This window comes from Aeoliella sp., from assembly GCF_965227375.1.
GTDB lineage: Bacteria > Planctomycetota > Planctomycetia > Pirellulales > Lacipirellulaceae > Aeoliella.
On the sequence record NZ_CBDDFX010000002.1, the window covers coordinates 2,648,302 to 2,763,644 of the forward strand.

74 protein-coding genes, 3 tRNA genes, 2 rRNA genes and 1 pseudogene (1 of these 80 running past the window's edge) are annotated in these 115,343 nt (G+C 58.4%); 22 read left to right on the forward strand and 58 right to left on the reverse strand.

Annotation, left to right across the window (positions count from 1 at the left end; genetic code table 11):
* The 6 genes from ACQK2L_RS23340 to ACQK2L_RS23365 all read right to left on the reverse strand — a co-directional run.
* On the reverse strand, positions 1 to 325 hold the 5' portion of the coding sequence (locus ACQK2L_RS23340; RefSeq protein WP_425399457.1) for a BNR-4 repeat-containing protein. It extends 2,906 nt beyond the left edge of the window; the window shows 325 of its 3,231 coding nt (coding positions 1-325); its start codon is at positions 323 to 325; its stop codon lies beyond the left edge, outside the window.
* A gap of 210 nt (positions 326 to 535) precedes the next feature.
* Positions 536 to 1,372, reverse strand: a complete 837-nt coding sequence (locus ACQK2L_RS23345; RefSeq protein ID WP_425399458.1) for a hypothetical protein — start codon at positions 1,370 to 1,372, stop codon at positions 536 to 538.
* A gap of 300 nt (positions 1,373 to 1,672) precedes the next feature.
* A complete protein-coding gene (locus ACQK2L_RS23350; protein WP_425399459.1) occupies positions 1,673 to 2,050 on the reverse strand; it encodes a hypothetical protein in 378 nt (125 codons plus the stop codon).
* 79 nt (positions 2,051 to 2,129) lie between these two features.
* Positions 2,130 to 3,158, reverse strand: a complete 1,029-nt coding sequence (locus ACQK2L_RS23355; RefSeq protein WP_425399460.1) for a DUF1559 domain-containing protein — start codon at positions 3,156 to 3,158, stop codon at positions 2,130 to 2,132.
* A gap of 139 nt (positions 3,159 to 3,297) precedes the next feature.
* Positions 3,298 to 7,368, reverse strand: a complete 4,071-nt coding sequence (locus tag ACQK2L_RS23360) for a beta strand repeat-containing protein (RefSeq protein WP_425399461.1) — start codon at positions 7,366 to 7,368, stop codon at positions 3,298 to 3,300.
* Between the two features lie 114 nt (positions 7,369 to 7,482).
* Positions 7,483 to 8,790 carry a hypothetical protein gene (locus ACQK2L_RS23365; protein ID WP_425399462.1) on the reverse strand — a complete coding sequence of 436 codons (1,308 nt, stop codon included), beginning with the start codon at positions 8,788 to 8,790 and terminating at the stop codon, positions 7,483 to 7,485.
* A gap of 438 nt (positions 8,791 to 9,228) precedes the next feature.
* Between ACQK2L_RS23365 and ACQK2L_RS23370 the strand changes: the two genes are divergently transcribed.
* The 4 genes from ACQK2L_RS23370 to ACQK2L_RS23385 all read left to right on the forward strand — a co-directional run bounded on the left by ACQK2L_RS23370 (position 9,229) and on the right by ACQK2L_RS23385 (position 17,698).
* Positions 9,229 to 9,777, forward strand: a complete 549-nt coding sequence (locus ACQK2L_RS23370) for a sigma-70 family RNA polymerase sigma factor (RefSeq protein ID WP_425399463.1) — start codon at positions 9,229 to 9,231, stop codon at positions 9,775 to 9,777.
* Entirely contained in the window at positions 9,777 to 11,540 is a 1,764-nt protein-coding gene (locus tag ACQK2L_RS23375; RefSeq protein ID WP_425399464.1) for a LamG domain-containing protein, read from the forward strand. The genes ACQK2L_RS23370 and ACQK2L_RS23375 overlap by 1 nt, the downstream gene beginning before the upstream one ends.
* Before the next feature lie 90 nt (positions 11,541 to 11,630).
* Complete coding sequence (locus tag ACQK2L_RS23380; protein ID WP_425399465.1) at positions 11,631 to 12,581, forward strand: family 16 glycoside hydrolase; 951 nt, start codon at positions 11,631 to 11,633, stop codon at positions 12,579 to 12,581.
* Positions 12,582 to 12,598: 17 nt separating this feature from the next.
* On the forward strand, positions 12,599 to 17,698 hold the full coding sequence (locus tag ACQK2L_RS23385) for a PQQ-dependent sugar dehydrogenase (RefSeq protein ID WP_425399466.1): 5,100 nt from the start codon (positions 12,599 to 12,601) through the stop codon (positions 17,696 to 17,698).
* Positions 17,699 to 18,105: 407 nt separating this feature from the next.
* On the opposite strand, the gene ACQK2L_RS23390 is transcribed toward ACQK2L_RS23385, so the two are convergent.
* Complete coding sequence (locus tag ACQK2L_RS23390; RefSeq protein ID WP_425399467.1) at positions 18,106 to 19,491, reverse strand: hypothetical protein; 1,386 nt, start codon at positions 19,489 to 19,491, stop codon at positions 18,106 to 18,108.
* Between the two features lie 402 nt (positions 19,492 to 19,893).
* Here ACQK2L_RS23390 and ACQK2L_RS23395 point away from each other — a divergent pair, with 402 nt between their 5' ends.
* A complete protein-coding gene (locus ACQK2L_RS23395; RefSeq protein ID WP_425399468.1) occupies positions 19,894 to 21,252 on the forward strand; it encodes a GntP family permease in 1,359 nt (452 codons plus the stop codon).
* A 33-nt stretch (positions 21,253 to 21,285) separates the two neighbouring features.
* Complete coding sequence (locus ACQK2L_RS23400) at positions 21,286 to 23,241, forward strand: YjhG/YagF family D-xylonate dehydratase (protein WP_425399469.1); 1,956 nt, start codon at positions 21,286 to 21,288, stop codon at positions 23,239 to 23,241.
* On the opposite strand, the gene ACQK2L_RS23405 is transcribed toward ACQK2L_RS23400, so the two are convergent.
* The 19 genes from ACQK2L_RS23405 to ACQK2L_RS23495 all read right to left on the reverse strand — a co-directional run bounded on the left by ACQK2L_RS23405 (position 23,238) and on the right by ACQK2L_RS23495 (position 50,192).
* Entirely contained in the window at positions 23,238 to 23,555 is a 318-nt protein-coding gene (locus tag ACQK2L_RS23405) for a hypothetical protein (protein ID WP_425399470.1), read from the reverse strand. The two genes, ACQK2L_RS23400 and ACQK2L_RS23405, sit on opposite strands and share 4 nt — an antisense overlap.
* 55 nt (positions 23,556 to 23,610) lie before the next feature.
* On the reverse strand, positions 23,611 to 24,213 hold the full coding sequence (locus ACQK2L_RS23410) for a hypothetical protein (protein ID WP_425399471.1): 603 nt from the start codon (positions 24,211 to 24,213) through the stop codon (positions 23,611 to 23,613).
* A 200-nt stretch (positions 24,214 to 24,413) separates the two neighbouring features.
* Positions 24,414 to 26,666 carry an alpha-L-rhamnosidase C-terminal domain-containing protein gene (locus ACQK2L_RS23415; protein ID WP_425399472.1) on the reverse strand — a complete coding sequence of 751 codons (2,253 nt, stop codon included), beginning with the start codon at positions 26,664 to 26,666 and terminating at the stop codon, positions 24,414 to 24,416.
* 41 nt (positions 26,667 to 26,707) lie between these two features.
* On the reverse strand, positions 26,708 to 30,586 hold the full coding sequence (locus ACQK2L_RS23420) for a BNR-4 repeat-containing protein (RefSeq protein WP_425399473.1): 3,879 nt from the start codon (positions 30,584 to 30,586) through the stop codon (positions 26,708 to 26,710).
* A gap of 56 nt (positions 30,587 to 30,642) precedes the next feature.
* A complete protein-coding gene (locus tag ACQK2L_RS23425; RefSeq protein ID WP_425399474.1) occupies positions 30,643 to 31,083 on the reverse strand; it encodes a hypothetical protein in 441 nt (146 codons plus the stop codon).
* A gap of 31 nt (positions 31,084 to 31,114) precedes the next feature.
* Positions 31,115 to 32,176: a DUF1559 domain-containing protein gene (locus ACQK2L_RS23430; protein ID WP_425401122.1), complete on the reverse strand. Its 1,062-nt coding sequence runs from the start codon at positions 32,174 to 32,176 to the stop codon at positions 31,115 to 31,117.
* Between the two features lie 180 nt (positions 32,177 to 32,356).
* On the reverse strand, positions 32,357 to 33,208 hold the full coding sequence (locus ACQK2L_RS23435; RefSeq protein ID WP_425399475.1) for a PEP-CTERM sorting domain-containing protein: 852 nt from the start codon (positions 33,206 to 33,208) through the stop codon (positions 32,357 to 32,359).
* 62 nt (positions 33,209 to 33,270) lie between these two features.
* Positions 33,271 to 37,434, reverse strand: a complete 4,164-nt coding sequence (locus ACQK2L_RS23440) for a beta strand repeat-containing protein (RefSeq protein WP_425399476.1) — start codon at positions 37,432 to 37,434, stop codon at positions 33,271 to 33,273.
* 151 nt (positions 37,435 to 37,585) lie between these two features.
* Positions 37,586 to 39,103 carry a hypothetical protein gene (locus ACQK2L_RS23445; RefSeq protein WP_425399477.1) on the reverse strand — a complete coding sequence of 506 codons (1,518 nt, stop codon included), beginning with the start codon at positions 39,101 to 39,103 and terminating at the stop codon, positions 37,586 to 37,588.
* On the reverse strand, positions 39,100 to 39,627 hold the full coding sequence (locus tag ACQK2L_RS23450) for a sigma-70 family RNA polymerase sigma factor (protein ID WP_425399478.1): 528 nt from the start codon (positions 39,625 to 39,627) through the stop codon (positions 39,100 to 39,102). Before ACQK2L_RS23450 ends, ACQK2L_RS23445 begins: the two co-directional genes overlap by 4 nt.
* A 627-nt stretch (positions 39,628 to 40,254) precedes the next feature.
* Positions 40,255 to 40,336, reverse strand: a tRNA-Ser gene (locus tag ACQK2L_RS23455).
* Between the two features lie 92 nt (positions 40,337 to 40,428).
* Positions 40,429 to 41,265 (reverse strand): alpha/beta hydrolase, encoded by an 837-nt coding sequence (locus ACQK2L_RS23460; RefSeq protein ID WP_425399479.1) that lies wholly within the window; start codon positions 41,263 to 41,265, stop codon positions 40,429 to 40,431.
* 98 nt (positions 41,266 to 41,363) lie between these two features.
* Positions 41,364 to 43,046, reverse strand: coding sequence for a ribulokinase (locus ACQK2L_RS23465; RefSeq protein ID WP_425399480.1), 1,683 nt, complete (start codon positions 43,044 to 43,046; stop codon positions 41,364 to 41,366).
* A 54-nt stretch (positions 43,047 to 43,100) separates the two neighbouring features.
* The gene (locus tag ACQK2L_RS23470) at positions 43,101 to 44,765 is read right to left on the reverse strand and encodes a fucose isomerase (RefSeq protein WP_425399481.1); all 1,665 of its coding nucleotides are present in this window, start codon (positions 44,763 to 44,765) and stop codon (positions 43,101 to 43,103) included.
* Between the two features lie 56 nt (positions 44,766 to 44,821).
* Positions 44,822 to 45,925: an aldose epimerase family protein gene (locus ACQK2L_RS23475; protein WP_425399482.1), complete on the reverse strand. Its 1,104-nt coding sequence runs from the start codon at positions 45,923 to 45,925 to the stop codon at positions 44,822 to 44,824.
* A gap of 236 nt (positions 45,926 to 46,161) precedes the next feature.
* The gene (locus ACQK2L_RS23480; RefSeq protein WP_425399483.1) at positions 46,162 to 47,103 is read right to left on the reverse strand and encodes a hypothetical protein; all 942 of its coding nucleotides are present in this window, start codon (positions 47,101 to 47,103) and stop codon (positions 46,162 to 46,164) included.
* A 137-nt stretch (positions 47,104 to 47,240) separates the two neighbouring features.
* Entirely contained in the window at positions 47,241 to 48,479 is a 1,239-nt protein-coding gene (locus tag ACQK2L_RS23485) for a PQQ-binding-like beta-propeller repeat protein (RefSeq protein ID WP_425399484.1), read from the reverse strand.
* Positions 48,480 to 48,627: 148 nt separating this feature from the next.
* A complete protein-coding gene (locus ACQK2L_RS23490; protein WP_425399485.1) occupies positions 48,628 to 49,338 on the reverse strand; it encodes a DUF4252 domain-containing protein in 711 nt (236 codons plus the stop codon).
* Between the two features lie 116 nt (positions 49,339 to 49,454).
* A complete protein-coding gene (locus tag ACQK2L_RS23495; RefSeq protein WP_425399486.1) occupies positions 49,455 to 50,192 on the reverse strand; it encodes a hypothetical protein in 738 nt (245 codons plus the stop codon).
* A gap of 362 nt (positions 50,193 to 50,554) precedes the next feature.
* Here ACQK2L_RS23495 and ACQK2L_RS23500 point away from each other — a divergent pair, with 362 nt between their 5' ends.
* The 3 genes from ACQK2L_RS23500 (at position 50,555) to ACQK2L_RS23510 (ending at position 55,411) form a co-directional block, all read left to right on the forward strand.
* Positions 50,555 to 51,154: a lysophospholipid acyltransferase family protein gene (locus ACQK2L_RS23500; protein ID WP_425399487.1), complete on the forward strand. Its 600-nt coding sequence runs from the start codon at positions 50,555 to 50,557 to the stop codon at positions 51,152 to 51,154.
* A 409-nt stretch (positions 51,155 to 51,563) separates the two neighbouring features.
* Positions 51,564 to 53,114: a DEAD/DEAH box helicase gene (locus tag ACQK2L_RS23505; protein WP_425399488.1), complete on the forward strand. Its 1,551-nt coding sequence runs from the start codon at positions 51,564 to 51,566 to the stop codon at positions 53,112 to 53,114.
* 746 nt (positions 53,115 to 53,860) lie between these two features.
* Positions 53,861 to 55,411, forward strand: coding sequence for a hypothetical protein (locus ACQK2L_RS23510; protein WP_425399489.1), 1,551 nt, complete (start codon positions 53,861 to 53,863; stop codon positions 55,409 to 55,411).
* Between the two features lie 10 nt (positions 55,412 to 55,421).
* Here ACQK2L_RS23510 and ACQK2L_RS23515 read toward each other — a convergent pair whose 3' ends face one another.
* The 3 genes from ACQK2L_RS23515 to ACQK2L_RS23525 form a co-directional block, all read right to left on the reverse strand.
* Positions 55,422 to 55,838, reverse strand: a complete 417-nt coding sequence (locus ACQK2L_RS23515; protein WP_425399490.1) for a hypothetical protein — start codon at positions 55,836 to 55,838, stop codon at positions 55,422 to 55,424.
* Between the two features lie 29 nt (positions 55,839 to 55,867).
* Entirely contained in the window at positions 55,868 to 56,257 is a 390-nt protein-coding gene (locus ACQK2L_RS23520; protein ID WP_425399491.1) for a hypothetical protein, read from the reverse strand.
* A gap of 115 nt (positions 56,258 to 56,372) precedes the next feature.
* Entirely contained in the window at positions 56,373 to 58,238 is a 1,866-nt protein-coding gene (locus tag ACQK2L_RS23525; protein ID WP_425399492.1) for a pentapeptide repeat-containing protein, read from the reverse strand.
* Positions 58,239 to 58,477: 239 nt separating this feature from the next.
* Here ACQK2L_RS23525 and ACQK2L_RS23530 point away from each other — a divergent pair, with 239 nt between their 5' ends.
* Both ACQK2L_RS23530 and ACQK2L_RS23535 read left to right on the forward strand, forming a co-directional pair.
* On the forward strand, positions 58,478 to 59,110 hold the full coding sequence (locus ACQK2L_RS23530; RefSeq protein WP_425399493.1) for a vWA domain-containing protein: 633 nt from the start codon (positions 58,478 to 58,480) through the stop codon (positions 59,108 to 59,110).
* Positions 59,111 to 59,231: 121 nt separating this feature from the next.
* Positions 59,232 to 60,827: a trypsin-like peptidase domain-containing protein gene (locus ACQK2L_RS23535; protein WP_425399494.1), complete on the forward strand. Its 1,596-nt coding sequence runs from the start codon at positions 59,232 to 59,234 to the stop codon at positions 60,825 to 60,827.
* Here the strand turns inward: ACQK2L_RS23535 and ACQK2L_RS23540 are convergent.
* Entirely contained in the window at positions 60,741 to 62,237 is a 1,497-nt protein-coding gene (locus ACQK2L_RS23540) for a M64 family metallopeptidase (RefSeq protein WP_425399495.1), read from the reverse strand. The genes ACQK2L_RS23535 and ACQK2L_RS23540 overlap by 87 nt on opposite strands.
* A gap of 162 nt (positions 62,238 to 62,399) precedes the next feature.
* Here ACQK2L_RS23540 and ACQK2L_RS23545 point away from each other — a divergent pair, with 162 nt between their 5' ends.
* Complete coding sequence (locus ACQK2L_RS23545) at positions 62,400 to 63,386, forward strand: D-cysteine desulfhydrase family protein (RefSeq protein WP_425399496.1); 987 nt, start codon at positions 62,400 to 62,402, stop codon at positions 63,384 to 63,386.
* A 12-nt stretch (positions 63,387 to 63,398) separates the two neighbouring features.
* Here the strand turns inward: ACQK2L_RS23545 and ACQK2L_RS23550 are convergent, their stop codons facing one another.
* The 9 genes from ACQK2L_RS23550 to ACQK2L_RS23590 all read right to left on the reverse strand — a co-directional run bounded on the left by ACQK2L_RS23550 (position 63,399) and on the right by ACQK2L_RS23590 (position 76,537).
* A complete protein-coding gene (locus ACQK2L_RS23550; RefSeq protein WP_425399497.1) occupies positions 63,399 to 64,385 on the reverse strand; it encodes a PEP-CTERM sorting domain-containing protein in 987 nt (328 codons plus the stop codon).
* A 175-nt stretch (positions 64,386 to 64,560) separates the two neighbouring features.
* Positions 64,561 to 65,823 (reverse strand): hypothetical protein, encoded by a 1,263-nt coding sequence (locus ACQK2L_RS23555; protein WP_425399498.1) that lies wholly within the window; start codon positions 65,821 to 65,823, stop codon positions 64,561 to 64,563.
* A gap of 604 nt (positions 65,824 to 66,427) precedes the next feature.
* Complete coding sequence (locus ACQK2L_RS23560; RefSeq protein ID WP_425399499.1) at positions 66,428 to 67,486, reverse strand: hypothetical protein; 1,059 nt, start codon at positions 67,484 to 67,486, stop codon at positions 66,428 to 66,430.
* Positions 67,401 to 68,456 (reverse strand): hypothetical protein, encoded by a 1,056-nt coding sequence (locus tag ACQK2L_RS23565; RefSeq protein ID WP_425399500.1) that lies wholly within the window; start codon positions 68,454 to 68,456, stop codon positions 67,401 to 67,403. Before ACQK2L_RS23565 ends, ACQK2L_RS23560 begins: the two co-directional genes overlap by 86 nt.
* Before the next feature lie 183 nt (positions 68,457 to 68,639).
* Positions 68,640 to 70,469, reverse strand: coding sequence for a DUF7453 family protein (locus tag ACQK2L_RS23570; RefSeq protein WP_425399501.1), 1,830 nt, complete (start codon positions 70,467 to 70,469; stop codon positions 68,640 to 68,642).
* Between the two features lie 202 nt (positions 70,470 to 70,671).
* Positions 70,672 to 70,780, reverse strand: a 5S ribosomal RNA gene (gene rrf / locus ACQK2L_RS23575).
* 143 nt (positions 70,781 to 70,923) lie between these two features.
* Positions 70,924 to 73,782 (reverse strand): 23S ribosomal RNA (locus tag ACQK2L_RS23580).
* A 709-nt stretch (positions 73,783 to 74,491) separates the two neighbouring features.
* Complete coding sequence (locus ACQK2L_RS23585) at positions 74,492 to 75,019, reverse strand: hypothetical protein (RefSeq protein WP_425399502.1); 528 nt, start codon at positions 75,017 to 75,019, stop codon at positions 74,492 to 74,494.
* A gap of 51 nt (positions 75,020 to 75,070) precedes the next feature.
* Complete coding sequence (locus ACQK2L_RS23590; RefSeq protein WP_425399503.1) at positions 75,071 to 76,537, reverse strand: GGDEF domain-containing protein; 1,467 nt, start codon at positions 76,535 to 76,537, stop codon at positions 75,071 to 75,073.
* Positions 76,538 to 76,831: 294 nt separating this feature from the next.
* Here ACQK2L_RS23590 and ACQK2L_RS23595 point away from each other — a divergent pair, with 294 nt between their 5' ends.
* Positions 76,832 to 77,749, forward strand: a complete 918-nt coding sequence (locus ACQK2L_RS23595; RefSeq protein ID WP_425399504.1) for a response regulator — start codon at positions 76,832 to 76,834, stop codon at positions 77,747 to 77,749.
* Between the two features lie 64 nt (positions 77,750 to 77,813).
* Here ACQK2L_RS23595 and ACQK2L_RS23600 read toward each other — a convergent pair whose 3' ends face one another.
* The 3 genes from ACQK2L_RS23600 to ACQK2L_RS23610 all read right to left on the reverse strand — a co-directional run bounded on the left by ACQK2L_RS23600 (position 77,814) and on the right by ACQK2L_RS23610 (position 85,467).
* Positions 77,814 to 78,857, reverse strand: coding sequence for an Lpg1974 family pore-forming outer membrane protein (locus ACQK2L_RS23600; protein WP_425399505.1), 1,044 nt, complete (start codon positions 78,855 to 78,857; stop codon positions 77,814 to 77,816).
* Positions 78,858 to 79,210: 353 nt separating this feature from the next.
* On the reverse strand, positions 79,211 to 81,886 hold the full coding sequence (locus ACQK2L_RS23605; protein WP_425399506.1) for a putative Ig domain-containing protein: 2,676 nt from the start codon (positions 81,884 to 81,886) through the stop codon (positions 79,211 to 79,213).
* Between the two features lie 185 nt (positions 81,887 to 82,071).
* A complete protein-coding gene (locus tag ACQK2L_RS23610; RefSeq protein ID WP_425399507.1) occupies positions 82,072 to 85,467 on the reverse strand; it encodes a peptidylprolyl isomerase in 3,396 nt (1,131 codons plus the stop codon).
* Between the two features lie 462 nt (positions 85,468 to 85,929).
* Here ACQK2L_RS23610 and ACQK2L_RS23615 point away from each other — a divergent pair.
* Positions 85,930 to 86,028, forward strand: a pseudogene (locus ACQK2L_RS23615) (YkvA family protein); the annotation flags it as partial.
* 102 nt (positions 86,029 to 86,130) lie between these two features.
* Here the strand turns inward: ACQK2L_RS23615 and ACQK2L_RS23620 are convergent.
* Entirely contained in the window at positions 86,131 to 86,613 is a 483-nt protein-coding gene (locus tag ACQK2L_RS23620; RefSeq protein WP_425399508.1) for an FKBP-type peptidyl-prolyl cis-trans isomerase, read from the reverse strand.
* A 189-nt stretch (positions 86,614 to 86,802) separates the two neighbouring features.
* On the opposite strand from ACQK2L_RS23620, the gene cls reads away from it, so the two are divergent.
* Complete coding sequence (gene cls / locus ACQK2L_RS23625; RefSeq protein WP_425399509.1) at positions 86,803 to 88,263, forward strand: cardiolipin synthase; 1,461 nt, start codon at positions 86,803 to 86,805, stop codon at positions 88,261 to 88,263.
* An 84-nt stretch (positions 88,264 to 88,347) separates the two neighbouring features.
* On the opposite strand, the gene ACQK2L_RS23630 is transcribed toward cls, so the two are convergent.
* From ACQK2L_RS23630 to ACQK2L_RS23655, 6 genes are all read right to left on the reverse strand, one after another.
* Complete coding sequence (locus ACQK2L_RS23630) at positions 88,348 to 88,989, reverse strand: HesA/MoeB/ThiF family protein (RefSeq protein ID WP_425399510.1); 642 nt, start codon at positions 88,987 to 88,989, stop codon at positions 88,348 to 88,350.
* Positions 88,938 to 89,411: a Mov34/MPN/PAD-1 family protein gene (locus ACQK2L_RS23635; RefSeq protein ID WP_425399511.1), complete on the reverse strand. Its 474-nt coding sequence runs from the start codon at positions 89,409 to 89,411 to the stop codon at positions 88,938 to 88,940. Before ACQK2L_RS23635 ends, ACQK2L_RS23630 begins: the two co-directional genes overlap by 52 nt.
* Positions 89,408 to 90,370 (reverse strand): hypothetical protein, encoded by a 963-nt coding sequence (locus tag ACQK2L_RS23640; protein WP_425399512.1) that lies wholly within the window; start codon positions 90,368 to 90,370, stop codon positions 89,408 to 89,410. The genes ACQK2L_RS23635 and ACQK2L_RS23640 overlap by 4 nt, the downstream gene beginning before the upstream one ends.
* 89 nt (positions 90,371 to 90,459) lie before the next feature.
* Positions 90,460 to 92,052, reverse strand: coding sequence for a hypothetical protein (locus ACQK2L_RS23645; RefSeq protein ID WP_425399513.1), 1,593 nt, complete (start codon positions 92,050 to 92,052; stop codon positions 90,460 to 90,462).
* A gap of 630 nt (positions 92,053 to 92,682) precedes the next feature.
* Positions 92,683 to 92,762 (reverse strand) — tRNA-OTHER (locus ACQK2L_RS23650).
* Positions 92,763 to 93,312: 550 nt separating this feature from the next.
* A complete protein-coding gene (locus ACQK2L_RS23655) occupies positions 93,313 to 93,540 on the reverse strand; it encodes a hypothetical protein (protein ID WP_425399514.1) in 228 nt (75 codons plus the stop codon).
* 266 nt (positions 93,541 to 93,806) lie between these two features.
* Between ACQK2L_RS23655 and ACQK2L_RS23660 the strand changes: the two genes are divergently transcribed.
* The 7 genes from ACQK2L_RS23660 (at position 93,807) to ACQK2L_RS23690 (ending at position 108,225) form a co-directional block, all read left to right on the forward strand.
* Positions 93,807 to 94,295 carry a GAF domain-containing protein gene (locus ACQK2L_RS23660; RefSeq protein WP_425399515.1) on the forward strand — a complete coding sequence of 163 codons (489 nt, stop codon included), beginning with the start codon at positions 93,807 to 93,809 and terminating at the stop codon, positions 94,293 to 94,295.
* 465 nt (positions 94,296 to 94,760) lie between these two features.
* A complete protein-coding gene (locus ACQK2L_RS23665) occupies positions 94,761 to 99,860 on the forward strand; it encodes a lamin tail domain-containing protein (RefSeq protein WP_425399516.1) in 5,100 nt (1,699 codons plus the stop codon).
* Positions 99,861 to 100,686: 826 nt separating this feature from the next.
* Positions 100,687 to 101,757 carry a PEP-CTERM sorting domain-containing protein gene (locus ACQK2L_RS23670; RefSeq protein ID WP_425399517.1) on the forward strand — a complete coding sequence of 357 codons (1,071 nt, stop codon included), beginning with the start codon at positions 100,687 to 100,689 and terminating at the stop codon, positions 101,755 to 101,757.
* A gap of 80 nt (positions 101,758 to 101,837) precedes the next feature.
* Positions 101,838 to 104,498: a PEP-CTERM sorting domain-containing protein gene (locus ACQK2L_RS23675; RefSeq protein WP_425399518.1), complete on the forward strand. Its 2,661-nt coding sequence runs from the start codon at positions 101,838 to 101,840 to the stop codon at positions 104,496 to 104,498.
* An 81-nt stretch (positions 104,499 to 104,579) separates the two neighbouring features.
* Complete coding sequence (locus ACQK2L_RS23680) at positions 104,580 to 105,707, forward strand: DUF1559 domain-containing protein (RefSeq protein WP_425399519.1); 1,128 nt, start codon at positions 104,580 to 104,582, stop codon at positions 105,705 to 105,707.
* 62 nt (positions 105,708 to 105,769) lie between these two features.
* Positions 105,770 to 107,071 (forward strand): hypothetical protein, encoded by a 1,302-nt coding sequence (locus tag ACQK2L_RS23685; RefSeq protein ID WP_425399520.1) that lies wholly within the window; start codon positions 105,770 to 105,772, stop codon positions 107,069 to 107,071.
* 65 nt (positions 107,072 to 107,136) lie between these two features.
* A complete protein-coding gene (locus tag ACQK2L_RS23690) occupies positions 107,137 to 108,225 on the forward strand; it encodes an N-formylglutamate amidohydrolase (protein WP_425399521.1) in 1,089 nt (362 codons plus the stop codon).
* A 314-nt stretch (positions 108,226 to 108,539) separates the two neighbouring features.
* Here the strand turns inward: ACQK2L_RS23690 and ACQK2L_RS23695 are convergent.
* The 9 genes from ACQK2L_RS23695 to ACQK2L_RS23735 all read right to left on the reverse strand — a co-directional run bounded on the left by ACQK2L_RS23695 (position 108,540) and on the right by ACQK2L_RS23735 (position 114,713).
* A tRNA-Val gene (locus ACQK2L_RS23695) sits at positions 108,540 to 108,613 on the reverse strand.
* Between the two features lie 100 nt (positions 108,614 to 108,713).
* On the reverse strand, positions 108,714 to 109,001 hold the full coding sequence (locus ACQK2L_RS23700; RefSeq protein WP_425399522.1) for a Sec-independent protein translocase subunit TatA/TatB: 288 nt from the start codon (positions 108,999 to 109,001) through the stop codon (positions 108,714 to 108,716).
* Positions 109,002 to 109,053: 52 nt separating this feature from the next.
* The gene (tatA, locus tag ACQK2L_RS23705; protein WP_425399523.1) at positions 109,054 to 109,227 is read right to left on the reverse strand and encodes a twin-arginine translocase TatA/TatE family subunit; all 174 of its coding nucleotides are present in this window, start codon (positions 109,225 to 109,227) and stop codon (positions 109,054 to 109,056) included.
* A gap of 208 nt (positions 109,228 to 109,435) precedes the next feature.
* The gene (locus ACQK2L_RS23710; protein WP_425399524.1) at positions 109,436 to 111,208 is read right to left on the reverse strand and encodes a hypothetical protein; all 1,773 of its coding nucleotides are present in this window, start codon (positions 111,206 to 111,208) and stop codon (positions 109,436 to 109,438) included.
* Between the two features lies 1 nt (position 111,209).
* Positions 111,210 to 111,653, reverse strand: a complete 444-nt coding sequence (locus tag ACQK2L_RS23715; RefSeq protein WP_425399525.1) for an ExbD/TolR family protein — start codon at positions 111,651 to 111,653, stop codon at positions 111,210 to 111,212.
* A gap of 9 nt (positions 111,654 to 111,662) precedes the next feature.
* Positions 111,663 to 112,349, reverse strand: a complete 687-nt coding sequence (locus ACQK2L_RS23720) for a MotA/TolQ/ExbB proton channel family protein (RefSeq protein ID WP_425399526.1) — start codon at positions 112,347 to 112,349, stop codon at positions 111,663 to 111,665.
* 91 nt (positions 112,350 to 112,440) lie between these two features.
* Positions 112,441 to 113,049 carry a hypothetical protein gene (locus tag ACQK2L_RS23725; protein ID WP_425399527.1) on the reverse strand — a complete coding sequence of 203 codons (609 nt, stop codon included), beginning with the start codon at positions 113,047 to 113,049 and terminating at the stop codon, positions 112,441 to 112,443.
* Positions 113,050 to 113,301: 252 nt separating this feature from the next.
* A complete protein-coding gene (locus ACQK2L_RS23730) occupies positions 113,302 to 114,168 on the reverse strand; it encodes a BON domain-containing protein (protein ID WP_425399528.1) in 867 nt (288 codons plus the stop codon).
* Between the two features lie 233 nt (positions 114,169 to 114,401).
* On the reverse strand, positions 114,402 to 114,713 hold the full coding sequence (locus ACQK2L_RS23735; RefSeq protein ID WP_425399529.1) for a hypothetical protein: 312 nt from the start codon (positions 114,711 to 114,713) through the stop codon (positions 114,402 to 114,404).
* Positions 114,714 to 115,343: the final 630 nt, after the last annotated feature.

Here is a 115,343-nt window from a genome sequence, read left to right on the forward strand (position 1 = left end):
CCAGATAGCGACCATCTGGCCGAATGTAGAGCGCAGCCGAATTGTGATCGTCCTGCTGAAGCTGGTTGTGCAACTCATACGAACCCTGCACGCCAGTGTTCAGGTCTCGCCACAACAGATCGATGTCGCCGTTCTCGGGGGCGGAGCCAGCGGAAACAGAGCTGACGAGCAATCGCGGGTTGCCCGGATCGCTGTTGTCGACAATAGCGCGCTCGTCCTCGAACCAACTCCATACGCCGTTCGGCGCGGTGGACGTGTTGGTGAGCGTGAATAGCGATCCCGCAACGTCATCCACCGCGCGGGCGGGGGAAACGCATAGCAGCACGGCCGCTGTCCAGCAGAACACTCTCTGTATGGTTGGAAAAGCCTTTTTGCAGTGGCGTTTGTCTCGTTGCAGCGTCTCTCTCATCGAATACTCGAGTGTTGTGAATCAGTTGCGTCTTGCTTGATCGACGAGCAACAAAAAACCCCGCCAGGTGCATGCCTTGCGGAATGCTGCTGGCGGGGTTGTGTTGTTGCTACAACTCCGACCGGCCTAGCGAACCCGGCGGTAGGCCAGCAAAGCCACCGCTCCCACTGCTAGAGCGATCGTCGAGGGCTCGGGCACGGTAGTTCGACTGTAGTAGATGTTGTCGAGGTGCGCGGTGGCGTCGGTCGGGTTGCCGTTTGGCTCCAAGACCATAAAAGTGACCAAGTCGTTGCTCGCTGGGCCGTTTCGGAAACCTAGACCCTGCCCCACCAGCGAACCCAACGCGTCCGGATCGCCGCCGTTGGCATCCATGTAGACCGTGTAAGTGTCGGTTGCATTGTTGACGACCAACCAGATGTCATACCAGGTATCCGCAACCAAGCCAGTGGCCAGATCGACAAAGCCATCGGCTCCGTCTCTTGCGATCAGTTTGAATTCGCCATTTCCATTGTCGCCATCGTCGACGAGAGCCACCTGTGCTTCGAAGTCGCCAAAGCCAGCGCCGGTAGCCGTTGGCTCGTCGGACAGTCCGTAGGACATGTCGGGGGTGTCGTCGGTGGTGCGAACCTGGAAGTAGTAAGTTGCACTGTCTCCATCGGCGATGGGAGTGGTGGATGGCAGGTAGGCCGAACGCGTTCCGGCGTTCCAACCAAAGGCGAGATGATTGGTGCTGCTGTCGTTCTCGACTCGAATGAGACCACTACCGCCAATATCACCTCCACTATCGCGTGGCTGCCAAGGGCCGCCGTTGCCCGTAAATGCAGTGCTGCCACCGCCATTGGCATTGCCAGTTGAATAGCTCTCGAAGTCGTCGACAAGCACAAATGCCGCCAACGATTGCCCAGCCGCCAACAAGGCGACTGCAAGCGCGGGGAAGAGAAATCTCAACGTACAAGTCTTCATTAGTTGCTACCTCCCGGTTTGTGGCCCCAGTGGCCAGTCGAGTTCTAGGAATCTGCTTGCCTACACGACCCGCAGAATCTCCCAAATTGATAAGTGTCCGCCATCGACTCAGCCAACCACCCGGCTCGCGCCGCTTGGCGTGTATTCCCAGTGCTAGGTGGCCGCATAGGTTGGCTATGGAGCATCGTTGGATGAATTGCCCTTCTTGCGAGGAATCTCAAATAATCGCGCATAAATGCCTGCGCCACCCCAATCGGGGGGGCGCGTTATCGCGTGACCTGTGCGGCTTACCTGGCGTCGCTAGGGACGGGACGAAAGCGGCAACGTCACATCGTTCGTCTCTCCGGCTTTGACATTGATCGTCAGGCCGGAGTTGAGTGGATTGTTGTACTTCTGCGGCACCAACGCCTTACTAGGGGATTCGGGGTTCTGGGGATCGCTCGATTCGAAAGCCACCACGCCAACACGATGCAAACCTGGTACCGCTCCATCGCCCGCATCACGCGTCACGAGCACGAAGCGTCCGTCGCTGCCAATCTCGCCACGAGCCGCCGGTCCTGTGGCAGGTTGGGTGACGACGGTGCCTGTTGTCAGTGGCTTGCCATCCAGAAGCACTTGCCCCTCGACGTTTGACAACGTCTCGGTGTCCGCACCGCAGCCAAGGAGTGGAAGGGCCATGAGCGCTACTGAGAGTTTCAGCAACCCACGCTGACACTTCAATGACATCTAACTTCTCCAATTCACGTGGATGAACGGGCTAACGAGGGTCGGTGCCGCCACCGCTCGGGGTGGCAGGTAGTGGATTCTGGGTATCGTCGTTTGCGCGAGTGGCGTAGGCCCGGATGACGTGCACTTCCATGTCGTCCGACTTAAAGTGCACCGAAGCATCTGCCAGCAACATGTGCGCTCCCGACGGGTGTTTGCTGCCGATGCTGCCATCGTTGTTGAAGTAACCGCTTGAGGCGTTTGGCTGGCCGAACGACTCACGAAATGCCACATGCATCGGCCACATGACGTTCTCAGCGTTGTAGGTAAATCCACCGGAACTTCCGACGATCCACGACCGCGTGGGGCCCACGTCCCACGATTGCTCGCCGACCATCATCGTGTTGGAAGTGCCATCGGTTATGCGTTTGACAGAGACGCCACGGCAGCGGGTTTTATTGCCACTCGCGTTGAGCACCATCACGATGGTGCCGTTGTCGGCCGTGCCACCGGCAGTGCAATCCGTATTCCCGTTGACAGTGCCCATCGTATAACCAGAATCCGGCCAACCAATGTTCTGGGGCATCCCTTTCGGCCAGGAATCCACGCAGCCGAACTTGGCACCCATAATCCCAACGTAATGAGCCCTTAGCGGCGACATATCCAGGCTGCTTGTAATGTCCCCAACACCGCCGATGTATGCGGGCAACTGGTTGCCGGTCGAGGGGCACTGGAATGCCGGAACGATAGTCGCCTCTGCTGCATCATTCGACACGTCCGACCAGTGCGCCTCCTCGTTGATGAGGTCACGCAACTGAACCTGCTCCATGAAGGGAAGAATCTGTGCCAGATAGCTCATGTCGGTTGCAGCGTGGCGGACCGTTGGGAACATGCCCATGGTGTCGTGGTAGTTGTGGCAGGCAATGCCGATTTGCCTCAACTGATTGCTGCATTGGAGACGGCGGGCTGCTTCGCGTGCGGCCTGCACTGCCGGAAGCAGCAGGGCCACTAAGATGCCGATGATCGCAATCACCACCAATAGCTCAACGAGAGTAAAGGCGAAACGTTTGGTTCTACACATTTCGTGTTCTTCCTTGTAGGAGTTCAACTGGATTGTCGAACCAGCAAAATCGCCGGCTCCTGACAGCGAAACCGTGTTTCGCCGCCAGGAACCGGGCTGCCCATAACTTCTGTTTCCAATGGATAGTCAATCCGGTTAGTTACTTTATTGGTCGCCGCAACTGGATCGCTCCCAGTCCCAGCAAGCCAACCAGAAGGCACGCAGCGCCCGGTTCGGGCACGGCTGCCTGGTTGCCTTGCAACGTGTTGAGAGCGCCCGCGGTGGCGCCGAAGTTGTTCTTCCACAGGTCGTAGTCGCCGGTGTCGACGCCGTTGAGGTCGTCGCCGTTGTTCGTTAGCACCGACTCGTCGGGGTTCCCCAGGTTGTTACGCCACACGGTGTAGTCCGCGAGGTTGACGATGCCGTCGCCGTTGAAGTCGCCGTCCAGTCCGGCACTGAAAGTCAAAATCAACTCGGTCAACGCTTCGTTGTACGAGGCGGAGAAGTTGTCGGGCAGGCCGCTGCCGAAGTCGAGGCTGCCCAGCGGAGTGCTGATGCCGCCGTCGGCGGTGAGCAGCGTGTACTGCATGCCATCTTCCGGTGCATCTCCAACAAGGTTGACGTTGATCGTGCCTTCCAACAGGGCCGTGCCGGTTACGGAGATGGAATCTAAGCCAACCGCACCAATGTCTAAATCCAAGCTACCGTCGGAGTTGAGACTCAAGTCGCCGTTCACGGAGAGCGTTTCGCCACCGCCGAACACATTGGTGACGCCACTGTTGTAGCTCAAGCCGTCGTAGAACGTACGGTTGTCACCTTCGTCAGTCCCTTTGTCATCGATGTAAACCACGAGGTTTCCGCTGCCATCGGTCATATATTCACCCAGTGGTGCACTATAGAGCGTACGATTGCCAGCAGCGGTGCTGAGTTCCGACGTGTGGATAAGGGTCGAGGTAAGTACACCAGCGGTTGCGTCGGCGACATTGTCGCCGGGATTCGCGTAAAGCGTAAGATTGCCAGGAGTGTCGCCCGCTTGAACTTGCCAGCTCGACCCAGTGGCGTCCCAGAAGTTGGCGTAGACGGTATAGGTCGTATTGGGCGACAGACCGGAGATGGTTGTTTGAATCTCCGGAGCAGTGGCTGGGTCGTTAGCGTCAGCCTCATATATCGAATCCGAATTGCCGCCGATACCGGTCCGAACTTCCCAAATGTCGGCGGCTGGCACCAGAGCTCCGCCACCAGACAACGCGGTGTTCGCGCCGTGAACCGCATCGATGTAAGTGAATTCCGGCAACGGCGAAAGTCCGGAGGATCCCACCACGAGGGAACCATTCACCACCATCGAGCCGGTGGAGGCAGTATCCGTTTCCAGCACTGCACCGCTGGCGATGGTTGTCTCGCCTGTGTAGTTGTTGCCGGAGTTCTGGAACTTCACGGTACCGGCGTTCACATTGACCGCTCCAGAACCTTCGATGCCACCTTCGCCGGTGAATGTGTAGGTGCTCGCCGAGTTGAAGGTGGTGCTGCTTGGAGTTACCGCGGCATTCACGACAACGTTTTTCTGGGTTCCACCACTACCAAACGTGACACTATCCAAGTCCCTGAATCGGTTGTCTCCACCGGTCCAGTTGGTCGACGTGCCCACATCCCAGGTGTTGTTGCCAGCAGAACCATTCCAAGTGCGTGCTTCAGCGGCGCCAAAGGTGAGGGTTACGTTGTCTCCGCTAAACGCAACCGTAGGGGATTGTCGCGTGTTGAGCACGGTGCCGTTGTTACTCACAACGTTCACGGCGAAATTGCCAATGGTCGAAGTACCTGCGCGGGTGTCCGCTGTGATAACCGTATAGGTCCCAGGTCCAAAGGCACCTTGGGTTGGAGTGACATTAATCGTGTGCTCACCGCCGCCGGAAGCACTGAGTGTCAAAGTTCCGTTGACGTCGAGCAAGTCATTGACGCCGCTGCCAGTGGTGCTGGACTGCGCCAACTCGAAGTGCAACCCGCCATTGGCGTTGGGGCCCGAGGGCGTAAGGCTCATGTTACCATCGATGGTAAGCGTTCCGACGCTATCGCCGGGTGCAATGACCGAATCCTCGAATGCGCGGATGGTACCCGTCCCTGTGGCGACAGTACCGGAGCCGCTCAGGCGTTGGCCAATCTCGTCGCCGTTGAAGGGCGTTCCGTCAGGATCTTCCACAATCTGCAAGCTGTAGGTATCGAATGCACTGGTGTCGAACGTGGCACCGCTGCGTACCTCAATAGTGGATGAGAGCAGCTCACCAGCATTCGCGGTCTGCGAATCGACCACTGCCAGCGTCCCTTCTTCGACAACCGTGGTAGCTCGGTGAAAGTGGACATTGTCCGCGGCTGTCCCCAACCCGCCGGTGCTGATGGTCATCGTGCCCGAGCCGCGTTTGATGACATGGACGTTGGCGCCTGCGTCGGTGCCATCGGGCACGTTGTTCATGTCTTCATCAATGAATTCACCATCCGCATCGGTAGCCAGGTCGGTGATGCTGCCCGACACGTTAATGGCACTCCCGCCTTGCGCGTCGAACACATAGTAGCGATCGTTCGGCGCTGCCTCGTCCCAAGCCGATATAATGCCGCTGAGTTCGAGCGTGCCCGACGTGGCTTCGATCTTGTAACGACTTCCTTCGCCTGGTATGTCGGCTTTGACATTGCCGGCCCACGAACTCGATCCAGAACTCGAGAGGTGAGCTGGTGTTCCCTCGTCGGCACGCTCGTCCAGGTACAGCACCTCGCTGCCAACGGCCATACCGTCCAGCACCACCTGGGCGGTTCCGCCGATGCGAGTTTGTGAGGCAGACGTGCCGTCGGAGGCTCCTAGTGTGCCACTACCGCTCAGGGTGAGCACCGTATCGGTTCCCTCCACAGTCGTCGCACCCGAGTAGGTGTTAGCGCCGGTCCAAGTGACCTCGGCGCCCAGGGTGACAATCGTCGAACCTTCGCCAGAGATGACACCATTGATGGTGCCGCCGACGTAGCCGCCACCGGTTGATCCGTTTTCGACGAAGAAGCCGTTGTCGCCTCCGAACTGGAGATTCGATCCGGCGGCCGTAAGTGCAATGTTCTGTCCACTTGGAATCGCGTTGGGGTGCGTGACGGAGAGTCTCCCATCAGCAATAGTCAGGCCACCCGAGAAGGAGTTAGCGTGATCGAGGACAAGTTCGCCCGTGCCTTGCTTCGTCAGACCGGATGTCCCAGCAACTTCGAGGCTTAGCCAGTGACGTCCGGTCGAGGTGACCGCCGCCTCGCCGGTGAATGTCAGTACTTCGGTACTCTCTGGAACCAGGAAGTAGTCGCCATCTCCGGTATTGCCGAACGTAATTCGGTTGAGCGAAATGTTGTCATCCAGGGTCACGGTTCGGTTCTGCGTGATGATGTTGCCGAATAGTGCGTCGTCGTTGGCGGAAGGAGCGTTGCCACTTAGCCAGTTGGAACCAACAGAAAACACTCCATCGGCGTCGACATTCCATAACTCAACGGGAGGCGTGGCAGCGACTGCCGGGTTGGTTAGATTCTGGCCTGCCGTGTCGTACCAGATGTTGTCGAGCCAGTAGTCGCTGGTCCCATTCAGGCCGGGATAGAAGACCGAGATGTCGCCGGCGGTAGTACTGCGAAAGCCAAAACTCGAAGTAGCTCCTGCGCCCGTGGTAACCTGTGTGCTTGCATCGGCGTCAAAGCCACTGGAATACCACAGGTCGAATGTGTTGGCCGCGTTGTCAAATACCACCCAGAAGTTGTACTGCGTGTTCAGACTGATAGCCTGGTCGGTATCGACGTAGCTACCGCCGTTGCGCACCTCCAGAACTCCATCGCCTGGCAAACGAAATAGCACGTTCAGTTCGCCGTATTGCGTCACGCCTGAAGGCCCGAAAGCAAACAGGGAGTCACCCCCGGCATTGGCAATATCGGTTTGAAAGAAAACGGTGCCGGTAGTTCCTTCGGCGGCAAATGCGGGCGACGAGATTCCGCTTTGCCCCAGTTGGCCACCCGAGTTATTGCCCGTGAAATTCAAAACTTTGTCATGAGGCGCACCGGTGGACGCTATTGAGGTGGCCGGGCCGTTGAAGGTTTCAGTGAATCCGCCGTCGGTGCCATCTGCAAATCCGTTGAAGTCCTCCAGAAGCGACCACGCGGCCTGCGTAGGCTGCGAAAGTAGCCCCAGACTGGCGAAAGCTGAAGCAAGCAGAAGTTTCCATGTCTTCATTGTTGTATCTCCTGAACGAAGGCGGGCAGTGTATCTAATGTGAGCATGCAAGTGAGATGTGGTCGGTTGAATTGTGGAAACCAAATCGGCAAGTCGTGAGTATCGAAAGACGGGTCATCGCCATACACGAATGAATGCCAAAGCCAAGAAGACGAGTGACTTGGTAGCCGGCTCGGGCACTGGCGTGGATGCGACCAATGTGGCTGCACTCCCATAGTGAGTTTTCCAAAGCTGATAGTCCGAGGAATCGACGAGCCCTCCATCTCCGTTGCCCTGAAGCACGACGCCATCTTCCGCAGCTCCCAAGTTATTGCGCCATACGACGTAGTCAGCCAGATTCACCGCACCGTCGTTGTTGAAGTCTCCAGACGAAGGAGCAACGTAGACGACGTCGCCTTCCAGTAGCGTCGTGCCATCGGCGAGTCCGTAGTAGAAACTCAGGTCTTGGTTGGCCAAGAACGCCCCGCCTGAATAGGCAGTGCCAATGGACACACCGGTCTGCGGGCCGAGTGAGGTCATGCCGAAGAGATTGGCTTCGACAAGCAGCGTGCTGCCCACGCCCACTTCGCCCTGTTCCCAAGTGAACTCGCTGGGTGGAGCGTCGCCATCAATCCCGCTCCAGGAGGTAAGCAACGATCCCGACTCGCTGCGAACCTCGTAGTAGTTGATGTCCTTTGCATCCGAAGCGGACGAATTCAGGATTCGGGCCACGCCATTGGTGTTTACTTCGAGCACCAGTGGTTCAGGTTCGGCGATACCCGATCCCTGCATGAAATAGATGTTGTCGACCTGTCCACTCTCGTTATCTCCACCAGCCAGGCCGAAGATCGCCTGGAGATTCTCGGCAACGCTTCCACCACCTTGGCTGCGAAAACCGAAACCATTTGCCACCAAGGTGCCGAGCGTGGCGGGGGAGCTGTCGGTGTCGAAGTAAACGTCGTAGGTGTCCGTCGAAGTATCGATGTCGAGCGTCACGTCGTACCAGACGTCGGAATCCAGTCCCGATTGGACCACGGAGAATCCTGCATCGTCTCTCGCTAGAAGCTGGTAACCGTCGATGCTGTTACCTTCGAGAAGCACCTGCGCGCGGTAGTCGTCAAACCAAGTTGGATCCGCAGAAGCCGCCACGCCAAACGACGCATTGACGCTCGAGCTGGCGGCGGCCCTCAGCTGGAAATACAAGAGATTTCCCTGCGTCTGGTCCGTGATCGAGAAGCCATCCGTGCGAAAACCACCACGAAAAGAGGTATTCCCATAGGCAAAGAAATGGTCTCCTCCACCTTGGTCGAGAATATCGGCATTAGCGGTGAACTCGGGCGACTGCTGCCAAACGCCGCCCGTCACGTCCGCGAGTTGCTGACCAGCACTGCCGTTTCCGATGCTGTATGCATTGAAGTCGTCGAAGAGAGTCAATTCAGCCATCGCCGACGAGGCGCAGAACCCCAGCACCACCCCAAAGCAATGAGGTAGCAGGATCGTGATACGAAATGAAACGAGATGCGCCTGCAAACCCGGTATCCACCTGGCTCTAGGTTTGATGGGAGCAGATTGGCCTAGTAGTTTCGGCCTGACGAGTTCACTCTGCCGCCACAGTTAAATCATCGAAGAGGTGCGGTTTTTTGCGAATAAAACCGCAGCAATTCGGAAAGCAGGACCGCCCGATCCCTAAGTGCTTTCGTGAGCGAGACTTACGGGCGCAGAAGAACATCAAAAATGCGCGGGAGCTGGCAGACGACGCCTGGTATGTGGACGTTTGAGGTTTTCTGCGCAAAAATCGCCTCACCCGGAACGATGAACCATAGTCTCACGCCATGCGGCTCGCGACTTTTCCATTCGGCACGCTTGTGGATTACCCCATTTATGGCTGACGTACCGGACTACGATGAGGCAAAGCACTCGATCCAAGAAGACTTTGTTGAGATATTCACGGAACACTCCCGGCAGATATACCGTTTCATCCTGACCCTCACGACCAATCGGGCCGATACGGATGATGTTTTCCAGGCGACGAGCATCGTGTTGCTGAAGAAGTTTGATGAATTTGATCCATCCAGAGGCACATTCTACTCCTGGGCGTGCCGGATTGCCTACTTGGAGGTATTGAACCTCAGGCGGGCGAAGCGGCGGGCTACAATGCTGAGTGAGGAAGTGCTCGAGATGTTGCACGCCGATCTAATGCGTCGCAACAGCGAGCTCAACTCCCGCGAAGCCGTGCTTGAGGAGTGCCTCAATAAACTACCGGGCGATGAGCGGCATCTCATCGAAGAGCGTTACTATCACGAATACACACCGAAACAGCTCGCCCAGCGCGCCGGCTGTTCGGTTCATGCCATTTACCGGTCGTTGGCCAAGGTGCATGGTTTGTTGCGTCGTTGTGTCGATCGGTCGTTTGCTGCGGAGAACCGGTGATGGAGCGTAAAAGTCAATTGACCAATGAGCACACGGCTTTGGTGCTCGAGGTATTGAGCAATGAAGCCACTGCTGAGCAAGTGTCGAAACTCGACCAGTTGCTCAAGTCGCGACCCGAGTTAATCGAATCGGTTGTCGACCTGGTGGGACAGGACGCCTGGCTAGCATGGTCGTCGACGGACGACCTGACTCAGCAGGACGCCAGCGGCCTTGTTCGGTCAATGCAGGTCGTCGGCAGCCACGACGAGCTCAATCGGGTCTTGTCGCGCGACTCGTACAAAGCACCTGTACCCTGGCCCTGGTTGTTGGCGGCATCTGTCGCGTTGTTGGCCACCGGAGCACTGGTTGGCGCGATTAGCACGTACAGCTATTCGTCAAAATCGGTCGTTGCAGACTCGGACCCATCTTCAAACATGGCTGGCGAGTCCGAGGCCGAACTCGACTACTCCGCACGAGTCGTGGAGATGTCGGCCTGTCGTTGGAATCCGGCCAAAGGCAACTCGCTGCTCACCAATAGCGTCATTCGCAAGGGCGAGTCGATCAACCTCCTCGAAGGCTTGGCGCAACTTAGTATTGAAAACACCAGCGGGCGATCGACTTTGGATATCGAAGGGCCGGCGGCAGTAGTGCTCACGGCCGATGTTGGATGCAGCGTTAGTCACGGGCGGGTTTGTGCGGACGTGCAGTCCCTGGGCGATCCCTTCACCATCGACACTCCTTGTTGCCTGGTGCGAGCCACAGGAGATCACAGCAATTTTGGTGTTGCCGTGGACGGACGCCGTGTGGAAGTGCATGTGTTCGACGGCCAAGCGAGTGTCGTCGTACCCTGGGGTGTGGAACAGGTCGATTCGTTGAGTTCCGAACTCCAAGCGGGCGAGTCTCTCATCCTGGCGCCCGACTCATCGGGCAGAATGGTGCACACTCGGGCCAAGAGCAATCCCCTCAGTTTCACGGCTCGCACTTCGATGAAGTCGAACCACCTGGTCATTCCTGCTGAGTACCCGGATGCGGTGTTGTCGCACGATCCATTGCTCTACTGGCGATTCGAACAAGCAGATTCACCGGAAATCAACAACGAGGCGGGTGAGCGTTACCGCGGCATCGTGCACGGCAAACTCATCGCTCGCACCGATGGAAGCAACGGCTACATCGATTTCGGTGGAGGTGTTTCCGAAGAAGAGTTGGCCGCCTACATTGCTACGGAGGAGCCGGTTGCCATCGAGGCGAGCGACTCCTACACGTTGGAAATGTGGGTGAAGCCAAGCCACTGCCACCACTGCGCCCTGGCGAGCGTCATCTTGCCGGAGCCCAACAAGGACTTCAAGAAGCACGGCATTCTGCTCGAACTTGGTGGCCCCAATGCCATGGAGTACTCCTTTGTGGTGCCTGGCAAACTGCGATACGTCCATCGAAGTGTACCCAGCGACGTGGTTAGCGCAGGGACCTCGTGCTACTCGGAGACAAAGTACAAGACCCGACAATGGCAGCACCTCGTCGCGATGAAGTCGCCGGAGCAACTGCAACTCTACTTGGATGGAAAGCTAGTTGCATCGGCAGAGGACAACACCCACCTGACCGATTCGTTGCGGGTGGTGCTTGGCCAGCTGGACGACCTGCGCTATCTGCGGCGTTATGTGGGCCAGATGGATGAAGTCGCGCTCTACCCTTCGGCACTTAGTGAAGAGGTAGTGCTGGAGCACTTCAACATGGTGAAGGATGCCGAGTGCGAGCATCGCGGCAGAATCAATACGGACGACATTTGAATTGGCCAAGGATCGTTCTCCCCCGCTGCCGCCGACGCCCTCGTTATGCCCCTTCGTACATCGCACCTACAAGCGGTACCTCTCGTCGCGATGACCTTATTAGCTTCCCACGCGCCGATCGCTGCTCAAGCCGACTTCGTACCGCTGTTCAACGAGGTCGATCTGAGTGGTTGGCATGTGGCGGGAGGCGACGCCACGTTTGAGGTCGCCAATGGCGAAATCGTCGGGCGTTCCATGCCGGGCACACCGAACACCTTTCTCGTTACCAACCAAGCCTACAGCGATTTCGACTTGGAACTGGAATTCACCATCTCCGATCCTGCATTCAATTCCGGCGTGCAGTTGCGTAGCAGTTCGCTGCCGGAACACAACGGCGGCCGTTTGTTTGGCTACCAGGTCGAGATTGATCCTTCGAGTCGATCATGGACCGGAGGTCTCTACTTTGAGGGAGGAACCCCCGATCGTTCCGCCGGTTGGCTCGACGACCTGGACGACGACCCAACCGCCCAACAAGCGTTTGATTTGGCGGAGTGGAACCACTTTCGCATCCTTGCCCGCGGGCGTCGGATTCGCACCTGGATCAACGGCGTACCGGCCAGCGACTATCTCGATTACGACCCCGATGCGTTTCTTTCGACCGGGGTCATCGGGCTGCAAGTTCATTCGAACCCAAGCACGACGCCATTGGAAGTTCGCTGGAGGAACATCCTGATCGACGAACTAGAGACCGGCCCCAACCTAACGCTCGGCGATCTGAATGGGGACGGAACAGTCGACTTCGACGACTATCAAATGGTCGTATCGAACCTGCATCGGGACGTCAGCGACTTGTCGTCGGCGGAGGCCTACCTGCTTGGCGACCTCACCGGGGATCGCCTCATCGACTACGCGGACTTTCTTGCGGTTCGCAGTTGGTATCAAGCCTCGCTGGCAGAGGGCGCGCCAGTACCGGTGCCCGAACCGGCAAGCGCCTTGTTGGTCCTGGCCAGCGTGTTGGGCGCAGCCAGTTTCCGCCGGTGTGTGCTGTCTAGACAACTATGAATCAAGCATCTGTTGAAATGAACTTATCGCATCTCACGTTCCGGCGGCCTGTATGGCTCAGCCTGATGGCGACACTACTCGCTTCGGTTGCCCAAGGGCAACTTGTCGGCCCCATCACCAACCCGATTCCCGACCCGATCGTGAAGACGGGACTGTCGGCAACGATTCAGGACTGGGCACGCCTGCCCAACACGCAAGACACCCTTGGTGGAAAGCCCGACCGAATCAACACCGACACGCGAATCAACTTCCTGCGCCAGTCGCCGGATGGCCGTTACTTTGTCAACGATCTGCGAGGGCAATTGTACGTGCTTGGCGAGAACAACTTGCCGAGCCTGTATGTCGATCTGGATATCGAAGGCAACTCGTTCTATCCCGATATGAATTTCGATACGGGCCTCGCCTCTGGGTTCACGACCTACCAGTTTCATCCGGAGTTTGAGACCAACGGCCAGTTCTATACGATTCACTCCGAACGGGTGAGCGCCTCGTCTCCTGCACCCACTTGGGTAGTGCCCGATGCCGCTGAAACCGGCAACTCGGTGAAGTTCCATTCGGTCATCACGGAATGGACGGCCTCCGACCCGGCGAGCAGCACTTGGAGCGGAACGCGCCGCGAGATGGCGCGATACGGGTTCACGGCCGAGCGACTCTTCCATCCTTTCGGCGACATTACCTTCAACCCGCACGCCAACCCCGGAGATGCGGACTACGGGATGATGTACATCTCGGGCGGCGATTGGGGATTCGTCAACGGCACAAGTCCCGACCAGATTGGCGTCACCGGCCGCCCCGAGCAACTTCAGCGGCTCGACACGCTCGCCAGCACACTAATACGCATCGACCCCCGCAGCCCGAGCGTCTCCGGTGGTCAGGCGGGGCATGGCGATTACACGTTGCCCACCGATAACCCCTATTTCGAAGACGCCAACAACGACAACTTGGACGACGATCCCAACACCTTTGGCGAGATCTACGCATACGGCTTTCGCAACGGGCATCGAATGGATTGGACGGCCGACGGTAAGTTGCTCGTATCCGTCATCGGCCAGGCTCAATTGGAACCGACGTACATCGTCGAACAGGGTGCCAACTACGGCTGGCCTCGTCGCGAGGGCACCTACATCAACGGCGTGAACGGCTTCTACGATAGTCCCGGCGACCCCGACTTTGGGGCCGATGGCGACTCGGAGCATGTTTACCTGCTGCCCGGCGACATTGCCGATGGCACCATCGACGATGGCTTGTCCTACCCCGTCCTTCAGTTTGATCACTCGGAGGCCATTGCCCATGCGGGTGGCATCGTTTACAGCGGCAGCTTGATTCCACAACTGCAGGGTAAGTTCATCTTCGGGGGCGTGGTGAATGGGCGCGTGTTTTACAGCGACTACGCGGACATGCTGGCCGCCGACGATGGCATCCCCGAGACCACGGCCGATGTGTACGAGTTGCAGTTGGTTCAGGGAGGACAGGATGTCGACATGAACAACCTGGTGTCCGGACGCGTTGACCTGCGCATCGCCGAAGACGCCGATGGCGAACTCTATCTGATGTCCAAAGGCGATGGTTTCATTCGAAAGATCGTGCCCGACATCGTGCTCGGCGACTTCAACGGCAGCGGGTCGCCGGACCTCGACGACTACTTCACACTGGTGCGCAACCTGCACCGGGATACCGCAGGTTTGCTGGAATACCAAACGCACCAACTTGGCGATATCAACGGCGATCTGGCGATCAACCATCAGGACTTCGTCCAGTTCAGGGCGGCCTACCCCGGCCTGCTAGAAGACCTCGCCGGGCTGCAGGTACCCGAACCCTCGGCGTTTTGTTTGGTGGCCCTTATTGCGCTGCCATTTTCGGTATACCTGGCAGTTCGACGGCGCGAGCAGTATAGAATGGAAACGAGGCAGCTACGTTTGTCACAGAGGCGGAACATGAAACACACCCCCGGCGGCGTTGCACTGGCGGCTTCTGCGCTGTTGTCACTCTGTTTGGCAACTGCCGATGTTGCTTTGGGACAACTGCCCGGTGGCAATTGGCAGTTTCACTGGGGCGACGAATTCTCTGGAACTTCGCTCGACGGCACCAAGTGGAATAACGGCTCTCCAGACTGGGGCATGTCGACGGCCGCGCCGACTCAGATTCGGCAGAACCTGGTCTCCGTCGACGACGGTGCCCTAACCCTTACCGCCACGCGCGTTAGCGAAGGCGGAAGCGAGCCGTTCGCTGGCGGCATGATCTCGACCTACCAGAAGAACAACTTCAACGGCGGGTACATCGAAGCCCGCATCTTCCTGCCCGACACGCCGGGATCCTGGCCGGCTTTCTGGGGGCTGTACGATGGCTGGCCCCCCGAGGCGGACATCATGGAGTACCCCATCGATACCGCCGCCGGAAGCGGCTACGGCCAGGACGAGTATCACACGGCCTTTCACTACTCGACCGGTGGCGGCAACGCAGCCGGGGCGGGCAAGGTGAATCCCGGAAGCGCGGGCGACCTTGGCGGGACGTACCACAACTTCGGCATGGAATGGCGCGAAGACGACTGGGTCGGGTTCTACTTCGATGGAGCGCGTGTCAGCGAATTCGGCAACAGTTCCGCTGTCGCGCAGATGCAACACATGTACCTGATTCTGAACTACGCCGTGGCGGGCTGGCCGGGTACGCCAAACACCAGCGAGTGGCCCGTTGGCCACAGCGATGAGATGAAGGTCGACTGGGTTCGAGTGTGGAAGCAAACCGGCACCACGACCAGCAGTTGGAACTACTCGGGCACCGACGAGTACGCCGAATGGAACGACTCGGCGAACTGGACCAACGGAGCACCGAACCTGGGCGGAGCGACGGTCAACTTCGACACCGTTACCGGCGTGGCCGAGCAGCGCATCGACTGGTCGGGCCGCCGGACCGTGAGCGTGATGAACATCGATGGCGACACCCGATTTCGCTTTGGCTGGCCCAACGATCGGTTGGTCCTCGGTTGGGGCAACAATGGGTCGATCAAGCCCACCGTCAACATCGCCGCGTCGACCACCTCCGAGCACGAGGTGCACGGCGAACTCGAGATGGCCGGGGGACTCGACATCAATAACGATTCAGCCCACCCGCTGTTGCTCACCGGCCCGGTTTCGGGCGGTGGCGGCAGTGTGCGGATCAACGGTCCAGGCGTGGTGAGCTTCGATGGAAACAACAGCTACAGCGGCGACACCATCGTCGACTCGGGCGGCCAGGGCCCCGCGATCGCTCGCGCACGCGGCCAAAACGCCTTTGGTATCGGCGGCACCGTGATCATCGCCGAAGCAGGCAACGCCAGTACGGGTCGCATCGAGTTGGAGAACGACTCCCTGGTATCCAACAATATTGGCTTCCGCGGCCGCACCAATGCGACACCTGCGATTGTCAACAACAGTGGCAACAACACCATCTCCGGAGCCCTGAACGTTGAGTTCGGCGGCAGCACCTACCTCATTCGCTCCGATGCAGGCCGCTTGGAGCTTTCGGGCGACGCCGATCAGGCGGGTGGCGTTTCGCTGCGCACCGCATCGAACATGGGCAACCGCGTGGTGACGCTCGATGGCGCCGGCGATGGCCTCATTGGCGGCGCCATTACGAACGACAGCGGAACCACCTTGAGTATCCAGAAGTCCGGCACCGGCTCCTGGACACTCGACGGCTACAGTTCCTATAGCGGCACCACGACGGTTAGCGAAGGTGAACTGATCGTCGATGGCACGACCGGTTTGGGCGATACTTCGGTGGCCGGCGGTGCAACGCTTGCCGGGCATGGCATCGTGCGCGGAAGTCTAACCGCCGCCAGTGGCGCAACGGTGCGAGTGGGTGGCCAGGGACTACCTTATCAGTTCCCGCACATGGTCGTCGACGACTTCGAGAGCTACGCCACTGGCAACGTGAGCGACGTGGCCTCGCCGCCATGGACGGCTCACGAAGGCACGAGCTTTGCCGACATCGAGTCGGACCGCGGTAACAAAGTGCTCACCTACGGCTGGACGGGTGGCTTCCGCGGTGTTTCCCGCGAGTTGGATTCCAGCAACGCCATCCAAGAGGGAGAGACGGCCACCTACTTCTTCCGCATCAACTCCAAAACCGCTGAGCCCGATCACTCGGTTGGGCTGGGCGATATGGCAACCACGTCCGGGGTGAACTTCGGCGACTTCGAAACGCAGCTACGACTCAAGGCCGATCAGACTTCCAGCACTTTCGCGCTCGACGCTCGCGATGGCAGCGGCTTTACTACAACGCTCGCGGATGGTTTGGCGCTTCACTCGTGGCACAACGTCTGGATGGTGGTCGACCACGCAAACGACACCTACGACATCTACTTGAATACGGGAAATGGAGACGCCACGGTTGCCCACAAGATCAACAGCACTCCCCTCGCGTTCCGCAACGGCTCGACCACCCCTCTCAATCAGGTGCTCGCCCTGGCAGGGTCGTCCATCGTCGACAACGGTGTCCGCGTCGACGACCTCAGCTACCTTCCAGGTGTCAACTTAGCAAACCCGCTGAGCGCGACGTTGGAGATCACCAGCGAGCAGCTAACCGTGGAGGGCGACTTTACCTTGGCCGCAAATGCGGTGCTCGAAGTCGACTTGGATGGCCAGGCGCAGGACTCGCTACTGGTGAGTGGCGCCGCTAACCTATCGGGCATCCTGTCGGTGGAATTGGAACCAGGTTTCACTCCGTCGCCTAACCAGTCGTTCACCGTGCTTACCGCCGGCAGCATCAGTCAGAGCCTCACGCTCGGAGGAGCGGATGGATCAAAGTTCAGCCTGGCGGGTAGCACGAGCAACGAGTTGATACTCACCTTTGCCGCCGGACTACCAGGCGACTTCAACGACGATGGCGTCGTGAACCTAGCCGACTACACGCTTTGGCGCAATCACCTCGGAGCGGCCGACGAAACCGCCCTCAACTTCAACGGCGACGGCGGCGACATCGGCCCCAGCGACTACGTACTCTGGAAGTCCAACTTCGGCCAAACCGCCCCGTCGGCCAGCCAATCCTCCCCGCAAGCCAGCGTGCCTGAACCCTCCACACTGCTGCTTGTCGCCTTGTCGTTCGCTGGCATCTTCGCCGCTCGCAAACGACTTTCGTAGTTGGTCGAGTAGTCCAGAGCGTTCGTCACATGTGTACATCCTAGCCGGCGAGCTACGCCTCGCCGATTGGAGATTCTGAGTGTTTTAGGGCCGGGTTCTTGCTCCCGCCGCGTGGGTTTTAATATATCGGTGTTGTGAGTAGAGACTCCGGCATTGCCTCACCAATCTCCGCCAGGAGGATAGTCGCCAAGAAAACTCCACGGGCCCGTTCGCTGCCTGTTCGTTGAGCTTCTTCAAGTACTGATCTAAGTCGTGATCTACAAGGCAGCTGATTCTTATCCTTCTTCGTCGCGGGAGCAGGCTTTTTTCACAAGTTGCCGCCGATTGGTCTAAGAATTCATGGAATCAGAGGCTGGTACGAACTTTGCTTCGCAACGTCGCGCCACAAACCGCGTCTGCCCTCGCGGCTACCTGTCAAAATCAAAATTGCGCCACTCGGACCATTGGCTTCGCTTGTCGCCATCTACAGAGCGCACGCGAATTCGTCCCTTGTTTGCTCCTCCGTGCATAGCCACGTAGTAACACTCCGCGGTTTTATGCACGTCGCTGCGCCACTTGCCAATTCCCATGAGTATGGCGTGCTCCACTTCGTAGCTGACATTACCTTCCGCTGCTGCTGGGAACCAGCGCACATCGATGTAGCGGGGGTAGTGATGGAAGTGAGCCTCGGCAGACGGCAAGATCAGCTCTGGCACCGCGGGTAGCTCGCTTACGTCGACATTTGGTCCATAGGGCCATTCTTTGGAAAGTACGGTCATGGAACTGCCCCGAATCCACACCTTGAACGAGGGCGGATTGGGCCAGAGCGGTGATTGTTTCAGTGGGCTGCCGTATTCGAGCACTGCTGTGCCCCCAAATTGCTCGAGCTCTCTTATCGCTGACTCGTGGTTTAAGGGCTCGCCCAAGCGGGCCAAGACGGTGTCGTAGGACGTACCTCTTTCGATCATCTGCCATGCCACTAGATTGGGCAGCTGCTGGTCGGTCGTCGACTGACTGAGACCGACGGGTGGGGCCTGTGCCTCTTGCACTGCCACTGGCTCTGGCGTTCGTCCCGCCTGGTTGGCCAATAGGCCCAGGGCCAGTTCATTCGGGTCTCCATCGCAGCGCACGAACCCGGCTTCAAGCGATCTTTGCGGTCCTTGCCATTGGTTATCCTCTTTCGACCATTTGTACTCTGCCACAGGCTTAAACTCGCCTGAGTCAGTAGTCCCAAGTTGGATCGTGGGAAGGCAGCGCAAATCGGGTCGGTGCAACTTCCAATCGAGTTGGTCCTGGGGCCAATAAACGACCAACGCAGCCTCAAAAGGTTCTGCAATCGGCACCAGGTGCAGGCCGGTGAACATCCCCTCTTTGGCCTTCCATCCCCAAGCGCTAAGGTAGTCCACCACGCCATCACCATTGAAGTCGCGAAAATGGCCATGGAGTGAAATCGCTCCTTTGTAAAACGGCAAGACCATTCCATCGCTGCGAATCACAATGAAGTGACCACTTCTCGGGGCGACGTCTTCCGGTTCCCACTTGTTGCCGGCGAAAACCGTGACCAAAGGTAAGCCACTAAGCTGTGCACAAAGGACGACTTCCTTCACTCGAGTAATGTGTTCGCCGTCTTCTTTGTAGCGTGGTTGGTCTGGGTAGTTCGCAGCTAGTAGAATCTGCCTGAGTGCTTCGTCGCGTTCTTCAATTGAAAACAACCGCAGAACGTCTTGGTTCCAGACAACGTCTTGCTCCTCGCCGATGGCAGACGAAGTCACCAGCGAGAACGAGATCGCGAGAATCGCGAGAGGACGTTTCACCTTCTCCCCCTCAAGTTAGGCGCCATTGCTCAGCTTCTACATCGCGAATGCACACGGGTGGTCATCTTGCAATGGCAGCACTGACCAATCGCAAGCCATCTTCCCCGCATCGAGAGCCGACCCACCGAGTATCAACGCTCTTTGTCGCCGAATCAAGCTACCTTTGGTGACCTCGATGAAGCTGGCGCATTCCACCCGCCTCGCAGATTCAAGCTACCATGCGCGCGGTGCGTCTCGTCAGACCCCCATTCGCAGGGTCAGCATCGGTCCCTTGCTCTGGCCAGGGAACAGATATCCATCGTCTATGTGATGGATTGGTGCGGTAGAAGTTGTTAAGCGACAATCCGTGCAGTAGGATAACCGCACCTATTCTGCTTCACGTTCGTGACAAGGCGCTGGTACGTGGAAAGCACTTATCCATTTCTTATACTCGCCGTCGGTTTGGCGACAGTAATCGGCGGAATCGTCGCTTTACGCATCAATGCTTTTCTATCGTTGCTTTTGGCGGCAATTGTCGTGAGCTTAATGGCACCAGGAGATTGGGAAGGGAAGATTCCGGCCGTGACGGCGGCGTTCGGAAGCACCGCGGCTAACATCGGCATCGTCATTGCGTTGGCTGCCGTGATCGGCAAGACGATGATGGATAGCGGTGCGGCAGATCGCATCGTGCGTGCTGCACTAGTGTTGTTTGGAGAGAAACGGGCGGCTGGGGCAATGATGGCCAGCTCGTTCACCCTCGCAATTCCTGTATTCTTCGATACCGTCTTCTACCTCATCGTGCCTTTGGCTCGATCCATGCATCGCCGGACAGGCAAGAACTACTTGAAGTACCTGCTTGCCATTGCGTCAGCAGCTTCAGCACATGCTCTTGTCCCGCCAACACCGGGTCCATTGGCAGTGGCCAGTGAGTTAGGAGTCAATTTGGGCGTGATGATTCTCGTTGGCATTGCGGTTGGAGCGCCGGCAGCGTTGTTGAGCCTACTTTTGGCTGCATGCTTGAATCGGCGCATACCCGTAGAACCACCAGTCGACGGCTTCTTGTCGCCAGATGTGGAAGAGCCACCTAGAGCCTCGCCAGGCTTGCTCCTGTCGCTGACTCCAGTCGTTCTGCCAGTAGTCTTGATTGCCTCGAAGACAATTGCAGATGCAAGTAGTGGAATCGAGGATCTGGGCACTCTCTATCCAGTAGTGGCTGTGCTTGGCAACCCAAATGTGGCACTGCTGATCTCTTGCACATTTTCGATGCTAACCTACTGCTTTTACTTCCGACCTACAAGAACTCAGTTTGTCGCCTCTATTGAACAAGCGCTAACCAGTGGCGGGATGATTATCTTAATCACTTGTGCTGGAGGAGCGTTTGGGGCAATGTTAAAACAAGCCCAACTAGCACCAGCCATCGAATCCAGCTTTGGAACGTCAGCAAGCGGACTAGGGCTCTTGCTCCTGGGGTTTGGCATCGCATCGCTATTGAAGTTCGCACAAGGTTCAAGCACGGCTGCCATGCTCGTTGCGGCGGGCATGATGTCGGCTATGATGGGAGAACTTTCACCGGCGTTTCATCCTGTCTACTTGGCAACTGCGATTGGCAGCGGCTCGTTGGTTGGATCGTGGATGAACGATAGTGGGTTCTGGATTTTTTCCCGCATGAGTGGTCTAACCGAGCTCGAAACCCTCAAGACTTGGACGCCGCTACTTGCCATGCTCGGGCTTACCAGTATGGCCATGACCCTTTTGCTAGCGACCCTCATGCCTTTAGTTTAGTTGCGCTGGTGCCGCAAGCCATGAAAGGTCTCGATGGCTAATACCAACCTCTTTGACACTAGCGATGCACAGATCTTCGATGTGCAGACCTCGGCCCCAGGCCCCTTGGGTAGACTGCCATTCACCGAGACAATGTTGCGTGATCGGCCGAGTGGCGATCTGTTTGGTTGGAGCCAAAACGCAGGAATGGGATGGGATCCCAGTCAATTGGGTGGCGACGAATACTTGATTCTTAGCACGATGGGCGGATTACGCGATCCCGATGGGCGGCCGATCGCGCTAGGGTATCACACCGGTCACTGGGAGGTAGGCCTGCTGGTCGAGGCGGCCGCCAAAGAGTTAAAGCAGCTTGGTTTCCTACCCTTTGCCGGCCATTGCTCCGATCCTTGCGATGGGCGCAGTCAGGGCACCGCTGGTATGTTCGACAGCCTGGCTTACCGCAACGATGCGGCTATTGTATTGCGACGGTTGATTCGGTCGCTACCGACCCGGCGCGGAGTGCTTGGGGTAGCCACCTGCGACAAGGGACATCCGGCCATGATGATGGCGCTGGCCGGTTGTGGCGACTTACCCTCCGTGTTGATCCCGGGCGGGGTCACCTTGCCTCCTCGGTCAGGAGAAGATGCCGGAAGAATCCAGTCTCTAGGCGCGCGGTTTGCCCATGGAGAAATCTCTCTTAGAGAGGCGGCTGAATTGGGCTGCCGTGCGTGTGCAACTCCAGGCGGTGGCTGTCAATTTCTAGGTACGGCCGCGACCGCCCAAGTTGTCGGCGAATCGCTGGGGTTATCACTACCCCACTCAGCCTTAGCCCCGTCCGGGCAGCCGGTTTGGCTCGATATGGCGAAGCGATCCGCTCAAGCTGTAGTTGCGCAATCGCAACGTGGGCTCACACTTCGCGACATAGTCACAGAGTCATCGGTCCGCAATGCGATGGTAGTGCATGCCGCTTTCGGCGGTTCGACGAACTTACTGCTTCATGTTCCCGCAGTAGCCCACGCGGCTGGATTGCGTCGACCAACGGTTGAAGATTGGATAGAGGTAAACCGTATCACTCCGCGCCTCGTGAGTGCACTCCCTAATGGGCCTATTGATCATCCAACGGTGAGAGTCTTTTTGGCCGGTGCGGTGCCAGAAGTTATGCTCCATCTGCGCGAATTGGGATTGCTTGATTTGGAAGCGTTGACCGCGTGGGGAGTTCCTCTGAACAGCGTGCTTGATTCATGGGCAAGCAGCCAACGCCGCAAACGCTTGCGAGACCTACTCCTTCGGCGAGATGGCATCGACCCAGAAGACGTTATCTTCAGTCCCCAGGAAGCCGAAAACCGCGGCCTGTCGCGGACGCTCGTCTTTCCCGTCGGCAACATCGCACCGGAAGGCTCGGTCGTCAAAGCAACAGCCATCGATGCCGAGCTTTTCGATGAGGGGGTGTACTCTCATGTTGGCAAGGCCCGGGTGTTCACATCGGAGGTATCAGCCATTCAAGCAATCAAAGGTCAGGGTGAAAGGTCACTTGAGCCTGGCCATGTGCTAGTGTTGGCAGGCTGCGGACCGGCAGGCAGTGGCATGGAAGAAACCTATCAGCTTACAGCTGCCCTCAAGCACCTCGCTTGGGGAAAACACGTGCCCTTGATTACCGACGCGAGATTCTCAGGCGTTTCGACAGGTGCTTGCCTGGGGCACATCGGACCAGAGGCTTTGGCCGGCGGGCCGCTGGGCAAGCTGATCGACGACGATCTCATTGAAATCACCGTCGACACCAAGGCATTCACGGGTTCGATCGATCTCGTCGGCCACGGAGATGTGCTGGCCGATGCTGATTGGGGAAACAAAGAGCTTTGCCTCCGACCAACACGACCCGACCTTGCACCGGCAGACAATCTACCTGACGACACACGACTTTGGTCTCTGCTACAACAAGTCAGCGGCGGCACTTGGGGAGGTTGTATCTACGACCTGGAGGCGATCGCTCGCCGATTAGGTTATGCTTAACCACCGCGCGCCCCATCCATCAGCTTCTGCCAATCCACCTGCAATAGGCCGTTTGCGATAAACCAGAATGTAGGTACTGCAAGCGGTGGCCAAGCGAGCCACTTCCAAACGCCACCCAACTGGTTGCCCGATCGAACGGCGATCAGGCAAATCAATAGCCAAGGTGGTAGAGCGAAGATTACCAGCCATCCTCGGGCGGCCTCCCCGCCGATACCTTCGGCGGCAAGCCACGCCAGCACTCCACAAGCAACATAGGCGGCGCCAATGCTGAAACTTCTCAAGAAGGGTCCTGCAGACTTCTTCAATAGGTTCATACGCGCTCCCTCAGTTAGATGAGGGGATGGGATTTGAGTGTTTTGAGGCCCACTCTTAGTCACGCCGAAGCCAAACCGACTCTTCAGCTAGCTGATCCTTCAACGCGTCAACTCTTTTTGCATCAGTATGTGCTAGCCAATGTTCGATGCAGTTCAAGTACTCGGCGGCAGCTTCAGTGTTCGCATAACCAATCGCGGCATATGGATTCAGTTGGCCCAAAACGCGAAGTGCTAGCGCTCGGGCCGTTACTATTGGATGATCGTAGGGTCGCCGCTCACTGCCCGCAATCTCGCATAGACGTTCACAGATACTCTGCGACGCAGATTCGATTGCACCCAAGGCGTAGATCGCTCCTGCTACCACTTCGGGATTGCTCTCATGGGTCAACAGCAACAGCCAATCGCGGACTTCACAGTGTAGAGGATTGGATTCGTCTAACCCAACCGCACTGAGAGTCATTCCCATGGTGTATCCAGCCGCATTCAGCAACTGCGAGTCAGCCCAAGAGAGTATTAGCTTGCCACGATCAGCATTTCGACTGACCTCTAACAGCAACGGTATGTATTCATACGCCTCGACGCCAAAATGCCGGAGCTGATAGGCAATCCACACCTGGCGGCGCCATGATCCGGACTTAAGATCTTCCGCATAGCCCATCAGTCGGCCACCTGGCACGGTGTTGGGAGTGTCAAGTAACGAGGTTTCTAAGAGCTTAACATGCCGGTCCGGCCGATTCTGCTTTCTATGGTGGTTTTAAGATCGTCAACTTGGAGATTCAAAGAATGCCATCCAACATCTGGCGCAAAGCCCAACTGCATCCGAGATCACTTGTGGTGTTTCATTCTTCAATCCGCTAGCTAATCACCCCCATCAGTCGAAGTGTCACTCCCTCGACGGGCGACTTCGGGTTGATAAGCCTCCAGTATGCCTGCCTGAGGTGGATCGTCGCCTTCCAGTGCCACCTCGAACACATGCGTGCCTGGTGGTACGTCGTCAATCCAGTGATGCTGGCCTTCGCTACGGACTTCGATGAGGTTTCCATTGTGCACGACCTGCATCGGAACCTGACCGTCAATTGTTGGCAGTCCAATCTCCGCCATCGTATTGCCCGGAATTGACACGTCTAGTCGATAGTCACTCTGCGACTTCGTATAGTCAACTACAACTGGCCCACGAATCGTGGGCACCTTCGCAGAGAACGACTGTAGGGATGCAGGTTGAGGTTGCACCACGATCTTCTTAAAACCGGGTTCGAGCGGCCGCACGCCCACGACATGCCTAGGGATTAGGTTGGCAGGCGCGGCTCCCCAAGCGTGATTCCAATCGAGATTGCGCTTGTAGTCTTGATCCCAGGCTTCGAGCGTGATTGTTGATCCAACGCGAATCATGTTGTACCAACTACGCTTCTTCTTTGAGGTTAGCAGTTGCAGACCTAGTTCTGGTTGCTCGCTTTGGTAGAGTCCGTCCAGCAGGTACTGAGCCGCATATACGCTGCATCGCATCCCACGCCTTTCAAGAAACGCAACAACGGGTTCGACGCGATCGCTGGGAACCAGATCGAACGCAAGTGGGAACAGGTTGGCATGCACGGAACTGTGCCGACTGCCTAACCCATCGACGTAGCATTCCCGCGATTCATCCCAGAGACTTTGATTGAATTGCACCTTGAACGATTCGGCCTTTTGTTGGAATTGCGCACTGTCTTCCGATCGACCTAGCACTTCTGCAATCTTGGCCATACGAACCAGCGTGGCGTAATGGAATGCGTTGACGACTGTATTAACTTTGCGCATGTCATATCGATCGCGCTCGCCTCCGGGCCAATCGACGATGTCGCGGAACTCCCCCGTTGAAGTATCCAGCAACCCATCTGAACGCTCGGCCGACGTCAGGAGCTTCTCACGCTTGAGCTTCTCGTAATTGATCTCCAATGACTCCGTGTTTCCAGTATACATGAAGTCCTCCCAAGCCATGAGAATCGAATGCTGCTTCCATTCGGTCGGCCAAGTGGGGTGTTGCAACAAGTATTCGTGCGAGTGACGAGCCAGTGCGTACTCGCTGTCGACGCAGTAGTGTGAGAGTTGGTTGATGTATGCGTCTGCTTCGTAGGGTATGCGTTCACGGTCGCCATCGACATAAACGCCACAAAAAGTCGTCGCACGGATCGAATACTTGCACAGGCGCCAAATGGCATTCAAGGTGTCGTCCGAGGACTCGAATTTTGAGGCTGCCTCATTGAACGGATAATCGACTCGAATACGTTCCAATTGATCAGTGTTGAATCGATCCGGCATTCCGGACAATTCAACGTAGCGAAAAGGCGCAACCACACCGATTTCCTCCGGCAAGAGGATAGCTGCTCCGCTTGTATTTCGCCGGTTCGCCGGTGGACGAATGTCGAACTCTGTGCTGCCTTCGGGAACCTCGACCTCGACTTCGTAGCAACGGATCGTTCCACCGGGGTTTTGATCTATCCTATCGCCCGCCAACCTCTCGCCAAATCTGGCGTTCAACGTAAACGACTTGCTAGTGGCTTTTGGGAAACGCAACTTGAGAGAGCCAAATGCAGCTCTCCCAAAATCGACGAAGTACTCCCCGGCGGAGGTCACTTCTGAATGAATGGGCGACTCGGCCGATTGTTCAACCATATACCGCGAAGTCTGCGTTGTGGTCGGCTGGCTAGCCAGTCTGAACTCCTGTAATTCGGACCATGGCGAGACATCCCCCTGTGCATTCCACGATCTCACCCGCCATACGTACTGCCCGTTGGCCTCCAGAGGCGCTCCTCCGTACTCGACGTTAATGGAGCGATCACTTGCAACGCGACCAGAGTCCCACAAAAGCGCATTCTGAAACTCCCGGCCAGCCCGCTGCACCTGTATACGATACGCAGCTTGCGTGTAAGCGTTGCTGTCAGCGCCACATACCCAGGCAAACTCAGGCTGCGGATCGTAGATTACCGTGCTATTCGGGGACTGCAGGAATTCGCACGATAAGCCCCTTGGCGCTGGAGGACCTGCGCCAGGAGTTACGTCCTCCGCGCGGCAAATGTCGACAGCCGCCGACAAACAGGTCAAGACGCCAAGGGCGAAGCAGACAAACTCTTTCATCTCCTCGTCCTTTGGTAGATTGCTAAAACTAGATTTTTGTCTCAGTGTATGTGCGAAGTAGCTGGCAGGATCATACCACGTTGCCGTTGTGCGTTACACGTCCAGTAAACGCCCCACACGCCAAGGACAGACAAGAGCACGAAAGTCGAAGGCTCGGGCACTGTTGCATACTCGGCCGGGCTGACTAACACCTGCCCGAAGTTCGATCTCCAGAGTTGGTAGTCGAGCTCATCCACATGCAAGTCGCTGTTGCCATCGGCCAGTAATCCGGTACCAGATGCGCCAAGTGAATTTCGCCACACGGTGTAGTCAGCGATGTTCACCACATTGTCTCGATTATAGTCTCCCGCCAACCCCTCGACGACTTCCAGCACACCTTCTGTCAGTATTCGGGAATTGTCCCACAACAAGCCCGTTGATAGCTCCGGAACCGAAAGGGCCTGGAAAACCCCAGTCAATGAGTCGAAGTCCAGCAGATCAAAGGAGTCGCCTGCAGTCAGTTCAGCTTCTTCGGACAAGCTGACCTCCACGGCGCCATCGGCAACAAACGCTCCTACAACCTCTACCCGATCGAAATTGCTGATACTTGCAATATTCAACTGCAGCACGGCGCCGGGATTCAAGTTAAAGTCGCCTTCGATCAACAGCGCCTCGGGGTCGGATGGTTCGTCCCCATCTCGTAGTAGGCGAAAGAAATCGACGTCTCCCACAACGTCACTGTGAGAAACTGCAAAGCCAACCGCACTTATGTTCTCACTGAGCAAAACGACCGGACCAGCTACCGAAGTGTACTCCAGATCGGTTGGCAACTTGGCAAGGAACTCGGCCGTGTAGTTTCCAGCACCACCGGTGGTGTCGAGCACAACACGGGTCTGCATGTCGCCACCGCTGGTATTGAGGGCCGACCAGGGAGTGACGGCAACGGTGCCGCTTGCACCATCGCCCAGCAGCGTTTGGTTATCGCCGGTGGAATTGTCACCGCGAAACAGCATCCAAGCCTTGCCGGTTGTGGGGTCGGCGATAAATCGATTCCCATTGCTGGTGCCACCGTTCATAAGCCCCTCGAGAAAACCGACTGCAAACCAATCGGAGTCGCCAGTCACATTCTGAAAACTAGCGTCCAGCGTGTATCGATAGCCAACCTCCACAGTCAACGGTAACGTTGCAGAAGAGCCCCCTGGAATGCTGATGGCAACTGCATCGTTGGCGATACTAGCGTGGGCGGTCCACACTTCGCCACCCGATACGGTATCGGGCGACATGCCGTTGAGTGGCGCCGAGCCATCGCACGCGAAGCGTTCCTCGTACACCACACCGTTGTTCGTCGCAGCAAAAGGGACCACGCGAACGACTGCCCCTCCCTCGGCAGTCAGATTGCCACGGACAACCGCGCCGCTTTCGAATATCCCTCCCGATTCCACCAGGGTGCTTCCCGCACCAGTGGCAGTATCGACGATGAGAGTGCCGGCGCTAACGACCGTGGGACCACTGTATGTGTTCGCTCCCGAAAGACGCAGTACGCCGCCGCCTTGTTTGGTAAGACCTCCAGAGCCGGTCAACGGGCGGCTGAAGGTAGCAGTAGCACCGTCTTCGACATGGACAGTCGTGCTGTCGCTGCCCAATGCTATGTTGTCCGCCAGAGTAACATCCAGCCCAGTCTCGATCCTTAGTGCACCACTACCGTCTCCGGCACCAGCCACATCAAGCCCTTGTTGGTAGACACCGCTTTGGGTTAGTACCAATTGCCCTCCCGCATCGACTCGGACCTTGGCTTGGGTGGAACCTAGACCACTCACGGTATTGGCGACGGCGGTCGCACCGGAAGCTACCACAAGCTGACCGACGAAATCATCGTTATCATTCAAATGAGTAACGTTGTTGAGCACTTCGATGCGACCTTGACCGGTCACGTGCTGCAGGTTGACGGGCTGATGCACGCGTATCAATCCGTCATTGAGGATGGCGGTGGGACTTGCAGGAAAGACTGTGCCAGTGGATGTCGGTGTACCGATCTCCAGCGTTCCCGTCGGCCAGATCTCGAAACTGCTGGACATATTAGTGGCATCCGACGAGTCCATGACCACAGTGCCCCCATCGGCGGCGATGACGGTGCTGACCATGGCGTTCGCATCGCCCGTAATCTGGAGGGTCGCATTCGAAACACGCGTAGGACCAGTGTAGGTGTTTCCGGAAGTCGCCAGGTTAAGCGTACCACCTCCTACTACGGATAGGCTCCCGGCCACGAGGCTTCCAGCCCCTTCAAACGTGTACTGCTGCGTGCTATCAACCACCACCTTGCCCGCACTGATGCTACTCGACAACTGGACGCTAGTTTGGGCCGCGGAGTCGTCGAAAGTGACGTTGTCGAAGTCCACGAAGGTGTCGTCCATCCCGAGGTGGCTGAAATTCACCGCTGTAGTGTCCCAGGCCGAACTTTCTGCGCCGCTCCATTTGAGCACCCGCCCCATCGCGGCGGCGGCATCCCATTCAAGAATTGACATGGGGCTTCCACCGTTGCCACTATTTCCGTCGATCGTTTGAAGAAGCACGTGCAACTTCCGATCAGTAGCCCATAGGTCGCGGTCAATCGTTGGCTCGTAGTATCCGAGATTGTCGGTTGTAAGCTGGACGAACTCCCAATCATCACGAGACTCGACCTGCGAGTAGGCTACTGTGACACCGCCGCCGTTATCATTATCCTTGTAGATAACAAACGCACGATTGTAGTCGTCGAAGACAATTTGCGGTCGCCCCATATGATTTGCCCCAAGCTGCGATTCTGGCACAGGGCTGTTGGGGTCGGAACGACGGTGAGTGATCTGCGATGTAAACCACTCGTTCCCATCATGACCGACGTACATGTACTGGCGGCGATGGTCAGGCGTGCTGGCGTACGCCAGCGGCGCCCACCAGGTGGCGATCGCGGGGCGGTCGTTTGCATCGATCGCCTGTGTACCCGTGTTGATAAGACTCGATCCTTCGGGAATGTCCACTATGACCTGAGAGTTCTGTTCATCAATGTCCGACTGGTACTGCACGTTGGCGTCGAAATCCTTATACCAAGTCGTTCCGTTGTCGGGTGAGTAGGCGTAGAACAGGTTGTGATTGGTCTGGAATCCTGAATGGCCAGTTGGAGACGAACTGTTGTAGCGATAGGTCCAGCTAGCGTGCAGCCCGCCTTGCGAGTCATACGACAAGTTGTGGGGGTAAGCGTTGTACGTTAGTCCAGACGAGTCCGTGTTCTTGATCCAGACTTGGTCGGCCCACGACCAAGTGTCTGTGCCATCATCGTAGTGCGTAATGCGGTAGGTGCCATTGCCTGACCCACCGGTTCGATAATTGAAAAGTAGGTCGTTGGACCCAGGAATGCGCTGGAAGTTCGGGTAGGTGGTGCCCGTTTCATTCGATCCGGTCATTGTATTGATTGCCGAACCGTTTCCGACGGAATCGCCAACAAACGCCATCGGTTGGCCGCCCGTTACCGGCGTTGTCGTTTTCGAATAGAGCAGTGGATTGCCGTGAGTACCCCAGGCCAAGTGCAGATAGCCGTCGCCGTCCAATCCTAAGACCGGCACATTGTGGGCGTCGTTGATGTTGAAGGAAGTGAACTCAGTGACGCGGATGTCCCAGTCATTCGAGATTGCCGTAAGATCTCGACGACCAACCAGCAGTTTTCCATCCTCGCGATAGAAGGTAGTGAACTGATAGTTGCCGGCAGTGACAATCGACTCATTCTTGAACGGCGTAGAGTTGATGGACACGCGATCGCGGCCCACCTCGTTGGTGCCGGGGTCATTGTCCGTGATTGGAGTAAGTTCAAGGAAGTCGAGAGGATTGAGCTGGCCGAACGACGCAGAACTGGACACAACCAGTACGGTCAACAGCGAAAACGTTGCGCATGGCAAACGACTAACATTCATGGAAGCCTTCACGTCACTTGGTGCTATGCTTGAAATCTCGGGCGGCGGGGACCACGTCAGAACTTGTCTACAAAGGTGCCAGATTCTTTGCAGCCGGCCCAAGTTAGCTCGATTCTTAGATCTTCAGTTGGCCCGTCTATCGTCACCCACAAGTCCGAGCTTACCTTGTTGGCGTATTTCTTTGGGGCGTGCCAGCGGTTCGACCGTTCGTTGATCGACTCTACTGCCGAAACCGTGGCTAGGTGCGTTCCCATCGGGGCTCCATCGCTCAACTCGAAACACGACATCGTGAACGACCCATCGGGCTGGATTCTGCCCATGGCCGGACGGTGGTCCTTTGCCAGGATTCGCACCTGTCCAACGGTGAGCGGCTTCCCATCGATAGTGACCGTACCTGAAACGGGAACGATGCCCTCGTGGTTGTTCTGACAACCCACGCTTGCGGCAAGTACCACCACTACCAACGTCGCCTTGGTGGAGATTTGTGATCGAAGCATTATGCGAACTCGGAGGAATTGAAAGCTGGGATTAACGTGGACCGGGAGTGGTCGGAACCGTTTGTATGTAGTCGTCCGCATTCGTCTGGCGTGTAGACAACTGTCGATACACATCCTCAGACACATCCTCCGTCAGATAGCGAACACTACCATCCCCCATGCCGAAATTGGCGCCGCCCGGATGACGACTATTGAATCCACAATGTGTACGAGTTCCTGTGTTCTGAATCGATTCACCCAACTCGGGAATCGTGTTCAGCGGGTTTACCGTCGTACGCATAGAAGAATTGCAACGGTTGCCGTTGCTCCAGATGTTGCTTGCCAACAGGTCACTGCTGCCGTCCTCAGCCTGTCGAGCGTGACCATCGATGGTCTCGCCAAAGAACATCGTATTGGACGTGCCGCCTGTAATCTCTCGGAGTTTAATGTTGCGAACGTAGAAGAATACTCCTGTATTGTTGTACTTGAGGTCGTAAGGTTTGCCTTTGGAATCGGAGCGATCATCGAATAGCGGGTCGGGGCCGTTTGGAGGACCTACGTCCCCAGCAACGCCAGCATAGCTGCCGGTCGCCGCACGCACCTGAGTACCAGCTGCCTGATGAGAGTAATCAGCATACTCCTTCAACTCACCATCGCTGGGACACTTCAGCTCAGGCAGGGACGTGCCCACTGCGGCGATGATCTGAGGATCCGACAACCAACCGCTCCATTGGCCGGCATCCCAGACGGTCTTGTTCTCGATATCGAACATATCAAACAGGGCTTGCTGCTCCATATACGGCAGCAACTGAACGAAGACACTGGCGCCTTGGGTCTTCAAGTTGACACCTGCAACGTTGCCGGATTGACGGATGTGGTCGCAGGGAGTCAAGTAGCCATCGCAACCAACTCTGGCTGTGGGAAGATCACCATAGGAGCTTTCGTAGTTTAAGGCCGCGAGCGAGAGTTGCTTTAAGTGGTTGGTGCACTGCATGCGGCGGGCCGCCTCGCGAGCCGCCTGAACAGCCGGGAGCAAGAGTGCAACTAAAATGCCGATGATGGCAATGACCACCAAAAGCTCCACCAACGTAAAACCTCGCCATTTGGCCTTCATATCGAGCTCCATTTTTGTACTGGTTCGGTGATCGCGTTCTTCTCGTGCGATCACGCACCTGCGCCCTGTCGGGCGCGAAAAATATTGTTGAAGGGAGTGGTCGCGTCGTTTCGACGACGGAGGACCACTCCCTTCAAGCTGCCCTTTGCTTCTAGTCAGTTGTGGGCTCAACGCCCGATTTCAAACCAACCGTCTCCTCGCACAGGCGACCGCCGCCATGCCAACGAGTGCCAGAATGACCGCAGACGGTTCGGGGACCGTAGCCGAGATCGACAGTTGATTAAACGAAGTCGGCTCGGATGTGGTCTCCATGAATACGTAGTTGCCGGTGGTGTCGATCCCGCTCAGGCTGCCGGTTGTCACTGAGTCACCATCGACGAACACTTCATAGTCGAAGGATGTCGAAACGGTTCCGTAACCGACGATGTTCGTTGCCGCGATCTCAAGATCGAAGGACCCGCTGGGAGCCGTATAGTTTGGTACGACTGAATCAGACCCTTGGCTCCATACGGCCATTTCGCCATTGCCTCGCTTGAACACGCCAATCCCAACGTCGGCAGCGTTGATATTGACTGCACCGCCACCGGCAGCGGGAACGCCCACTTTGAACATTCCAATGGCGCCCCAATTGCCGCCATTTGTTTGAGGGTTGAAGTCGTCGATGCTAACGCTAAAGGCCGTGGTCGGATCGCCCGGCAAAACATCAGTAAAACTGAGATTCGGCCAAAGAGCGGTCCGGCCCGACCCATTTGAGTCGAGAGTCAACACTCCGCCAGTCTCAGCAATCACTGGTCCACCGCCACGGTAGGGGATCTGGTCGTTGCCCAAGTGATTGGCGACTCTGATACTGACAGACAACGACGCATTGTCGGCCAGCCCGATCGGTCCGCCCATGTCACGCGGATCGGGATTATTTACACTGCCTGCTTCATCATCGAACGTATCGTCCCAAAGATCGATAATAGTCGACGCGTTCGCGAATGACGCGAATGATATGGTGGCCACCAACACGAGCATGCGTTGCCAGCACATTTGTTTGCATCCCAAAAACATCATTAGTCGTTACCTCCAGAGAAGCAAGGAAAACAAGAACATCAAGTTGTGACTTTCGCCATTTTTTGGCGTGATCGCAGACAAACCAGCGCAGCCAATCCAAACACTAGTGTCAGCCAAGTTGTGGGTTCCGGGACTGCGGACTGCTCCGAGACGGCGCTGGCCCCCAAGAGGCCGTTACCAAAGTTGGCCTTCCACAAGGCGTAGTCGCCGGCGTCAACTCCGTTCACTCCGTCGCCGTTACCCATCAGGGGTGTTTCATCCACCGCACCGAGATTGTTGCGCCAAACGGTGTAGTCGGCGATATTGACGACCCCATCGCCGTTGAAGTCTCCTTGGAGCCCAACGGATAGCACCAAGTCGGTCGCATCGACAATCGATGCGCGGAATCCGTCGGGCAAGATGAAGTCTACCCCCAAATCGGTAATTCCTTCGACGGCTGAGAGAATCGTGAACTGCGTTCCACCGGCAGGCGTGAAGCTGCCGAGCTTCGTCACGTCGATCGTGCCATCGAGCGTTGCTGATCCAGTAACATCGACAAAGTCCTGACCGATCTGGGCAATATCAAACTCCAGCGTCGAACCCGCTCCCATGATCAAATCACCATCGACGGTTAGTGTTTGCCCTTGCAGTCTTACTTCTGCCGGCTCGGTGCCGGTGAGCGAGAACGATTCAATGGTACCGGTAATGTCCGCGGAGTTGGAGTTGGCCACACCCACTGAGTTGATGGCTTCGCTAAGCAGCGTCTCGGTGGCACGAATGGTTTGGAAACCGCTTCCAGTGTCGGCTTCCAAAGTGGCGGTCCAATTGCCGGCACCACCTGTCGTATCGAGGGTGATCCGCAGCGAAACATCGCCAGCAGCAGTTTCTTCGTCAACCAACCAGGCTGCAGCGCTAGCAAGGCCGCTGTTTGGCTCTACGTTTGGATCACCAAGGAAAGCCTGATTCGTAGTGCTGTTTTGAGCGCCGCGATACAGCATCCAGGCAATGCCTTCGACGGTGGCTGTTATGAATCGACTGTTGGCGCTATTGTCCGCCGACTGCCCGCTTGCAAACCCAAGCGCGAACCAGTCGGTATCGCCAGCAATGTTGGATATCGAGGTCTCCAGCACATAGGTGGAACCATGGACCGGTGTGAAAGCCAGCGTGGCGGAGCCGCCTCCTGTACCATTGACGCTATCCCCATCGGCCTCGAACGTCGGCGCAGCGACCCAAGCACCGCCGTCGAATGACGTGTCAGGCGTTGTGCCATTCAGCGGCGTCGCGTCAGCCCCACTGAAGCCGCTAGTGTAGAACGTCCTGGCGCCGCCGATTGCCACGCCCGCGCCGCCGATGGATAGGGTGCCGTTCACCAACATATCGCCGGTGGTTGCCGTGTTGATTTCCAACGTGGCTCCGCTGGCAACCGTCGTCGCGCCGGCGTAGGCGTTGCCGGAGTTTTGCAGCTGCACGGTACCCGAGTTCACGTTGACGGGGCCAAAACCGGTCATGCCACCTGACCCCGTGACGGTATAAGTGGAACCGGCGCCACCGTTGAAGGCGACACTGCCGGGCGCTACACTTTCATTGACCGTTACCGTTTTATTGGCAACGTTGCCGAAAGTCACGTTGTCGAGTTGACTAAACTGAGGTCCTCCAGTGCCGCTCCAGTTGTTACTAGACTGCACGTCCCAAGCCCCGTTAGCGGGACCGTTCCAGTTGAGGTTCGCCGACGATCCGGTCACGTTGAGTACCACACTGGTACCAGTGTTCGCGGCAGAGACCGTTTGTCGCATGGAGGAGGTAATGTCGTTTCCCTGTGCGTCGAACACGCGCTCGATGTAGGTGCCATTTCCTGCAGAGCCAGACACGGTTAGCGAGTTCGCTTGAACCAACGTGTACGCTCCAGAACTGAGTGTGCCGTCAACGGGAGTAATGTTGACGTCGACTACATTGCTGGCCGAACCGGCATTAATGGTGGCGGTACCGTCCACAAGCAATCGATCGCTGTCGCCCACCGCGGTGGTGTTTCCGAGTTCATAGTCCCACGACCCTGCAGGTGTATCGGCGAAGGTCGAGTACGAGAAGTTACCATTTAGCGTCAGCGTGCCGACGCTGTCGCCCGGTGCTAGCGACGAATCATCGAAGGCATTTAGCGAGCCACCCACGTTGATCGTTCCGGCGCCGGTGAGGGTCTGCCCCAGTTCGTCACCGGTCGAAAGCGTTCCATCTGGATCTTCAATCGCCTGCAAGCTGTAGGTGGTGAAACTACTGATATCGAATACGGCGTCTTGCCGAACTTCAATCGTACTGCTCCACAACTCGCCCTCGGTGCCACCTGTGGATTGAACCGCCAAGGTGCCTTCTTCGATCAAGGTCCGCCCTTGGTGATAACCATCTCGAGCGGTAGAGAGGTTCTCGGGGTCTGAGTTCTCTGGTGGAGGCGTAGTCGCAATCGTCCATGTGCCGCTGCCAGACTTGATGACGGTCGTACTAGCATTCTCGGCGCCGTCCCCTACGGTGAGAGTTCGGTCGACAATAAGACCTTCTATCCTGCCACTACCACTGCCGGATAGATGGAGTAAACGTTCACTTGAATCCGGCAACATGATGTTCCCTGATAGGGTCAAGCTTCCGGACTGCGATTCGATGTTGTACTGGTTACCTCCAGTGTTCCCGATCACATCGCCTGTCCACTCGCTAGTTCCCTCACTGGATAGGTGTGCTGCGGTGACACCCGGTTGTCGGCCAGTGATTGCAAGTCGTTCGTTGGTAACGGTGACGCTGGACAAGTGAATTTTGCCTTCGGAGAAGCCACCATCCACGGTCGCACCGGTTGCTGCCGTGTTGTCGCCAGTTCCCAAAGCACTATTATTCGCTACTTCGAGGGTTCCACCACCGACGCTGACTTGACCATTGAAGCCGCCGTTTGCCGAACTTATGGTCACCACTTCAGACGTTAGTCCATCGGTGTTGGGATCGTTTATGTCGATGCCCTCCAGACGAAGTGTGCCGTCGCCGGCAATTGCTTCGCTCAGCGTGCCACTCGCCCCATTGCCTTGCCCGTCGCCATTCAGGCGCAGAGTGGCTCCCGCAGCCACATTGGTTTGGCCAGAAGCTGGATTGATGGCGGCAAGATCCGTAAGATCCAGAATCCCGCCCGAAACGGTGGTATCCCCGGTATAGCTGTTGGTTCCATTGGTCAGCACAAGAGTACCGCTGCCACTCTTATTAAGACCACTACTTCCCCCGATCTGGGCATTAATGGTGTGGATTCCCTGAGTCGCATCAAGGCGGGCCATGCCGTTGAGCGTCAATGTGGCGGGGCCGTCCAGAATGTAACTGTTCGCGTTCTGAAAGCTGAGATCACCTATCGATGCCGGCGAGTCAACTGTCACCGTGGCGGGGGCGTTGTTCGCAGTTAGCGCACTTCCAAGAATGGCCGAACCTGTTGGGACGACGTTGTCTATCCAATTTCCAGCAGTGTTGAAACTGCCGCCTCCGTCGACGTTCCACTGGTTGGGGGGAGCAGGACCTTCAAGCAGGAGGCTAGTGATGCTGGTGGTTCCAGAAGCATCCGTCGACGAAAAACCGACGTAGCCAATGCTCGGTACATCCGCGGCGGGTACAGTCGCTGTACGGTCGACGCCGTCGCTGTTGAAGTCCCAAGTCACTTCCCAATCAGGATTGGTCGTATCGAGAGTTATAATCAGTGAGGTCGCACTAGTAGTGCTCGAACCTACGCCACCAAAAGTATGGGCTCCGCCAGCGTATCCGAGAAACGACTGATCGGGATCGGTGCTGCCTGCGGCGCGCGAGAGAGCCCACAAAGCAGGACGAGAATTATTGCCCCCGTCCAGCCATCGTTCTTCGAGACCGGTACCCGAAGGCGCCAGGGCTTCTGCGAACCCGATTGCGAGCCATTGGTTATTGCCGCCAACAACATTGAACTCTGTGGAAAGTGTATAAAGGCCGGCTCCTGCTTGTGGCGTGAATGGCAGAAGGGCCGTAAATCGCCCAGCGCCGTCCTGGACACCATTGTTTAGCAGATGCGATCCGGATGCCCACGTCTCAGCAGCAGGCGCCACATCGGGCGCTGCACCGTTCAGACTGCTAAGTCCGTCACCACTGAAGTCGTCTTGATAGAGAGTCACCGCTTGGGCCGGCGCACAGAACAGCACGACCACCACTAACGTACACAAGTGCGCAACTAAACTGCGAGTCATCTGTTGTCCTCCTGAGCCAGATGCCGCCATCATCTCACAGCGACACGCTAGCGAAATCAGCCGAAAAGTAGTTTATCAATCAGCGTCGAAGAGTTATCGCTTTCGAGTGACGAGCAACACCTCCTGTAGAGTTTCGAAGAGTATACACAAGCTAGAATCTTAAATCTGTCAACAAGGTTCGAACCGGTGCGATTTGAAGGCTCCTGTTGGATGCCACGTCCGACCGTCGGCCGAAAGCACACCACTCAACGCGTAGTGCCATCGGGTTTGGAGTGGTGTTCATGTCGGACTTTAGTGATCCAAACACACCATTCCACACATCGATTTCCACAACATTCTTGCCTTGAACTAACCCGCCGGTAATATCGACGAAACGGAATTGATCGGGGCCGAATTTTTGGCCCAATAAGTTGTCGCTCCAGCTCTTGACTTCCACTGCGTGACCATTCACTCGAACGTTCTGAATGCCATTGTCGGCGAGGAAACGCCCAAACAACTGAATGGTCGACAAGTCATAGCCAGTCAGATCGAAACGTGTCTGGAACGTGAAAGTTGAATTTGCCGTGGCAGTTCGCCAAGATGGCAACGACACCCACTGCGACAGCTCGGGGGCGTTGGCTAGGTAGCGTTCGTCGGGAACGCAAACCATGGCGTACTCTGGACGCTCGAAAACGCCGTCCGGTCCGGCGACGATTACCCAATGGGGGTCTTCGTCGCCAACCTTAAGACCGAGTCCTGTGTTATAGAGCTCAACCGGGTGATACGGGACCACCTTAGACAACTCACGCGAATCGATCAACTGATCTGGCAGAATCAACTGGTTTTCGTGCCGGCCGTCAGGAGCCACGGTTAGTGATTCACCTTCACTTACTAAGAAGCCGCGTTCTTCACTAACGGATGCGGAACGCGGATGCACGCGTACCAAACCCTTGTGGACGCGAGTCTCGTCCTTGCCACCGTCACCAGCGGTCACGGTGAAAGTAGTCCCTAAGTCGACAACTTCCATAGAGTCGGTCACAACGGTGAACCCCTTGGCCCACTCGGCAACGTGCACGGTAACCTCACCGCTTTGGAGCTGCAGCCGGTCGTGGGCTAGAAAGGTGAGCGACGATGGCCCCTCGGTAGCGATCTCCGCACCAAAACCAACACTGATCTGAGCCTCACCCGTCAGTAACTCGATCGTATCGCCTTCTCGGAAGGTATGGCCGATAACCCATTGTTGTCCTTCCCACTTGGCATCCGACTGCAACGATAACGTGGCGACCGGTGCAGGTGGGCGGGAGGCTGAGCATATCGACGTTATGGCCACCTGAGAGGGCGATTCGTCGAGCGGCCCACGGTTTAGCACGACCATAACGAAACATACGGCCGCTGCCAATCCGCCAAGCAGTGCGGAGTACAACAAAAACGCTATGCGGGGTGTCGCCTGCTTTTGTATGAGTGAACCGTTCGCCGCGATGCTACCTTCCAGCGAACCTCCATGGACGACGGTTGCTTCCGCTTGCAGTTGTACCTCCAACTGCATGTAATCACGCATGTACCGTAGCCGCTCCGGATTCCCACGCACCAGCCGTTCCAGACGGTCGCCCTCTGCGAGCGTAAGCGAGGAGTCGACTACCTTGGCCAGTAGCACATTGAGTTCGCGCTGAATGTCTTTTGTTAGGTTCAAGACGCTATCTCCTCGGCGATCCTCGATTCCACGCACCGAAGCAAAGCTGCCCGAAACCGAGCAATCATCTTTTCCACAGCGCTGACGGTTTTGCCGACTTCGGTGGCAATATCCCGCATTCTTAGCCCATTGCGATAGCGTAGCAGGAACAGCTTCCTTTGCTCGGGGGTAATGCCTTCCAAGCACTTCCCCAAAGCGGCTTGCCGAGTTTGAAACACGTCATCCTGAGTGTCGACGCTAACGGCATCTGCCAGTTCCGAGACCAGTTCGTCACTAAACACAAGCCTCGATCGTATCTGCTTCTTGCGGTGGGCTAGCACCTGGTACCTGGCGATCTGAAACGCCCAAGCAATGAAGTTGGTTCCTGGCACAAACTCGCCAGCCTTATCCCAAATCACCAAGTTGGTAGACTGCAGAATGTCTTGGGTCGCTTCGCGGTCAGCGGTCAGCGTGAAGATGTAGGCTTGCAGCCGAATCTGGCTGGAAGTCAACTTGGATACAAGTTCTGCGGTCGCGTCGTTCATAGCGCCTGGTCTATGAGCAGATAAGTGTTGCGTCTGGTTTAGGAACGCACCTCAAATAGCAAATAGCCACGGTAGTCGATTTCAGACAACAATCTCGTGACAAAACCAGAAAAAGCCGTAAGTCGCCGATCAAATCCGCCACCTGCGTTTCTGCTCTTCAATAAAACTGGTCCTCAATCTCATGGCGCCCGGCTTCCATTACGGCATAAGTCGTGTCACTACAACCTGTTGCGTGGAATCAGCCATCTGGGCGCAGACGGTACTAAAGCGCCCGTTCAGGTTAGTCTCAACAAGCAAATAAAACGCTGAGCTACGTAGTGAGGCACTCGAGTATCGCTCTGACGATGGACACCTACGGCCATCTACTATCAGGTCAGGAGGTGGAGTCTGCGGATCGACTGGGTGCGATGGTGAGCTGCACGTTGCACGCTGCGCCATACGCTGCGCGGTCGTTATTCGCAGGGTTTACGGCTGGTCGTCCTGCTTTCGGGTGCATCCGCATGCAATGGCATGCAAGATGCCGACGATGCAGCGGGCACCCAGGAACTACAGAGCCAATCATCGCAAGTCCAGAGGGGACAAGAGTTAACGCAATGCAGTGCGAGCCTGTGCGACAACAAGCAGAAGCGGAGGGCATGGGACTCGAACCCACAACCGGTTTCCCGGCACCTGAATTCCAATCAGGCCGCTAGCCATTCGCTTACCCTCCACGCCGAAGATGGGCGTAAGTAGTTATGATAGCTGAGGTTGGGCCTTTTTCAACGGGCCCAAGCGTAGCGACACCCAATGCGGTCGCAGAGTTCACTCGGGCAACTGGTAATCCCGCCATAACCAGCGTAACGAGTCGGGCAGAATCGCCCCGCCGTGGTTGCCGTTGTGGGCCCCGGTGCCGTACACGAACTTGTGGTCGTAGTCGCGGAACGCGAGGGCGGCGGCCATCTGCTGGTTCGCCAGCGGCCAGTTGCCGTGGGCGTTGTCCAGGTCGGCCGAGCCGTCTTGCAGGAACACCCGCAGCGGGCGTTTGTCGGCTTTGCGGATGATGCCCGGGTAGGCGTCGCCGCCCCGGATGTTGGTGAAGCTGCCGATGTGGCTGAGCACTTTGCGGAACGCGTCGGGCCGCTCCCAGGCGACGGTGAACGCACAAATGCCGCCGCTCGACAGGCCGCAAATCGCCCGGCCATCGGGGTCGTCGGTAATCCGATACTCTTTGGCCACTTCCGGAATGATCTCGGTGAGCAGGAACTCCGCGTAGGCATCCGACAGCGTGTCGTACTCGACCGAGCGGTTCTCCGGATGTGGGTTCCAGCCTCGCACTTCCGGCAGCGCGTCCTTCTTATGCCCTGGATCGATGAACACGCCAATGGTGACTGGCATGTCGCCCGCGTGGATCAGGTTGTCGAACACCACCGGCACGCGCATGTCGCCGTCCTCGCTCACGTACGCGTGGCCGTCTTGAAACACCATCAGCGCGGCCGGCTTGTCAGGCGAGTACTGCGCGGGGACGTACACCGAGTACCGCCGAATCGTGCCGGGGAACACCTTGCTGTCGAGCCACTTGTGATCAGTGACCGTACCGCGGGGAACGCCCTCGTGACGCTCGGAGTCGGGGCCGTGTTCGTATGGCTTTTCTTCGGACATAGCAAGCGAGGCCACACCAACCATCAGAGTAAAAGCAACACAAGCACGCCGACAGTGCAGAAGCATGATGTCATCTCTCTGGTCGTTGAACCGAAGTACTACTCGCCCTTGCGAACCTCGTTGCGGATGCGGATCAAGTCCTTCATCACGCCGGAGAGCGAACCGCTAAAGTCGGTGGTGCCAAACGCGTCGTGCAGGGTACGGTAGACCTTGTAGAGGTCCGCGTACACGGCTGCGTTCTCGGGGATCGGCGTGTAGACGGTCGCTTTGACGCCGGTCATCTTGGCCTGGGCCTCTTCGACCGTTCCGTACACGCCGCCGGTCACCGAGCCAAAGACCGCCGCGCCCAACGCACAGGTTTGCGCGGAGCGGCTGATCTTCATTGGGCGGTTGCACACGTCGGCGTAGATCTGCATCACCATGGCGTTCTTCTCGGCGATGCCGCCGCAGTTGACGACCTGCTCGACCTTCACGCCATACTCTTCGGCGCGCAGGATGATGGTGAGCGCGCCGAACGCGGTGGCTTCGACCAACGCGCGGTAAATCTCGGGGGCTGTGGTATGCAACGTTTGACCGACCAAGAGTCCCGTGAGCAGCGGATCGACCAAAATGGTGCGATTGCCGTTGTTCCAGTCGAGCGCCACCAGGCCCGACTCGCCCGGCTTGAGTTTTGAGGCTTCTGAGGTCAGCTTTTCGTGGGCGGCACCATCGTTGCCATACGCAGCGGGCGAGAGGTGTTTGACGAACCAGTTGAAGATATCGCCCACGGCCGACTGGCCCGCTTCGAGGCCGTACATGCCGGGCACGATCGACTCGGGCACGATGCCGCACATGCCGGGGATGTCGGCCATCTCGCGATCCATCGGCGACGGCAAACAATCGCATGTGCTGGTGCCCATGATCTTCACCAGCACTCCGTCCTGCGCACCGGCGCCAACCGCGCCCATGTGCGCGTCGAACGCACCGACCGAAACGGGAATGCCCGCGGGCAGGCCAACCTGCTGCGCGACTTCGTCGGTCAGGTCGCCCGCCTTGTGGTTCGACGCCACGGCCTTGGTGGTGTACCGCCATTCGACCAGCTTGGGATCAAGCGCTTTCAGGAAGTCCTCGCTCGGCAGCCCGCCCCAAGCCTCGTTGTACATCGCCTTGTGCCCCGCCGCACAGATGCTGCGGGCGAGCGTCTTAGGGTCGGTGTTGCCGGTGATGTACGCGGGCACGTAGTCGGCGCATTCCACCCAACTGGCGGTGGCCGCGGCCACTTCCGGAGCGGTGCGAACGCAGTGCAGCATCTTCGACCAGTACCACTCGGAGCTGTAGGTGCCGCCACACTTCGCCAGATAGGGCTCGCCGCGCTGGCGGGCCAGCTCGGTGATCTCCATCGCTTCGGCGTGCGACGTGTGGTCCTTCCACAGCCACGCCCCGGCGGCCAGGTTGTCTTTGAACTCCGGCAACGTACCGAGCGCCACGCCATCGGCGTTCACGGGAATGGGCGTCGAGCCGGTAGTATCAACACCAATGCCCACCACCGCATCCGCAGAGAACCCCGGCACGCTAGCCGCATCGGCCACTGCCGACTTGACCGAAACCAGAAAACCCTGGATGTAGTCGGCCGGGTTCTGGCGGGCGAGGTTTGGGTCGCGAGCGTCGAGCAGGATGCCTGCTTCGCCGCTGGGATACTCGAACACGTGCGTAGCAATTTCCTCGCCGGTCGCCACGTTGACCACCAAGGCGCGGACACTGTTGGTTCCATAGTCAACGCCAATGGCAAACTGATCCGCCATGGATTCCACCTCTACTGCTTGAATTGGGATAAGTTGGTCGATTGCCGGAGCGCCTTACCAGGCCGCCCCGCCTTTGCGGGTGCCGCACACGGCGACTTCCATGCCGAGGGCTTCGGCCATGGCCGCTTTGGCGAGCATCGCTTTATCGGCTTCTTCGGCGCTGTTGGCGTAGGCCACCTGGATGTGGTTGGCCTTGTGCCGGGCCATCATCTGGTCGCGCGAGACGCCGTAAGTTACTGCGTGCATGATGGGCCACTGCGGTGTGGTGTCCTGCCAGCGACGCTCGGTCTCTTCGATCGGCAGTTCCACCACGCCTGCGCGGCCGACATCCATTTTGAGCTTGTCGTCCTCGATATAGATGCGCGACCACACGACCTCGCCTGGGTGCGAGATGCCTTTGATGGTGCCGCCGCCGGCGGGGAAGTACATGGCGGGCTGACGGACGCTGGTCGCGCCGGCCCAACCGCCAGTGAGGTGCGTGGGGGGCACGCTGCCGGAGATTTCAAACACCCACACGTACTCGTCGGTGGTGCCCGATCGATCCCAGTCGCCCCACCGCAGGTCGTGCAGCGTGTTTTCTACCGGCTGCCCCATCGCCTTATGAACGCGATAAGTCATCAGCCCATCCAGGCCAGCACACTCGTCCACTTCGTTGAAGTGCGGCAGTGGCTCGCCTTCGTACAGCACGCGGCCGCCGTCGCGGCTCTTGACCGGCGGGCGATTGGTGTCGTTCAGGGTGCCCTCGACCAGATCGCTGGCCGGCATCACGTCCTTCAGGCCTTGTTGATACTGAATGCCGATCAGGCTGCAACCAAAATCGTCGGCGATGCGAACCGCGGCGATGTACATCTTGCACTGCATCAAGATCTGCTGGTCGGTCAGATCGGTCTCGTGGGTCGGGCCGGTCTCGAACTTCAGCCCCATCTCTTCCATCCGCTTGCGCACCGCCAGGGCCTCGTCGTCGGAAACCTGCGTGCTCTCGTAGTACAAGGCCGACTGGCTGAGCCGCTCCTTGTACACGCCAGTGGGGTTGAGCAAATGATCGGGGATGATGGCGTTGAACATGCCCATGCACCCTTCGTCGAACACGCCCATGATGGCTTTGTCGTGCTGCAGCTGTTCGGCCAAGGCCTTGCCAAGCGCAGCCTCGTCGCTGCCGACGGAGACCGAAGAAAGCGGGTGGACGTGGTCGAGCGGATGCTCGACCTTGCCGGTCTTGAGCCACGTGGAAAGCTGTTCCTGGAACTTCGGATCGGCAAAGTCGTCGGCCCACAGCGTGCTGTACTCAACGCCCGCCTTGGTGAGCGATCCATTGAGGTTGAGCATGCCCACCAGCCCCGGCCACGTGCCCGACCAGTTGGCCAACGTGAGGATTGGCCCCTGATGCGTGATCAGGCCGTGCAACAAGTGATGCGAGTACTGCCAGACCGCTTCGGCCACGATGAGCGGCGCGTTGGGGTCCAAGCGGCGGAACACTTCCATACCTTCGGCCTGCGAGGAGACAAAGCCGTGCTTCTCATCTTCCTTGTAGGGATGCGAGCGAACGACGGTCCATCCGGCCGTGGCGACCGCCTTCTCGATGTCCTGTTCCATGGCGTTCTGCGCGGCCCAGCAATTCTGATTGGCGCTGAGTCGCAAGTCGCCATTGGCCATCAGATAGACCTGCCCGGCAGGCAGCTTGGTGGTTTGCCTTGGACTGGGAACGGTGTAAGCCGCCATGTTGGTTCTTCTCCGGGCTAAAAGCCAAAGGTATGGAATGCGCCGTCGCTAACGATTCACTCCGTCGAGAATCGGAAGACGGTAGTCGTATCGTATTTGTCGCCAGGCTCGAGCAGCGTGCTGGGGAAGTTTGGCTGGTTGGGGCTATCCGGATAGTGCTGCGTTTCGAGGCACAATCCGCCGCGGTACACGTAGGTCCGCCCCGATTTGCCCTTCAGGCGACCATCCAGGAAGTTGCCACAATAGAATTGAATGCCGGGCTCCGTGGTCAGCACTTCCACTACGCGGCCGGTCGAGGGTTCGCTAAGCCGCGCGGCGAGCGTCATCTGGCCCTCTTTGCCTTCCTTGTCGAGCACCCAGTTGTGGTCGTAGCCGCCGCCGAAGTTGAGTTGCTCGTCGGCCTTTTCGACGTCGCGACCGATGGGCTTAGCCTTAGTGAAGTCGAACGGCGTGCCGGCCACGTTTACCAGCTTGCCGGTGGGAATCAAACCTTCGTCGACCGGCGTGAACTGCTTGGCGTTGAGCATCAACTCGTGGTCGAGGATGGTGCCGTTGCCTTCGCCCTTGAGGTTAAAATAGGTGTGCTGGGTGAGATTCACCGGCGTGGTCTTGTCGGTGGTTGCCTCGTAATGAACCACCAGTTCGTTGTCGTCGGTCAGCGTGTAGGTCACCTTGCACTGCAGGTTGCCGGGGTAGCCCTCCTCCATGTCCTTGGCCAGGTAGGTCAGCTCCAGCGAGTTGTCGCCCACCGGCTTGGCGTCCCACACCACCTTGTCGAAGCCCACGACGCCGCCATGTAGGTGATTGGCGCCATTGTTCACGGCCAGCTCGTACTCCTGGCCATCGACGGTAAACTTGCCCTCGGCGATGCGGTTGCCGTAGCGGCCGACCACCGAGCCGAAGTAAGGCTTGTCGACCGCGTTGATGTACTCCTCGACGCTGTCGTATCCCAGGGCGATGTCGCCCATTTCGCCGTCGCGGTCGGGCACGATGATCGAGGTGATGATGGCGCCGTAGTTGGTCACCTTGATAGTATTTCCGTTACTATTCTTCAGTGTGTAGAGCATGATCTTATCGAAATCTTGAGTCGTTATTTGAGCACTCGCCGTCTGGGGGAAGCAGGCCAAGAGCAGAATCAGGGGAAAAAGGGTGCGCATCATCGTTGTATCTCCAAGTTCAATGTGGGGGCCGTAGAAGGTGCCAAGATTAGCGAGCCGCCACCCATAGAATAGTGCAGCGCATACCCCCCTTTCAACTACCGCTCCCACGCACTGGTGCTGCGAAAACAGGCCAGGCCGCAAGGGGCGGTTGCCCGCTTGCGGCCTGGCAGGGTCCTGGGTGGAGTGCAACCCAAGGAGTGATTGTGGATAAATCTGGCGAGTTTCGCCTGGCAAGCTCAGTAGTGAACGTAGCGGCGGCCGTCCATGCCGGTGTACCAGTGGGCCTCGAACCACAACTGGCCGGGCTTTTCTTCCAGCTCGAAGCAGAGCACCGGGTCGATGCTGGTCCGCCAGCGTAGCTCGTCGATCGCCCGACGCAGCCGCTTGGCGTCTTGATCCAAGCCATGCCCGTCGGCACGGCGGGCCAGTTCGGTCAACGTGTCGTCGGCCAGCAGGGCGGCCAGTTCGTCGGCGTGCAGCGGCCGGATTCTTCGCGAGGGGAGAAGCTCGGTGGCCAAGAGCTCAATGGCCCAGGCCGCGCCGCGCATCGCCATGCCGGTCAGGTCGCGTCCGCGATCGGCGGTCCACTTCCCAGCGCGGTGTGCCCAACCAAACTGCCAGGCGATTTGCTCGCAAGCGCGGCGATCACCTGCCGCCTCGGTTCGCAAATCCTCTGGCGTGTAAAGTCGGTAGTACGGTTCACTGGTGAACACGGGCTCGAGCAGAAAGAACTTCGCCAGCGGGTGCGCCATCATTGCTTCCAGGTGACGCATCATCACGCCCTGCGGAGGATTGTCCGGCAGTTGAATGGGGTTCTGAATGACCTTGAACACCACCTCGCCGCGCGGCAGGAAGAAGGAAGGCTCGTCGAGTCGCGCGATTTGATAGTGAAGGAACAGCCCACGATTCTCTTCGGCGCAAGTGCGCCACAGCTCGTCGCGCGATAGCTCTTTGCGCCGCGGGTGGGTAGCCAACTGGTACGCCAGGGAGTGAATCGCGCCGTCGCGCACGACGGAGATCTGCTCGCCCCACTCGCCAAACCGAGCGAACTCCGGCGTGGTGTCGATGCTGGTGAAGCCCAGCTTGCTAATCGCGGAACTAGCCGACTTGAGCGGAGTAGGCTTCAAAGTGGTGGAGGAGTTGGGCGCGGCGGCTGTGGCCGTGAGCGTGATTGCCATAGGATTCTCTCCTTAATCGAGAAGGCAATTGGCGTAACTAGGTCCCGAACGGGCAGAAAAGAAAAGCGTCCTATTCCACCCATTCGCCTCATCGCCTTCGCACTATTCCCGAAAAAGGGAGAAATTCCTCCGGAGGGTCAATCGCCGATCGCCGCCAGGAATTCCTGCCGCCCGCCATCCTTGCGAACCGCGTAGCGGTGGTACAGTCGGCCGTCGAGCGGCGTTGGGGTGGCAAAGCACTCGTCGCCCAGCTTGTTCTCCGCGACCAATGTAAACTCCTGGGGCGTGGTGCGGAACACGAAGGTCGTCGCTTCCTCGTTGGTGACGTACACCTTCCCATCGACATAAATGGGCGAAGAACTCACCGGCCCGGCCAGTCGCTCCCGCCACTTCGACTCGCCGTCCTCGCCGCGCACGCAGTGGGCGATGCCGTTGTCGGCCAGGGCATACAAGTAGCCGTCCACGAGCAGCATCGACTGCTCGTAGCATCGCGGTTGCCGCTTATCCCAGACGATGTCGCCATTACCCCGAACCGCTAGCGCGAACGTACCGGGATACCCGCCGCTAGCAAACGCCAAGCCGCGGTCGGCGTCCCACACCATCGTGCCACAAGTAGCGTTGGTGGTGCCCGCTGAGCTCCAAAGCTCGCGGCCGGTCTTGGGATCGTACCCTGCAACCATCTTGTTACCACTCATCACTAGCTGCTTCGTGCCATCGAGCATCGCCGGAATGGGAGTGGAGTACGACAGGCTCTCCGGCCGCGGGGCGTGCCAAACCTGCTCGCCGGTCTGGCAATCGATGGCGTAGACGCCGCTACCCCGGCCGTCGAATTCGGTGGAAAGCACCAACAGCCCGTCGACCAAAATGGGCGACGAGCCAAAGCCGAAGCGGAACTGCTGGGGATCGAACGGCGCGACGTTCTTCTGCCAGACGATCTCCCCGTCCAGGTCGAACTTGGTGACCCAGCACGCTAAGTCGTTGTTGAACAGCGCGTAGACGTGCTGGCCATCGCAAGCGGCCGTGGGGCTGGCGTGGGTGTTGTTGCGGTGGATGCGCGGCGGCAGTTTGCCCTGGTGGGCGACCGTCTGCTTGAGCAGCTTGCCCGACTGGCGGTCGAGCACCAACAGCATTTGCGTCTCGGCCCCTTCGTCGCAGGTCGTCAAGTAAATGCGATTGCCAAACACAGTGGGCGACGAATGCCCCCGACCCGGGATGGGTATGTTCCACGCCAAGTTTTGGCTGTCGCTCCAAGTGTCGGGCGCGGTTGCGCCGGCGGCCGCGTGGTTTTGCCCGCTGGGACCTCGCCACTGCGGCCAATCTTCGCCACGAGCCGTTCCCAAACCGAGCACCATCACCAAGACGATTACTGCACGCATACTTCGCAACCTCCGCAAGCGGGTCAAACTGGACAACACTGTCAGTTTTACCCGCCGCACTCGCTGGTGGGTAGCTCAGCAAAGAAAAACGCCGGCCACGAAGCGCTCAAGGCACCCCGGGACCGGCGTTGCGTGCATCGCTCTAACACTAATGGGCGTGCTTGCGCTCGATTTCCATCCGCATCTGCTCGATGGCCTTGTTCAGCTCTTTATCGAGTCCCAACTTCACGCCAATCTTCGTTGCTGCGCTGGTAAAGCGTTGGATGTTCTCCGGAGAGAGGTTGCCTACGACGTTCAGCACGACCAGTTCGCTCCGCTTGCCGGCCACAACACACACGCCGGTGATCGACTCCCCTTCGCGGAGAGTGTAGATGCGCACCAGTTCGCCGTTCTGACGGGCGCGTAGGGTTGGCTCCCAACCAGTGCTGGGTAGCGTCTCGTCATAACGCTCGATCAACTGAGCAGCCGCTTCCACGGCGTCGATCTCCTCGTTCCACACGCGGATGTGAACTTCCTGCACCACTTCGCTGGCGATGTCGCCCAATTCGCGAGCCGAGGTTAGCTGGTTGGCGACGAATTTCAAATTCTCGCTCGAAGCCGCGTCGGGCGAGGTCGACAGACCGTCGAGAAATCCGGCTGCCGCAGCGTCGCCCATGCTGAAGAACTGGCGGATCAGACCGGGACCGAGGTCCAACTCCACCGTGGCGGGCGGCAGGTCGCCAACGTCCGATGGCAATCGAGCTCCGCGGGCCGGTGCTTCGGTTTGTGCCCAGGCCGAATAAGCGCCCATGCTCGTCACCACCGCGACCACCAACACTCGGCGAGCTGCCCGCCGAATCACATACTGCCCCATACCCATAGCGATGTCCTCCCAGTTAGCGAATAGAAACAGGCGGCACGCGCCGCCCGGAGGGTTATTCGCACATCGTAAGCGAGTGTTGGAAGAACTTGGCAAGATTTTCGAAAATTCGCCAATCACGCCGCGCGGCGGATGGTGGGCTGCTCGATTACCTCTTCGAACGCCTCTCGCACCAGTCGTGCACGCTCAGGATCGTCGACAATTGCGCGCACTTGGGCCACTGCGTAGCGGCGGCACTGGGTGCGGATGGTCGGCAGCCCGGCGGCAGCCAAGGCCAGGGCTGCCAGCACCACGGTCACGCCGGTTTGCTCCACGCCGCATGCAATGAGCACGAAGCCCGTGAGCACCAGCACCACGGCCGCTTCGAGCACGATCCAGAACCAGCTCCAGGTGTCGAGCGCCCGCTCGATCAGCAGTTCGTCGATCTGGGGCCGGCGGCCACTGACGAACTGATAGAATCCGTGCCGCATAATATGGTATCGCCGGCGGACCAAATGCTCGTCCGGCACGTCGTCGAGCGACACACCGGTGCGGTACGCCAGCTCGTGGATGATCACGTCGATCTCGAACCGCTCGCGAATGCCCAGCCACTCGGCCACCACGCTATGGATGCGAAAAATCCGCGACACCAGCCCGATTGCCAACGCCGGCACCAGGTAGCCGCCGGGCACGGGCAGGATGCGTTCGCCATCAAGTTCGAGAGTGAAGTCGATCGTCTCGAGCAGTCCACCGACGGGTTCGATGTGCGTGCGCAGCAACCACACCGCCACCAGCGCAGCGCCCGACGTAAACCAGAAGATGCGGTTGAGCATCGATTGGTAATCGGTCACTGGCGTGAGCGGATTGAGCGACATGGTAATTTCCTTCGGACCAAGGGGGCCGCGGACTATACAGAAAACCACCTCTCGGCCGAACAGCAATTGGACGCGGCTCCTGAGGTCGCGACCGCACTGCTAGCAGAATCTGCCTTGCAAGCATCCCGCCAAACGCGTACTCTCCGCGGTCCCTATCCCGCACGCTCCTCTTACGTTCGAGTACCCCTCTGAAAATTCGCAGCAAACGCCTGAATTCGATTGCCACCTTCACCTTCGCCGCGCTGGTGTGGCTGCTGTTTAAAACGCTGAGAATTCGCCTCCTCACGCCGGGAGACGAGAATACCAGCCCCTACAACCGCAACTGCAAGAAGCGCTACCTTTACTCAGTATGGCACGACTCGATGGTCCTGCCCGTGTTCGGCGGTCATCATTGGTGCACCACCGCGCTGACCAGTCAGCACAAAGACGGATCGTTCGTCGCTGGCGTGCTTCGCTGGCGGAACATTCCGGCCGTGCGTGGCTCGACCAGTCGCATCCGCACCGGCGCGGTGCGTGAGTTGATGGAAACAGTCGCCTCGCGGCACTTGGTTATCACGCCCGATGGCCCGCGCGGTCCCAACCGGGTAATGAGCCCCGGCATTGCCTACCTCGCTTCGCGCACCGGACGGGCCGTTGTGCCCGCTGGCTTCGCCTGTACGAGTTGCTGGCGGTGGAAGGGAAGTTGGTCGGATTTGATCATTCCCAAGCCGTTTTCCACCATCGTGCTAATCGCTGGCGCGCCGATCCATGTTCCTCGCGACCTGCACACCAACGACTTGCCGCACTACGTCGAGACCATCCAAGCCGCGATGGATCAGCTCGATCGCGAAGCTCATGCGGAAATCGGAGCCGAGCCCAGTTTCGTACGGATGCCCGTCGTCAGCGACAAAACGGGCGACCAGGTGATCACACTGCCGCTCCCCACGCCGACCCCGCCACCCAAGCAGTCCCGTGCGGCATAATCGCCAAATCCTCGCAAATGCCGGCGCGAACGCTCGGCGGCCTTGCCGCGGCGTCGCATCGTGGTATACTTGTCCACTTACCAAGGTGTGAGACTTTCCGGCTGAGCCCGCTCTCCGGTCTGTTCACTCAAGCTCGATACCCCGCCTTCCAGGTCTTCGCCCCCCGCTCGGCGAATTTGGTTCGCGCCCTCTCGACCGCGAATGATTCTCTTGCCCCTTACCGCCTCCGGCCTTGGTGCGTGTGCGCCTGGCCCCAAGTTTCCCCCTGGGAAGTAATGTCACGAAGCCCGTGACCCACGAGGCGTGCAATACGGCAAAGCTCTCTTGAACCGAGGGCCCACTCCGCGCGAACGGACCACGCTGGTCGTGTAGACCAAGGTCCCCGCGCAACAGCTACGAAAGAATTGAATTGGATACTGCGAACACCAAGTTCTCCGAACTCGGCCTGGCCGAGCCCTTCCTCCGCGCCACCGAGTCGCTCGGGTATGAGTACGCCACGCCTATCCAGGCGCAGGCGATTCCGCTCATCCTTTCCGGCAGCGACCTGGTCGGCTGCGCACAGACCGGCACCGGCAAGACGGCCGCGTTTACGCTGCCGATGCTCGACCTGCTGCTGCAAAAACTACCACCCAAACCAACCGGCCCGCGACCGAAAAACCAGCGCCGCAAAGGCCCTAAGGGCTCCAATCCGCGGCCACGCACACTCCGCGCGCTGGTGCTCGCGCCCACGCGTGAACTATCCGCCCAGATCGGCGATAGCCTCAAACGATACGGCAAGCACACTCCGCTCCGCCACGCGCTAGTGTTCGGCGGCGTGTCGCAGGTGCCGCAGGTGCGCACGCTTCGTCACGGCGTCGACGTGCTGGTCGCCACGCCAGGTCGGTTGCTGGACCTGATGGGCCAAGGGCACATCGATCTGTCGAAGGTTGACATCCTGGTGCTCGACGAAGCCGATCAGATGCTCGACATGGGCTTCCTGCCCGACCTGAAGCGAATCGTCGCCAAAGTGCCCGAGCAGCGGCAAACGCTGATGTTCTCCGCCACGATGCCTCCGGCGATTCGCAAGTTGGCCGAAGAGTGGCTCACCGAACCGGAAAACATCCAAGTCGCACCAGTCGCCACGCCCGCCGAGCGAATCGCGCAAAGCGTGCACATGGTCGACAAAAAGAAGAAGCCCGAACGGCTCGTCCAGTTTCTGCAGGACACGCCGCGGAAGCGGACGCTCGTGTTCAGCCGCACCAAGCACGGCGCGGATAAGATCGTCAAACGCTTGAACCGCGACGGCTTGAAGGCTGCCGCCATTCACGGCAACAAGAGCCAAGGCGCCCGCACGCGGACGCTCGAGCAGTTCAAGAGCCAGAACCCGCCGATCCTGGTGGCCACCGACATCGCCGCGCGAGGCCTCGACATCCGCGACGTCTCGCACATCGTGAACTACGACCTGCCGGAAACGCCTGAGACCTATGTGCACCGCATCGGCCGCACCGCCCGGGCGGGCGCCGAGGGCACCGCGATTTCGTTCTGCAGCAACGACGAACGCAAGCTACTGCGAGCGATCGAGCGATTGATGAACTTCCGCATCGAAGTCGACCCATCGAGCGACCTGCCCGAGCCGCCACGCCGAGAGATAAAAGACGACTCGCCCCGTCGCGGCCCGAAACGCAAGAAGTTCAACCCCAAGAACCGCCGCCGCAAATTTAAGCCCGGTGAGAAGAACGGCAAGCCGGGTGAGCGAAGCAGCAAGCCGGGAGGGAAACGCGATCAATACGGCAATCGCATAGCCACGCCCAGCGAGGGCCAAGGCAATTCCAGCCGCGGCGCCTCGGAGGGAGGCAACACCGGTGAGCAAACGGCCACGACAGGCCAGCGCCCCCGCCGTCCCAAGCGCAAACCGGGCGAGTACAACCGTAAGCCCAAGTGGAAGTCGGGACAGAAGAAGCGCAGGCCGCAGCCGAAGTAAAACTCATAGGGTGGGTAATTCTGCCGGGCCGTGGCCATTTCGCACAATGTCCCACCGGCAGGTTTACCCACCATCAACACACCTTCGGTGGGTGCACCCGTCGGCGTCAATGTTCGCTAGGATTCGTCCTTAAAAACAAAACCGTCGCCATCGCATTGCGGACATCGATCGTCGACCTCCACTGGGACGCCGCCTTCCATGTGGCCCCAGCCTACCTGTCCTCGTCCCCCGCACATTGGACAGTCGATAAAGTGGTTCGCCAAATCAGCGGGGATTGGCACTCCACGACTTCGCAGATCCGCGAACCTTCGGCAGAGGATGCGTCTTTTAAGCTCATCTGATGACACAGTAGAAATGTCCTGCAAGGTGATGGAGTCTCCCCGGTGCCTGGTCATTCTACACAATGTTCCACCGGCATGATTACTTACCATATCAAGGCCCCTAGCGTGATTGCAGGCATTGCCTGCAACAGCCAGCTCATTTGAACACATGAATCCACGCACATTTTCGTGACGCAGTGGTGTTTGTGGAAGAACTCGCCAGTTCGGATGAAGTGCGTCCAGGGGTTTGGTCGAAGCAAACGGCAGCCCCCCTTTGCTTGATCGAATCCTATCATTTGGCGGGGTGTCGCAATGCGGTTCTATGCCAGGGCGTTAGTTCTTACGTCGTTGCTCGTACTGGCCAAGATCGGGAGCGCTCAGCTTTTGGCCCCGATGGTTCCGCGAGGTCCAGTTGGGCAGCCAGTGATGCTCAATGAGTCAGGCCGCTTCGAGGCTATCCCCAGACCAGAAGCCGATCCTCAAGAGGACTTCTTCATTCAGCAGGAGATGGTCTTCAGCGATTTGAGATTGTCGGTCTATCGCGATAGCGCTGGCGTGGCTGCGACTCTGTTGGATTTGTTGCCCACCCCCAACGATCCCAGCGACATGCAATCGAGCGACCTGTTGCGGACGAAGACCATTCGGACCTACACTCCCGTAGCTACTTACGGAGCCACAGCAGTTCCAGTCGCTGGCGGCACCGTGGGCCAGCTAGGCATACAGGGAACCTTGGGATTCTTCTACGACACGGGATACGCGGGTGGGACCAACGTATTCTCCCCAGCCAACATCGCAATCGATGGCACCAGTGCTGCCCACAATCGTGGACAATTCAAGTTCGTCGACGCCAACCTCACCGGACTGCCAGTTCGCGTCCAGCTTGGCACGCAATCGCGGGAGACGGCCGTGGGACTCGTGGCAACTTACGCGGAGATCTACAACGGGGACGGAACCAACGGGTTTGACGTTCGCAGGGGGTACGTTCGACTGGTCGATCCCACAGTGACCCACTCCGTCGCTTTGGGCAAGTTCGACCCGTTGCTTGGCGACCCAGCCTCTCTGCCCATCTTTCTCATTCCCGAATCACGACCAATCGGCGCTGTGGGTAATGTGGACGTGAACAAATGGAAGAGCATTCCCCAAGTGCGATACTCCTTCCTGATGGATGAGCTTGCCTGTGCAGACGATCGATTGGAATGGAGTCTGTCGATGGAGGACCAAAGCATCCTGAGTGACGTGCCATCGCCCGCGGGGGGAGCAACACTGCAGCGGTACCCGGCGTTTGCCACTCGATTGCGGTATCAACCATCGACTCAAGGATTTGCCAGCTTCCAGGTGGGTGCGGTGGCACGTCCCATCGGAGTAGAAGATGCCGCCTTCGTCGAGTACTTCGAGCCAGGGTGGGGCATTGCTACCATGGGCCGCTTCGAGTTGCCGACACAGGCTGTGGACGCGGTGTATTTCGGCGTCTGCGGGGGAAAGGGCACCGGTGGCTATATCTGGAACGGAACCAACGCCGCCAATTTTGCTAGTGGCACTCTCAATACCCTCTCGAACTTCGGTGCCTTCACCGCCTACCAGCGGTTCTGGGGAGATCCTCAACTCAACAACAACTTGCTCTCCAATTTCATCATCGGATATGTCCAGGGTGATGCCCCAGCGGCCACTGATACACAAACACTGCACCAAATGGCTGCCAATCTGATTTGGAACTTCTCGGCCACGAGCGCTGTGGCCGTCGAGTACCAATACGGACGGCGCGAAGTGGGCAGCGGCGCCACGGGAGACGACCATCGGATCATGTTCGGACTGCAGTTCACGCCGTCGAAAACACGCGAAGGCGATTCGGGCAGCACCGCTGCGGCGCCCGCCTTCGGCGACGATGGCCCATCCTTTCGGAACTATGGCGGTCCTTCCGCTACGCCGCAGATGGCCCCGCGGTCCCAACGATCGGGAATGTCGAGCCTGCGACTCTAGAGCGCGCTGGTCACTTCCACAACACACTCCCATTACATGCAAGCAGGAGCTGCTTGTACTCCATCGATCTCATCGGCGGGCACGCCATGACCGCATCGCAAAACACTTGTGGCGGCCGGTAGTGGTGCGCGTTCATGTAGTGCGTGATTAACTCCGGGCACACGTAGATCTTCTCCTCAAACGGGAAGAAGAGGTTCTTGACTCCGCGAGCCTCGCTTTGGAACTGGCAGATTCCGCATTCGTGGATTCCACAACACGCGAATGGTTGCCAAGGATCCTTCGCAAACTCCACGAGCCGGCTGTAGATCTCGCTCGGCGTTGGTCCCGTCAGATAGGGTACGTCCCGAGCAAGCCACCCAACCGACAGAATGTGCTCGGCAGTACGAGGAAGGTAAGTGCACGTTGACAGGTCGGACAGATGGGACATTGTAGCGTGGATGATAATGCGATCGGTGATCACACTCCGCTGGAGGGAGGCTCGTGGATCGTGAGGTTTTCAATGACCTGAAAACTTGGAAACGCCAACTCCAGACTCTGACGGCTGCGCATCGCTGGTGGTAAGTCCACAAGCAATGCCTGGTCCAGGTCCCCGTCGTCAATTTGGACTTTTTCGACGGAGGCGTTTGGGATCCACCAGACAACCGGGCTGACGAGCCCTCGATTCCAAGAGTATATATAGTCGACTACGAGCAGTTGAGTCTCAGGGGAACCTGTCACTTCATTGATATCAACGCCTCGCTTACGCAACTCACTGCGATATTTTAGACGTTTTAGGAGTAGTGATGCCGCTGCCACCGAGATGACTATGGCCACCGCCAATATCAAGGAAATCACGAGTTCGGTCATCAAAGAACCATTGGGTCGCAACTCACCAGGCCAATCCCACTACTCCGTCTGCATTGCGGTTCACGAGGAACGCGGGCGAGAGGGATTGGTGACCATACGGATGAGGAAACTTCTGCTACGCCTCGTCCCAGTCTTCAAGGATCGCGCCGGTTTGCCGGGCTTGGGCTTCGGTCGCGGGGTCGAGTTCGGCGTCGCGGAGGTCGACCAGGTAGAAGTCGACTCCGTCGGTTTGCGCGCCGCGGAGGCGGGCGCCGCGGAGGTTGGCTTTGCGGATCTGCTCGGGGCGGCGGAAGTAGAGTTCCGACCGGTCGTCGGTGTAAAAGCCGGTCATGCTGCCTTCCAGCGCGGTGGGGCTGCCAACCAGCCCGCTGCGGGAGGAACCCATGTGGAACGAAGCACCGCGCAAGTCGGCGCGACGCAAATCGACCCCTTCCCAGTCGACATCGGCCAGGTGAGCGTCGACCAGACGAGCCTGGCAGAAGTCGGCCGCGGGCATTTGGGCACCGGTGAGGTGCGCATGCGACAGATTGGCTTGATAAAACCGCCCCGCTTCGATGCTAACCTCTTCGAGTTGGGCATGCTGCAGGTTGGCGCGGAAGAAGTTCACTCCGTCGAGCACCGCGGTACGCAAGTCGGCGTGGGCGAGTCGCGCATTGCTGAGGTCGGCGCCCATCAGGTCGACTCCGTCGAGCTTGGCCCCTTCGAGCCGCGCGCCGGACAGGTTGGCTTCGGGAAGGCTGGCTCCGACGAGTCGCGTATTGGTGAGCAGCGCGCTGGTCAGGTCCGCTTCGCGGAAGTCGGCTTGTTCGAGATTCGCTCGCGAGAAGCTGACCGATTGGCAGTTCGCCCCAACGAGCGACGCCCCCACCAGGCTGGCATATGCCGCGTAGGCCTGATTGAGCATGGTATTGTTCAGGTTCGCGCGGTCGAGCGTGGTAGAGCCGAGCATCGCTGAGCTGAGCGTCGAACTGGCGAGGTTCGCGGAGGTAAGATCGCACTTGGTGAGGTCGGCCCCGGTCAGATCGATCTCGTGCCACTCGGCGCGCGGGAAACTGCCCGACACCAAACGCCAGCGACGCGATCGGGTGGAGTCGGGCCGCCAGGTGGTATCGAGTGAATACAGGATGCTCGCAGCCATGGCGTCGGAGGCCGAGTAGCGTCCCGACTCGACGAGTTGCTCCAGCGACTCGCGCGACTCCCCGCGGACCGCGAACCGCTCGGCACACAACTCGATCAACTTGCGAGGCAAAGGTCGATTCAAGCGATTATTCAGACGGCGGATGTTCGGGGCCGAGACAATCCACTCGGCAGCCAGGGTGAGCTGCACATCGCGGTGCCGCAGCAGTATCTTCAGTTCGTCGGGCATCTCGCGCTGGAACGGTTTGAGCCACGCCTCGAACGGCGAGCTTTCGCGGCGGCAGAGCATGGCAAGACTCGCCCGCAAGGCCTCGAGATACTGGTGCTCGTCCCCTGCCCTGTCACGCACTTCCATCCGCAGCGCGGCGTTGGGGTCGGTGAGGTCAGCATCTCGCTCGAACCGCTGCAGCACGATGGTCGCCAGCTGTGGATTCCACGCCCGCTTGGCATGCTCGCCAAGTTGCTTCATGACTTGCTTGCAACCATCTGGGTTGGCGGCCAGCAGGTACTCAACCAGGTCGTCGCGACTCCACGGCAACAGGTGAAAGGCGCCCGACGTGGCTGGCGTTTTGCTGGCAACGGCCGCCACGGCCAGGTTTGTCTCACCAATCACCTTGTCGGCATCGGCATGATCGGCCTCGGGAAACTCGAACTCGGGAAACTGCCGCACCAGGTACTTCAGCGCGGTGGACTTTCCGCTACCGGGACCACCAACGAGCCAAAGCACGCCGTTGGTGCCGGCTTCGAGATGCTCGGCAACGAAATCCTCCAGCAGTCCGACTTCCCCCGCGGGTGCGCGAACCCTGGGACGAACCATTGCTCTGGCAGGTTCGAGAGATGGCATATTCAACAACCCCTTGAGTGTCCCCTATCAACTCTCTTGATTTTAGCGATTCGAAACTCAGCGTCAAAAATAGTCTCCCGCCTCGGCAAAAATGAAGAATAAATGAACGGAGCGTGGGAGTGACAGCACTCAGTCAAAACTTGCCCGACAGCCGGGGCGTCGTAGAATGCCGCCACTCGGTGCCCCCGGTGGTGGGGCGGCGCGCGGGTTGTCTGGTCTTACGCCTTAAGGAGAAAGCCATGAGAAATGACCTTACGGACATCACCCTTGTCGTTGATCGCAGCGGCTCAATGCACCAAGTGCAGCAGGACGCCGAAGGGGGCGTGAATGCGTTCATCGCCGAGCAGGCCAAGCAACCGGGCGAGGCGCTGTTGACGCTGGTGCAGTTCGACACCGAATACGAGTTCTTGCATCAAGGAGTGCCTGTCGATCTGGTACCTCCCTACCAACTTCTCCCCCGAGGATCGACCGCGCTATTGGACGCGGTGGGGAGAGCCATTAACGAAACCGGCCAGCGACTGGCCGCGATGGACGAAGAGCAGCGACCGGGACTCGTGGTGGTAGTGATCATGACTGACGGACTAGAAAACTCCAGTCGCGAGTTCACCAACACGCAACTGCGGGAGATGATCGAGCATCAGCAAAGCGTTTACAATTGGCAATTCACGTTCCTGGGCGCCAACCAGGACGCCTTCGCCGAGGCGGGCCGCATGGGCATCGCGCGGAATGGAGCCGCCAACTATCGAGCCGACAAAGCCGGCGCCGCCTGGGCGGCCACCGCCACCAAGGTGGCCAGGATGCGGACGGCAACCTTCGTCGGCGACACGGTAGAAAATCGGTTCACGGATACTGAACTTGAGGAAATGCAGTAGGCGGCCGGCGCAACTGGCATCGCGAGTTGCCACCTACTACAATCGAGCTAGCAACGACAAGCCTGTGCGATGATTGCAGGGCGGGCCGATTGACTTCCTTCATTTTGAGGTTGGGGTGGCGATGAAACAGTTTGCAATCGTGCTAGTAGCAACAGTGGTGGCATTGGTCAGTTGGTCGGCTGTCGCGGTGGCTCAGCCACCTGGAATCGACCTGCCCGACATTGATTTGCCCGGGGTCGACGCACCGACCGATCCGCCGCCCATGGACATGCCGGACGACGATGCCGCGGAGCAATCCCCCGGCGAGGTGGACATCGAAGCGCATGTGGTGAAACTGAACGTCACGCACCGCCGCCCCGACCACTATCGCCCGTGGACCAAGTCGAGCCCGCAAAAGTCGTCGGGGTCGGGGGTGGTGCTGCCGGGAGGTCGCATCCTGACCAACGCCCACGTGATCATGCACGAGAGCCAAGTGCTGGTGCAGATGCGCGAAGGCGGCGACCAACTGCCCGCCCACGTCGTGGCCGCCTCGCCCGAGATGGATTTGGCAATCGTGGAACTAGACGATCCCGCGCCGCTAGCCAGCCTGCCCGGCCTGGAACTCGCCGACCGCCTGCCAGAAACCAAGTCGCGCGTCAGCGTGTATGGTTACCCCACAGGAGGCGAAGATCTGTCGGTTACCACTGGCATCGTCTCGCGAATCGAATTCACGTCGTACTACTTCACGGGCGCCGGAGTGCGAGTGCAGGTCGACGCAGCGCTCAACCCTGGCAACAGCGGCGGCCCCGCGATTCAGGACGATCAGATCATCGGCCTGGTGTTCAGCAAGATTGAGTCGGCCGACAACATCGGCTACCTGATTCCCACCGAAGAGATCAAGCGATTCTTGGAGGACATCGAAGACGGCAACTACGATGGCAAGCCGTTGCTGCTGGACGAGTACCAGTCGGGTGAGAACACGGCCCTGCGCAACTTTCTGAAGATGCCTTCGGAGGCGACGGGCATTGTGGTCACTCGCGTGAATCCAGATGTTGAGGATTCCCCACTGCAGAAGTTCGATGTGCTAACCCATATTGGTCCGCACGAACTCGACAATCAGGGATTCGTCGAAGTCCGCCCCGGTCTGCGGTTGCGGTTCATGTACTACGTACCGCTGCTGGCCAAGGATGGCAAAGTGTCAGCAACCATCCTGCGCGACGGCGAATCGCAGGAGATCGAAATCCCCGTCCGCAACGCACGCAACCTTCTGATACCGCTGCTGAAGAACAACTACCCGGAGTACTTCATCTATGGGCCACTGGTGTTCACCACGCCGACGCAAGAATCGGTTCGCGCATTGGGGCCACTGTACATGACCGCCCTGGCGGCCCGACAGAACCCGCTCGTTTTACGGATGTTCGACCGCCCCGCCGAACCCGATGAACAACTCGTGATGATCGCAACGCGGATGTTCCCGCACCGCATCACGCAGGGCTACTCCAACCAGCCATTTGCAGTCATCGAACACGTCAATGGCACGCCGGTGAAGAGCCTGAAGCACATGGCCGAGTTGCTGCGAGACAGCGAAGACGAGTTCCTCGAGTTTGGCATCGATGGACAGGGCGAGACGATGGTCTTTCGCCGGAAGGAACTAGAGGACGTGTCGGAGGAGATCCTGGTGGACGAAGGAATCCGGTACCGCGCGTCGAAGTCGCTTCGCTCGGTATGGGACGACTAGCGGCAAGACCATAGCGGCCATTACGATGCCCGCCGGCTCTGGCACTTGGCTCGCCGAGGACGTAGAGGGAGTTCTCGCCAATCCCAGGTGGTTTCGCCAAACGTGGTAGTCGGCCAGGTTGACGACTCCGTCCCCATTGCCATCGGCGCTGGAGCGGGGCTCAACCACGTCGCCGAACGTCGACTTCCACTCAACGTAGTCGTTGGCGTCGACCAAACCATCGCCATCGTAGTCGCCCGGCAATGCCGGCGTCGGTTCTTCGGCGCTGATTGTCACCTGCCAGGTAACGTACTGCTCGAGCTTCGACGTTTCCAACCGCACCCAGCCATCGACCGGATCGAAACCAGTCGGATCGAACGCCCTCAGGGTGACTTCGTACTCACCAGCACCATAACCGAATGCCGTTGGATCGAATGTGGACTGGTCCGCGGATAGAACCAATGCATTGTCCACGAACCACTCGAACTCAATCACCTCTTCATCCACCGACGTAACCGACAACTCACTGGGATCAACCAACGGAATCGTGTTGTCCGTCCAGGCGTCGAGGGGATCGACCAGTTCGTAGATATCCAGCACAATCTTCTCGCGGCTCACGGCGTTAAACGGCCGACTGAGGTTTCGCATTTTGGAATCGATCGATGGCCGATACATGCCGGTCTTGTGGTACTTGGCGCCTTCAAAAGCTCCGATGACTCCAACGCCTGGCTGATTGTAATTGAGCCAATGAGCCCACTTCGCTCCGGTAGGATCCGCGGTGACATTCACCTGCGTTGGTTCCGGGCCATCGTAGTGCGACGGATCCGCCCCGTAGGTGTACTCGTCGGCTAAGTTGCTAAAGGAGTGTGCCACCTCGTGCAAGGCGATCTCGCTACTGGAGCCACTCCCACCAGCAAAGACTGCGTAGGAACCACCCGAACCACCGTACTTCGTGTCGTTCACCACCACATACTGCATCTCGGCTGCAAACTCAGCGTCCACCAGGGCGGCATTGCGGACACTGTTTGCTTTGTTTTTGTCGATGGTCAACAGACGTTCGGTCACTCCGTCGCCGAAGTACTTGGCATCCAGAGCCGTGTCCCGAAAGACGCCGCTCGGAGGAATGTCGGCGCCTGATTCGTTCGACACCACTTCAACCGCATGCACGTTGAAGAATTTCCGATACCGATGGAAGGGCTCGGAGTTGAGCGAGGCGGCGAACATGTGATCGAGGTACGAGTCGATGTGCTGCTCGTAAACACCGTTCGCCAGATCGGACTCCGTGTAGCCATCGCCCAGCACGACAATATCGACCCGGTTGGCCGACGGACCATTGTCGAGGAGCGTCGTCCACTCACCAGCCGCCAGCGAACAGTTGGCGAAAACGGCCATCCATGCCAAACTACAACGCATGTTTCGAAAGACATGCATGGTGCGCACCTCCATGTTCCTTGCCCGCTGCAATCTAACATAGGCATTCCGTTCGGGGAAGATGAAACGTGCGCCATTTGCTATCGCAACACTTACCAGATGCACACGGTTCATTCGAGCAACACGGAAACACTTTACTCCTCACAATTGGACGTAAAACACATGGACACAACACTCAGCCGCGTTTCGCTCGCCAATCTGCCAACGCCGCTTGAGCACCTTCCAAGGCTGTCGGAGAAGTTAGGCGTAGAGATCTGGATCAAGCGCGACGACCTCACCGGGCTTGCCACAGGTGGAAACAAAACGAGAAAGTTGGAGTACCTCATCGCCGACGCGCTGGAACAACAGGCGGACTGCGTGACTACTGCGGGCGGCCCGCAGTCGAACCATTGCCGGCAAACCGCCGCGGCGGCTGCCAAATTCGGCCTCGAGTGCCACTTGGTGCTCGGCGGCGAACCGGAACCTCCACTGGGCAATCTGCTTCTCGACCAGATCCTCGGTGCGAAGATTCACTGGGTCGCCAAACCGGAGCGAAACCAGAAGATGCAACAACTGGCCGAGCAGCTAACCGAGCAAGGCCGCCGGCCGTATGTGATTCCAATTGGCGGATCCAACGCCATCGGTGCGGTGGGTTATGTGCAAGCCCTTCTCGAACTGAAGCAACAAACGGACGAGGCTTCCGTCGCCTTCGATCACATCGTCTTTCCAACCAGTTCCGGCGGCACGCAAGCCGGGTTGGCACTTGGCGCGAAGCTGGCAGCATTTGCTGGCCAACTGACCGCCGTGAGCATCGACGTTCAGCCCGACGATCAGGCCTTCCTGCAGGAAGTTGCCGACATCGCAAATCAAGCGGCTGAGTTGTCAGGACGCTCCGAACGAATCGCACCCTCCGATCTGCTAATGGACTACGACCACCTCGGCGGCGGGTACGGCGTTGTGGGCCGTTTGGAACAGGACGCCATCCGCCTGATGGCGGAAACCGAAGGCATCCTACTGGGCCCGGTGTACAGCGGCCGCGGTTTTGGCGCACTCGTCGAGCGCATCCGCAGCGGAAAAGTCGCGTCATCCGACCGAGTTCTCTACTGGCACACCGGCGATGAGTCGGCGCTGCACGCGTACGCAGACGACGTCCTGCCCGCCTGCGAATGAAGCACGTTGCAATCAGTCTCGCCGAGATCGTCGCCTTACTAGTACACTGCCTATCAGCAGGATGGATAGCATCGTCACCGAAGTTGGTTCAGGCACGGCGACGTACTGAATGGCGAACGGCAGCCCTTGCGTCTCGAAATCAAAGTTCGTAGATCCAAAGCCGGCTCGTCCAGCAAACGTCGCTTTGGTGAACACCGCCTCGAACTCCTCGGGTGCCATTCCCTTCTCTAGAATCTTACCCAACTTGTACTTCCCAGGCTCAATGAGATCAGCGAATAACCCGATGACCGACTCGTTGGCCTGTGAAAATGGTACTGTGAGTGGAGCTTTGTAGTGCTCAGGCATGAACTCACCGACCGATTGAAGTATGTATCCGGTGATGTAGCCGCCTTCCGCGCCGTTGGTCACCAAATCAACTTTGCCATTGGCTGCGTGGTAAACCAAAGTCGCCTGCTCCGCCCAGGTCAGCGAATCAGGATCAATGAGATCTAAGCGATTATCAAACTCCGCATTTGGCAGCCCATAAACGAAGTCTGCTTCGGGTGGCTTGCCGCCTCCAACAACATCTGTGTAGAAGTCGTGGCCGAAACCCTGATCAGCGGAATTGTAACAGCATGGATAATTCTCGTCGTCAAACAAATTCAGCCAAGTTTCTTCAGACAATCCCGATGGCAGAACTTCGCCAATCGAATAGTAACCTACTATATTCGTCGACAAGGAGCCTTCCGCTACCTGCGTCTCCCTGCTCTCGAAATACGTTGTGTTCGTTAATCGTAAGTGCTCTTCGGTTCGGAAGCGGATCTCAGATGCTTGAGGATTCAACCGCAAACCAAAAATGTATACCCCACCACTTCTCGTACCAGCAGTGTCAATGGCGACAGTGCCCGTATCGGGATCGTAATAGTACGTAAGCGCAGCCCCTGCCCTCCCAGCGGCAGATACGCCCAAAGACACCGTCGCCATGCAAACCAGAATGGTTCGTTGCACACGATTCATCATCTGTTCCTCCTCAAATAAAGCCCCGGACCGGATCGTATCACGAAGAGCGGTCTACCGCAAGATTCCAAATTCGAACAATCTCTGCCCCGGACGACTTATACTAACAAACAGGCCACTTTTCTGGGCTACCAGATAGTCAACTCCACTTTTCACACCACAATTCGAACACGCCGCATCATCCCTCCGGCGCCGGGCGGGCTTGTTGCAGCGAGTCGATAATCTCGCCTTGGATTGCTTCGATTTCCTCGCGAAGCACCTTGTACTGCTCGCCATCATTCTGGGCAGCGTAGGACAGATTGATCAACACGCCGCGGACGAAGGCCGCTCCGCGCAAGGCTCGCTTTAACTGGAAAACCGCCAGGCCCCGCTCGTCTGGGTCGAACTCGTACGGTGGCGGGAGCGGCAGCGCCTGAGCTAGGCCGCCACACACCTCACCCGCGTGTCGCAGCAGGTCGACCACGCCTGGTGACGAATCGGTCTTAGCCAACTCCATGAGCCGCACGTAGAAGCGGGTCGCCCGATCGAGTAGCGGGTCTCGCTCCTTGCGCGACGTTTCGAAAGACTCGCCATCGGCGGCCGCCAACTCATCCACCGCCGCGAACGAGTCCTCGCTTGTGTCGCACCACTGACCTTCCGACTCGCGCGTTGCGTTCGCATCCTCACCGGGCGGATCCCCAAGAACTTCATCGAGGGCGTCTTCGGCATCCTTTCCGGCCAGGAATTGCTCTTCTATCTCTCGCTGCGTGCGGCGAGTTCGCGCGTCATTCTGGCGAACAAGCTCCGTCCACTCGGCCTCAATGTCACTCCAGCGTTTCGTGAAATCGTCGTCAACGAGCTCCCCAGCTGTTTGTGTTGCGTCTGGTTCCTGAAGTCGCCCGTGAAGGATTTGAGCTACTCGCTCGATGCGGGTGGCAACGATCTCCGGATCCTCTAACGCCTCGTGACTCAGCGACGTCTCTTCCAGAGCCGACGCCAATGCGTCGATGGCCCTGGCGTTGCGCTGGATAGACTCGGCCATCTGCCGCGCGTCGCGGTGTTTCCAATAGCCGGTTTCGTCCTCCACTTGCAGGGAAGGAATGAACCGGTCGCGAAGGATCGTGAGCAACTCCACCAGTGCGGCGTGCCCCACCGGCGTGCCGAACTGCGTCTTCACGAAGCACGTAGAATTTTCGCCAGACTCACCGCGTTCGACCTCCTTGATCTCAATTAACGAAATCAGCCAACCCTCCGGCGAGAAAAGCAGGCTCATCGTCTCCTGCCCGGGCTCCAGATTCACCAGCAACCCTCGCACCACGCGGTCTGGCTTTTCGACCGACGCGCTCCGCCAAACTTCCACGTTGCCGCCGATCTCGAGCACCAGATCGATGACCAGGTCTTCGAGTTCTTCAAGGCGGCTCGGGTCGGCCAACTGGCCGCTGTAATGAACGGTCATTCCCATTTCGAATTCCCTTGGAGTTAATCCGCGTGCACCGAGTTTTGGGCCAATTCCTAAGAATCACAACCACTGGCCCAAAACCCCAGGGGTTTTGGTCATCCCCCAAGTGGTGAAACCCCTTGTTTTCCAGTGCCAAACGCTCGCCCGGTGGGACAAAACCCTCCGCGTTGTTCCCCGCATGTTCGGCCAGTTGGCCCAAAACCCAATGGTCCACAACCCAAGACAGTCGCGATTCGCTCCGCGAATCAGCGAAGGCACCACCACGCATTTTTTTGGGAGACAGATCTCAACTTGGGAGAGACTCGTCTCGGTTCCGACAACGCGTAGGTTGTCGGCTAAGGGATCACTCCCAAAGCAAATCCGCGAAGGGCCATACTATACATAACACCACGCAACCCCATTAGATCACACGCCCTTGCGATTTCAACTGCGATTTTCTTACAGACCTGTTTTCTTCATCCCATCAATAGCGGTTCCTCGATGCACCATCTCGACGGAGAAACGTGGGCCGCAACAAGCTCAGGGCCGTGGCGGCAAGTGTAGACAAACAGAAGGCCGGAGAGGAAACAGAGTCAACTGAAGAGCGCTTGCTGACCGATTACTAGACTCAGCGTCTACGGCGGGGTAGCGTATTCGCCCCAACCAGAACGATGGCAGCCAAGCACAACGACACCGCACTGTGAGGCTCGGGCACGGCAGAAATCGCGTCAGCGAGGCCGCCCGTCGACTGGCCGAAGTGCTCCTTCCAAACGTCGTAGTCGGCCGCATCGACGATCGAATTGCCACTACCATCAGCGGCGAGCCCCGATCCGGTAGCGCCCAGGTTATTCCGCCAGACGGTGTAGTCGGCGAGGCTCACGGTGCCATCGTTGTTGTAGTCGCCGGGGAGCGACTGCGGGACGGCGTAATGGATTACGAGCTGTGGCCGTGCGTCGCTAGAGCTAGCCTCGGAGCTAGCAAAACCTAAGTACATAGGGAGGTCCAGGCTCCGAAACTGTAGTCCCAGATGGCTTGCTGTTCCGAGCAACCCCTGAACGAATGACACGTTAATGGGTATTTCGATCGAGCTATGCGATGCACTTAAGGGATCAGTCGTCGCGACAACAGTGCCGTTGGTAGCTGCGTCGGACAGCGATGCTAGACCGTCGCCTGCGTAGCCCCTCAATTCCATCCGCGGCTCACCGGCTGATGCCCTGGGATCCAATGTCAGAACGACGCTATCAATGGTCGCATTCACGGGAATCGATTGGAGCGAGAACTCCATAAGCACCCGCTCCTCCGGATACTCAGTCGAGAAGCCAAGGCCGACATAAAGGCTGCTGGCACCCTCTTCAATAGAGAATGTCTGCCCGGGATAATGCGTGACGTCGAAGGTGGGAATCAATGTCAACGACTCGTTGGAACCGAGTTCATCGAAGGCGAGACGCGCCATCCGCCATTCGGACTGTACATTGGGTTGATCGATGGTGTATCCCCCAACCACCAGCTTGCCATCCTTCTGCCAAGCCAGAGACGTCACCTTCTCCCGCCACGACGTCCCCAAATCGATATCGAACGTTCCCCCATTTCCGAACGTGGTATCAAGCGTACCATCGGAAAGCAGCCGAGTAACGGAAAATGTGTTGTCCCCAGCGAGTAAAATCCTTCCCTGGGAGTCCAGCAGCATGCCGGTGGGGTCGCTCCACGATGCGCCAGGGGGGCGCAATGATCCTGCCGCCGCTACCAAACGTGGAGTCCAGACTACCGTCTGGGTTGAGTCGGACTAGAACAGTTTCACTGCTTACGCCACTGGTGGCTAAAATCTTGCCATTCTCCAGAAGGACCATATCCGTGATCTCTTCCAAACCATACGCTTGGTTGCTAAGCCGCAGTACCTGTTGCCCGTTTGTCCCAAACGTGGTATCTGGCAGACCACTGGGGAGGTACTTCGAAATCGCATGAACGTAGTCGCCATTGCTCCCTGACTCTGTATTCGTGTGCCCGCCAGCTAAGATGTGGCCGTCGGGAAGCAGAAGGAGCGACTCCAAGTTGTCGGAGGGACTGGAAACACCTTCGCGCGAGAAATTGGTCACAACCCGTCCGTTCGTGCCAAAGGTGGTATCCGGTTGACCTGTCGACGTGAACTGCGTAAGCACGAAATCCCAATCGCTATTGAAGATGTCGTAGCCACCAATCAATATCCTGCCATCCGGATGAACCAACATGTCACGAATGTAAACTTGAGATTCGACTTCAATGAAGCCCGTACCGTTCACACCGAAACTAGCATCAGGCGTTCCGTCGGCGTTGTATTGCATTGCGCGGAAGCCCCGTGTTGACCGCAAGTCCGGCACACCAAGGAGAAACTTGCCTTCTGGCAGGGCATGGATAGCCGGCGAGCTTGCCGAATAAGGCACCAGCAGTTTGCCATCGTGGTCCAGAGTCGAATCCAACTGACCGTTGGGTAAGTAACGGGCCACCTGCATGCGGTTAGACGAGCCGCCGGTACCCACAGCAAGAATGGTCCCATCGGACTGTACGGCGACTCCTTCCAGCTCGTCATAGGCACCGCCGAAGTCGGTCGTCACAATCCCTTCAATGCCGAAGCTCGAATCTAGTCGAGGCAGGGCAACAGCCTGACTCGCGCAGAATATCAACGACACCAGCCAAGCAGAAAACGCCGAGTTCCAGTTGCCGAGAGTCCTTTTTTGATTCATGACTTGCCGCCTTCAAAGAAGCTAGCTGGTTTATTCGCTTATAGATTATATCTTAGCAACGTTAAGAATTGCCCTTGATCAGAAGATCGCCTTGCGAGGGCAGTCGATTCCCCTAGTGGGAATTTACCAGGAAATCGAGCGGCTCTTCCGAATCACGGATGGTAGTGCCAACACCCAACCGAGTATAAGCCACGTTGCCGGCTCGGGCACCTGTACGCCGGTGATACCCGACTCCGCCGACTGCCCGAATGAAGACTTCCAGACAATGTAGTCCGCCGCGTCGACCACCGCGTCGCCATTGCCATCGGCGGCGAGACCGATGCCGGTCGCGCCGAGTTTGTTTCGCCAGACGGTGTAGTCGGCCATGTTCACGGTGCCATCGTTATTGTAGTCGCCGGGATCACCCGACACCGCAGTCGAAACAAATACACCGCTCGATCCATCTTCAAAGATCGCCTGAAAGACGAGTTCGCCAGCGTTATTGAAACCCTGCGGACCAAAATTCAGTTCGGTCACAAGGCGGAAGTCCGGATCAGAAGCATCATCGCTCACATCCAGGTAGTAGTCCTCGTCCGTACCTGTGGTTAGCGCAATCAGGTGCAAGTTGCCGCCAAGGTCTGTGGCCCAAATGCCCGTGGCACTACGGGGACGGCGGCTATCGGTAGGCTCAATGACTCGTCCCAAGAATGCAACTTGCCCAGCGTCGTTCATGGCGATCGGCGACTGGAACGACCCCTTGAAGGGGAAATCTGTGCCTGGGGCGAGATCGCCACCATAAGCAACGAGGGACAAATCGCCCTCCGTATTTTCAACCCAGAGCCCCTCGTCATACGGGTCGACGTCGCCACCGTTGAGTTGGGCAACAAAGGCGAGTTGCTGGGAGTTATTGAGAACAAGCTCCTGGAAGTCATCGAAGAGTCCATTGGTGCCGGGAGCCATTTCGCCGCTTCGGTATGGTAGTTCCGCTAAAACACCACTCCGATCGCTCCAGATACTGTCTCTTTGGGTCGTGCCGTTTTGGTCAGTGAGTCTGGCAGCAAATGCGATCTTGCCCTGGTCGTTCAATTCAGCCTTGCTGGCGCTGTCAATGAACAAAGATGTTTCCGGAACTGGGTCCCCTTGTCGAACAACAGCCTGGTAGGTACTTGCGTTCTCTCGCCACAGCGTTTCGAATTCGTCGAAAGACCTAGTTGAAAAAATGGTGTCTCCTGAACCGCTCAACACCGTAGAGCCGACTCTGTAGGGTATCTCAGAATCACCAGGAACCGGCTCACCCTCCAGAGCAACAACCTGAAGTGGCTCTCCAACATTCCTTTTCCAGATACCATCGCTCTCAAGTCCACTAACGGGATTCGGGCTCGCCCCTTTCCCCGATACCAATACGTTGCCACTTTCGCTTAGACCCTCTAGATACAAATTCTCGAATATCAATGTGCTTCCGGGGGCAGGATCACCCTCCCTAGCGACTAGCTCCAAGCCGCTACCTCCTGCATTGGTCCAAACCGACAAATCGTTTGTTAAGTCGACGGCTGGGCCTTGAATCAAAGTTTGAAATGCGATTTCACCACTATCGTTCAGCCGAATGTAACTGAAACCTCCTAGACTAAAATCCGTGCCCGGCACCTGGTCTCCCTCGTGCAATATCTTCATCAGAGACCCATCCCGACTGCTGACCCATAGTCCTTGATCATTGTCGATACCAATACCCTGACCTGCAACACTTGCTGTAAAAGCCACCTGGCCTTGTCCGTTGATAACCGGTGCATAGAGATAGTGTCCGGAGTCGGAAACAGCTTGAAACGCGACACCACTACTCTGCTCTGACATACCTGTCACCGCAATCGTGGAGAATCGTTCGCTAGCAGACGCACACTTCGCGGGCGCACTCATCACCAATACCGTGAATAACAGTGTGGCCCCGAAACCAAATTGCTGCATCTGGCTGAATCTCATTTAAGAAAAACGATGATTGAACACGCTCTAAAGCAGTCTCAGTAACGTGACGGATACACGGGACATACCTTGAAATGATTACCCCCAATACTAAGGTGGATAGCGGTCCCCCGCAACTGTAAAGTGACGATCTAGAAACGCAAAAACCCCGCTTGAGCCGAAGCTCAAACGGGGTTTTGCAATCTTCCCGAAGTAAGATAAAAACTGGCGATACCTACTTTCGCACTGGTAGGCACTATCATCGGCACCGAAAGCTTGACTACTGTGTTCGGAATGGGAACAGGTATTTCCTTTCGGCTATGGTCGCCAGAAATCGACACGCCGGCGGTGAAACCGAGCGTGCCGCTTTGACTTGGTGATATATCCCTGAGGATAAGAGCAAGAGTGTCATGGAGAGTGTGAATCTCTCCCTCTTTGGCCTTACTACTCGCTGTTTTAAGAGCGAAAGATTAATGTGGCCAAGCATTCGTCCGTTAGTATCGGTTAGCTGAATACATTACTGCACTTACACATCCGACCTATCGACCTGGTCGTCTTCCAGGGGACTTTCGAGCTATTAGCTCAACGAAACCTCATCTTGGAGCGGGCTTCACGCTTAGATGCCTTCAGCGTTTATCCGTTCCGACCTTAGCTACCCTGCCGTGCCGCTAGCGCGACAACAGGAACACCAGAGGGTCGTCCTTCTAAATCCTCTCGTACTAAAGAAGAACCTCCGCAAGTTTCGTACGCCCACAGTAGATAGGGACCGACCTGTCTCACGACGGTCTGAACCCAGCTCACGTACCACTTTCATTGGCGAACAGCCAAACCCTTGGGAGCTTCTCCACCCCCAGGATGTGATGAGCCGACATCGAGGTGCCAAACCGCTCCGCCGCTATGGACGCTCGGGAGCGATAAGCCTGTTATCCCCGGAGTACCTTTTATCTGTTGAGCGATGGCCCTTCCATACGGAACCACCGGATCACTAAGCCCTACTTTCGTACCTGCTCGACTGATAAGTCTCGCAGTTTAGCACCCTTCTACCTTTGCGCTCGATGCCTGATTGCCAACCAGGCTGAGGGTACCTATTGGGCTCCTCCGTTACTCTTTGGGAGGAGACCGCCCCAGTCAAACTGCCCAACTGACACTGTCCGTTGCCTGGATTCACAGGAATCAACGTTAGAATTAAACCATGAACAGGGTGGTATTTCACCAACGGCTAGCTCTGAGCTAGCGCCCAGAGATCGAAGCCTCCCACCTATCCTACACAGTACATAGCTCAACCCAATATCAGCCTACAGTAAAGGTTCACGGGGTCTTTCCGTCTAGCTGCGGGAACGTGGCATCTTCACCACGACTACAATTTCACCGGGTCACTGGTTGAGACAGTATTCCTCTCGTTACGCCTTTCATGCAGGTCGGAACTTACCCGACAAGGAACTTCGCTACCTTAGGACCGTCATAGTTACGGCCGCCGTTTACTGGGGCTTCGGTCAGAAGCTTCGTAGTTAAACTAACCTCTTACCTTAACCTACCAGCACCGGGCAGGCGTCAGACCCTATACTTCCTCTTGCGAGTTTGCAGAGTCCTGTGTTTTTGATAAACAGTCGGAGGAATCGATTTACTGTGGCCGGCTCTCACCGGCATCCCTTATCGCGAACTTACGGGATCATTTTGCAGAGTTCCTTAACCAGTGTTCTCCCGAGCGCCTTAGACTACTCGTCTCGCCTACCTGTGTCAGTTTTAGTACGGTTAGCTATGCTTCAACCCTTAGAAGCTTTTCTTGGACGTCCTTCTAGCGACTACCTCTGTAAGTCGAGTTCGGCGCAACAGCTTGGTTTATATGGGCGGATTTACCTACCCAACGCCTCGCTGAAGCCCACGGGCTGATCTAAGATCCCCGATCGCTTTTCGGACGCCGTCCCTCCATCGGTCCACATAGCTAGCGCAGGAATATTTACCTGCTGTCCATCGACTACGCCTTTCGGCCTCGCCTTAGGAACCGGCTAACCCTGGGCGGAATTACCTTCCCCAGGAAACCTTAGGCTTTCGGCGGGCAGGATTCTCACCTGCCTTATCGTTACTCATTCCGGCATAATCACCTGTAGGCCCCAACACCGCTCCTTTCGGTACGGCTCGTATCTGACCTACAGCGCTCTCCTACCAATCTTTCGATTCTATGGCTTCGGTGTCGTACTTACTCCCGTTCATTATTGGCGCAGAATTGCTCGACCAGTAAGCTGTTACGCACTTTTTAAATGATGGCTGCTTCTAAGCCAACATCCTGGTTGTCTCAGCAATTCAACTTCCTTAGTGACTGAGTACGACTTCGGGACCTTAGCCGATAGTCTGGGTTGTTTCCCTCTCGACCGCGAAGCTTATCCCACGCGGACTGACTCCTGAGATAGTTACATCGGTATTCGGAGTTTGGCTCAGAGGGGTACCCCGCGAAGGGCCCACCTCCAAATCAGTATCTCTACCCCCGATGCATAGTGGCTCAAGGCTAGCCCTAAAGCTATTTCGGAGAGAACGAGCTATCTCCGGGTTTGATTAGACTTTCACTCCTCCCCACAAGTCATCCCCTCGGTTTTCAACCCAAGTGGGTTCGGTCCTCCACGCAGTACAACCCGCGCTTCAACCTGCTCATGGGTAGTTCACCCGGTTTCGCGTCTACCACCAACGACAAAAACGCCCTATTAAGACTCGGTTTCCCTGAGGCTTCGGTCCGGAAGACCTTAACCAAGCCGCTGACGGTAACTCGCCGGATCATTATGCAAAAGGCACGCCGTCACCCGTTGCCTAAAAGGCCATAGGGCTCCGACCGCTTGTAGGCGTATGGTTTCAGGTTCAGTTCCTCCCCTAGCAGGGGTTCTTCCCATCTTTCAGTCACCATACTGAGTTCACTATCGGTCATTAGGTAGTATTTAGCCTTACGGAATGGTCTCCGTAGATTCAGTCGGGATTCCACGTGGCCCGACCTACTCAGGTACCTCTCGAGAGATTGCTAGCTTTCGCATACGGGACTGTCACCCTCTATGGTCGACCGTTCAAAGTCGTTCTGCTAGCCGGCAATTTTGTGACTCTCATTTGAAAGGCCCTACAACCCCGCGAGGGAAACCCTCACGGTTTGGGCTGTTTCCCGTTCGCTCGCCGCTACTGAGGAAATCGATTTTTCTTTCTTTTCCAGTGGGTACTTAGATGTTTCAGTTCTCCACGTTCAACCAGGTATCCCGGGATCATCGCTTGTTTGTCAACTCCCCCAGGCTTTTCGCAGACTTCCACGCCTGTTCACCTAATGCCAAGACATCCCCCATACGCCCTTAGTAGCTTGGCCACATTAATCCAGCGCTCTCACTAACTAGCACTTCGGTGCGGGAAGCCAAGAACCCGGGGGTTACTCTATCGAGAATCGACTCTGATGGTTGGAGAGTCGAGGGAGATGGAGAACAATCCGGGGTCGGGGACGACCCGGCTCGCTGTGCAGATGCGAGGACAAGAGATTAACGTGTCTCACTTACTATGCCACCGCTTGGGATGACCCCGTAGGGTCGGCGGTGGCGAGTAACTAGATCCACATTGTTTTACTTCAATCCCCCTCGACGATATCGAGGTGTCTAATTGGGACGGAAGCTTTGTCTAAGGACAAAGAGCTCGGAATGAAGACTCACCACATCTGCTGCAAACAGATGGGGCTATCTTCAATTTCAAGATGCCACTCTTGCTTGTATCACCAAATTGTCAAAGAGCGATTCGCTGCCCCAAGGGGCTTTGAATCAGCCGGCCTCATACTGCCGGCTCCTGGGATGCAGCTGTCAGGCTTCCGCCCTTCAGCACCAGGGAAACACAAATAATAGCGGTGCTTCTCAGAGTCATCAAGGGCCCCCGGAAGAATTTCTACCAGATTTCCGGAGGCGGCTCTGAGGCACTTCCCCGCTGGAGATTACAGCAGGGAGTAATGTGCTATCGGCGAGAATTCTACGCCATCTTTAGCCCAGGACAAGGGGGGCCAGTAAAAGGTTCGCGCAGGAGTGCCGAATTGGGAGTCATTCGATGTGGTAGGCGTCCGGCGCGTCTGCCGACAGTGGGGTGGAAGTTGGCGGTGGTTCGTCCGACGGCTGGTGCGACTCGGGCTCCCAGAACTGTGTCGCCCGCAGGGCAATCCAACCGCCAAGCAGCGATAGACCGATGTGCTGCAGAGGACCAATCAGCGTCCAAACAAAGAGGGCCGCCATGGACGATAGGCCTCCGCGATCGAGCAAGTAGGTGGCGAAGGCGGAGGATGGTGTGCCCCACAGCGAGATCGCCAGACCAACTCCCGCGGCGATGGCGAACAACCTAGTTCTGCCCTGAGCCACCATCGCACCGGCCACGAGCACACCCGCGTAAGCGACCAAGACGGCGGTCACCAGGATGCCGACTACGGCGGCCAACAACCCTGGCATCGTCATTGCCAAGGTGCAGATCACGGCCACCAGCACCATGGCGCCCAACAACGACGCGGTGTTGAAACGCGGGACGAACCTACGCCCAGCAGGCGCATTCGATGGCGGCGGTTCTTTCGGCGAAGTCATCGATTCGACCTAAGGGCGGCAGTCCAGTTGGATTTCCCCCCCAAGAGTCTATCAGAACAGCCTGGCGGCAGCAGCCGCGCCGACTTCCCGCCTCATCGGATCGTTCAGATCGGCTTCGGCTCGTCCTACGAGCACCTCGACGGAGTCGCCCGTTCTGTGCTGCGACTTGCCTGCACTCAGCACTAAGGCGACGCGTTGGTTTTCAAACTCGAAGGGGCACTGCCTCAAGGCTTCGGACGCTCTTGAAACCACACGTTCAGCGGTCTCTATGTCGTTGTCGGGCAGCATCACGGCGAAGCGGCTCTCGCTCAGCTGGGCGAGCAGATCCATTTCGCGTAGTGAGTTCTGCAGCACGGTCGCCACGCCCTCCAGGGCGGTGCCGGCGACCTCGGCTCCAAAACGGGATCTTATGTCTTGAAATCCATCCAACTCGACGACTAGCACGGCAATCGGCTGCTCGGTGCGAGTGGCCTCGGCCATTCGACGGCGCAACTCGTCGGCAAACCTTGTACGGTTGGGAAGCGACTCCAAAAGCGAAGGGGCGGATGGAGCACTCTGTTTCTGCGCCGATGCATCGCCACTCGTGCTAAACGGCAACGGCTCTTGTCCGTCGTGCCAGTGTCCGCAATTGCGGCCAGCGCTCTTCGAAGCGTACAGGGCGTCGTCGGCCCTGCGTACCAGCTTCGCCTGATCTTCTCCTTGTCGGAACTGAGCCAAACCAACACTCGTGGTGACCTTCAACTCCTGCCCTTCGAACGTTACCGTCATTGACTCGATCGCTTTTCGGATGCGTTCGGCGGCGGTCTTCGCCTGCTCCGCGACTGTCGAAGGCATCACCACGGCAAATTCCTCTCCACCGTAACGACATGGCAAATCCATATCGCGGCAGGTCTTGAGGAGCATTCGGCCGAACTCCCGCAGCACCTCATCTCCCGCCTGGTGCCCGTGGGTGTCATTGAATTTTTTGAAGTAGTCGATGTCCATGATCAGCAGCGACAGCGACGTGCTGTTTCTCACCGCTTCACTGCAACGACGTCGCATCTCTTCATCGAATGCCCTGCGGTTCGCCAGTCCGGTCAGCGAGTCGGTGCGTGCCTCGGACTCGTGCAGATGGATTTCACGCGCCTGGGCGGCTATCTGTTCCTCCGCCTTAGAAAGTCGTTCTTGCAGCACTTCGTTGGCGGCCACAATCCTGGAAAGGGCGTTCACCAGCCCCACTCCGGTGGCCTCGGCATCGGAAGTATCGAGGGTGCGGAGTCCCTCGGTGATCTCGCCCATCGTGCTGGAGTGCTTGCCCACGTCGCAGGCGACGCCAGAAGCCAAATCACGTAAACGCTCCGTGGCCATTGCGGCCCGTTCGCGCTCGAGATGTTTCTGCCGCTCAAGCTCCTGTTGCTCCTCGCTGAGGCGGTCCTGCCGAGCCTTTCGACCTGCGGTAAACCACGCGCCGAGGACGAAGCCTACTACCAAGGCTACGACAGCAAAAACAACATTCAGTACTAACAACATACTCATCATGGGTCTCTTCTCGGAAAGTCGGCCCGACCCTCTCGGAAATTGGAGCTTTGCCCACTACCTCGACTGTGACTGGGCAGCCTCAATTCCCGAACAACGGCAGATTTTATGGTTTGCCGCAGAAGGTTACGTTGACTAGCGAACGAGTCAAATAAGAACCGCTCGGTTTAGTGAGTAGACCGATTGAAGCGGTTGAAACGACTCGATCGCGGTTCCAGAGTGGTGGCACTGCGAATCAAGCCGATACATCAGTTCCCACCTCATGACTGGACTTTCAACGAACCGATCACTAACGCAATGACTATCGCATCCCGCCGAGCCCTGATCGTCGATGCTGATGCCACCTGGCGGGATCGGCTGTGCGCTGCGCTGAGGAAGGAACAGTTCGCTTGCGAAGTGGCTGCCGATGGCCAGCAAGCGATCCAACTACTCGCTGCGAGGCCCTATGATCTGTTGGTGACGGAGATGGCGCTTCCCAAGGTCCACGGTCACGCGCTGATTATCCATACACTCAGCCGTAGCCCGACTCCGCGTGTCGTCGTGGTCAGTGCCCTGACCGACCATCGTCTGGTTCGTGATGTTTTCACTCGAGGTGTCGACGACTACTTACACAAGTCGACACCTTTCGAACTGCTGATAACGAAGCTGCTGTCGTTGTTCGACGTGGACCAGTGGCGCGCTGGCCAGCCAATAGTGACCGACAATCCCGTTTTCGAGTCCCGGGAAGCGGTGCTAGCGAAAATCGAGAAGCGACTGTTAGCTGTGTCCGAGTGTTTTGCCGACCGTTTGGCTCCCTTGTTCGAAGAGGAGTTTCACGTCACGGAAACGCCGGCTGGGGTGATGGACTTTGTGGATCGGTTGCGCATCGACGAACGTGCAGCTGGTACCGCAGAACTACATGAAGCGGCGAACACACGCAATGCCAAGCGAGTCGACGTGCGCACTACCGGTATCGTCATCCAAGTGAATGAGCAGATGCTCGCCATCGATAGCCCTGTGCAAGTGGTGTTGCTCGACGTATCGATGACAGGCGTGAGACTAATGCATACCAGGGCACTTCCGGCGACCGATCTGGTGCTATCGTGGCAAGCGGAGTCGATGCCCTTCCAGAGTTTCCGCTTGCCAATAAGCGTCACGCGGTGCCGTCCCATCGGCCGGTTCTACGACATCGGCGGCATGTTCGACATACCGGTAGAAGTCAATTCATTGGAGTAGAACCTAGGGCGTTCGCGCTCAGCGGCAGCGGCACGCCTATCCGGCGACTGCGATTTCGTTCGGCCTACCAGTTGATACCGATCGCCGAATTGAATCCGAAGAATCCCACTGCGCCGTCCTGGCTCGAGGCGTTGCCCGCCCCATCCCACAGTTGGCCTTCCATGGCCACCGAGTAGAACGGTTGCCAGCCGCGGCAATCGGCCATCGCGGGACTCCAACGATATCCCACCTGGAGTTCGCAGATCGACAGAACGTCGTCACTGGCGGTGGTGGCGGTCGTATTGACCGGAACGGACAAGTTCAGGTCTTCCCCACCCCGCAGGTTGCTCTTCGAGTCGCCAAACAAGATCGACCCGCGGGCCTTGCAAAAGATGCCCGCCCGGCAATTCAGCTGTCGCAGCGCTTCGAACGACACGGTAGGACCAAATCCTTCAATCGAGTGACGATAGTCGATCGTCCCCAGTAGCGTGTCCGTGTTATCGGTCAGCGAAGCGAGATAGCCCTGTTCGATATGGGCGTATCGAAAGCCGCATCCCATGCCGAACTTCCAGGAACAGAAGTCCGTCATTTTGGTAGCTTCCAGATCAATGGTGTAGGCGTTCAGATCGGTTGCTGCCGCAAACACGTCGGTGGGAATCTCGGTAGAAATGTCCACGTCCAGGAAGCCCGGGTGGGTAATCTCACCGGTACCGCTGGCGGGAGGACTTCCGCTGGCAGGAGCGGCGTCGTGGTCGAACTGCCACCAGGTAGCCCGAAATCCGACGTCGCAGCCGCGCTGCCAGCCCACAAATACGCGGGGCGAGAATTCCAGGTCGTAGTCGAAGTCAGTTTCCGACGCCGTGACCGTGGTGGCCGTGGTGTCGGTGGTGGTGAATGCCAGGTTGCCGCTGCCACCAAAGTGGGGCTTGAGGAAGGTCGCTTCGAAGCCGGTATACCAGCAGCGAGGAGCACAAACCCCGACACCACACCCGACCGAGTCGCAGCAAGCCGCGTCGCCGCAACACACGTCGCCGCAAAAGTCGGGCTCGCAACAGTCGTCGCAATATTGCTGTCCGCACTCGCAATAGGAGGCTTGCTCCACGTCGCCAAGCGGCGAAGCTTGGTGCAAAGCAGGAGTTACGGGCGGTTGGACAGGCCGTTGCTGATAGCGCGTGTCCCGCTCTGTTCGCCCGGTTACTGGGTTGTAAGCCATCCGAGCCGAGGTCGACCGCTGAGCGCGGGCCGCCTCCGAGAGCAGACCGGCAATAGCAAGACAAGTAACGACAACCAGTTTCGTGCGGCGGCAATCCATTGCGCGGCCCCCAAGCTTTGCGTTCAATGCAGATAAGATTAGGCAACACAGGGTGCGCTCCCACGCACCCTGTGCTCGAAAGTCATTATCGGCAAGCTGCGCAAAGACATCCAGTTAAACCGACTTTTCCGGCTCTGAATGCTAGCAGCGATGGAGTCTGGGTTGCACGACTATACTTGGCTGGCCTGGACATCGAAATCGAAGTCGAAATCGCCATCCAGCGAGTTGCCCGCCAGGTCGGCGATGTCCAGGTTGTCCAACAACAAGTTGTAGCTTTCCAGCGCCAGATCGGTCGCCAACGCAAGCGTCGCGGTCATGTTGTCGCTGGTGGTGACATCCGAAATGGCAACCGCCTGTCCGTCGTTCGCTCCGCCCACAATGGTCAGCGTGTAGTTGGCTACATCGAAGGCTTCGGTGCCCATCATTTCGCTGAAGGTAACCGTAAGCGAGTTGACCGGCGCGATGATCGTGCCCGTAGGAGCATCGGTGACCATTGGCGCCGTGGTGTCGGCAACCACAGTAAACACGACCTCCTCCTGGTCCACGCCACCGGCTGCGTCCGTGACGATAATGCGGAACGAGAAGGTGCCCGTGGAGTCGGGTGTCCAACTGAAGACTCCGTCGGGATTGCTGATGCTCGGCTCCGCAGCGCCCTCGGCCAGTCCGCTGCCATCGAGGTCGATGGAGTAGAACAACTCGGATGCGTCGTGATCGACATCGGTAGTCGTCGCGGTGAACTCAACCAAGTGTCCCTCCATGATCTCCACCGGCGACGACGGGTTGTCGTACGGCGCTGGCAGGGTCAAATCGGGGAAGTCGTTCTCCTCGACCACGGTCACGGTCGCCACCGCAGCGGCACTGTCGGTCGTGCCGTCGTTCACTACGATCTCGACGATCCGGTCGCCGGGCGTTGGGTCCTCGGAGGTGTTCTCGTAGGTGAGTGATGCCAAGACAGTCTGGTAATTGGCAATCGACTCCTCGCCGCTCAGTGTGAGGACTCCTCCGTCATAATTGGCCGTGATGCCCGCCACGACGGTCACTGCGAGTGTCTCGCTGGCAAGTTCTCCCGGGTTCGTGAGGGTGATGGTCGCCGACGCGATTGTGGTGCTGTTGTCGCTGGTGATCGTCACATCGGGTTCAACCAGTCCAACAGGCGGATCGCCTTCGGTAAAGGTTGCGGCCACGCCGGTCCCTGGATCGTCGCCGTTGAGGTCAACAACCGGTCTTGGCGCCGAGACGGTCGCGGAGAACGCCTCGCTATCGGCACGCACTGGCGCGCCATCGTCGTTTACCAGCACGACGAAACCGATCGCGTTGCCCAGATCGCCTGCGGTGGGCGTCCAGCGGATTTCGGCCGTGGTGTTGCTGGTCTGTGTGATGGTTGCCGTGGCGGGCGAGTTGTCCGTATCGAGATCGAACGTCAGCGTATCGCCGCTATCCGGATCGCTCGCGGTAACCTGCACCACCAATTCTTCTCCGACAAATGCCTCCTGGTTGGGGATGGCGGCAAGATTCGGAGCGTTGTTGATGGTCGTGATGTTCACGGTCGCGGTGCGTACGGTGCTCGCATCGTCGCCATCGTCGACCACCACCTCCACAGTGCGTGCGGTGTCTGTAGGATCGGTCGACGTGTTGTTGTAGGTCAGCGTGCGGAGAACCATTTCGTAGTTGGCCACGGTGTCGGTACCGGTAAGCGACAGCACTCCCGTCGTATCGTCGTACATGGCAACGATGGAAGTTCCCGTCGTGTCGACAGCCAACACCTCGGCGACGCCGTCCAGCAAGTTGGTAATGGTCACAGTGGCCGACTCGAGTTCGGTGTCGTCCACATCGGTCACGGTCATTCCAGCGTCGACGATGGCGACTGCGCCGCCGCCTTCTGCGAATGTGGTTTCAAACTCGGCGTCGGGATCAGCGCCATTGAGGTCGACTTCGGGCGCGTCGTTCTCGGCTACCACGGTCACCGTGGAAGTCGCCACGGTGCTGTCGTCCGAACCGTCATTGGCAACGACTTCGATCACTCGATCACCGGCCGTGGGGTCCTGCGACGAATTGTCGTAGGTAAGAGTGCGGAGCACCTGTTGGTAGTTGGCCAGCGTGTCGGTGCCTGTGAGCGAGAGTTCGCCGGTCGTGTCGTCGTAGTTGGCCGTGATGGAAGTGCCCGTGGTATCGACCGTCAACAATTCGCTTGCGCCATCCGCCAGATTGGTGATCGTGACGGTGGCCGACTCGAGGTCGGTGTTGTCGGTGTCGGTGACGGTCAACTCGGCCGAGTCGACAGCGGCCACGGCGCCGGCGTCCTCGGTGAAGGTCGCGGCGAAGTCGATGCCCGTGTCGGGGCCGTTGAGGTCGACCTCCGGTGCCTGATTGCCAGCCAGTACCTCGACCGTGAACACTTCGGCGTCCGCCAGAGGGGGAGTGCCCTGGTCCACCACGAGCACAACGATGCTAAACGTGCCCACCTGCCCTGCTGTCGGGGTCCAGGTAAATACACCATCGCTCGAAATGCTGGCGCCGTCGGGCGTTTGTCCTGGGACATCGGGATCGAGCAACCAGCGCAACGTATCGCCCGTGGGACTACCGGAGCCGTCCAGGTCCTCGGCAGTCGCGCCCGCGGCCAGCAGGTCGAGTGTGAGCGTTTCGCCCACGGTCACTTGCTGGGCGGCAACACCCGATAAATCGAGATCCGGCGGGCATTCATTTCCGGGCAACCCAGTACCATCAAGCACCCAGCGCGCCTCAAGACTCTCGAGCCTCAGGTTGTTGCCGGCACGCTTCGCAATGCGCCGCTTTTTGTTGCCGAACCACTGAAAACGCCGTTTTTCGCTTCTGTTCGAACGTGCCACGATGCCTGTTCCCCTCTGGGTAAATCAAGTTGAAAACTGAATTGAAACGAGACCAGCCACCCATTATTCCCGGGCGACCCCGGTTTGCAAGTAAAGGTGGCGGTTTTCAATAAAAAACCCTTGCGCCAACAACCTGGACTCCAATGCTCGCTTAACAAATAGCGCAAATCCCTGAGCTGCGGAGCCTACGCCCCACTCATTGGTGCAGTGACTTCGATTGTTAGCAACTGAGAATCAAGGTCGCTGTCGTTGATGGGCGTTTCTCTCCTGACAAGAACTTCGATTTCCATCGTTCCGGTAAAACCGTCCGGCGGCGTTACCGTGAGTAGCCCATCGGTAGTCAGGTCAAACGTGTAATCGACCGTGCCTGACTTGAAGGCTTCGTACACTACCGGATCGCCTTCGACGTCTTGGGAGGTAAGCTGAATCATCGCGCTCGTACCCGACTCGATGCTCACCGGTGCGATGTCGTCGAGGAACGGACGACCGTTCGTGCGCGACTCGATCGTGTCCAAGTCATCTTCGACAGTCACGGTAAACGTACGCTGGAACGAATTGCCGGCGGCATTGGTCACCGTGACCGTCACGTCAACCGGCCCCGACACGCCGGGATCGGCCTTGAGCATCAACACAGCGTTTTCAGTGTCGGTGAAAATCTCGACGTCTTCCATCACCACATCGACAGTCGGCCGCGAAATCTCCGTACTGGTTGGCTGCTGCTCAACAGCCGTATTGCTGATCGCTTCGCGGTTGGCTTCGCCTTCGACCAGGATGCCAAAGATCGTGTGGTTGAAGTCGAGGTTTCGCAGGCTTGCGCTATCCCCTTCGGTGACGAAGAACTGCGAGTCGTTACCATCCTCCACTCCCTTGGCGTAGCTCAGCAATCCGGTGCGATTGTGCTGCAGGTCGACGTGGAACTGATCATCGAAGTCGCCGAGGGTCGAACCGCCGGAGCCGGTACCGGTGGGATCGCCGCCTTGGATGACGAATCCATTCACCACGCGGTGGAAGATCACATCGTCATAGAAGTCATCCATGGCGAGTTCAATGACTCGATCCGTCGCCCGCGAGGCACGGCCTTCGAACAGTTCGAACACCATGTCGCCAAAGCCGGCGACGTCGACTCGCATCGAACGGTTGCCGGTGAGCAGCGTGGCCGTTACGCCAGCGTTGTCCGTGGTGACTTCGTACATGAGCGGTTCGCCGTTGGGATCGTAACCATCCAGCGGGATGTGCAGTGGCGATCCGACCAGCAGCGTGTCGTCCTGAACTTCTGCCATGAATGGGGTGTTGGATGTGGGAACCGTTACACCGGCTGCCGCCGCCAGGGTTTGCAGACTGACAACGCCTTCGATGCGCGTACCATCGCTGAACACCCAGGTGGGCAGCATGGTGATGTCGTTGGCCATACCGACATCGTTGAGCGAACGGTCGGGGTTCGTCACCTCTTGGAATGGCAGGAACTGGCCACCATCCTCGAACAACTCCTTCTGCTCGGTGCAGAACGGGCACCAGGCGGCGCCGAAGAACGTGGCGCCCGAATCGGTGATCGCCAGCGCCAAGCCAACCAGATCGATCGAGCCAATCGTCAACTCAATCGTTGCCGAGTTGCTGGTCTCCACTGCGTCGGTCACGTCGACCGTGATGGTGCGCGTGCCGCTGGCGTCGCCGTCGGTGTTGTCGTAGGTGAGTGTCCGCAGCACCGCTTCGTAGTTGCTCACCGTGTCGACACCCGAAAGCGTTAACGTGCGGGTGGCGGAATCGTAGTTGGCCGTGATGCCTGTGGTGCCAACGTCCACGGCCAGCGATTCTGCGTCGCCATCCGGCGTGGCGGCCAGGGTGACCGTGGCGCCGGACACCATGCCGCCGTCGGCGCCGAGGATCACGAGTTCCTCGCCAACGATGGAAGTCGGCCCGGCCAGTGGCTCGAACGCGCCGGTCAGATCGTTCTCGCTGACCTCCTCGCCCGTCAGGTCGATCACGAGTTCGACGTTGCCCACCGTGACGACAAAGTCTTCAGAATCCGCAAGCACCGGGTCGCCGTCGTCCGTCACTAGCACGCGGAACGCAACCTCCGTATTCTCGTCCGCCTCGGTAGGAGTCCAGCGGATGATGGCCGTGTTGTTGTCGGTTTGCTCGATGGTGGCTCCATCGGGCGAGTTATCTTGATCCAGATGGAACGTCAAATCGTCGCGCGAGTTCGTATCGGTGGCAGTCACTGTGACCACGACTTCCGTTCCCACTTCGCCGGTGGTGTCCGGAATCTCAGCCAGATTAGGCGCCACCTGCGGACCGTCGTCGATCAGATCGATCTCATAGTCCTGGCGGTAGACGCCATGACGATCGCCCGCGCCGTGCCCCGCCCACACGATGGTCGCCAAGTCGTCCGACATGGCGATCGACACATGGTGCTGATGCCCGGAGTTGGCGCCGGCGGTATCCTGATTCACAGCGAACGAGTCGACTTCGGGCGTACCGTCGCTCTCGTACGTGCGGGCGGCGACCTCGAAGCCTGCGCCGTCGGAATCGACGGTGGTCCAGGCAGCGACCCAAGTGCCATCGTCGGCGATGCCGATCGTCACGTCGAATTGCTCGCCGTCGGTTGTGTCGTTCAGCAGTATCTCGTCGCCGAAAGTCATGCCGTCCGCGTCGAGTTTTCGCGCGGCCACTCCCCAACCATCGCCATCCTGTCCGCGAGTTTGCCAGGCGGCCACCACTTCGCCATCGGTACCAGCAGCCAACACGACGCCCATCTGGCTGTTAGTCGTCGTGCTGTTCCAAACCATCTCTCCACCGATCCGATCGCCATCGGTGTCGAACCGCTGACCGTAGACACCCCAATCGCTGGTATCCTGGCCCAGGCTGCTCCACGCGGTCACCAGGTTGCCCGCGGCATCGAACACCATGGCGAGTCCGGCTTGATGGTTGTCGGTGGTAGTGTTAACCAACACTTCCCCGCCAACCTTCTCGCCGCCCGCAGTGAATCGTTGCAAGTACACGCCCGAGGCGTCGCTCGTACTCTGGCCGCTCCAGCCCACCGCGAACGCTCCTTCGGCGTCCATGGCAATCGTGGGATCGATTTGCTTGCCGGCCGTGGTGGTGTTGACGAGCGTCTCTTCGCCGAGCGCCGTGCCCGTCGCGTCGAAGCGTTGCAGGAAGATGCCCTGCAGATCGCCCACGCCTCGCCCCGCCCAGACAACTACGAAGTTGCCCGCAGCGTCCATGGCTACCGATGCGGAGGTCTGATCGCCTCGCACTGTCGAATTCACCAAGAACGCGTCGCCGTCTGCCACGCCATCGGCGTCGTACAATTTGGCGAACACACCGCTATCGTCGCCGGGGCCGTTGCCGCTGAACACGACAACTTGAGCGACCTCGCTCACGGCCACCGCCGCTTCGGCCGCTTCGGTGGACTGCGTGCGGAAAACCAAATCGTTCACCATCACTTCGTCGCCCATCACATCGACGGCCATCAGCCAGCGGCCTTCAAGATGCTGGCAGGCGAGTCGGCGGCCGTCTCGAAGCTGGCGCACCTTGCGTGAGGGACGGCGGAAGTAGCTGTGCCAATGCGAGAGTTTCATCGGTGGTGTATTCTCAGGGGGCGTCAAACTGGCGAAGGCAAGATTTCAGTATGGATACCAGCGGCCAATCGCACAAACATTTGGCCACGCCAGAGCGGTTTTTCGGCTGTCCGATCGTAACGACCGCTACGATTGTACTTCTCTTGCAGCAAATCGGGGTATAATTGGCAGTTACGCCCCCTAGGCACCCGTGAGAGGTTTTCGAAGATGCTGCCCTTTTTCTCCCGCAAGGACCAAGAATCCCGTAAACAAGAAGCCGAGCGGCTCTACCGGGAGAGTATTGAGTACGTGGGCGAGGACGAACTGTCCACCGCCGCCGATCTGGGCGAGCAGAAATATCGCCGGTTGGAAGACGAAGTGCCCAACGCCCTGGCGGCCATCTGGCTCGAAATCCAGCTGCTGCTGGCCATGCTGCGCGACTACGTCCAAGGCACCTACCGCCAGATTCCGTTCGGAACCATCGCCGCGGTGGGGGCCGCCGTGCTGTACTTTGCCTCGCCAGTCGACGTGATCCCCGACTTCATCCCGGGCCTGGGCTACATCGACGATGCAGCGGTAGTGATGACCTGCCTGCGCATGGTCCGCGGCGACCTGGAAACTTATCGCCAGTGGCTGAAGCTATACGTCGAAGCCGCCTAGCAAATCGCGTTCAGAGATTAGGCACTAGTGGTGATGCCCGCCCGGCCCGTGGATGTGGCCGTGCGAAATCTCGTCGGCTGTCGCTTCGCGAATATCTTTGACTGTGACATCAAAGTTTAGCGGCACTCCTGCCAAGGGATGGTTGCCGTCGACGGTCACCACCTCGTCGCTTACGCCTACGATGGTGAACACCATCGGCCCCGCGTCGGTCTGCGCCTGAAACTGCATTCCTTCCTGCAGGTCGTCGGCGTCTCCAAATTTATCGCGAGAGACTTCCTGCTGCAGTTCTTCTTTCCGTTCGCCGTATCCGTCGGCCGGAGCCACGGAAACCTGCAAGCGGTCACCCACACTCTTGCCCGATAGCTCCCGCTCCAGGCCTGGGATGATATTGTCGAACCCGTGCAGGTACCACAGCGGCTCGCCCCCTTGGGACGAGTCGATCACGGTCCCCTGGTCATCGGTCAGGGTGTAATCAATGGCGACGGCGGAATTGGATTCGATCTGCATGGGTTGCCAGGCCTTTCGGTGGAAAGTGTCCGTGTGGGGCTTGTTTCCCTCTCCAACCTAACGGATTCCGCGAATGGATGTCACCCGGCCCCACCGCGCATGGGCAACAGTTCGCGGAGTCTTGCTGTGCGAAGTTCGCCAAACCATACTTGGCAGTAGCTATCGCCTGTTTCGCACCCGACCGAGCCCATGGAAGCAGCAATCTACTCCTGGGCGGCTTTTGTCGCACACGTCACGACCTTTCTGGTTGTCGCTTTTCGCGTGATCATGCGTAAGCCGGCCGTCGGAGTTGCGCTTTCCTGGTTGCTGCTGGTGGGCATCATTCCGCTGGTGGGCGTATTGTTCTACCTGCTGGTTGGCGAACGCCGCGTCGGTCAGCGCCGCGCGAAACGCATCGCCCAGCTGCATACCGACTATTCCCTGCTGGCCGATCGCATGGTCGATCCGGCGATGACCAACGTCGACTGGTCGCCACACTCGCCTGCCGCCCGAGGAATGGACCAACTCGGCAACACCATGCTCGGCATCCCGACCGTGGCCGGCAGCACCGGAGAACTCTTCACCGACTCCGCCGAAATCCTCAAGCGACTGGCCGCCGACATCGATGCAGCCCAGACCAGCATTTTGATGGAGTTCTACATCTGGAATGTGGGAGGACTGGCCGACAAAGTCACCGAGGCGTTAATTCGCGCTGCCGAGCGGGGCGTTCAGTGTCGCGTGCTGGTCGATGCCGTGGGGGGCGGCAAATGGTGGAAGAGCGAGCAACCGGCCCAAATGCGCAAGGCCGGCGTGAAAGTGCTGCCCGCGTTCCCTGCGGGGATCTGGACGGCCATCTTCTCTCGCAACGACCTGCGCTTGCACCGCAAGATCGTGGTGATCGATGGCACTGTCGCCTGGACGGGCAGCATGAATCTGGTTGACCCAAGTTTCTTCAAGCAGGATGCCGGCGTGGGGCAATGGGTCGACGCCATGGTTCGCGGCGAAGGCGCGGCGGTGGCGCCGCTGGCCATGACCGTGATTGGAGATTGGATTGTCGAGTCGAACGAGACGATCGAAGAGCTGATCGAGTCGACGGGACTCAGTCGCATCACGCCTCAAGGCACCGCCGCGGTGCAGGTGATTCCCTCCGGCCCGGTCGAGACGACCGACACCTTGTTGCAGATGCTACTGGCGCTGATCAATTCCGCGCGGGAAGAACTGGTGCTCACCACGCCATACTTCGTGCCCGACGAGTCGCTACTCCGCGCCATCTGCGGCGCAGCCGGCCGTGGCGTGAAGGTCCACCTGGTGATTCCCGAGCGTGTCGACTCGCTGCTCACCCGCTACGCCAGCCGTTCCTACCTCGAAGAGCTCATCGACGTGGGCGTTCAGGTGCACTTATTCAAGGATGGCCTGTTGCACACCAAGAGCATCACCGCCGACCGCGCGATCTCGATGTTCGGCACGGTGAACCTCGACATGCGTAGCATCTGGCTAAACTACGAAGTCTCGTTATTCGTCTACGGCGCCGAGTTTGGCGAACACCTGCGAGACCTGCAGCAAACGTACATAGATCAAAGCGACCCGCTAGATCCCGAAACGTGGGCCGCGCGGCCGACGCGAGAGAAGCTGCTGGAGAACACACTTCGGTTGATGAGCCCGGTGCTCTAGTGCCGCGACAAGGCAAGCCTTGTGCGGAGTCGAATTGGCCAACACAAAAAAAGCGCCGAGGCAACCTTGCCCCGACGATTTTAGCTAGAACCCCAACGGCTTAACCGCAAAGTCGCGTAGCGTGCCGGAGTAGTTCTCCTTCTCACCCGCGAGTACGTAGCGAACCAACAGTTCCGAGGCCACCGCCACAGCCAGCAGCACCAGGTTGCGCGCGAGTGGGTACTCGCACACATCGCCTTCGGCGTCGGCGGGCACGCGGTAGAACTCGTCCCACACGGCCTCGCAGTAGTCGGCGTAGAGTCCCACGTGCAGGCACTCGACACCCGCTTCGCGGCAATGCTGTTGGACTAGCTGGCGAGACGCCGAGTTGTCGAAGGTGTCGACCACCAGGTCGGCGCCCTTGAGCAACTTCCGCACGTTGCGCTCGTCCAGCTTCTTGTCTACCGCGTCGAGTTCCACCTCGGCCGCGCGGAACACCTGGTTGCGCAGCACGTCGACCTTCGGCGCGCCGACGTCGGCCACGCCGTAGGCTTGCGTGCTCACGTTGTGTTGATCGACGCGGTCGAAGTCGACTACGCGCAGCTGCAGAAAGCCCTGCCGCGCCAGGTTGTCGACCAGATTCGAACCGAGCGCGCCGGCGCCGCACACGGCCACCAACGGCTCGGCCAGCTTGGTCACTTCGCCAGCGCCGCGGTAGATTTCTTCGTGCAGGTACTTGCTTCGCATTGGTTCCTCCAGTTTTCTTCCGTTTCGTCTTCGGTTCGATCGTCGAACATCAACACGATTCCGCGAGGCAATCGCTCGCAGGCACACAGCTCCACACCGCTGCGGAGTCGCCCATCGTACAGGTATGCTCGTGGGCGATCGTCGGCTTCAATCACACACAGCAGTGGCTTGCCAAAGCAGGCGACCCAGGCTGCCATGGTGCGGTCGTCGCGCACGCTGGGCGTGGCCAAGCCCGACGGGTGCGTGTGGTAAAAACCGACGAGGTCGCCCTTCGCTTCCTCCCGGGCCAAAGCCCAGTCGGCGTCGAAGGCGACGCTCGTTGGCTTGCCAACGCTTCGTTGCACACGCCGCGCGTACCAAAACGGGCCTTGTCGTCGTCCCACGAGCATCCAGCATCGCTCAACGACGACTTTGCGGCTCATCGGTTTCTTCGCGGATGAATTTGCCAATAGTCTGACTCCAGAATTCCTTGGTCACCTACACGCAGGACGTCGCCGGCTCCTTCCCGCAACACGCCTACCAGGCTGCCAAGGTCGAACTTCTCGTCTTCGCCACTTAGGCAGATGCCAGCCACCTGCACGGTGAGGTCGTTCTTGTCGACACTCGACGTGTAGTGCTGACCGCCCACCTGGTAACGGACACGAAAACCGTCCGCACGTTCGAGGTAGTCGACCAATTCGGCGCCGGCATGCGAAAGACTCTCCCGCAGCCGCCTTGCCACCAGATCGTTGTCGACCGGCAGCTCCACCGCGTGCCGACCACGGCGACGCTTTGCTCGACGTTCCTCAGGCGGACGAACCAACTCCCAGTAGGCCAGGTCGTAAGCCGCCCGCTCTTCGGCGGTGAGTCCCTTGCGGGCCACCTCGGTGGGCACCACGCGCTCACTCAAAGCCTCGCGTAGGTAGCTCGCCTGACGCGGATCGTGCCGGCGATCGACTTCGTCGAACCAGAACAATCCACCGTCGAAGCGGGCGCTGACCACGTCGAACTGCTGCACCTCGGTAGCCAACTGAATCGGTGCAGCGCCTACGAGGTCGATTCGACCATCGCCAAAGCGGCCCGCCGAACCGAACCACATGTCGCGGGCACGGCGGCACACAACCAGCCGCACGTCCGGCAGCAACTTCAAGTACGCGCGTCGCTCGGCCAGCGAAGCCTCGCGTTCGAGCAGCGCCTCGGTGTGCGACACGGGACGAAACACGCCCCAGCCCACAAAGTCGGCTGGCTCGACCCGCAACTTGCAGATCACGCCGCCCACGCGCACGCGGACCACGCCGCCGCTCACGACGGGCGCAAGGAACTCCTGCTCCAGGAAGGAGTTTTCGGCTGCCGCCAGTCGGCGGAGCAAGGCGCTAGTCTGATTTCGCGTTCGGCGAGTCATTGAAATGGTAGTAGTACAGATACAAAAAACGAGAGCCGGCCTGCCACACGGACAAACCGGCTCTCGTGCAGGTTACAACAAGTCACAGCCTACGCACTCTTCCGCACGGGAAGTGGGTAGTCCATGATCTCCATCAGCAGCTCGAGCTTGCTCGGGCGAGCGAGCATTGGCACGAGGTTTGGCAACGAGTAGTAGTCGCCTTCGAACTTGAAGACGTCTACCTGCACACCTTCACGTCGGCATTGCTGCTCGACATAGTCGCTACCGCCCGGCGTGCGGACGATCACGACCGTCGGATCAGCGCCAACGGTTGCCCGGTACTCGCGCAGCGCTGGCACGAACGGTGGCGGCGTGTTCTGCTGTTCGTCGGTGATCATGATGATCTGCTCGACGTACTGCTTCTTGCGCTCAAGAGCCTTGACCGCCACGCCACACGACGTTGCGCCGTACGCACCGATGCCATCGAATGCACGCTCCCAGTCGGCCAAGTCGTGACCGCTAGCAACAATTTCGTGAGCCATCGTGTCGAAAGCGTACGTGTACAGTTCGCTCTCGCAGATCGCCGAGATCATCGAGCCGATACGCTTGCCCAGCTCGATAGCGCTGGTCATGGACGACGACTTGTCGACAAACAGGGCCGTCGGCCGCGTGATGCGACCCTTGGCCTTGATCTGCGTATCGGCGACGTCTTCCAGAGCACGGCGCAAACCGTCCGCAGCGCCAGCTGCCTGAATGGCCTTTTCGGCCTTCAAACCGCTCACGCGATCAGAGGTCTTGGCCGACGCCAACTTGGCCTCGACCAGCGAGCTGATCTCCGGCACGTCGAGCGCACCGCGTCGCTTGAGCGCTGCGAGGCTGTTGATCAGTTCCTGAGAACTCATCTGCTCCACCAGCGCCACCAGCACGGTAGGCGTCATCTGCCGGATGACCGTCGCAGCCACACGGTACGGAATGTTGTACCGCACGATCGCTTCGGCCTGTTCGGCCGGCGTGTCGGCAGCCGCCAGCTGACGCAGCGCGTACACACGGCTATCGCTCGGCGGATCCTTGTCGAACAAAATCCGCTGAGCGCGATCGCCCGGTCGGACGTGCAACAGCGCGTACAGCCGCTTCATCGCCTTGCGGGCGTTCAGCACGCTACCGTCGAACCACTGCGGATCGCCCTCCCGCTCGCGCAGGTAGCGGGTGACCTCGGTCTTCATGGCCCGCGGAACGTTGCGGAACAAACCGTACTCTTCGGTGAAGGTAGTCGGCAGCTTCGGCGTCTGTTCAGCAGTCTGCTTGCCACCGAACAGCTGTCGGGCAAAGCTCTTGCGAGCCTGCTTCGACTTGGCCGCCTGCGCAGCAAGCTTCTGGCCCTGACGCAACCCACGCGTCTTCTTACGACCAGCGATGAAGTCCACCACGCGTGCTACCTCGTAAGGCGGCAGCGCGCGGAGCATTGCCAATCCAACGTCGCGGTGACCAGCGAACTTCGACAGCACTAGGTTGATGATGAACATCTCCTTGTGGTCGCGAACGTCGCCGTTCTCAGCGTACCAGGCTGCCAGACGCACGTAGAACCGCGGGTCCTTGGCAATCAGGTCCTGGTGGACCGGCCAAGTCTTGTCGAGCGCACGATGCGGAGTGGTGAGCAACGTATTCAGAATCTCTACTCGAATGTCCTGTTCGCGATCTGCCATGGCTCTCCTCCTTCCGCAGTTAAAGTAGTGTTGTGTTATAAGGGCGTTTGCAAGTTTCGAAAGCCGGGACTCTGCCTTGGAAGGGCAGTGACTTTTCAGGTCACGTGTTTGTAAGCTTTCGCGGTTGGGCAAACCCCCATGGAAGCTATGTCCGTACGAGTCGCAAGAGCGATTAACCTCGCCCGAGTGGGTTCTCAAGCGGCGAGGGAAGGGTTCGAACCTACACATGGCCTGTGGCCATGCTTTCCAGTTTGTAAGCTCATGCCATTGGGTACGGACGTAACTGACTGCTATTGATTCCTAAACTAATTTCGAGTGTTCGATTGCCTGGCACTCGCCGTACAAGTCGCAGAAGCAGGCACAACTTCTCGGCCGTCCTTACGGATCATCAATACAATGACCAGCAGTGGACCCACTCGCGACAACTCCGCAGAGCCTGGCGAGCTTCACCTTGACCGAGTCGCCTCGGCTTGGCTACCTTAGGACCGTCATTTAGTTTGTAAGCTTCTACCGTTGGGTACGGCGCATTTGCCATTGGCGGATCGATGTTTGAAACCCCCGTACGAGTCGCATAAGCACGAAAACTAAGCGTTCTACCATTGAACTACGGGGCTCAATTTTCCAAATAAATTGCCCCGGCAGGAATCGAACCTGCAACCTCTCCAGTATGATTGGAATGTTTGTACGCTTGTGCCGTTGGGTACGGGATGTTCTCTCTAATTTGAAGTGCAAGTCGCGTGCGAGTCACATAAGCATCTGGTGCAACTGTCGGAATCGAACCGACAACACCCGGATTATCATTCCGGTGCTCTAACCTATTGAGCTAAGTTTGTAAGCTCATGCTGTTGGGCACGCGACGTGAATCGGATCCGGCCGAAAGCGAGCAGAAACTGCATGCAAGTCGTAAAAGCGGCGAAAACATGGTCGGTGCCAACCCCTGGATTCGAACCAGGCGGACCTCAGACCTCGCGGGGCCTCTCGTCCTTCCATGACCAATTGATGGTGGCGCGTTGTTTGTAAGCTCTCACCATTGGGCACGCAGTTTCTACTCGCAACTCGCAATCCGTTGGAACGCGAGCTTTCAGTCGTAATAAAGGACCCGTACAAGTTGCCTAAGCACGAAAACTACGCGCTCTGCCGATTGAGCTACAGGCGCCAAGAAACTCTGCATCGAGAGCGCCCGGTGGGACTCGAACCCACAGCTTCGTCCTTCGAGGGAACTTGTTTGTAGGCTTAGGTCGTTGGGTACGGGTTGTTTTGTTAGCCGAACACGGCCTCGGGTCGAACGGTCAAGTTGCCCGTCTCGTGCCGGTCGATCGTGTAGTCGCGCAGTCGGTCCGGGCGAACATCAAGGTATCCGCCAAGCGCCTGCTTGAGCTCTCGATCGCTCGACAACGCGCCGACATCGAGATCGGCCAGCGGAATATCGAAGCTGCGACCATCGAATCGAATGTGCAACAGAGGTGCTTGCTGAATCTTGGCAACCATGTTAACTCCTTCCCACACAGATCGCGGGACGGAACCGCCCCCTCGCGTCTGTGTTGCCATTTAGGACAAGCGCAGGCCACCCAGGTTCTCGAAAATCCTGGTAAAAAAGATGGAGAGTATTCGCGCGGGCAAGAAGTGTTGGACGCCTGCTCCGGCGGCAGAACCTTCGATTGGCGGCTTGCTACTGGGACCTGCACTCCAGAGGTCATGTTGTTACGATACACCGGGATACAACCTCTCGCCCCATCCTCTTAGCGCATTGAGCCATGTCACACACGATGCAGATACCGACGGACACTCCACGAGCGGAGAAGTACGAATTGCTGCTGCAGCAAGCGCAAGAGCTCGTTCGCGATGAGCCCGATTTGATTGCCAACCTGGCCAACATCAGCTCACTGGTCCGGATGTACTGTGACTTTCTTTGGATTGGATTCTACCGAATGGTAGGCGACGAACTGGTGCTGGGGCCATTTCACGGCCCCGTGGCGTGCACCCGTATCGCGGTAGGCAAAGGAGTCTGTGGTACAGCTGCACGCGACATGAAAACCATCGTCGTGCCGAACGTGGACGACTTTCCGGGGCACATCGCATGCAGCAGCAGTTCTAAGTCGGAAGTCGTGGTGCCGCTGGTTGCCGGAAACGTGGTCGAGCTAGTGCTGGATATTGATAGCGAACAGATCAATGGTTTCGACGAAACGGATGTTCGCTTTTTCGAACAGTTGGTCGAACTCATCCGCCTCGCTCACTTTGAATAGGCGGAGTTAGCGGCGGACATGCACTTCGCGCGATAGAAACTTTCTGGGAACCGCGCAATTTGCTGCGAATGCAGCTGAAGGAACACGCGTGGGGAGGTCTGGTTGGTTCGCCTACTAACTCCGGCGAATACGGTGCAATCTGAAGGTCTCGCATTTCGGATCCACGTGTAAACGCACCTTCCAAGGTCACACGAACTGCGAGAAATATATTGTGCCATCGCGACGCCCTATGTGCACAAGGTTACAATAAGGTCTATTCGGCGGGCCTGGCTCGGTTCCAGGCGATGGGTTGAAGCGGAGACTCGGTTCAGAGAGGTAGCATTGCGATATCGGGTACTGTCGCGCAGGCATAGTACAACCGCACGGCGGCGAACCTCGTCCGCTTCTCGTCGATCGCCGACGCTTGGCGTTGAACACTTGGAGCCGAGGCTCGTCCTATCGACGACTCCTGTCATCACAGAGTTCTTGGCCTCCAACAGCTCGATGGAGGACGGCGACGGGAATAGTTCGGATTGGATTGAAATCCACAATCCCACCCCTGAGGCGATCGATCTGGCGGGGTGGCACCTGACCGACAATGCAGGGGAACTCGACAAATGGACCTTTCCCAGCCTGCCGCAGTCGGTACTGGATCCCAACGAGTACCTGCTCGTGTTCGCCTCCGATCAAGCCACTAGTGGCTATGTCGACGCGAGTGGTTTTCTGCACACCACCTTTGCTTTGGCCGCCGGCGGCGAGTACTTGGCGCTCGTGCGGCCGGGGGGCATGGCAAGCGATGTCGTTTCGGAATTCGGCCATGCCGGCAGCGACTATCCCGAGCAAGAGACCGACATTTCCTATGGCCTCGAAGTGATTGGTGCGACAACCACTTTGGTATCGAGCGACGAAATGGGACGGATGTTGATTCCGACCGATGGATCGCTCGGCCAAACTTGGACCGGCCATCCGGGCGAAGAGCCGTTCGACGATGATCCAGGGCAGACCGACTGGTTCGATGTCGCGACTCCCGTTGGTTTCGAAACCGAGACTCCGCTCGATCTGGTTGCCTACTGGGATTTTGACGACGACGTATTGGACCAAGTCGCCAGCAACCATGGCACGCAGGTGGGCGGTGTTTATGTCTCTAACATTCCGACGCAACTTGGTGGGGGCAAGTCGCTGAGCTTCAATGGCGAAACCGACTACGTCGATTTGACAGGCCATCTATCTTCGTTTTCGTCGCTCAACGAGGGAACCATTTCGGTGTGGTTCAACACACCAGGCGATGGCGGGGCGAGCGTTTTGGTGTCGGCTTACAATTCGTCGCAAGGTTCAACGGAAGGGCGGTTCTTTTTCGAGGATGGCACCGCGTTGACTTGGGATGTTCGCGATGAAGGTGGCAACCCGAATGGCGAGAGTGGACAGATCGTCGGCCTCAATTTCAATGACGAACAGTGGCATCATGCAGCGATTACGGTCGATAGTACCCAACAAGCCAAACTTTATGTCGACGGCGCCCTGGTATCGACCGGCGTGGAGCCGTTTTGGGGACAGATTCAAAACCTGACTGGCATGGCGATCGGCCGCAATATCGATAGCGGCGGACCCCAGTGGTACTACAATGGACTGATCGACGACATGGCGATCTGGGGCGAGACGCTGGACTCTGATCAAATCGCTCTGCTAGCCGCCGGCACGTCGCCTGAACTACTCTCTGGCATAGGAAACCTCGTTCAAACCGATGTCTCGAGTGCGATGCAGGCTGTTAATGCCTCGGCCTACCTGCGAATTCCGTTCACCGTGGGAGAGACTGCGGAGTTTGATCAGCTGTTTCTCGACGTCCAATACGACGACGGCTTTGTGGCCTATTTAAATGGAGTCGAGATTGCCAGGCGCAACGCCCCAGCGATACTCGATTACGATTCGTCTGCGACTGCCGAGCAACCTTTGGAGTCGATACTGGCTGGTGAGACGATCAGCGTCACCAGTCATTTGGGCGAGCTGTTTGCCAACCAGCAGAACATCCTGGCAATTCAGGGGCTCAACCTATCGGCAAGCGATAGCGATTTCGTCTTGTCTGCCGAGCTTCGTGCGGTCGAGAATCAACCGCCGCTAGAACGCTATTTTCCCGAGCCGACACCGGGGTCCATCAATGGTGCAGGCGTGGTGGGCTTTGTCGCCGACACCACCTTTAGCATCGATCGCGGCATTTATCAGCGCGACGAACTGGGCAACGGGATCGATGTCGAGGTTTCGACGACAACGCCGGGCGCCACGATCGTCTACACCACCGATGGTCGCCCACCAGTAGTGGACGAGTCGGGCACTATTGTTCATGGCACCGAGTACACATCGGCCATCGCCATCGACAGCACTACTACGCTAAGGGCCATGGCCTTCCTGACGGGATACCTGCCGACAAACATCGACACGCAAACCTATCTCTTTCTCGAAGACGTGCTGAACCAGTCGGGCGCTGCGCTCGATCCGGCCGACTATCCGTCCGATTGGGGAACACACAGTAACTTCAGCGCTGGTGGCTCGCTGTACACCGCGATTGCCGACTACGACATCGATCCGAACGTCGTCAATGATCCTCGCTATGCCGATACCTTTGTCGACGACTTGAAGTCGATCCCGACGCTGTCGATTGTCACCGATCCCGATGCGTTGTTCGACGAGACGACAGGCATCTACTCCAATCCGCTGCAAGAAGGGATCGCCTGGGAACGCCCTGCATCGGTCGAACTGATCAACCCCGACGGCTCCACTGGGTTCCAGGTCGACGTGGGGCTTCGCATGCAGGGAGGAGCATCGCGACGACCCTGGACACAGCCTAAGCACCCCTTCCGACTCGTATTTCGCGACGAGTATGGCGACTCGGAGCTCAACTTCCCTTTGTTTGGAACGAGTGCCGTCGATCACATCGATTCGGTCGTATTACGTGGGGCTTTCAACGATAGCTGGAATATCGGAAACAGCTATCGCCATCGTGCTCTCTACATGCACGATCAGTTTATGCGCGATACGCATAGGGCCATGGGGCATGTTTCAGCCCACGGCACGTTTGTGCATCTCTATCTCAATGGAATCTACTGGGGGCTGTACAATCCGAGCGAGCGGCCCGACGACGACTTTCAAGCAGACTACTTCGGGGGCAACAAGGACGAGTACGACGTCATCAAGCACCGGGATTATACGGTGCAATCGGGCAATGGCACCGCCTGGCAGCAAGCAATCGATCTGGCCAGTGCCGGCATCACGAACCAGGCGGAATACGATCAACTGGCCGAGCTAGTCGACGTCGAGAGCCTGGCCGACTACATGTTGCTCAACTTTTGGGGCGGTACCGAGGACTGGCAGTCGAACAACTGGTACGCCGCACGGCGGCGGCTGGACGGGGAGAAGTTCCGCTTCTTCGTGTGGGATGCCGAACTCGCGCTCAAGTCGCCCACGAACGACCGAACCGAAGTCAATGCCAGCGGCACCCCTTCGCAGATCCATCGCGCGCTGCGGGGCTTCTCGGCCTATCAAGAGCTGTTCGCGGAACGAGTTCAGAGACATTTCTTCAACGATGGCGCGCTTACCACCCAATCCGCTGTCGCACGCTTCGAGGAATTGGCCCTTAGCATCCAGCGGGCCATGGTGGGTGAATCTGCTCGCTGGGGAGATGTGCGTAGCGAGCCACCTTTCACGCTCGACGACGATTGGAATGACAATCTCGACGAAGTGCTCAACGACATCATCCCGGCCAGACACATAAATGTGTTGGCTCAGTTGAGAGCCGATGGTCTGTACCCTGAGATCGACGCCCCGGTCTTCAACCAGTTTGGCGGGCAAGTGGAGAATGGCTTTCCAGTGATTCTTGGCGCCCCAGCCGGCACGATTTACTACACGCTGAATGGCCCCGACCCGCGCCTGCCCGATGGCAGTGTCGATCCGGCCGCTCAGGTCTTCGAAAGTGGGTTTACAACCACTACGTTGATCGCCCAAGGCGCAGAGTGGAGCTATCTCGATGATGGCTCGGATCAAGGAACGGCTTGGAAGGAGCCTGGCTATGACGACAGCTCCTGGAGCGTCGGCAACGCAGAGCTTGGGTATGGCGAAGGCGACGAAGCGACGGTTGTCAACTTCATCGATACCGATCCCGTTGAATCGGGCGTGCAGAAGAACATGACGACGTACTTTCGCAAGACGTTCGACGTCGACGATGTCGCGCAGCTCACCGGCCTCACACTGCACCTGAAGGTCGACGATGGAGCGGTCGTCTACCTGAACGGAAACGAGGTCGAGCGCTCGAACATGTCGGGAGTGCCAGGAAGCCCGGTCGCGTACGACACGCCATCGGCAGGCAGCTCGCCGAACGATGGCAAGACGTTCTTGACCTTCACGCTCGACCCGGGTGACCTGATCGACGGCACCAACCTGATTGCGGTGGAAGTTCATCAAAACACCCCAAACAGCAGCGACATCAGTTTCGACTTGCGACTACTGGCGGATGAATTGACGGGAGTATCTGGGATTCTCATCGACGATCGAACCGTAGTGAAGGCCAGGGCATTTTCCGGCGGAGAGTGGTCGGCCTTGAACCAGGCGACTTTCACCGTCACTCCGCAGGCAGACTTCAGCAACCTCCGAGTGACCGAACTGCACTACAATCCGGCAGATCCCTCAGCAGCCGAGAGCAACGCCGGTTTTGACGACAACCAGGCGTTTGAGTTCATCGAGTTGATGAACACCTCGGGCGATGCGATCGATCTGGGGTCCGTTGCACTATCGGGAGGATTGGATTTTACCTTCGACGCGACTACCATCCTGGCTCCAGGCGAGCGAGCGGTCCTGGTCGAGGACCAAGCCGCGTTCGAGTTTCGGTATGGCACCTCCATTCGCATACTCGGCCAATGGTCAGGTGCGCTGTCGAATGGCGGCGAGACAATTGTCCTTACCGATCGCACTGGCGTGACGATACAACACTTCGAGTATCAAGACGGCGACGACCCCGGCGAGGAGGCCTGGCCTACGACGCCCGACGGCGCCGGACCGTCGCTGGTCGTGATCGACACGGCAGGCGATTACAACGATGGTGCCAACTGGAAGCCCTCGAATTCGATTCATGGTTCGCCCGGCAGCGCCGAGGTCCCACTCATCCCGGGCGATTACGACAACGACGGCACGGTTGCCCCGGGAGACTACTCGCTGTGGAAGTCGACTTTCGGCTCAACAACCGACCTCCGCGCCGACGGCAATCAGAACAACGTTGTCGACATTGCCGACTACGTCATCTGGCGAAATCATCTGGGCCAAACGGCATCAGCAAGCATCGCAGCGGCCATCTCGAGCCCAGCATCGACAGCGTGGTTTTCTGAAGAGACCTCCGCTACCAGCTCAAAGGATAGGGCGTTGGTTGACCTCAAGCCTAGTTCTTTCAGCTCGCTCCCCGAACCAGTTTCTCTGGAGGCAGACCAGGAGGAAGAGGAAGCGGACAACGACTCTACTGCAGTCGATCGTGCAATTCGCGAACTCGCCGAGAAAGATGAGGACGATTGGCGTGACTTTGATGCAGACGTGCTAAGGGAGCAGAATTGAGAAGTCAGGGATCGACTCTGCATTGTTGAGCCATCCTAAATAGGATGCCCAGACCGTTGTTGTTCCCACGTTCATGGAGACACCAGAAAGGCCTCAACCACCAGAAGAACGATGCCCCCATCGCAACGTTGCACCTTCGCCCGCACTCGGACAGCTGCTGCCTGGGGTGGCGAGCATACCCCCGAGTTTCGCGCACGGAAGATACGAAATACCGTTGTGGCCAATGAGAATACTGGCCGGCAAGCGAGAGAAGAGGGTATAGACCCGCGCCTGCGAAGATGCCTGTTGGGCCCAGAACGCGATGGTCTATTCGGCTACGCTCTGGCCGCCAAGTCGAGGCAATTCCTCATGGATAATGGGTACGATTGGCAATGTACGCGAGAAAGGCCGATTGGAACGATGGCCAGGAGAGCTCGGATCCTCATCAACAACCATCGCCTGTTGCCTTGAATAATGCCTGGCGACCCGACATGCGAGCCGATCTCCAAGACGGATTCTATGCCCACGATTTGCGAAGAGAAATATCGCTTAAGCGCACACCGCAGATAAATCATTTGACCTGCGGGGCTCCAAGTGGGTATATTCCGCAACACCAGGCGCACAATCCTTGGAACGATCCGGCGTCGCCAGATCGTTCATTGACTATGGTGTATCCAATGCGCGTGTTCCCCTGGCAAAATCGGCCTTTGGGTCTCGTCTTTTTGTATTGCTGCAAGTGCTTCTTGGCTAGCTGGCTCCGTCGCAGTGGTGTTTGTTCCTCCCCGTCATAGTATCGGTCGGGAGTCGCTGGATATTCCCACCTTTGCCGCACCTTTGGAGAAGTCTCATGAGATGCCTCGTTGTTCTCTCGCTTATGTCCCTGGCTGCCATGCCCGCATTCGGGCAAACCTATTTCTACGTTGGCCCCGATGGCGGCGACTTCTACGACGAAGCCAACTGGAATGACGCCGCAGATGGGACGGGTAGTCCGTTGGCCGATGACCCGCTGGTAAACAGCGCAACCAATGCGATCGCGCTCGACCTGGTTATTGACGGGGCGTCGGTTGAGGCCGCCGGTCAAGTAGATTTTGGCGATGGTTCGCTGTCGCTGCTCGGCGGCGCAACGTTCCTAGTCTCGGGGGCAGACAACGCACTCGACATGAACTCGTCATCCACGTTCTCACTGGTCGATTCGACGCTGACAGTCGACGACGATATCTTCTTCGAAGGGACAGCTTCCTTCTCCGGCGGTATGGTGACGTCGCTCAATGATGATATCGAATTTCAAGATAACCTCACCAGTCTCACGATTGACGGAACGGCTTTCGATGCGCCGGTTGATAATCTGATCTTCGATATTTCTAACGACTTGGTCAGTTCGATCAGCAACGCAACGTTTGCAACCGTCGATCGTCTTGCGATACGCAACATCTCAGCCGACCCCACGGCCAGCATTGCGATGACCAACACGGCGATCGACGTTAATGGCGGCGGTGGCGATGTCGACGACGTGTTCGATACGAACAATGGCAATGGCGCGATACTGATCCTCGACGGGACCTCAACACTGCTCGCCAACCAGGTCGACGATGGCATCTCGCTGGTACTAGGCGGATCCGCGGTTGCGACGCTCAATACGGGCGCGGGCGCTGTCGATGCCGCCAATGGTGGAACGATTACCCTCACGTCTCGCGACGCGATGCTGGACATTGTCAATGCGTCGAGCAACGACGTACGTGCAGCCATCTTCAATGCCAAGACCGGATTGAGCTACGCCGACGACTCTTCGACCTGGAACGTTACCGACTGGGACGGAGCGGTTCCGGTGAAGCTGCAGATTGTGCCAGAGCCATCTAGTTGGCTACTCGCCTTGCTGTGTGTTGGTGGTGCGTCTCTGGCAGTCCGCCGACAGGCGTAGCGGATAACCCAAGGATCTCCAGCCAACCCGAACGTTGACTTGACAAGAGCTAATTCAATAAAGATCAACCGGAGCCACTGATGACTTTCGCCCGACTCGTTGTATTTGCTACGTGCGTGACCTCGCTCGCTATCGGTGGTCAAGCACTGGCGGTACGATTCATAACCGACCCTGCCACTTCGCCCGGCGACCCGCCAACCGATTTCGTTTCGTTCTCGCTTACGCCTGACGGCACCCAGGTGATTGCCGCCGCAAACTTCGACGCGGATGACGACCGGGTTTACGGCTTTACGATCCCTAACGACCTCTCCAGCACGGTAAATCCGGTGCAACTAAGCACCACAAGTTTCCTGGTGGAGAATTATGACGTCGACGGCGTACCGATCGTCTCGCCCGACGGCAATACGATTCTGTACATTCACGACGGACGCCAGCGCGACCCTAGCGAAAACACAATCCACACGATGCCGATCACCGGTGAGTCGGGCGACTTCAACGGGCTGTTCTCAGGCACCGCCGCGGGGCCGAACACGGTTGCGCCGGGCAACTCCAATTTTACGCCTCGTTATAGCCCCGACGGTAGCACGATCTTCTTCATCAACTCCGAGTCAGGCTTCGGCGGAACCATTCCACCGTGGGACACGGGAAGTAACGGAGCAAACAGTCCATCGACGTTCCCCTCCGTTTGGGCAGCTCCCGACTGGGACGTTTTGTATTCGGTGCCTGCGGCTGGAGGTACGCCAACCGCTGTGACCATGCCGTCCGACGGGGACATCGACGAAGATTTATACGCGGTGACTCCCAATGGCGCCACCATCGTCTACGCACCGGATGCACCGATCGCAACGCCGCGAAACAGAGGCGACGATCGTCCAACCATCTACACGGTGCCTGCTACCGGAGGTGCGTCGACTGCGATCTCGATGACGCCAGGACCGAACGAAAAGTTCACCGTCTCAGGCATGCTCGAGGTCACTCCTGATGGCCAGAATGTGGTGTTCATCGGCGACTACGATACCGCTGGCAAGAACGAGCTGTACTCGCTGCCACTGGCCGGTGGGACGCCAACCAAACTCAACGACGAACTCCACTTCGCCGGCGACGTGCGCAGCTTCGCCATTTCGCCCGACGGGCTTTCGGTTGCTTACGCCGCCGGGCAGACAGTCGGAAGTACTAGCGAGCTGTTCTTCAAGTCCCTCGCGGGAGCGGCTGGTACGAGTGTCCGAATCAGTGATCCGGCGCCTTCCAACACCGCTGGGTTCGACGTGAGCAACGGCTCCGGTGCGGGCAACATTGCGTTTAGCCCGGACTCGCAAACGGTATACTATCTTGGCGACATGACCAACGCCGGGGCCGTGGACCTGTATGCGGTCGACACGACCGAGAAGACTGGTTTTTCTCCCTCAGCTTACACTTATGTAGGGACGGATGGGGGCGACTTCACACTCGCCGCTAACTGGGAGGACGCCGACGGCAACCCGCTTCCTGCGAATATCAGCACCATCGACAATCAGGGTATTACTCCCTACACACTAATTGTCGACGGCGATCTGATCGGCGGTAACAAGACGGTGACTGCGGAGTTTGTGGAGCAGATCCAATTTGGTCTGGGCGCGAGTCTCGAGATCAAAAACGGGGCGGAGGTTAGGTTGACCAATGGAATGGGTATCGCGGACCCCGCCGACATCATTGCGACCGTCGACTTCGACCCAGGTTCGGCGCTTAAGATCGTCAATGGATCGCTGATCGTGAACGACGACGTCTTGTTCGACGGGATGCTCTACATGGAGAATGCGACGCTGGAGTCCACTGCCGACGATATCGAATTCCAGGACGAGTACGATGGCACCATCATCAACTCCACATTGCGCGCTGGCGACAACTTGCTTGTGGATACGGCCATGGGCAATATAACGGGCTCCAACTTCGAGATCCAAGACGGCCTTTCCATTCGATTCGATTCAGACATCACTGTGACCGACACCGACATTGTGATGTCGTTCGATGTCGAGCCGCTGTTCACGTGGTCGGATGGTGAGGGCACAACGCTCACGCTCAAGGGGACCTCCACCCTGACCGCCGATTCGGTCAACGAGGGAAGCGATCTAATCCTTGAGGACGAGTCGTTCGCAAGCCTTGGTTCGTTAGACATCGACCCAGCTTCTTCGAGCGCCAATCCACCGTCGATTATGGTTGCGACGAACACGGTCAATGACTTTGGCTACGTGGGCGAAGACTACGTGTCGCAGATTATCTTCATGTCGTACGACGCAGAACTCGAAACGCGATTCAGTGTGCTGGAAGACCCCGACGGCGTGATTGATGCTCGCTCGTTAATCATCAATGGTTTGACCGGCCTGTCATACCTCGAGGATCCATCTGCATTCACGGCAATCGTCGACGGCGTTGAAGTCACATGGGATGGTGACGCACCGCTTGATTCCTTGATGCTTGCCAGCACCACGACGGTTCTGGGAGGCGACTTCAACGATGATGGCGTCGTCAACATCGCCGACTATGTTTTGTGGCGCAACAACCTTGGGTCGCCTGCTGGCACCCTGGATAACGATACGGCTGGTGGCGATATCGGAGCAGCCCAGTATGATCTCTGGAAAGCGAACTTCGGCATGACGCTCGACCCACCAGCAGCGGTAGCCGCAGTGCCGGAGCCAAGCACGATTGTTTTGTTGTCACTACTGTTCGCGGTCACCGGCAGCCAAGTGCGCCGGCGCCGCGTTTGACAAAGTCGCGTCGGTGTGAACCTGAGTGTGAGCGCCAACCGCGCAAGGCTTTTTGGGGAATTAGAATTGAGGACAATTGAAATGATCCCGTCTGCCACGGAACGCAGGTGTAGCCCGATCAGGCGCCTAGTGCCTTCCAGTCGGTCTGCATCCTGCGCAGGTTTCACGCTAGTAGAGTTGTTGGTGGTAATTGCCATCATTGGCATCTTGGTCGCATTGTTGCTGCCCGCCGTGCAAGCCGCCCGCGAGGCCGCGCGTCGGACGCAGTGCATGAACAATCTGAAGCAGATCGGACTTGGTCTGCAAAACATCCACGACACCGAAGGCGCTTTGCCCCAAGGCGTCTATACAAATCCCACTGACGATCAGTCGCCGGGGCTAAGCTGGCTCACCCGGTTGTTGCCGTTCATCGAAGAGCAAAACAAGTTCGATCGGATTGCCGCGCACTATCCCCCGGGCTGGAGTGGAACTGCGTGGGAATTCTACCGCCACTTCGACTACGCGAAGTCTGAGGACCGCACGATTCCGACCGGCGACCAGCCAATCTCCACATTCAGGTGTCCTTCGGCCGATATGCCCGAGGTCATCCCGTTTGACTCGGAGATCCGAAGCTCCGCGCGTGGTTATGCGACCTGTTCCTACAAAGGCTCCAAGGGCATCGGTGGGAGTGGCCTCCTCATCCGGCCTGACGCGGGGCGGGCCGGTGATCAGTACACGATCAATTTTAATGATGGACGTGTCCCCGCCCAACACCGGATCCTGCGCCCCAAGCGAAAGCGGTATCGCTTCAAGGACATCACCGACGGCCTGTCCAATACAATGGCTGCCGCCGAGTCGTCCTATGCCATCGAGTACTTCAACAATCGCCAGCGATGGCCAATGTGGATCGGCACGCCAGGTGGCGACTGGGATGAAGTAGTGCTGTTCAAGACAAACTTCCATATCAATTGCGGGTTCGGTGAGAAGAAGTGGTTCTGGGAGTGGGATGATCCGCAAGTGTTGGCCGCTCGAGCGGAACTCGACGCCTTCGGTGATAGCCGCTGGAAGAGCGATGTGAACGACTGTGCTTACGGTTGGCATCCTGGCGGTATTCTCGCAGTTTTCGCCGATGGTTCGGTCCACTTCGTCACCGAAGACCTCAGCATCCGCGACCACGTCTATCTGGGTGACCCAAAGGACGGCGAGTTGTTTGTGGAGTTGGATCTGTGATTCAACTCCAGGCGTTGCGGAGCAGTAACCTTCGAAGGATTTCAGGATGGGCCGCGAGTGTGATGCAGTTAAGCATCCTGTGCGCAGCGCTAATTCTCTTACCCCCTCCCGCGCAAGCCATCCAGATTACGCTCGACTACACGCTCGACGAGCAGAACGAGAACTGGTTCGACCCGACATCAGAGGTCGGTTTGATGCGACGCGGCGCCGTGGGCGCAGCGGCCGAGTTCCTCTCACAGATTATCACGAACGACGACTGGAGCCCTTTGAACTCGCTCGACGAGTCCTTCACACTTACGGATATCGCTGCTTCGACAATCCGCGGCCTGAATGGGCAGTTGCTCACAGGATCTCCTGAGAGCGACGGGGAGGGCTATAGCTACTCGAGCAGCAGCAACAACATCGACACGATCAACCGTGACAGTGTTGCCGCGAACGAGTATGTCGTGTACGTAGGTGCGTTCGCATTCGACTCGGGTACGTCGTCCAACGCCAAAGGCGGCTACGACAGCAACGACCGACGCAACTCGGCGGGGTTTGCTGGAACGGAGTTCAATACCTGGGGTGGGAAGATCTACTTCAACACAGCCAAGACCTGGTACGCCGGTTCGCCACCGGGGATCGACCCTACAGACAACTATGGTTACCAGGATCCGGACAAGTCGCCATCCAGCGACTCGAGCGACGACAATTGGGACTGGTCGACCTCTTCGGACACTTGGAAAGGATTCCAGCTCAGCACCATCGATCCTTCGGCAAGCGGCAACCGTGACCTTTACGCCACTGCGATGCACGAATTGATGCACGCGTTGGGTGCAACTACGAGCATCATCGAGGACTATGTCGGCGTTAATTCCAGCGGCGACTTTATCGGGCAGAATCTGGTGGCGGAGTACGGCGGGCCTGTGCCTGGCGATGGCGGGCATTTCGAGACCAACGTTCAATCGATTGTCTGGGATTCTGACGACATTGTTTCGGAAGTGGTGCTCGATCCTAACTCTCTTGCAGGTGTGCGTAAGTACTTCACACGATTGGACGCAGCGTTGCTGCGCGACCTTGGTTACGATGTGCTTGATTCGTTCAACCCACCGCCATTGATCGGCGACTTCAATGCAGATGGTATCGTCGGCATTGCTGATTATACTGTATGGCGTAACCATTTCGGCGGCTCGGCGATCCTCCCGAACGACAATACACCCGGCGCGGTGCTCGTCGAAGACTACAATGATTGGCGGCTCGCCTTTGGCAGCAGCTTCGGTGACAGCGTGGCAGTGCACGCCGTCCCGGAGCCGGCGAGTCTCATTGTCAGCCTTGCACTCACAGTAATGGGATTTCGACTCCGCACCCAGTTCTCTGCATCATGATGGAAAGCTGCACTCACCGTGTTTATCGGCGGCGACGCTTAGGTGTAACTGCACGACTTATGGTCATGGTCGTGGTCCCGATCGCTGGTTCAAGTGCCCGCGCGGACGATCCACGCGACTTCCTCGAGATAAGTGTCGGGACTCTGCCAATCATCATTACTTCTCCGCATGGTGGAGGGATGATTCCCTCCGATGTTTCGCCACGGGTCTGCGACGTAGATGGGGAAGTCTGCCTGAACGATCAAAACACCCATCTGATCTCGGCCGCCCTGGGTGACGAGCTGGAGCTGCTTACCGGCGCGCGTCCCTATCAAATCATCAATCGTATCGACCGTCTGTACATCGACCAGAATCGAAGCAACAGCGCCAACCCCAACGGCGCCAATGAGTCATATGAAGATGGCGACGCTCGACCATACTATGAGTTCTATCACGGCGCGGTCCGCGAATCCCTCGATCGCGTCCTGCTGGACCACGGTCGGGGTTTGTTGATCGACGTACATGGGCAAAGCAGCTACCCCAACACCGTGATTCGCGGTACCCGCAACGGACAGACCGTTACGCAGTTGTTGGAACTCCACGGCGAGGAGGCACTCACGGGTCCAAACAGCGTGTTTGGCCAACTTGAAACACTTGGATATCCGGTTACTCCGCCGAACGTGCCGCTATCAGAAGAACGCGAAACGATCTACAACGGAGGATACACAGTCGCAACCTACGGAAGTCACCGGACAACTGGAATCGATTCCATCCAAATCGAATTCAGTCGAGAGTTCCGCACTACGCCTGGCAATCCGGATATTTGGCAACAGTCGGCAAGAGACCTCGCTAAGGCAATTGAAGTTTTCTACAACACTTACCTAATTGAACCAACGATAACAGGTGACTACAACAACGATGGCTTCGTAAACTTGGCCGACTACACGGTGTGGCGCAACAATCTGGGAGCAGCGGACGAGGCGGTGATTAACGACGGGGGCGATGGCCTTGCGGGGGTCGACCTCGGCGACTACGAGGTATGGAAGCAACACTTTGGAGCTGCGATAGGAAGTGTCGAATCGTCGCACGGCGCTCAAGTGCCCGAGCCGAGTGCTGTTCTACTCCTACTCTTCACGCTTGCGGGTGTCGTGCCTTATCGTCCCCGGTCCGCCTGAGCCCGAACCGTCGGTGCGGTAATGGACTCCTTAGTTAAAGGCTGCCATGTCGCCGGCGAGGGCATCATCACTGAAGGAATCCTGCAGGGGATGCGAAGCGCGCCCCTCAGGGGAGCCACTTCGGAGGCCTTCTCGTCCCCATACTTCCGGTCTGCTTCTGGCAGCAATACCTTGGGCCGAGATAGAGTTTTTGGCATCGGTGCGGTGCCTCCAAAACTTGCTAAAGGTAGCCAATGGCTACCTTTGTGTTTTGTCGGCCGCACCTCCAACCATTGGAGGGTCGCCTCGAAGGGCTTATCGGCAAAGAACTTGAGTGGGCGACACTGGATTCGAACCAGTGACCTCTGCGGTGTGAACACAGCGCTCTAACCAACTGAGCTAGCCGCCCATCTTTTGGCGTTCGGGACGCCGGATCGGAAGAGGAGATTTTAGCATTCGATGCCCGAAGCCACCAGTGGCTTTCGCCCATGCTAGAACTGCAATGCGGTCTAGTTAGCCGCGGAAGAGCCGGAGGTGGCTTCTTCTTCGCGGGGTGGGCTGGTGGGGGGTTCGAACTTTGGTGCGGGTTCGTCGCGGTGGTCGTCCAGGTCGAAGCGGGCGGCGTCGGCGCCGGAGTTTACCGCATCGTTGAACTCGTCCTTCACGCCCTGCACGCCCTTCTTAAATTCCGTAAGGCTCTTGCCCAGCGAGCGAGCCACTTCGGGCAGTCGGCTGCCAAATAGCAGCAGCGCCACGACGCCGACAATCATCAGTTCTGGATAGCCGATTCCGAACATACTTTTCTCACCTTGCCCGCTCTAGCAGAGCTAATGAATTTCTGCGTCGAGTCTAGGGCGTCGGATCCTTGCTGTCGTCCGCCGGTTTTTCATCAATCTCCTTGATGCCCTTCTTGAATTCGGTCAGGCTCATGCCCATCGAACGCGCAAGCTGCGGAAGGCGGTTGCCGAACAGGAGCAACACAACAAGTAAGACGATCAGGATTTGCCAGTGGCCGGGAAACATCTCTGAGTACCTCGTAGCGAGGAAAGCCGCTCGGTGCAGTCCAAACGGAGGGGGTGGGCAATCGGACGCAAAGCCGCCCGACCGTTGACCTTACAGTATAGACCAACGCTGACTGTAATTCTACAACCGCGCGGGGCCTCGTCAAACGCGGCCAGTCGTTATAACCGCAACAAATGCCGTATTTTGCCGGTCGAAAGGCCCCGTGGACCTACCGCTGGGTAGATTCGCCGCGCGGACGACTCGCCACCCAGGGGCTGTTGCCGCCACCCGGAGAGCCGTACCGATAGTAGACCTCCAGGCACATGGCGGCCATGGCGGTGGTGTAGACGCGGCCTCCGTAGCCTCCCCAGACCGTGTTGGGACTCCAACTGCCGGTGTTCGCACCGTCGGTCACTTGGGCGCCGATCAATTCGCGCTTCATCCGCTGGTTCCAACGGTCCCAGGTATGCTGAGCCGCCAGTCCATCGTTTTGTGCGTGATGCAAAGCGAGCGCCGCGTAGTACCAATAGTAATAGTTGGTCAGGTCGTCACCTGGTAGTTCGCTACCCAAGGCATTGAGTGCTTCGGTTTGCGCGCCGCCCTTCAGCGGAACGCCGAGCACTTGGCGGCAGTACATCGCCTCGGCGGTCATCGAGCGACTCCAATTGGCCTGGGTATTGTAGGCGGCCAAACCTCCCTGGCGGCCGCGAGCTACGCGAGCCAGGAAGCTCTCGACGCGAGCCCAAGTTTCGTCGGGCACGTGGACACCGGCGAGTTCCGCGCTGCGCAGCGCCATGATGATCCACCCCAGCTGACTGACGTCGCCCGGGTCGCGAGGTCCATACCGCCAGCCACCTACCGACTTATTCTCGGTGGATAGCAAATAGTCGACCGCGCGGCGGACCGATGGTTCAAGTCGCTTGTCCTTGGTGAGTGCATAGGCCTCGGCCAGAGCGAAAGTCGACATCGAGTGGCTGTAAGTTCGGGCGTACTTGGTGGCTCCTCCCGCCAGACAGCCTTGGTTGTCTTGCGAACGAATTAAGTACGCCAAGCCGCGGGCGACTTCGTGTTGATAAGGTCCGTCGAGGTGGGTGTGCCCTGCCCCGAGAAAGGTCAGCAGCGCCAACCCGGTCACCGCCGTGTCGGCCTGGCTGCCGGCGCTCAGGCGGTTGTGACCGAGTACGTACATTTCGCGCCCCGCTTGCCAACGGCTGGCGTCCCAACGTCCATCGGCGGCTTGCGCATCGGCCAACCACTCGAGGGCCATGCCGACCGCTTGCTCCGTTTCTCGGCTACCACCTTGCTCGATGACCGACTGCAATCGGTCGGGTTTGATCCGTTCGGCAAGCGAAGCAGGCACCGCGGGCGGAGCGAGTTCAGCAGCCGGTTGCGGTGGAGCGGGTAGTGGAGTGGGCTGCGGCGCGGCTTGCTGTGGCGGCTCCTGCTGCGCGACCTGCTCCGGTTGCGCCGGCTCTGGAACCTCCGCCACCGCTTGTGGCTTCACGGGCTCCTCCGCCATTTCACTCGGCTCCGGCTTTTGGACCGGCTCAACAACTGGCTCCGCTTCAGGTTCCGGCATCAAATCCGGCGGCGTCAGTGGTTCCTCTGGCTCTGGTGGCGCTGGTTCTTCGGTGGGTTCCTCGCTGGGCGCCTCCACTACTTCAGGAACTGGCTCTTCGGTCGGCTGCTCTGACACCTCCGGGGTCGAGGTAGGCGTATCGGGTGCTTCGATCGAAGGCTGCGGCGCCATCGAGACGATGGTCACACGAACCGGTTTGTCCTTCTCCGCGCCTGGCGGCATGCCAACGAAGCGAATCGTCGCCGCAATGCCGATCAGCATGGCGTGCGCGGCGAGCGACATCAACACGCATCGCCACATCGGCCGCCGGCGAGCCCATTCGGTGCGTAGCAGCAGAAGCGACCCAACGCACACCACCCCCATGGCACCCCACAGCGCGAGGTACCCTACCGATACGGCGACGATGATGGGCGTGGTGGGCACGTCATTTACGCGTTGAGGATTTGCTCTGGCTCATGGCCGTTGCCAGTTCGACCGTAATGCCAATCTGAGTGACTTCGGCCTCGTGGCACGCAGCCAGCGTGTCGGCCACATGCTGGAACGGGCAATTCGCGTCGCCATGTAGGATGACGTCGAGGTCGGGCGTGGCTTGCCGAGCTGCGGTCAGTTGAGTCACCAATGTCGCGCGGTCGACCGACTTGCCGTCGAGTTCGATACGACCGTCCGCAAACACGGTGACCGCCTTAGGCTTGTTCGGCACGGCGGCCTCGCCGGCGCTGCCGACCTTGGGCAGTTCGAGTTCGATGCTACGATCGATTTCGGTGAACTTCGTGGCCACCATGAAAAAGATGATCAGCAGGAACACGACGTCGATCATCGGCGTCAAGTTCAATTGGATCTGATCGTCTTGGCTGGTCTTGAGTGGCATAGTGTGGGGCTACGCGGCCTTCTTCTTGCTGCGGTTTTGGCTTGCTTCGGCGGAGATCAGGTTCACCAGCTGCTGTCCATGTTGGTCGATCTCCATCACCAGCGAGTCGACGCGGCCGACGAAGTACATGTAGAAGATCAAAGCAGGAATGGCGACGAACAGGCCCGCGGCGGTGGAGAGCAGCGCCTCGCTTATGCCACCGGCCAATAGTTCAGGGCGTCCCATGGCGTCGCTGCCAGCAATGGCGTTGAAGGCCTTCATCATGCCACACACGGTGCCGAGCAATCCAAGCAGCGGGCAGACGGTGGCGACGCCGTTAATCACGCGCAGGTATCGGCGAAGCACATTGGCGGTGCGTTCGCCTTCGTCCAGGATCGCCTGCTCAACCTCGACGGCCGGTTTGCCCCACTTCCGCACGCCCGCGGCAAACACGCGGGCCATGTGGCTCGAGTCGTCTTCGCAGTACTCCAGCGCTTCGTGCCGATCGAGCGTTCCGTCTTCCACCTGCGACAAGAAGCAATGGATGTACGGCCCCGGCAGCACACGCCCGCGGCGGAGGCTCACCAGTCGCTCGAACACGACCACCAGCATGACGAACGACGCCAGGGCGATGGGCCAGATGCTGAGCCCGCCGGCCAGGGCCATTTCGAGCAGGCTCTGGGTAGGTATTTCGGTGGTGGCTTGTGTGGCTAGCATGCAGGGACCTCACGATACGCCGCTAGCCCCGTCCAACATTGGGCGGGGCTAACAGGCTTTCCGACTATGGTTTACTTCGGCTCGATGCGGCTCAGAACTGAGCCGAGCCACCGTCGTCCACATTACCTACCATGTGCAGGTGGTTGTGGTCGATGTACAGCACCTCTCGGGCGTCTTCGTCCACCAGGCGGTGCGGCACCGGCCAGCCGATGTTGCGTACGTCCTCGTAGTACACCGTGCACTTGTAGTGGGCGTGGTGCTGCTGGGCGGGACCGATGAGCGGATAGACGCGGGGCGGATCGACGTAGTCGGCGATCTTCTCCTTGACGATCCGCACGTTGTTGCGGTTACGCTCGTACAAGCAGGGCCAGCCGCCTTGGACCGGGTTGGCCTTCTCCATGGCGACCATCACTTCGTCGTCGCTAGGAGCATCGAGCGCCACGGGCTCGCTGCCCGAGGTGATGGGGCCCAGGATAGGAACGCGGGCGTAGCGTTCTTTGTACCAGAACTCGTCTTCCTTCTTCTTCTGGAAGTACGGGCTCACGGGAATGGGAATCGACGCCATGCCGAGGCTGGGGCCCAGAGTCTGCAGACCCCAGAAACAGCCTGTCGAGCAAAGCGACGAAGCGCCAATGATGAGTCCCATGGCCAGAGTAATGGCCCTGCGCGGTGCGAATGTTGGTCGAGCGGTCGGTTGCATGGATCAACCTTTGATTGCAAATGGGAGATAGCCGGATGAGTTGGTGGATAAGCCACGCCACGCGAAGCGGGCAAGTCGCTGCTGTTGTTATCGAGATAATCTGGGTGGATCTTGCGGGTTGTTTGGAATTTGACGAAAAAAGTTTCGCGGCCAGTTCGCTAGCATCCACAAGGTCGCTCGCTAACTACGAAAAAACTCGGCCTTCCGAGGAAGGCCGAGTTCTCGTTTGCTGTCGCTAGCATCGCTCAACAATCACTGAGTTTTGCAGTGGCTGAAGTCGAGCATCCACCAGCCATCGTCCCATTCCAGGGTGACCTTACGCCATCCAAGCGGCACTTGGGGATAAGGATAGAACGGGCCGATGTAAGGCCAGGCAGTCGGCGAGTACTGCTTGGGGTACGTCAGAGCCGAGTAGTTCGGATAAGCAGCGTAGCTGGGCCAAGCGTAGTTGGGCATATGAGCGTTGTCGTAGCTCATGCCAACCGCGCCGCCGTTGGGCACGTAGCCCGAGGGCATGGGACCCATGCCTCCGCCGTATCCGCCGCCCATGCTGCCACCCATACCACCGGGGCCGCAGTAGCTAGCAGGAACGGGGCGACCTTGGTTGCCAGCAGTGCGAATGACATTCGCCTGATGAGGAGTCATCGGGCGGGGCATCCGACCGGCCGCCGCGGAGCGACGAGCCATCTGCGGGCGAGCAACCGGAGCCTGTGCTGTCGCTGCAGCCGGAGCTGCGGCCTGCGACTCGTTGCTGGCCAGCGAGATGCCAGCCTTGCTGGCGCTTTCGGTCGGAGCAACCTGCGCCTCGGACGATGCCGATGCAACCTGCCCTTCAACCTCGAGCTTGGAGATCACCTGGTCAACGCCTTGGACGCCACGAGCCAGTTCGACCGCCTGCTGCTCTTGTTCGGTGCTGGTCACGTTGCCCAGCAGCCAGGCCACGCCGTCTTGATATTTGACGCCCAGCCGGTAATTCGAAAGTTGCCCACTCTCTTTGATCGAGCTAGCAATCTGCTGCGCCATCGCGGTGTCCTCAGGCGCTTGCGCCCGGACCGAGTTAGCAGCCGTGGCTACTAGCAACGCGCAGGCGTACACGAGATGAATCGAACGCCTTCCCATTTTCCCCCCTCCTAGGTTTTAGTGAGTCGACGACCCCTGCCAATCCAAGGATCCCCAACTTCAGCCCGACCCTCTCCGTCGGGACTCGAGCATTGATTGAAGTGCCCCCTGGCATGCACCGCTTGGCAGCGCAGCGAGGCGACGCTATAGACTTCGGCAGACGGTGGTAGCGAAGGGGAGTTTTTTTCCGGTTTTGCCGGTCATTTCACCGCGGGCGTGCTAGCAGCGGCCGGTTAGCCCAGTGGTTGCTCTTCGCCAGCGGCGAACGCTTGGAGCACTCGATCAGGCTCGTAGCTCTGCCGTTCGAAGCAGGTAACCACGGCCATTAAGCCCAAAGTGGTGCCCGAGGCGGCCCAAAACGGCTGCTGTGAGAGAAAGCCCACCACCGCGACTACCCCGACCAACGCCATGACGACGGTCATCAGAAAGTTGGTGCAAAACGCGCAAGTGGGCCCCAAATGGCTGCGACTGGAAATAGCGAGCACGATTCCAACGAGGTGAATGGCTAGCCAGACGTGGGGCGGGACCCAGTGAACAGCTTCCATGCTGCGAACTCCGGGGCGAAGGCGTGGGAGGGAGGTTGGTGGGCCGAACAATAGGTGCAATCGCCCCAGGCGTCAATCGAGAATTGCCCCAACCCCAAGTCTTTTCACACCTTACGCGCAGCTTCGGCATGATCGTTGCTTCTCTAGTCCAGGCGGTGCACTGCGCTCATGGTTCGAGCGTGCGCACATCCACCCTTGCAATCGTCCCACCACGTGTGCGGACGAGCGCAGGAAGTACCGATTTCCGGCCGGCCGCGACCTGCGGGGCTTGCCAGGGAGTCCGTCGTCCAGTGCTTCCGATCAGAAGGCACCTACAATCAATCGCGTGGGGCTGCAACTGCCTCCAACCACGGACATGCGGGGACCGCTGAAGGCTGAAACTTCGGTGCGGGAGCGTCCAAATAGGACTTCTGCGCACCTGACGCCAAGCGTCCTTCGCTCTTCCGGAGTGGCTGCGCAACCCCCATTTCGCCCCTACAGGCAAGGGCTGTACGACCGCCCATGCGCCATCGAGGAGCGGAAAGACCTGCGCCAAAGTTGTGTCGGCTCAGCGAGCTGACGACAGCGCGTGCGCCCCTTGCGATGCCCCCTGCGCCTGGCGCGAGAGCCACCAGGGGAGTTCTGCGCTCT

Bases quoted from the DNA above. Each gene is read 5' to 3' on its own strand.
- ACQK2L_RS23435 (WP_425399475.1), bottom strand. From the start codon at position 33,208: ATGTGCTGGCAACGCATGCTCGTGTTGGTGGCCACCATATCATTCGCG.
- ACQK2L_RS23570 (WP_425399501.1), bottom strand. From the start codon at position 70,469: ATGAGATTCAGCCAGATGCAGCAATTTGGTTTCGGGGCCACACTGTTA.
- ACQK2L_RS23655 (WP_425399514.1), bottom strand. From the start codon at position 93,540: ATGGTTGCCAAGATTCAGCAAGCACCTCTGTTGCACATTCGATTCGAT.
- ACQK2L_RS23645 (WP_425399513.1), bottom strand. From the start codon at position 92,052: ATGGCAGATCGCGAACAGGACATTCGAGTAGAGATTCTGAATACGTTG.
- ACQK2L_RS23380 (WP_425399465.1), top strand. From the start codon at position 11,631: ATGACCTTATTAGCTTCCCACGCGCCGATCGCTGCTCAAGCCGACTTC.
- ACQK2L_RS23405 (WP_425399470.1), bottom strand. From the start codon at position 23,555: ATGAACCTATTGAAGAAGTCTGCAGGACCCTTCTTGAGAAGTTTCAGC.
- ACQK2L_RS23440 (WP_425399476.1), bottom strand. From the start codon at position 37,434: ATGACTCGCAGTTTAGTTGCGCACTTGTGTACGTTAGTGGTGGTCGTG.
- ACQK2L_RS23480 (WP_425399483.1), bottom strand. From the start codon at position 47,103: ATGGCAATCACGCTCACGGCCACAGCCGCCGCGCCCAACTCCTCCACC.
- ACQK2L_RS23535 (WP_425399494.1), top strand. From the start codon at position 59,232: ATGAAACAGTTTGCAATCGTGCTAGTAGCAACAGTGGTGGCATTGGTC.
- ACQK2L_RS23540 (WP_425399495.1), bottom strand. From the start codon at position 62,237: ATGCATGTCTTTCGAAACATGCGTTGTAGTTTGGCATGGATGGCCGTT.
- ACQK2L_RS23360 (WP_425399461.1), bottom strand. From the start codon at position 7,368: ATGAAGACATGGAAACTTCTGCTTGCTTCAGCTTTCGCCAGTCTGGGG.
- ACQK2L_RS23355 (WP_425399460.1), bottom strand. From the start codon at position 3,158: ATGTGTAGAACCAAACGTTTCGCCTTTACTCTCGTTGAGCTATTGGTG.
- ACQK2L_RS23550 (WP_425399497.1), bottom strand. From the start codon at position 64,385: ATGATGAATCGTGTGCAACGAACCATTCTGGTTTGCATGGCGACGGTG.
- ACQK2L_RS23365 (WP_425399462.1), bottom strand. From the start codon at position 8,790: ATGGCTGAATTGACTCTCTTCGACGACTTCAATGCATACAGCATCGGA.
- ACQK2L_RS23680 (WP_425399519.1), top strand. From the start codon at position 104,580: ATGATCCCGTCTGCCACGGAACGCAGGTGTAGCCCGATCAGGCGCCTA.
- ACQK2L_RS23630 (WP_425399510.1), bottom strand. From the start codon at position 88,989: ATGCGAAGCAAGTACCTGCACGAAGAAATCTACCGCGGCGCTGGCGAA.
- ACQK2L_RS23490 (WP_425399485.1), bottom strand. From the start codon at position 49,338: ATGGGTATGGGGCAGTATGTGATTCGGCGGGCAGCTCGCCGAGTGTTG.
- ACQK2L_RS23460 (WP_425399479.1), bottom strand. From the start codon at position 41,265: ATGTCCGAAGAAAAGCCATACGAACACGGCCCCGACTCCGAGCGTCAC.
- tatA (WP_425399523.1), bottom strand. From the start codon at position 109,227: ATGTTTCCCGGCCACTGGCAAATCCTGATCGTCTTACTTGTTGTGTTG.
- ACQK2L_RS23670 (WP_425399517.1), top strand. From the start codon at position 100,687: ATGAGATGCCTCGTTGTTCTCTCGCTTATGTCCCTGGCTGCCATGCCC.
- ACQK2L_RS23610 (WP_425399507.1), bottom strand. From the start codon at position 85,467: ATGAAACTCTCGCATTGGCACAGCTACTTCCGCCGTCCCTCACGCAAG.
- ACQK2L_RS23410 (WP_425399471.1), bottom strand. From the start codon at position 24,213: ATGGGCTATGCGGAAGATCTTAAGTCCGGATCATGGCGCCGCCAGGTG.
- ACQK2L_RS23595 (WP_425399504.1), top strand. From the start codon at position 76,832: ATGACTATCGCATCCCGCCGAGCCCTGATCGTCGATGCTGATGCCACC.
- ACQK2L_RS23450 (WP_425399478.1), bottom strand. From the start codon at position 39,627: ATGAACGACGCGACCGCAGAACTTGTATCCAAGTTGACTTCCAGCCAG.
- ACQK2L_RS23485 (WP_425399484.1), bottom strand. From the start codon at position 48,479: ATGCGTGCAGTAATCGTCTTGGTGATGGTGCTCGGTTTGGGAACGGCT.
- ACQK2L_RS23385 (WP_425399466.1), top strand. From the start codon at position 12,599: ATGAACTTATCGCATCTCACGTTCCGGCGGCCTGTATGGCTCAGCCTG.
- ACQK2L_RS23495 (WP_425399486.1), bottom strand. From the start codon at position 50,192: ATGTCGCTCAATCCGCTCACGCCAGTGACCGATTACCAATCGATGCTC.
- ACQK2L_RS23520 (WP_425399491.1), bottom strand. From the start codon at position 56,257: ATGACCGAACTCGTGATTTCCTTGATATTGGCGGTGGCCATAGTCATC.
- ACQK2L_RS23375 (WP_425399464.1), top strand. From the start codon at position 9,777: ATGGAGCGTAAAAGTCAATTGACCAATGAGCACACGGCTTTGGTGCTC.
- ACQK2L_RS23350 (WP_425399459.1), bottom strand. From the start codon at position 2,050: ATGGCCCTTCCACTCCTTGGCTGCGGTGCGGACACCGAGACGTTGTCA.
- ACQK2L_RS23700 (WP_425399522.1), bottom strand. From the start codon at position 109,001: ATGTTCGGAATCGGCTATCCAGAACTGATGATTGTCGGCGTCGTGGCG.
- ACQK2L_RS23430 (WP_425401122.1), bottom strand. From the start codon at position 32,176: ATGAAGGCCAAATGGCGAGGTTTTACGTTGGTGGAGCTTTTGGTGGTC.
- ACQK2L_RS23555 (WP_425399498.1), bottom strand. From the start codon at position 65,823: ATGGGAATGACCGTTCATTACAGCGGCCAGTTGGCCGACCCGAGCCGC.
- ACQK2L_RS23640 (WP_425399512.1), bottom strand. From the start codon at position 90,370: ATGACTCGCCGAACGCGAAATCAGACTAGCGCCTTGCTCCGCCGACTG.
- ACQK2L_RS23415 (WP_425399472.1), bottom strand. From the start codon at position 26,666: ATGAAAGAGTTTGTCTGCTTCGCCCTTGGCGTCTTGACCTGTTTGTCG.
- ACQK2L_RS23560 (WP_425399499.1), bottom strand. From the start codon at position 67,486: ATGCTGCTGGACTCCCAGGGAAGGATTTTACTCGCTGGGGACAACACA.
- ACQK2L_RS23545 (WP_425399496.1), top strand. From the start codon at position 62,400: ATGGACACAACACTCAGCCGCGTTTCGCTCGCCAATCTGCCAACGCCG.
- ACQK2L_RS23620 (WP_425399508.1), bottom strand. From the start codon at position 86,613: ATGCAGATCGAATCCAATTCCGCCGTCGCCATTGATTACACCCTGACC.
- ACQK2L_RS23345 (WP_425399458.1), bottom strand. From the start codon at position 1,372: ATGAAGACTTGTACGTTGAGATTTCTCTTCCCCGCGCTTGCAGTCGCC.
- ACQK2L_RS23690 (WP_425399521.1), top strand. From the start codon at position 107,137: ATGGTCGTGGTCCCGATCGCTGGTTCAAGTGCCCGCGCGGACGATCCA.
- ACQK2L_RS23420 (WP_425399473.1), bottom strand. From the start codon at position 30,586: ATGAATGTTAGTCGTTTGCCATGCGCAACGTTTTCGCTGTTGACCGTA.
- ACQK2L_RS23585 (WP_425399502.1), bottom strand. From the start codon at position 75,019: ATGACTTCGCCGAAAGAACCGCCGCCATCGAATGCGCCTGCTGGGCGT.
- ACQK2L_RS23525 (WP_425399492.1), bottom strand. From the start codon at position 58,238: ATGCCATCTCTCGAACCTGCCAGAGCAATGGTTCGTCCCAGGGTTCGC.
- ACQK2L_RS23675 (WP_425399518.1), top strand. From the start codon at position 101,838: ATGACTTTCGCCCGACTCGTTGTATTTGCTACGTGCGTGACCTCGCTC.
- ACQK2L_RS23465 (WP_425399480.1), bottom strand. From the start codon at position 43,046: ATGGCGGATCAGTTTGCCATTGGCGTTGACTATGGAACCAACAGTGTC.
- ACQK2L_RS23635 (WP_425399511.1), bottom strand. From the start codon at position 89,411: ATGAGCCGCAAAGTCGTCGTTGAGCGATGCTGGATGCTCGTGGGACGA.
- ACQK2L_RS23660 (WP_425399515.1), top strand. From the start codon at position 93,807: ATGTCACACACGATGCAGATACCGACGGACACTCCACGAGCGGAGAAG.
- ACQK2L_RS23530 (WP_425399493.1), top strand. From the start codon at position 58,478: ATGAGAAATGACCTTACGGACATCACCCTTGTCGTTGATCGCAGCGGC.
- ACQK2L_RS23500 (WP_425399487.1), top strand. From the start codon at position 50,555: ATGGTCCTGCCCGTGTTCGGCGGTCATCATTGGTGCACCACCGCGCTG.
- ACQK2L_RS23725 (WP_425399527.1), bottom strand. From the start codon at position 113,049: ATGCAACCGACCGCTCGACCAACATTCGCACCGCGCAGGGCCATTACT.
- ACQK2L_RS23510 (WP_425399489.1), top strand. From the start codon at position 53,861: ATGCTCAATGAGTCAGGCCGCTTCGAGGCTATCCCCAGACCAGAAGCC.
- ACQK2L_RS23590 (WP_425399503.1), bottom strand. From the start codon at position 76,537: ATGATGAGTATGTTGTTAGTACTGAATGTTGTTTTTGCTGTCGTAGCC.
- ACQK2L_RS23515 (WP_425399490.1), bottom strand. From the start codon at position 55,838: ATGTCCCATCTGTCCGACCTGTCAACGTGCACTTACCTTCCTCGTACT.
- ACQK2L_RS23730 (WP_425399528.1), bottom strand. From the start codon at position 114,168: ATGGGAAGGCGTTCGATTCATCTCGTGTACGCCTGCGCGTTGCTAGTA.
- cls (WP_425399509.1), top strand. From the start codon at position 86,803: ATGGAAGCAGCAATCTACTCCTGGGCGGCTTTTGTCGCACACGTCACG.
- ACQK2L_RS23720 (WP_425399526.1), bottom strand. From the start codon at position 112,349: ATGCTAGCCACACAAGCCACCACCGAAATACCTACCCAGAGCCTGCTC.
- ACQK2L_RS23470 (WP_425399481.1), bottom strand. From the start codon at position 44,765: ATGGCGGCTTACACCGTTCCCAGTCCAAGGCAAACCACCAAGCTGCCT.
- ACQK2L_RS23475 (WP_425399482.1), bottom strand. From the start codon at position 45,925: ATGATGCGCACCCTTTTTCCCCTGATTCTGCTCTTGGCCTGCTTCCCC.
- ACQK2L_RS23715 (WP_425399525.1), bottom strand. From the start codon at position 111,653: ATGCCACTCAAGACCAGCCAAGACGATCAGATCCAATTGAACTTGACG.
- ACQK2L_RS23735 (WP_425399529.1), bottom strand. From the start codon at position 114,713: ATGGAAGCTGTTCACTGGGTCCCGCCCCACGTCTGGCTAGCCATTCAC.
- ACQK2L_RS23370 (WP_425399463.1), top strand. From the start codon at position 9,229: ATGGCTGACGTACCGGACTACGATGAGGCAAAGCACTCGATCCAAGAA.
- ACQK2L_RS23425 (WP_425399474.1), bottom strand. From the start codon at position 31,083: ATGCTTCGATCACAAATCTCCACCAAGGCGACGTTGGTAGTGGTGGTA.
- ACQK2L_RS23685 (WP_425399520.1), top strand. From the start codon at position 105,770: ATGCAGTTAAGCATCCTGTGCGCAGCGCTAATTCTCTTACCCCCTCCC.
- ACQK2L_RS23400 (WP_425399469.1), top strand. From the start codon at position 21,286: ATGGCTAATACCAACCTCTTTGACACTAGCGATGCACAGATCTTCGAT.